Annotated in this window: 118 protein-coding genes (1 of these 118 only partly in view); 77 read left to right on the top strand and 41 right to left on the bottom strand. The window is 42.1% G+C overall.

The window, feature by feature from the left end; translation table 11 throughout:
• Positions 1 to 537, top strand: partial view of an FKBP-type peptidyl-prolyl cis-trans isomerase gene (gene fkpA / locus PAARA_RS07125; protein ID WP_062568374.1) — the 3' portion only. Its footprint begins 219 nt before the window's first position; the window shows 537 of its 756 coding nt (coding positions 220-756); its start codon lies off the left edge, out of view; it ends in the stop codon at positions 535 to 537.
• A gap of 54 nt (positions 538 to 591) precedes the next feature.
• On the opposite strand, the gene PAARA_RS07120 is transcribed toward fkpA, so the two are convergent.
• Complete coding sequence (locus PAARA_RS07120; RefSeq protein WP_209438175.1) at positions 592 to 1,638, bottom strand: S66 peptidase family protein; 1,047 nt, start codon at positions 1,636 to 1,638, stop codon at positions 592 to 594.
• Between the two features lie 146 nt (positions 1,639 to 1,784).
• Positions 1,785 to 2,255 carry an Rsd/AlgQ family anti-sigma factor gene (locus PAARA_RS07115; protein WP_062568372.1) on the bottom strand — a complete coding sequence of 157 codons (471 nt, stop codon included), beginning with the start codon at positions 2,253 to 2,255 and terminating at the stop codon, positions 1,785 to 1,787.
• Positions 2,256 to 2,862: 607 nt separating this feature from the next.
• Here PAARA_RS07115 and hemE point away from each other — a divergent pair.
• A complete protein-coding gene (hemE, locus tag PAARA_RS07110; RefSeq protein ID WP_062568371.1) occupies positions 2,863 to 3,927 on the top strand; it encodes a uroporphyrinogen decarboxylase in 1,065 nt (354 codons plus the stop codon).
• Positions 3,928 to 3,973: 46 nt separating this feature from the next.
• Here the strand turns inward: hemE and sthA are convergent, their stop codons facing one another.
• A complete protein-coding gene (gene sthA, locus PAARA_RS07105) occupies positions 3,974 to 5,404 on the bottom strand; it encodes a Si-specific NAD(P)(+) transhydrogenase (protein ID WP_062568370.1) in 1,431 nt (476 codons plus the stop codon).
• A 13-nt stretch (positions 5,405 to 5,417) separates the two neighbouring features.
• On the bottom strand, positions 5,418 to 6,551 hold the full coding sequence (locus tag PAARA_RS07100; protein WP_062568369.1) for an acyl-CoA desaturase: 1,134 nt from the start codon (positions 6,549 to 6,551) through the stop codon (positions 5,418 to 5,420).
• Positions 6,552 to 6,667: 116 nt separating this feature from the next.
• On the opposite strand from PAARA_RS07100, the gene fabR reads away from it, so the two are divergent.
• From fabR to PAARA_RS07065, 7 genes are all read left to right on the top strand, one after another.
• Positions 6,668 to 7,294, top strand: a complete 627-nt coding sequence (gene fabR, locus PAARA_RS07095) for an HTH-type transcriptional repressor FabR (RefSeq protein ID WP_062568368.1) — start codon at positions 6,668 to 6,670, stop codon at positions 7,292 to 7,294.
• A 362-nt stretch (positions 7,295 to 7,656) separates the two neighbouring features.
• Positions 7,657 to 9,204, top strand: a complete 1,548-nt coding sequence (gene leuA, locus PAARA_RS07090; RefSeq protein WP_062568367.1) for a 2-isopropylmalate synthase — start codon at positions 7,657 to 7,659, stop codon at positions 9,202 to 9,204.
• Entirely contained in the window at positions 9,201 to 10,277 is a 1,077-nt protein-coding gene (gene leuB, locus PAARA_RS07085) for a 3-isopropylmalate dehydrogenase (RefSeq protein WP_062568366.1), read from the top strand. The genes leuA and leuB overlap by 4 nt, the downstream gene beginning before the upstream one ends.
• A gap of 58 nt (positions 10,278 to 10,335) precedes the next feature.
• Positions 10,336 to 11,736 (top strand): 3-isopropylmalate dehydratase large subunit, encoded by a 1,401-nt coding sequence (gene leuC / locus PAARA_RS07080; protein WP_062568365.1) that lies wholly within the window; start codon positions 10,336 to 10,338, stop codon positions 11,734 to 11,736.
• On the top strand, positions 11,736 to 12,335 hold the full coding sequence (gene leuD / locus PAARA_RS07075) for a 3-isopropylmalate dehydratase small subunit (protein ID WP_062568364.1): 600 nt from the start codon (positions 11,736 to 11,738) through the stop codon (positions 12,333 to 12,335). The genes leuC and leuD overlap by 1 nt, the downstream gene beginning before the upstream one ends.
• 111 nt (positions 12,336 to 12,446) lie before the next feature.
• The gene (locus tag PAARA_RS07070) at positions 12,447 to 13,433 is read left to right on the top strand and encodes an SRPBCC family protein (RefSeq protein WP_062568363.1); all 987 of its coding nucleotides are present in this window, start codon (positions 12,447 to 12,449) and stop codon (positions 13,431 to 13,433) included.
• A gap of 92 nt (positions 13,434 to 13,525) precedes the next feature.
• A complete protein-coding gene (locus PAARA_RS07065) occupies positions 13,526 to 14,119 on the top strand; it encodes a hypothetical protein (RefSeq protein WP_062568362.1) in 594 nt (197 codons plus the stop codon).
• Between the two features lie 2 nt (positions 14,120 to 14,121).
• Here the strand turns inward: PAARA_RS07065 and PAARA_RS07060 are convergent, their stop codons facing one another.
• A complete protein-coding gene (locus PAARA_RS07060) occupies positions 14,122 to 14,487 on the bottom strand; it encodes a hypothetical protein (RefSeq protein ID WP_062568361.1) in 366 nt (121 codons plus the stop codon).
• Between the two features lie 135 nt (positions 14,488 to 14,622).
• Here PAARA_RS07060 and PAARA_RS07055 point away from each other — a divergent pair, with 135 nt between their 5' ends.
• Positions 14,623 to 15,069: a tellurite resistance TerB family protein gene (locus tag PAARA_RS07055; protein WP_062568360.1), complete on the top strand. Its 447-nt coding sequence runs from the start codon at positions 14,623 to 14,625 to the stop codon at positions 15,067 to 15,069.
• Positions 15,070 to 15,095: 26 nt separating this feature from the next.
• Here the strand turns inward: PAARA_RS07055 and PAARA_RS07050 are convergent, their stop codons facing one another.
• Entirely contained in the window at positions 15,096 to 15,665 is a 570-nt protein-coding gene (locus PAARA_RS07050) for an NADPH-dependent FMN reductase (protein ID WP_062568359.1), read from the bottom strand.
• A gap of 117 nt (positions 15,666 to 15,782) precedes the next feature.
• On the opposite strand from PAARA_RS07050, the gene PAARA_RS07045 reads away from it, so the two are divergent.
• Positions 15,783 to 16,676, top strand: coding sequence for a LysR family transcriptional regulator (locus PAARA_RS07045; protein WP_062568358.1), 894 nt, complete (start codon positions 15,783 to 15,785; stop codon positions 16,674 to 16,676).
• Here the strand turns inward: PAARA_RS07045 and norR are convergent.
• Positions 16,673 to 18,238, bottom strand: a complete 1,566-nt coding sequence (norR, locus tag PAARA_RS07040) for a nitric oxide reductase transcriptional regulator NorR (RefSeq protein WP_062568357.1) — start codon at positions 18,236 to 18,238, stop codon at positions 16,673 to 16,675. The genes PAARA_RS07045 and norR overlap by 4 nt on opposite strands.
• A 157-nt stretch (positions 18,239 to 18,395) precedes the next feature.
• On the opposite strand from norR, the gene PAARA_RS07035 reads away from it, so the two are divergent.
• A complete protein-coding gene (locus PAARA_RS07035) occupies positions 18,396 to 19,628 on the top strand; it encodes an NnrS family protein (protein WP_062568356.1) in 1,233 nt (410 codons plus the stop codon).
• 28 nt (positions 19,629 to 19,656) lie between these two features.
• A complete protein-coding gene (gene hmpA / locus PAARA_RS07030; protein WP_062568355.1) occupies positions 19,657 to 20,820 on the top strand; it encodes an NO-inducible flavohemoprotein in 1,164 nt (387 codons plus the stop codon).
• Positions 20,821 to 20,853: 33 nt separating this feature from the next.
• Here hmpA and PAARA_RS07025 read toward each other — a convergent pair whose 3' ends face one another.
• The 4 genes from PAARA_RS07025 to PAARA_RS07010 form a co-directional block, all read right to left on the bottom strand.
• The gene (locus tag PAARA_RS07025; protein ID WP_062568354.1) at positions 20,854 to 21,228 is read right to left on the bottom strand and encodes a hypothetical protein; all 375 of its coding nucleotides are present in this window, start codon (positions 21,226 to 21,228) and stop codon (positions 20,854 to 20,856) included.
• Positions 21,221 to 22,846: a S41 family peptidase gene (locus PAARA_RS07020; protein WP_062568353.1), complete on the bottom strand. Its 1,626-nt coding sequence runs from the start codon at positions 22,844 to 22,846 to the stop codon at positions 21,221 to 21,223. The genes PAARA_RS07025 and PAARA_RS07020 overlap by 8 nt, the downstream gene beginning before the upstream one ends.
• Before the next feature lie 112 nt (positions 22,847 to 22,958).
• Positions 22,959 to 23,597 (bottom strand): endonuclease, encoded by a 639-nt coding sequence (locus PAARA_RS07015; RefSeq protein ID WP_062568352.1) that lies wholly within the window; start codon positions 23,595 to 23,597, stop codon positions 22,959 to 22,961.
• Between the two features lie 150 nt (positions 23,598 to 23,747).
• Complete coding sequence (locus tag PAARA_RS07010) at positions 23,748 to 24,467, bottom strand: hypothetical protein (protein WP_062568351.1); 720 nt, start codon at positions 24,465 to 24,467, stop codon at positions 23,748 to 23,750.
• A 157-nt stretch (positions 24,468 to 24,624) separates the two neighbouring features.
• Between PAARA_RS07010 and PAARA_RS07005 the strand changes: the two genes are divergently transcribed.
• Positions 24,625 to 25,005, top strand: a complete 381-nt coding sequence (locus tag PAARA_RS07005) for a hypothetical protein (RefSeq protein ID WP_062568350.1) — start codon at positions 24,625 to 24,627, stop codon at positions 25,003 to 25,005.
• Between the two features lie 5 nt (positions 25,006 to 25,010).
• On the opposite strand, the gene PAARA_RS07000 is transcribed toward PAARA_RS07005, so the two are convergent.
• Complete coding sequence (locus PAARA_RS07000) at positions 25,011 to 25,451, bottom strand: PaaI family thioesterase (RefSeq protein ID WP_062568349.1); 441 nt, start codon at positions 25,449 to 25,451, stop codon at positions 25,011 to 25,013.
• A gap of 161 nt (positions 25,452 to 25,612) precedes the next feature.
• Between PAARA_RS07000 and lexA the strand changes: the two genes are divergently transcribed.
• The 5 genes from lexA to PAARA_RS06975 all read left to right on the top strand — a co-directional run bounded on the left by lexA (position 25,613) and on the right by PAARA_RS06975 (position 30,918).
• On the top strand, positions 25,613 to 26,230 hold the full coding sequence (gene lexA / locus PAARA_RS06995) for a transcriptional repressor LexA (RefSeq protein ID WP_062568348.1): 618 nt from the start codon (positions 25,613 to 25,615) through the stop codon (positions 26,228 to 26,230).
• 512 nt (positions 26,231 to 26,742) lie between these two features.
• Positions 26,743 to 27,885, top strand: coding sequence for a cytochrome c oxidase subunit II (coxB, locus tag PAARA_RS06990; RefSeq protein WP_062568347.1), 1,143 nt, complete (start codon positions 26,743 to 26,745; stop codon positions 27,883 to 27,885).
• Complete coding sequence (gene ctaD / locus PAARA_RS06985) at positions 27,885 to 29,477, top strand: cytochrome c oxidase subunit I (protein WP_062568346.1); 1,593 nt, start codon at positions 27,885 to 27,887, stop codon at positions 29,475 to 29,477. Before coxB ends, ctaD begins: the two co-directional genes overlap by 1 nt.
• Entirely contained in the window at positions 29,477 to 30,031 is a 555-nt protein-coding gene (locus PAARA_RS06980; RefSeq protein ID WP_062568345.1) for a cytochrome c oxidase assembly protein, read from the top strand. Before ctaD ends, PAARA_RS06980 begins: the two co-directional genes overlap by 1 nt.
• Before the next feature lie 11 nt (positions 30,032 to 30,042).
• Entirely contained in the window at positions 30,043 to 30,918 is an 876-nt protein-coding gene (locus PAARA_RS06975) for a cytochrome c oxidase subunit 3 (protein ID WP_062568344.1), read from the top strand.
• Here the strand turns inward: PAARA_RS06975 and PAARA_RS20935 are convergent.
• Positions 30,818 to 31,129, bottom strand: coding sequence for a DUF2909 family protein (locus PAARA_RS20935; protein ID WP_083515279.1), 312 nt, complete (start codon positions 31,127 to 31,129; stop codon positions 30,818 to 30,820). The two genes, PAARA_RS06975 and PAARA_RS20935, sit on opposite strands and share 101 nt — an antisense overlap.
• A 14-nt stretch (positions 31,130 to 31,143) precedes the next feature.
• Here PAARA_RS20935 and PAARA_RS06970 point away from each other — a divergent pair, with 14 nt between their 5' ends.
• The 13 genes from PAARA_RS06970 (at position 31,144) to PAARA_RS06910 (ending at position 43,199) form a co-directional block, all read left to right on the top strand.
• Complete coding sequence (locus PAARA_RS06970) at positions 31,144 to 31,893, top strand: SURF1 family protein (RefSeq protein WP_062568343.1); 750 nt, start codon at positions 31,144 to 31,146, stop codon at positions 31,891 to 31,893.
• On the top strand, positions 31,874 to 32,368 hold the full coding sequence (locus tag PAARA_RS06965; RefSeq protein ID WP_062568342.1) for a hypothetical protein: 495 nt from the start codon (positions 31,874 to 31,876) through the stop codon (positions 32,366 to 32,368). The genes PAARA_RS06970 and PAARA_RS06965 overlap by 20 nt, the downstream gene beginning before the upstream one ends.
• A 19-nt stretch (positions 32,369 to 32,387) precedes the next feature.
• The gene (locus tag PAARA_RS06960) at positions 32,388 to 33,377 is read left to right on the top strand and encodes a COX15/CtaA family protein (protein ID WP_062568341.1); all 990 of its coding nucleotides are present in this window, start codon (positions 32,388 to 32,390) and stop codon (positions 33,375 to 33,377) included.
• Positions 33,378 to 33,386: 9 nt separating this feature from the next.
• Positions 33,387 to 34,295 (top strand): heme o synthase, encoded by a 909-nt coding sequence (cyoE, locus tag PAARA_RS06955; RefSeq protein ID WP_062568340.1) that lies wholly within the window; start codon positions 33,387 to 33,389, stop codon positions 34,293 to 34,295.
• A gap of 20 nt (positions 34,296 to 34,315) precedes the next feature.
• On the top strand, positions 34,316 to 34,909 hold the full coding sequence (locus tag PAARA_RS06950) for an SCO family protein (RefSeq protein WP_405128737.1): 594 nt from the start codon (positions 34,316 to 34,318) through the stop codon (positions 34,907 to 34,909).
• 162 nt (positions 34,910 to 35,071) lie between these two features.
• A complete protein-coding gene (locus PAARA_RS06945; protein ID WP_338053562.1) occupies positions 35,072 to 35,350 on the top strand; it encodes an STAS domain-containing protein in 279 nt (92 codons plus the stop codon).
• A gap of 9 nt (positions 35,351 to 35,359) precedes the next feature.
• Entirely contained in the window at positions 35,360 to 35,722 is a 363-nt protein-coding gene (locus tag PAARA_RS06940; RefSeq protein ID WP_062568337.1) for a response regulator, read from the top strand.
• 15 nt (positions 35,723 to 35,737) lie between these two features.
• A complete protein-coding gene (locus tag PAARA_RS06935) occupies positions 35,738 to 37,825 on the top strand; it encodes a chemotaxis protein CheA (RefSeq protein ID WP_062568336.1) in 2,088 nt (695 codons plus the stop codon).
• Complete coding sequence (locus PAARA_RS06930) at positions 37,822 to 38,307, top strand: chemotaxis protein CheW (protein ID WP_062568335.1); 486 nt, start codon at positions 37,822 to 37,824, stop codon at positions 38,305 to 38,307. The genes PAARA_RS06935 and PAARA_RS06930 overlap by 4 nt, the downstream gene beginning before the upstream one ends.
• 29 nt (positions 38,308 to 38,336) lie before the next feature.
• Positions 38,337 to 40,664, top strand: coding sequence for a methyl-accepting chemotaxis protein (locus PAARA_RS06925; RefSeq protein WP_062568334.1), 2,328 nt, complete (start codon positions 38,337 to 38,339; stop codon positions 40,662 to 40,664).
• A 63-nt stretch (positions 40,665 to 40,727) separates the two neighbouring features.
• On the top strand, positions 40,728 to 41,549 hold the full coding sequence (locus PAARA_RS06920) for a CheR family methyltransferase (protein WP_062568333.1): 822 nt from the start codon (positions 40,728 to 40,730) through the stop codon (positions 41,547 to 41,549).
• Positions 41,542 to 42,159 (top strand): chemoreceptor glutamine deamidase CheD, encoded by a 618-nt coding sequence (gene cheD / locus PAARA_RS06915; RefSeq protein ID WP_062568332.1) that lies wholly within the window; start codon positions 41,542 to 41,544, stop codon positions 42,157 to 42,159. Before PAARA_RS06920 ends, cheD begins: the two co-directional genes overlap by 8 nt.
• Before the next feature lie 8 nt (positions 42,160 to 42,167).
• Entirely contained in the window at positions 42,168 to 43,199 is a 1,032-nt protein-coding gene (locus PAARA_RS06910; protein ID WP_062568331.1) for a protein-glutamate methylesterase/protein-glutamine glutaminase, read from the top strand.
• On the opposite strand, the gene PAARA_RS06905 is transcribed toward PAARA_RS06910, so the two are convergent.
• Positions 43,189 to 44,220 (bottom strand): polysaccharide deacetylase family protein, encoded by a 1,032-nt coding sequence (locus PAARA_RS06905; RefSeq protein ID WP_062568330.1) that lies wholly within the window; start codon positions 44,218 to 44,220, stop codon positions 43,189 to 43,191. The genes PAARA_RS06910 and PAARA_RS06905 overlap by 11 nt on opposite strands.
• Here PAARA_RS06905 and dinF point away from each other — a divergent pair.
• Complete coding sequence (dinF, locus tag PAARA_RS06900; protein WP_083515278.1) at positions 44,197 to 45,531, top strand: MATE family efflux transporter DinF; 1,335 nt, start codon at positions 44,197 to 44,199, stop codon at positions 45,529 to 45,531. The genes PAARA_RS06905 and dinF overlap by 24 nt on opposite strands.
• A gap of 4 nt (positions 45,532 to 45,535) precedes the next feature.
• Here dinF and PAARA_RS06895 read toward each other — a convergent pair whose 3' ends face one another.
• Both PAARA_RS06895 and nfuA read right to left on the bottom strand, forming a co-directional pair.
• A complete protein-coding gene (locus tag PAARA_RS06895) occupies positions 45,536 to 45,805 on the bottom strand; it encodes a hypothetical protein (RefSeq protein WP_062568329.1) in 270 nt (89 codons plus the stop codon).
• Between the two features lie 14 nt (positions 45,806 to 45,819).
• A complete protein-coding gene (gene nfuA, locus PAARA_RS06890; RefSeq protein WP_062568328.1) occupies positions 45,820 to 46,395 on the bottom strand; it encodes a Fe-S biogenesis protein NfuA in 576 nt (191 codons plus the stop codon).
• Positions 46,396 to 46,539: 144 nt separating this feature from the next.
• Between nfuA and PAARA_RS06885 the strand changes: the two genes are divergently transcribed.
• Positions 46,540 to 49,089: a M14 metallopeptidase family protein gene (locus tag PAARA_RS06885; RefSeq protein WP_062568327.1), complete on the top strand. Its 2,550-nt coding sequence runs from the start codon at positions 46,540 to 46,542 to the stop codon at positions 49,087 to 49,089.
• Positions 49,090 to 49,095: 6 nt separating this feature from the next.
• Here the strand turns inward: PAARA_RS06885 and PAARA_RS06880 are convergent, their stop codons facing one another.
• Positions 49,096 to 49,803 carry a ComF family protein gene (locus tag PAARA_RS06880; RefSeq protein WP_062568326.1) on the bottom strand — a complete coding sequence of 236 codons (708 nt, stop codon included), beginning with the start codon at positions 49,801 to 49,803 and terminating at the stop codon, positions 49,096 to 49,098.
• A gap of 58 nt (positions 49,804 to 49,861) precedes the next feature.
• On the opposite strand from PAARA_RS06880, the gene bioH reads away from it, so the two are divergent.
• The 3 genes from bioH to PAARA_RS06865 all read left to right on the top strand — a co-directional run bounded on the left by bioH (position 49,862) and on the right by PAARA_RS06865 (position 51,876).
• Positions 49,862 to 50,599, top strand: a complete 738-nt coding sequence (bioH, locus tag PAARA_RS06875; protein WP_062568325.1) for a pimeloyl-ACP methyl ester esterase BioH — start codon at positions 49,862 to 49,864, stop codon at positions 50,597 to 50,599.
• Between the two features lie 102 nt (positions 50,600 to 50,701).
• A complete protein-coding gene (locus PAARA_RS06870) occupies positions 50,702 to 51,010 on the top strand; it encodes a hypothetical protein (RefSeq protein ID WP_062568324.1) in 309 nt (102 codons plus the stop codon).
• Between the two features lie 2 nt (positions 51,011 to 51,012).
• A complete protein-coding gene (locus PAARA_RS06865; RefSeq protein WP_062568323.1) occupies positions 51,013 to 51,876 on the top strand; it encodes a putative metalloprotease CJM1_0395 family protein in 864 nt (287 codons plus the stop codon).
• Between the two features lie 60 nt (positions 51,877 to 51,936).
• Here the strand turns inward: PAARA_RS06865 and PAARA_RS06860 are convergent, their stop codons facing one another.
• From PAARA_RS06860 to greB, 4 genes are all read right to left on the bottom strand, one after another.
• Positions 51,937 to 54,252, bottom strand: a complete 2,316-nt coding sequence (locus tag PAARA_RS06860; RefSeq protein ID WP_062568322.1) for a Tex family protein — start codon at positions 54,250 to 54,252, stop codon at positions 51,937 to 51,939.
• 134 nt (positions 54,253 to 54,386) lie between these two features.
• A complete protein-coding gene (locus PAARA_RS06855) occupies positions 54,387 to 54,968 on the bottom strand; it encodes a CBS domain-containing protein (RefSeq protein ID WP_062568321.1) in 582 nt (193 codons plus the stop codon).
• A gap of 52 nt (positions 54,969 to 55,020) precedes the next feature.
• On the bottom strand, positions 55,021 to 55,326 hold the full coding sequence (locus PAARA_RS06850; RefSeq protein WP_062568320.1) for a hypothetical protein: 306 nt from the start codon (positions 55,324 to 55,326) through the stop codon (positions 55,021 to 55,023).
• Positions 55,327 to 55,438: 112 nt separating this feature from the next.
• Positions 55,439 to 55,921, bottom strand: a complete 483-nt coding sequence (greB, locus tag PAARA_RS06845; RefSeq protein ID WP_062568319.1) for a transcription elongation factor GreB — start codon at positions 55,919 to 55,921, stop codon at positions 55,439 to 55,441.
• A 165-nt stretch (positions 55,922 to 56,086) separates the two neighbouring features.
• Between greB and ompR the strand changes: the two genes are divergently transcribed.
• Both ompR and envZ read left to right on the top strand, forming a co-directional pair.
• On the top strand, positions 56,087 to 56,806 hold the full coding sequence (gene ompR, locus PAARA_RS06840; protein WP_062568318.1) for an osmolarity response regulator transcription factor OmpR: 720 nt from the start codon (positions 56,087 to 56,089) through the stop codon (positions 56,804 to 56,806).
• A gap of 5 nt (positions 56,807 to 56,811) precedes the next feature.
• A complete protein-coding gene (gene envZ / locus PAARA_RS06835) occupies positions 56,812 to 58,107 on the top strand; it encodes a two-component system sensor histidine kinase EnvZ (protein WP_062568317.1) in 1,296 nt (431 codons plus the stop codon).
• A 68-nt stretch (positions 58,108 to 58,175) separates the two neighbouring features.
• Here envZ and PAARA_RS06830 read toward each other — a convergent pair whose 3' ends face one another.
• Positions 58,176 to 60,218, bottom strand: coding sequence for a glycoside hydrolase family 97 protein (locus tag PAARA_RS06830; RefSeq protein ID WP_062568316.1), 2,043 nt, complete (start codon positions 60,216 to 60,218; stop codon positions 58,176 to 58,178).
• A 146-nt stretch (positions 60,219 to 60,364) separates the two neighbouring features.
• Here PAARA_RS06830 and PAARA_RS06825 point away from each other — a divergent pair, with 146 nt between their 5' ends.
• The 3 genes from PAARA_RS06825 to PAARA_RS06815 all read left to right on the top strand — a co-directional run bounded on the left by PAARA_RS06825 (position 60,365) and on the right by PAARA_RS06815 (position 63,871).
• A complete protein-coding gene (locus tag PAARA_RS06825; RefSeq protein WP_062568315.1) occupies positions 60,365 to 60,979 on the top strand; it encodes a methylamine utilization protein in 615 nt (204 codons plus the stop codon).
• The gene (locus PAARA_RS06820; RefSeq protein WP_062568314.1) at positions 60,966 to 62,195 is read left to right on the top strand and encodes a hypothetical protein; all 1,230 of its coding nucleotides are present in this window, start codon (positions 60,966 to 60,968) and stop codon (positions 62,193 to 62,195) included. The genes PAARA_RS06825 and PAARA_RS06820 overlap by 14 nt, the downstream gene beginning before the upstream one ends.
• A gap of 74 nt (positions 62,196 to 62,269) precedes the next feature.
• Positions 62,270 to 63,871 (top strand): methyl-accepting chemotaxis protein, encoded by a 1,602-nt coding sequence (locus PAARA_RS06815; protein ID WP_062568313.1) that lies wholly within the window; start codon positions 62,270 to 62,272, stop codon positions 63,869 to 63,871.
• A gap of 52 nt (positions 63,872 to 63,923) precedes the next feature.
• On the opposite strand, the gene speE is transcribed toward PAARA_RS06815, so the two are convergent.
• From speE to PAARA_RS06785, 6 genes are all read right to left on the bottom strand, one after another.
• The gene (speE, locus tag PAARA_RS06810; RefSeq protein ID WP_062568312.1) at positions 63,924 to 64,787 is read right to left on the bottom strand and encodes a polyamine aminopropyltransferase; all 864 of its coding nucleotides are present in this window, start codon (positions 64,785 to 64,787) and stop codon (positions 63,924 to 63,926) included.
• Between the two features lie 237 nt (positions 64,788 to 65,024).
• Complete coding sequence (locus tag PAARA_RS06805; protein WP_062568311.1) at positions 65,025 to 66,080, bottom strand: porin; 1,056 nt, start codon at positions 66,078 to 66,080, stop codon at positions 65,025 to 65,027.
• Positions 66,081 to 66,170: 90 nt separating this feature from the next.
• Positions 66,171 to 66,959, bottom strand: a complete 789-nt coding sequence (locus tag PAARA_RS06800; protein ID WP_062568310.1) for an SH3 domain-containing protein — start codon at positions 66,957 to 66,959, stop codon at positions 66,171 to 66,173.
• A 14-nt stretch (positions 66,960 to 66,973) separates the two neighbouring features.
• Positions 66,974 to 68,341 carry an ATP-binding protein gene (locus PAARA_RS06795; RefSeq protein WP_062568309.1) on the bottom strand — a complete coding sequence of 456 codons (1,368 nt, stop codon included), beginning with the start codon at positions 68,339 to 68,341 and terminating at the stop codon, positions 66,974 to 66,976.
• Positions 68,328 to 68,990 (bottom strand): response regulator transcription factor, encoded by a 663-nt coding sequence (locus tag PAARA_RS06790; RefSeq protein ID WP_062568308.1) that lies wholly within the window; start codon positions 68,988 to 68,990, stop codon positions 68,328 to 68,330. The genes PAARA_RS06795 and PAARA_RS06790 overlap by 14 nt, the downstream gene beginning before the upstream one ends.
• A gap of 11 nt (positions 68,991 to 69,001) precedes the next feature.
• A complete protein-coding gene (locus PAARA_RS06785; protein WP_062568307.1) occupies positions 69,002 to 69,400 on the bottom strand; it encodes a hypothetical protein in 399 nt (132 codons plus the stop codon).
• Between the two features lie 261 nt (positions 69,401 to 69,661).
• On the opposite strand from PAARA_RS06785, the gene PAARA_RS06780 reads away from it, so the two are divergent.
• The 6 genes from PAARA_RS06780 (at position 69,662) to PAARA_RS06755 (ending at position 77,432) form a co-directional block, all read left to right on the top strand.
• Positions 69,662 to 70,726 carry a P-loop NTPase family protein gene (locus PAARA_RS06780; RefSeq protein ID WP_237114556.1) on the top strand — a complete coding sequence of 355 codons (1,065 nt, stop codon included), beginning with the start codon at positions 69,662 to 69,664 and terminating at the stop codon, positions 70,724 to 70,726.
• A 1-nt stretch (position 70,727) separates the two neighbouring features.
• Positions 70,728 to 72,284 carry an ATP-binding cassette domain-containing protein gene (locus PAARA_RS06775; RefSeq protein WP_083515277.1) on the top strand — a complete coding sequence of 519 codons (1,557 nt, stop codon included), beginning with the start codon at positions 70,728 to 70,730 and terminating at the stop codon, positions 72,282 to 72,284.
• A gap of 179 nt (positions 72,285 to 72,463) precedes the next feature.
• On the top strand, positions 72,464 to 74,344 hold the full coding sequence (gene speA / locus PAARA_RS06770; RefSeq protein WP_062568305.1) for a biosynthetic arginine decarboxylase: 1,881 nt from the start codon (positions 72,464 to 72,466) through the stop codon (positions 74,342 to 74,344).
• 21 nt (positions 74,345 to 74,365) lie between these two features.
• Positions 74,366 to 75,247, top strand: a complete 882-nt coding sequence (locus tag PAARA_RS06765) for an acyltransferase (protein ID WP_062568304.1) — start codon at positions 74,366 to 74,368, stop codon at positions 75,245 to 75,247.
• Between the two features lie 26 nt (positions 75,248 to 75,273).
• A complete protein-coding gene (locus PAARA_RS06760; protein ID WP_062568303.1) occupies positions 75,274 to 76,197 on the top strand; it encodes an acetyltransferase in 924 nt (307 codons plus the stop codon).
• Complete coding sequence (locus PAARA_RS06755) at positions 76,194 to 77,432, top strand: mechanosensitive ion channel family protein (RefSeq protein ID WP_062568302.1); 1,239 nt, start codon at positions 76,194 to 76,196, stop codon at positions 77,430 to 77,432. The genes PAARA_RS06760 and PAARA_RS06755 overlap by 4 nt, the downstream gene beginning before the upstream one ends.
• Positions 77,433 to 77,440: 8 nt before the next feature.
• Here PAARA_RS06755 and chrA read toward each other — a convergent pair whose 3' ends face one another.
• Positions 77,441 to 78,580 (bottom strand): chromate efflux transporter, encoded by a 1,140-nt coding sequence (chrA, locus tag PAARA_RS06750; RefSeq protein ID WP_062568385.1) that lies wholly within the window; start codon positions 78,578 to 78,580, stop codon positions 77,441 to 77,443.
• 64 nt (positions 78,581 to 78,644) lie between these two features.
• Between chrA and PAARA_RS06745 the strand changes: the two genes are divergently transcribed.
• Together PAARA_RS06745 and PAARA_RS06740 are read left to right on the top strand one after the other, a co-directional pair.
• The gene (locus PAARA_RS06745; protein ID WP_209438174.1) at positions 78,645 to 79,481 is read left to right on the top strand and encodes a substrate-binding periplasmic protein; all 837 of its coding nucleotides are present in this window, start codon (positions 78,645 to 78,647) and stop codon (positions 79,479 to 79,481) included.
• Positions 79,482 to 79,561: 80 nt separating this feature from the next.
• Complete coding sequence (locus PAARA_RS06740; protein WP_062568300.1) at positions 79,562 to 80,194, top strand: YiaD family glycine zipper/OmpA-like lipoprotein; 633 nt, start codon at positions 79,562 to 79,564, stop codon at positions 80,192 to 80,194.
• 63 nt (positions 80,195 to 80,257) lie between these two features.
• On the opposite strand, the gene PAARA_RS06735 is transcribed toward PAARA_RS06740, so the two are convergent.
• On the bottom strand, positions 80,258 to 82,030 hold the full coding sequence (locus PAARA_RS06735; RefSeq protein WP_062568299.1) for an ABC transporter transmembrane domain-containing protein: 1,773 nt from the start codon (positions 82,028 to 82,030) through the stop codon (positions 80,258 to 80,260).
• Between the two features lie 78 nt (positions 82,031 to 82,108).
• Between PAARA_RS06735 and PAARA_RS06730 the strand changes: the two genes are divergently transcribed.
• Genes PAARA_RS06730 through PAARA_RS06720 form a run of 3 tightly spaced genes read left to right on the top strand, consistent with a single transcriptional unit; the run spans position 82,109 to position 83,674 of the window.
• A complete protein-coding gene (locus PAARA_RS06730) occupies positions 82,109 to 82,507 on the top strand; it encodes a DUF3224 domain-containing protein (protein WP_062568298.1) in 399 nt (132 codons plus the stop codon).
• The gene (locus PAARA_RS06725; protein WP_062568297.1) at positions 82,507 to 83,124 is read left to right on the top strand and encodes a LysE family translocator; all 618 of its coding nucleotides are present in this window, start codon (positions 82,507 to 82,509) and stop codon (positions 83,122 to 83,124) included. The genes PAARA_RS06730 and PAARA_RS06725 overlap by 1 nt, the downstream gene beginning before the upstream one ends.
• A 10-nt stretch (positions 83,125 to 83,134) precedes the next feature.
• Positions 83,135 to 83,674, top strand: coding sequence for a PH domain-containing protein (locus PAARA_RS06720; protein ID WP_062568296.1), 540 nt, complete (start codon positions 83,135 to 83,137; stop codon positions 83,672 to 83,674).
• On the opposite strand, the gene PAARA_RS06715 is transcribed toward PAARA_RS06720, so the two are convergent.
• A complete protein-coding gene (locus PAARA_RS06715; protein ID WP_062568295.1) occupies positions 83,671 to 85,461 on the bottom strand; it encodes an alkaline phosphatase D family protein in 1,791 nt (596 codons plus the stop codon). The two genes, PAARA_RS06720 and PAARA_RS06715, sit on opposite strands and share 4 nt — an antisense overlap.
• 62 nt (positions 85,462 to 85,523) lie before the next feature.
• On the bottom strand, positions 85,524 to 85,868 hold the full coding sequence (locus tag PAARA_RS06710; RefSeq protein WP_054562833.1) for a rhodanese-like domain-containing protein: 345 nt from the start codon (positions 85,866 to 85,868) through the stop codon (positions 85,524 to 85,526).
• A 587-nt stretch (positions 85,869 to 86,455) separates the two neighbouring features.
• On the opposite strand from PAARA_RS06710, the gene PAARA_RS06705 reads away from it, so the two are divergent.
• Genes PAARA_RS06705 through PAARA_RS06695 form a run of 3 tightly spaced genes read left to right on the top strand, consistent with a single transcriptional unit; the run spans position 86,456 to position 91,103 of the window.
• Positions 86,456 to 86,761, top strand: a complete 306-nt coding sequence (locus PAARA_RS06705; RefSeq protein WP_062568294.1) for an ArsR/SmtB family transcription factor — start codon at positions 86,456 to 86,458, stop codon at positions 86,759 to 86,761.
• A 3-nt stretch (positions 86,762 to 86,764) separates the two neighbouring features.
• On the top strand, positions 86,765 to 90,052 hold the full coding sequence (locus PAARA_RS06700) for an efflux RND transporter permease subunit (RefSeq protein WP_062568293.1): 3,288 nt from the start codon (positions 86,765 to 86,767) through the stop codon (positions 90,050 to 90,052).
• A complete protein-coding gene (locus PAARA_RS06695) occupies positions 90,042 to 91,103 on the top strand; it encodes an efflux RND transporter periplasmic adaptor subunit (RefSeq protein ID WP_062568292.1) in 1,062 nt (353 codons plus the stop codon). The genes PAARA_RS06700 and PAARA_RS06695 overlap by 11 nt, the downstream gene beginning before the upstream one ends.
• Here the strand turns inward: PAARA_RS06695 and PAARA_RS06690 are convergent.
• From PAARA_RS06690 to PAARA_RS06680, 3 genes are read right to left on the bottom strand one after another with little or no spacing between them, the layout of a single operon-like run.
• Positions 91,096 to 91,773, bottom strand: coding sequence for a nitroreductase family protein (locus PAARA_RS06690; protein WP_054554404.1), 678 nt, complete (start codon positions 91,771 to 91,773; stop codon positions 91,096 to 91,098). The two genes, PAARA_RS06695 and PAARA_RS06690, sit on opposite strands and share 8 nt — an antisense overlap.
• A gap of 37 nt (positions 91,774 to 91,810) precedes the next feature.
• Positions 91,811 to 92,173 (bottom strand): YfeK family protein, encoded by a 363-nt coding sequence (locus PAARA_RS06685; protein WP_062568291.1) that lies wholly within the window; start codon positions 92,171 to 92,173, stop codon positions 91,811 to 91,813.
• 8 nt (positions 92,174 to 92,181) lie between these two features.
• Positions 92,182 to 93,024: an endonuclease/exonuclease/phosphatase family protein gene (locus tag PAARA_RS06680; RefSeq protein WP_062568290.1), complete on the bottom strand. Its 843-nt coding sequence runs from the start codon at positions 93,022 to 93,024 to the stop codon at positions 92,182 to 92,184.
• Between the two features lie 169 nt (positions 93,025 to 93,193).
• On the opposite strand from PAARA_RS06680, the gene PAARA_RS06675 reads away from it, so the two are divergent.
• Together PAARA_RS06675 and PAARA_RS06670 are read left to right on the top strand one after the other, a co-directional pair.
• The gene (locus tag PAARA_RS06675) at positions 93,194 to 93,502 is read left to right on the top strand and encodes a Bor family protein (protein WP_062568289.1); all 309 of its coding nucleotides are present in this window, start codon (positions 93,194 to 93,196) and stop codon (positions 93,500 to 93,502) included.
• Complete coding sequence (locus PAARA_RS06670; RefSeq protein WP_062568288.1) at positions 93,499 to 93,825, top strand: Bor/Iss family lipoprotein; 327 nt, start codon at positions 93,499 to 93,501, stop codon at positions 93,823 to 93,825. Before PAARA_RS06675 ends, PAARA_RS06670 begins: the two co-directional genes overlap by 4 nt.
• Here the strand turns inward: PAARA_RS06670 and PAARA_RS06665 are convergent, their stop codons facing one another.
• Genes PAARA_RS06665 through PAARA_RS06650 form a run of 4 tightly spaced genes read right to left on the bottom strand, consistent with a single transcriptional unit; the run spans position 93,826 to position 97,689 of the window.
• Entirely contained in the window at positions 93,826 to 95,064 is a 1,239-nt protein-coding gene (locus PAARA_RS06665) for an ABC transporter permease (RefSeq protein ID WP_062568287.1), read from the bottom strand.
• Positions 95,057 to 95,764 carry an ABC transporter ATP-binding protein gene (locus PAARA_RS06660; RefSeq protein ID WP_062568286.1) on the bottom strand — a complete coding sequence of 236 codons (708 nt, stop codon included), beginning with the start codon at positions 95,762 to 95,764 and terminating at the stop codon, positions 95,057 to 95,059. Before PAARA_RS06660 ends, PAARA_RS06665 begins: the two co-directional genes overlap by 8 nt.
• Entirely contained in the window at positions 95,764 to 96,930 is a 1,167-nt protein-coding gene (locus PAARA_RS06655) for an efflux RND transporter periplasmic adaptor subunit (RefSeq protein ID WP_062568285.1), read from the bottom strand. The genes PAARA_RS06660 and PAARA_RS06655 overlap by 1 nt, the downstream gene beginning before the upstream one ends.
• 48 nt (positions 96,931 to 96,978) lie before the next feature.
• Positions 96,979 to 97,689: a YIP1 family protein gene (locus PAARA_RS06650; RefSeq protein ID WP_062568284.1), complete on the bottom strand. Its 711-nt coding sequence runs from the start codon at positions 97,687 to 97,689 to the stop codon at positions 96,979 to 96,981.
• Between the two features lie 165 nt (positions 97,690 to 97,854).
• Between PAARA_RS06650 and PAARA_RS06645 the strand changes: the two genes are divergently transcribed.
• Positions 97,855 to 98,751 carry an aldo/keto reductase gene (locus PAARA_RS06645; RefSeq protein ID WP_062568283.1) on the top strand — a complete coding sequence of 299 codons (897 nt, stop codon included), beginning with the start codon at positions 97,855 to 97,857 and terminating at the stop codon, positions 98,749 to 98,751.
• A 60-nt stretch (positions 98,752 to 98,811) separates the two neighbouring features.
• Here the strand turns inward: PAARA_RS06645 and PAARA_RS06640 are convergent, their stop codons facing one another.
• Both PAARA_RS06640 and PAARA_RS06635 read right to left on the bottom strand, forming a co-directional pair.
• The gene (locus tag PAARA_RS06640) at positions 98,812 to 99,489 is read right to left on the bottom strand and encodes a TorF family putative porin (RefSeq protein ID WP_062568282.1); all 678 of its coding nucleotides are present in this window, start codon (positions 99,487 to 99,489) and stop codon (positions 98,812 to 98,814) included.
• Positions 99,490 to 99,775: 286 nt separating this feature from the next.
• On the bottom strand, positions 99,776 to 100,942 hold the full coding sequence (locus PAARA_RS06635) for a hypothetical protein (RefSeq protein WP_062568384.1): 1,167 nt from the start codon (positions 100,940 to 100,942) through the stop codon (positions 99,776 to 99,778).
• Between the two features lie 350 nt (positions 100,943 to 101,292).
• On the opposite strand from PAARA_RS06635, the gene PAARA_RS06630 reads away from it, so the two are divergent.
• The 18 genes from PAARA_RS06630 (at position 101,293) to rplQ (ending at position 111,993) form a co-directional block, all read left to right on the top strand.
• Entirely contained in the window at positions 101,293 to 103,236 is a 1,944-nt protein-coding gene (locus PAARA_RS06630; RefSeq protein WP_062568281.1) for an AsmA family protein, read from the top strand.
• A gap of 276 nt (positions 103,237 to 103,512) precedes the next feature.
• On the top strand, positions 103,513 to 103,881 hold the full coding sequence (gene rplN, locus PAARA_RS06625; RefSeq protein WP_058031680.1) for a 50S ribosomal protein L14: 369 nt from the start codon (positions 103,513 to 103,515) through the stop codon (positions 103,879 to 103,881).
• Positions 103,882 to 103,891: 10 nt separating this feature from the next.
• A complete protein-coding gene (gene rplX, locus PAARA_RS06620) occupies positions 103,892 to 104,206 on the top strand; it encodes a 50S ribosomal protein L24 (protein WP_036974032.1) in 315 nt (104 codons plus the stop codon).
• A 16-nt stretch (positions 104,207 to 104,222) separates the two neighbouring features.
• Entirely contained in the window at positions 104,223 to 104,762 is a 540-nt protein-coding gene (gene rplE / locus PAARA_RS06615) for a 50S ribosomal protein L5 (RefSeq protein ID WP_010392500.1), read from the top strand.
• Between the two features lie 10 nt (positions 104,763 to 104,772).
• A complete protein-coding gene (gene rpsN, locus PAARA_RS06610) occupies positions 104,773 to 105,078 on the top strand; it encodes a 30S ribosomal protein S14 (protein WP_062568280.1) in 306 nt (101 codons plus the stop codon).
• A 21-nt stretch (positions 105,079 to 105,099) separates the two neighbouring features.
• Positions 105,100 to 105,492 carry a 30S ribosomal protein S8 gene (gene rpsH, locus PAARA_RS06605; protein ID WP_062568279.1) on the top strand — a complete coding sequence of 131 codons (393 nt, stop codon included), beginning with the start codon at positions 105,100 to 105,102 and terminating at the stop codon, positions 105,490 to 105,492.
• 13 nt (positions 105,493 to 105,505) lie between these two features.
• Positions 105,506 to 106,039: a 50S ribosomal protein L6 gene (gene rplF / locus PAARA_RS06600; RefSeq protein ID WP_062568278.1), complete on the top strand. Its 534-nt coding sequence runs from the start codon at positions 105,506 to 105,508 to the stop codon at positions 106,037 to 106,039.
• Between the two features lie 9 nt (positions 106,040 to 106,048).
• The gene (gene rplR, locus PAARA_RS06595; RefSeq protein WP_062568277.1) at positions 106,049 to 106,399 is read left to right on the top strand and encodes a 50S ribosomal protein L18; all 351 of its coding nucleotides are present in this window, start codon (positions 106,049 to 106,051) and stop codon (positions 106,397 to 106,399) included.
• A gap of 9 nt (positions 106,400 to 106,408) precedes the next feature.
• Positions 106,409 to 106,915, top strand: coding sequence for a 30S ribosomal protein S5 (rpsE, locus tag PAARA_RS06590; RefSeq protein WP_036974018.1), 507 nt, complete (start codon positions 106,409 to 106,411; stop codon positions 106,913 to 106,915).
• 3 nt (positions 106,916 to 106,918) lie between these two features.
• Positions 106,919 to 107,101: a 50S ribosomal protein L30 gene (rpmD, locus tag PAARA_RS06585; protein WP_016710201.1), complete on the top strand. Its 183-nt coding sequence runs from the start codon at positions 106,919 to 106,921 to the stop codon at positions 107,099 to 107,101.
• Between the two features lie 4 nt (positions 107,102 to 107,105).
• Positions 107,106 to 107,540, top strand: a complete 435-nt coding sequence (gene rplO / locus PAARA_RS06580) for a 50S ribosomal protein L15 (protein WP_036974015.1) — start codon at positions 107,106 to 107,108, stop codon at positions 107,538 to 107,540.
• A 10-nt stretch (positions 107,541 to 107,550) separates the two neighbouring features.
• Positions 107,551 to 108,879, top strand: a complete 1,329-nt coding sequence (gene secY / locus PAARA_RS06575) for a preprotein translocase subunit SecY (RefSeq protein ID WP_036974013.1) — start codon at positions 107,551 to 107,553, stop codon at positions 108,877 to 108,879.
• 22 nt (positions 108,880 to 108,901) lie between these two features.
• Entirely contained in the window at positions 108,902 to 109,015 is a 114-nt protein-coding gene (gene rpmJ / locus PAARA_RS20360; RefSeq protein WP_002959476.1) for a 50S ribosomal protein L36, read from the top strand.
• Positions 109,016 to 109,142: 127 nt separating this feature from the next.
• Complete coding sequence (gene rpsM / locus PAARA_RS06570) at positions 109,143 to 109,499, top strand: 30S ribosomal protein S13 (protein WP_054562818.1); 357 nt, start codon at positions 109,143 to 109,145, stop codon at positions 109,497 to 109,499.
• 13 nt (positions 109,500 to 109,512) lie between these two features.
• Complete coding sequence (gene rpsK, locus PAARA_RS06565; protein ID WP_036974009.1) at positions 109,513 to 109,899, top strand: 30S ribosomal protein S11; 387 nt, start codon at positions 109,513 to 109,515, stop codon at positions 109,897 to 109,899.
• A gap of 21 nt (positions 109,900 to 109,920) precedes the next feature.
• Positions 109,921 to 110,541, top strand: a complete 621-nt coding sequence (gene rpsD / locus PAARA_RS06560; protein ID WP_036974007.1) for a 30S ribosomal protein S4 — start codon at positions 109,921 to 109,923, stop codon at positions 110,539 to 110,541.
• 24 nt (positions 110,542 to 110,565) lie between these two features.
• Complete coding sequence (locus tag PAARA_RS06555) at positions 110,566 to 111,552, top strand: DNA-directed RNA polymerase subunit alpha (RefSeq protein ID WP_004589198.1); 987 nt, start codon at positions 110,566 to 110,568, stop codon at positions 111,550 to 111,552.
• A gap of 39 nt (positions 111,553 to 111,591) precedes the next feature.
• Positions 111,592 to 111,993: a 50S ribosomal protein L17 gene (gene rplQ, locus PAARA_RS06550; RefSeq protein WP_004589197.1), complete on the top strand. Its 402-nt coding sequence runs from the start codon at positions 111,592 to 111,594 to the stop codon at positions 111,991 to 111,993.
• Positions 111,994 to 112,320 lie beyond the last annotated feature (327 nt).

The following is a 112,320-nucleotide window of genomic DNA, read 5'->3' as shown; positions in this document are numbered from 1 at the left end:
CGTGGCTTTGAAGATGCCCTTGCTGGTAACGCTAAACTAGACGATGAAAAAATTCGTGAAGTGTTAACTGCACTTGATCAAAGCATGCGTACTAAGCAAGAAGAAAAAGCAAAAGTAGAAGCTGAAAAAAGCAAAGCTGAAGGTGAAAAGTTCTTAGCTGAAAACGCGAAGAAAGAAGGTGTTACTGTTACTGAGTCTGGCTTACAGTACGAAGTGATCACTGAAGGTGAAGGCGAAAAACCAGTAGCAACTGACGTTGTAAAAGTACATTACAAAGGTACTTTACTTGATGGCACTGAGTTTGATAGCTCATACTCACGTAACGAACCTACAACTTTCCCACTTAATCGTGTGATCCCAGGTTGGACTGAAGGTTTACAATTAATGCCAGTTGGCTCTAAATACAAGTTCACAATCCCATCTGAACTTGCATACGGCGAGCGTGATCTTGGTAAGATCCCTGCTAATTCAACATTGGTTTTTGAAGTAGAATTACTTGAAATCCAAGACGAAGAAAAAGCAGCTGCTGCAGAGTAATTTATTACTCAGAAGAAAAGGGCCTCATGGCCCTTTTTTTTGTACTTCACTCATCTAGCTAAATACAGTTTCCCTCATTTTTAGCGTACCCTTGTTAGCATCAAGTTCAATTAACGCACCCACAGGTAAAATAAATTGGCGTTTAATATGGCCTATCATTGCACCGCGATAAGCGGGAATGCCTAATGGTTTAATATAATCTGCAAAAATATCATCAAGTGTTAACGAGCCATAACCACGACTTGGCTTGCACTCATTACAATCACCAAATACAAAACCCGCAATCTTATCAAGTGCACCCATGAGCTTTAATGTGCTCATCATACGGTCAATTCGATACGGTGCTTCATCAATATCTTCTAAAAACAAAATGGCCCCGTTAAAGTCGGGAAGGTAATCAGAACCGGCCAAAGCGGTGAGTACTGTCAAGTTTCCACCGATTAAGCGACCCGTCGCCTTACCAGGTGTGATAGTTTGAGTCAGGTACTTGGTATTTACCAGCTCATCGTCTGCTTTGGGTAAATTTTGATAATGCATGTGCTTTCGTGCTTCGAACAGGCTTTTAAATTGCTCTACATGAAATGGATTCCATTCACTAGATGCGTTCGGACCATGAAAACTAATCATGCCAGTTTTGGCAAGCAGTGCGTTATGTAAAGCGGTGATATCTGAGTAGCCCATGAGCGGCTTAGGGTTGTTGCGGATCATGGTGTAGTCGAGCAAAGGTAAAATACGGGCTGCACCTGAACCACCACGCAAACAAAAAATAGCACTGACATCCGTATCGCTAAACAAGTTATTTAGATCGTTGGCTCGCATGGCATCTGTTCCAGCTAAATGCCCTCGTCTTGCCAGAATATTAGGCGCCAGCCTTGCTTTATAACCCAGTGCTTCAATCACCCCTTTTGCTAGTATGATGTCAGCATGTTCGGCGGTTGCCGCAGCAGGACTACAGACACCGATAGTGCCTCCCTTTGTAAGTGCTTTTGGCTTAATTAAAGTGTGGCCACTGCTATTCTGTGCGGCCATTAAGGGAGTTGATGTTAGGCTTGCAGCTGCTGCAAGGATTGAAAGTGACTTTAAAAATGACCGTTTATGCATGGCGAACCTCATGTTTTTATAGTATGAGTATCGCATCTAAATATTTATTTCAAATATTTTTGTTTTGATGGAATAATTGATTCTTTAAAGGAAGGCAAAAAGAGGCATTCAGCAGAGAATTTACTCTCTGCTGCTGTGAAGTTGCACTAGCTAGTATGATTTGAATATAAGTTATCGATTAACTCATCTTCTAATTCAAAGCGTAGCTCAAGTGCTTCGCCTAGGGCAGATAAGTCTTTATCAAACTCATCCAGTAAATCATCTTTATCTACTTCAGCATATTTATCGTTAAAGTCGAGTGCGATGTCAGTTGTTTCTGAAATACGTGGATAAAGCGCACTGGCAAGCTTTTGGCTTTCTGGGCCTTTCTCTTCACATGCTTTTGCAATGTCATCGTAAATTTCAAAATGACCAGCAGATAAGTAGTCCATTAAAATTTGACAAAAATTTTGGATTTGTAGTTGATCTGGAAGGGCGTGATCTTTCTTTTCATACGGTGAAAAGCCCGCTATACGACAGAATAGCACAAGTAATTCTTGGCGCTCTGTGAGCCACTTATCGATAACAGAGTGGCTTCCACCCCATTTTTGTTGAGCTTTTTCCAAACGCGTCAGCATATTTCATCTCCTCGCTGAGTTGGTTTCCTTTTTATATAAAAAGGAAATATGACACAAAGATCAACTAATTCTTCGTGCTTAGTTACAACAAACTGTTAAAAGCCAACCTAGAAACACAAGACAGCATATTGTTATATGAAAATGCGTGTCGTAATAGGTTAGGTCAATTTTGCTTTAACAGCAGTGTATGGGAAATAATTAAAAACTACTAGTGTTAATTTTTAACGTTGAAAATACTGAGGTGATTGTATAAATCAATGATTCAGAAAAGAAAAAACCACCAAAATTGGTGGTTTAATTCTTTTTCTAGACTTGTTAAAACAAGCTTTCTTATTGTTATGGGAAGATTTTTGTTCTTATTGTTATAAGATTTTTATTATTGTTTTTGTTAACGCGGGATAAGTTATACCAAGCTTTTTTCTTTGTTGCAAATTTATTAATGAAAAGTTTTAAAAATATTTTTTTTCGTATAAAGCCTGTTCTGTTTGATGGAGTAAGTTTAAAAATCGTGATCTATATCTAGGCTTGGTTATCTATCCATAGTGGGTCGCGTAATATGGTGATACAATCACCAGCAAAATTTCATTCAGTTCTAGGACCTATACGCATGAGCGAATTAAAAAACGACCGTTATTTACGTGCACTACAAAAACAACCTGTTGATGTCACTCCGGTATGGATGATGCGCCAAGCTGGCCGTTATTTACCTGAGTACCGTGCTACACGTGCCCAAGCAGGCGACTTTATGAGTTTATGTAAAAACGCTGAACTTGCTTGTGAAGTAACGTTACAGCCTTTACGTCGTTATCCGCTTGATGCTGCAATTCTATTTAGTGATATTTTAACTATTCCAGATGCAATGGGCTTAGGTCTTTATTTTGAAACGGGTGAAGGTCCTAAATTTGAACGTCCGATTTCTTCTTTAGCTGATGTTAAAAAAATCCCAAATATCGATCCAACTGATGAGCTTGGTTATGTGATGAATGCGGTAAGCACGATTCGTCGCGAACTAAAAGGTGAAGTACCACTGATTGGTTTCTCTGGGTCACCTTGGACACTTGCCACATACATGGTTGAAGGTGGTAGCAGTAAAACATTCGGTAAAATCAAGAAAATGGCGTTTGCTGAGCCGCAAACACTGCACTTATTACTTGATAAATTAGCTGACTCAGTCATTGACTATTTAAACGCGCAAGTAAAAGCGGGTGCGCAATCGTTAATGGTATTTGACTCATGGGGTGGAGTATTAAGCCCACGTGATTACAATGAGTTTTCATTACAATACATGCATAAGATTGTTGATGGCTTAATTCGCGAGCATGATGGCCGTAAAGTGCCAGTGACGTTATTTACTAAAAATGGCGGTCAGTGGATTGAAGCAATCGCAGCAACGGGCTGTGATGCAGTAGGTCTAGATTGGACAATTAATATTGGTGATGCTAAGCGTCGTGTTGGTGATAATGTAGCACTACAAGGTAACATGGACCCTGCCATGCTACATGGTACGCCTGAGCGTATTCGTCAAGAAGTCGCGACTATTCTAGAAGACTTTGGTACAGGCTCTGGTCATGTGTTCAACTTAGGTCACGGTATTACACCAGATGTTGACCCTGAAAATGCGGGTGTGTTTATTAACGCAGTGCATGAGTTCAGCGCTAAGTATCACAAATAAGCTAAAAGCGAATGACAAAAAAAGCCCGCATTAAGCGGGCTTTTTGTTACTTAAACAAACGATTTAAACCATTTAATGCCGCGACTCGGTAGGCTTCTGCCATGGTTGGGTAGTTAAACGTGGTATTCACAAAGTAATCAATGTTATTGCCGCCGTTCTTTTGTTCCATAATCGCTTGGCCGATATGAACGATTTCAGAGGCACGCTCGCCAAAGCAATGCACGCCGAGCACTTCCTTGGTATCAACATGGAATAAAATCTTTAAACTACCTACTTCAGTGCCTGCTATTTGTGCACGCGCTAAATGTTTAAATTGGGCACGACCCACTTCGTATGGAATTTTAGCTGCGGTGAGCTCTTGTTCGGTTTTACCCACTGAGCTCATTTCAGGAATAGTATAAATCCCTGCGGGTATATCAATAATCAATTTTTCTTCGCAGTTACCACAGGCAATAGCATCAGCGGCGATTCGGCCTTGATCAAATGCCGCACTAGCAAGGCTTGGATAGCCAATAACATCACCAACAGCATAAATGTTATCGACTTCTGTTTGGTAAGTTTCATTCACTTTTAGCTGGCCACGACCATCTGCTTTTAGGCCAATAGCATCAAGGTTTAATGTATCGGTGTTACCCGTTCGACCATTGGCAAATAAAATACAGTCTGCTTTAACTCGCTTGCCTGATTTTAAGTGCATCACAACACAATCATCGCGAGTTTCTACTCTATCAAATTCTTCGTTATGACGAATAACGATACCGCTGTTCCAAAAGTGATAGCTTAGTGCATCGGAAATTTCTGCATCCATAAAGGCGAGTAAGCGATCGCGGGTATTCACTAGGTCAACTTTTGCGCCTAAACCTTTAAAAATAGAGGCGTATTCACAGCCAATCACACCTGCACCATAAATTAGTACACGGTGTGGGTCATGTTCAAGGCCTAAAATCGTGTCACTGTCGTAAATACGTGCATGATTAAAGTCAACGCCAGGTGGACGATATGGGCGAGAGCCTGTAGCAATGACAATTGTTTGCGCGGTAAGTGTTTCGTGCGAACCATCAAGGTGTGTAATCTTTACTGTGTGCTTGTCAACAAACTCAGCATCACCTTGATACATATGAATGCGGTTACGGTCATAAAAGCTACTACGTAAACTTGACTGCTTAGATATGACATTACTAGCGTGACGCAAAATATCAGGAAAAGTGAGGCGGTTCGGACGTTCACTGATATTAAACAAAGGATTGGCTTTATATTCTATATAACGGCTTACTGAGTGACGTAAGGCTTTTGATGGAATAGTGCCCCAGTGAACACAACCTCCGCCTACTGCTTCTTGGCGCTCAATAACTGCGACTTTTTTGTTACTCTTTGAAAGGTTCATGGCGGTACCTTCACCGCCAGGACCTGTCCCTATGATAATCGCATCATATTGATAAGATGGAGTATCTTTTTGCTTTACTTGTTGTTTGGCCACAGCCGCTCCTATATTAACTAAAAGAGGCTTTTAATAACCTCGCATTTAGTGCAAGCCAAGCCTGCTTTTGGTTTTCCCAAGCGGCTTCAAGCTCATGATATTGTGTCATTAATGCTGATTTTTCGCATTGTTTCATCATGTTATTCTTTTTGATTTCTAACACGCGTTTTTGCAGGGCACAGAAGTGTTGCAGCTTTTTCAGCAGTAAATCGTACTCAGATTGTAATAATGTAAGCTTATCTTGCGCTAAAGGCAATTTTGCAAGACGGCCTTGGGTTTTATTCATCAAGGTTTCTGCTTTGGCTTTTTCAATGCGCTCAACCGGTGTACGTTTTAATTTTGATGCAAGACCGACAGATGCGAGCGTGCGGATCATCCACTTGGTTGGGTCATAGTGATACCATTTAATACCATTGCGATAGTCACTGGCAAAAATATGGTGGAAATTATGATAGCCTTCACCATAAGTGAATAACGCTAAAAAGCCATTATCGCGTGCGGTATTTTTTTCGGTGTATGGGCGAGACCCCCATATATGGGCAACTGAATTGATAAAAAAGGTAAAATGCTGGCTTAATACTAAACGTAACAACCCTGCAAGTAGTAACATCCCCCACACATCACCGACCATTAATCCAAGCAAAAGAGGAATTCCAATATTGGTCGCTAACACTAATTTCATGTAGTGGCGGTGTTGCCACATAACGACTTTATTTTTCTGTAAGTCACGGCAATTACTATAATTTCCGTATTCCTCTCCTTGATAGTCTCGCAGCATCCAACCTATATGGCTGTACCAAAAGCCATTTGTTGCGGCATAAGGGTCTTTGATTGGATCATCAACTTGACCATGGTGAATACGGTGGTCGCTACTCCAATGAAGCGCACTATTTTGCAGCGCAAATGCACCACCCAAGGCGAATATAAATTCAATTACAGGGTGTGCATCATAGGCTTTGTGTGCCCATAAGCGGTGGTAACCTGCGGTGATAGATAATCCTGCGTAGAACATGCAAGCAACAAAAGCTATCCATTGCACAGTGGTGTATCCGTAACTAAATCCATACCAAGGAACAAGTGTAATGGCGGCCAAAAATGTCAGGCTAAAAAATAACACATTGGTCCAAATAATCGGTGGTTTTTTCATCATAATAAATCTCGGCGTACAGTTGTACGCTAAAATAGTGTTTCAAACTCTTCGCGTCAAGTATTAGACTGTCTCATTAACTTAAAAATCATTAAAAGTTCACCTTGGGAGTTTTCATGTCGGGTGTTAGAGCGCAACAGAAACAAAAAACACGACAAGCATTAATCGAAGCTGCATTTAATCAATTGAGTGCCGATCACAGCTTTTCTAATTTAAGTTTACGTGAAGTTGCTCGTGAAGCAGGGATTGCGCCAACCTCTTTTTATCGCCATTTTAAAGATATGAATGAACTTGGCTTGACCATGGTTGATGAAGCGGGGTTAACGCTTCGCCAGTTAATGCGCCAAGCCCGTCGGCGTATCGAAAGTGGTGGCAGTGTCATTACTACATCGATTGTTACTTTCATGGAATTTATTGATAACTCAAGTAACCAGTTCAGGTTGTTATTGCGTGAACGTTCGGGTACTTCAAAAGCGTTTCGTGCCGCGGTTGCTCGCGAGATAAAACATTTCATCTTGGAGCTTGCACATTACCTTGAAAGTGAAACGCCATGCGATGCCACCCATGCCTATATACAAGCGGAAGCGATGGTCACTTTAGTATTTAACGCAGGGGCAGAAGCGCTTGATATTGAAGGGCAGCAACGTGAAGAGTTGGTAGAACGTGTTATTTGGCAATTACGTTATATAGCCCGTGGTGCATTATTGTATGTTAGGGATAACGGTGGAAATGAAAAAAGTTAATCTAAGCAGGCCGTAAGCGTTACGTACTTTTTCTAACGACAACTAACCATTAAATTGTCATTTTTATCCTTTTTTTATTTGTTTTGTGAATTTTTATTTCTATATTTATGCCTTTGCATTGTGCTTAGTGAAAAAAATATGCTTGCAAGAGTGTGTGCTGGGTGTTAAAAATACAGCTCACTGAACACACATTTAGAAAATTAACATGCAAATGACACGTTTAATTACATTAACACTGAACCTCTTACTGCTTAAGCAAGTAGGTGGGGCTTAGTGTATTTGCATTTGTAAATATTATAAAACCCCGCAAACGCGGGGTTTTTTTTATCTCGCTAATGGGTCATTGGGAACGAGGACAGTTTATGAAAGATAAAGTTTGGATTTTTGATACAACGTTACGTGATGGTGAGCAAGCATTAAAAGCCAGCCTAACCGAAGACGACAAAATTCAGCTTGCGCATACCATTAGCCGCTTAAATGTGGATGTAATGGAAGTCGGTTTTCCGGTATCTAGTCCGGCAGACTTTCGCTCAGTACAGCGTATTGCAACTGAGGTGACAGGGCCGATTATTTGTGGCTTAGCACGTGCTGTAGCAAAAGATATTGAAGCTTGTGGTGAGGCACTTCGCCCTGCTGAGCAAGGCCGTATTCACACCTTTATAGCAACCAGTCCATTACACCTTGAACACAAATTACGAATGAGCTTAGACGATGCAACAGCGATGGCTGTTAAGTCGATTAAACTTGCGCGTAACTACACGGATGACGTCGAGTTTTCATGTGAAGATGCTGGTCGAACACCGCATTGGGATTTATGTCGCATCGTTGAAAGTGCCATTGATGCGGGTGCATCAACTATCAACTTACCTGACACCGTAGGTTATGTAACGCCAGACGAATACGCTGCGATGATCCACCACTTAATGAACAATGTGCCAAACATCGACAAGGCGCGTTTAAGTGTGCATTGCCACAACGATTTAGGTTTAGCGGTTGCGAACTCAATCGCTGCGGTGCAAGCCGGTGCTCGCCAAATCGAATGTACTATTAATGGTATTGGTGAGCGTGCAGGTAACTGCTCGCTTGAAGAAGTGGCGATGATCATGAAAATGCGTGAAGACCACTTAAAAGTTCACACTGACATTCGCAGTGAAGAAATTTACCGCGCTTCGCGCCAAGTCGCGAAGATTTGTAATATGCCAGTGCAACCAAACAAAGCCATTGTTGGTGAAAATGCCTTTGCACACAGCTCAGGTATTCACCAAGACGGCGTATTAAAAGCGCAAAATACTTACGAGATTATGTCGCCAGAAAGTGTCGGCGTACCCAATAACCAATTAAACATGACCTCGCGTTCCGGTCGTCATGTTATTGAGCATCGTTTAGAGGAGTTAGGCTATCAAAAATCGGATTACGATATGGATAGCTTGTACGCAAGCTTCTTAGCATTAGCAGACCAAAAAGGCACTGTCTATGACTACGACTTAGAAGCGATGATTTACTTTAATCAAATCAAAGATAAAGACGAGAAGTACCAACTTGAGTTTGTTAACTCTACGTCTAACTCGCAGTCAGTGGCGAGCTCAACAATCGGTATGACTATTGATGGCGAATCTAAGCAAGAGGCAGCGACAGGTAATGGTCCAGTTGAGGCATCATTCTTAGCAATTGAGCGCTTAACCGGTATATCGGTTGAGATGATTGAATACAACTTAGAAGCAACAGGCCAAGGTGCCAGCTCACTAGGGCAAGTGAACATTATCGCTAAATATGATGGTCGCCCATATCACGGCGCGGGCATTGCAGCGGATGTGGTTGAAGCGTCAGTACGCGCTATGATCCGCGTTTATAACTTAATTTATCGTGCACAAAAAGTGTCTGATTTAAAACAACAGAGGAAAGCAGGATGAGTCAATCGAATTACAGTATCGCAGTATTAGCAGGCGACGGGATTGGTCCAGAAGTTATGGCTGCAGCAGAAACCGTCTTGGATGCTGTAAGCGAAAAGTTTGGTTTTACTTTGACTCGTCATCACCACGCGATTGGTGGTGCTGCCATCGATGAGTTTGGTCAGGCACTGCCGCAAAGCACATTGAGCGCCTGCGAAAATGCTGATGCGATTTTATTTGGTTCGGTAGGCGGCCCTAAGTGGGAAAACTTACCACCGAACGAACAACCTGAGCGAGCGTCGCTGCTGCCACTGCGTAAGCATTTTGGTTTGTTCTGTAATTTACGCCCAGCACAATTATTACCTGCACTAAGTGCTGCATCACCGCTACGTGCAGATATCAGCGCACAAGGCTTTGATATCTTATGTGTGCGCGAGTTAACAGGCGGTATTTATTTTGGTGAAAAAGGCCGCAGTGGTGAAGGGGAGCAAGAAGCTGCTTTCGATACCCAAACATATTCACGTAAAGAAATTGAGCGTATCGCTCGTTTTGCCTTTGAAGCCGCTAAACTACGTAGCAATCATGTTACCTCGGTTGATAAAGCGAATGTGTTAGCGTCTAGTGTACTTTGGCGTGAAGTGGTCACTGAAGTGAGTAAAGACTACCCAGAAGTAAGCCTAGACTACATTTATGTTGATAATGCGGCGATGCAGTTAGTGAAACAGCCAAGCCAGTTTGATGTATTACTTTGCGATAATTTATTTGGCGACATTTTGTCTGATGAGTGCGCGATGATCACAGGCTCTATGGGCTTATTACCATCAGCGAGTTTAAATCAGTCTGGCTTTGGTTTATATGAGCCAGCGGGTGGCTCAGCACCTGATATTGCGGGTAAAGGGGTGGCAAACCCTATCGCACAAATTTTAAGTGCTGCGCTTATGCTGCGCTACTCATTAGGTCAAGATGAAGCGGCGCGTACCATTGAAAAAGCGGTAGCAGAAGCGGTTGAAGCAGGAGTTGGTACGCCAGATATCTACCCAAATGCAGGGTACACCACCAGTGATGTTGCTGCGGCAATTGTGGCACGTATTTAATTAAACATTGTTTGCGTTGAGCTCGTCACTCAGCGTAACTAAAATGAGGGAATAGCAAGTGGCCCAAACCTTATACGATAAAATCTGGCAAGCTCATGTAGTCGCCAACATTAACGATCAAACCGATTTACTTTATATCGACCGTCATCTAGTTCATGAAGTTACTTCACCGCAAGCCTTTGCTGGTTTACGTGAGAAAAACCGTAAAGTACGTTGCCCAGAAAAAACCTTTGCGACTATGGACCATAATGTTTCAACAAAAAGTCGCTCATTAGATGCCGCTAGTGAAGTGTCGAAAAATCAATTAATGGCACTGGATGCAAACTGTAAAGAGTTTGGTATTCAACTTTATGATTTAAATTCGATTAATCAAGGTATTGTGCATGTAATGGGGCCTGAGCAGGGCATTACCTTACCGGGCACAACCATAGTGTGTGGTGACAGCCATACTTCTACCCATGGTGCATTTGGCGCACTAGCGCACGGTATTGGTACGTCAGAAGTTGAGCATGTTCTAGCCACTCAAACGTTACAGCAGAAAAAAGCCAAGTCGTTAAAAATTCATATAAATGGTCGCCTACGTCCAACCGTTACTGCAAAAGATTTAATCATGGCGGTGATCGGTAAATTAGGCACTGCGGGTGGTACTGGCTATGTTGCGGAGTTTTGTGGTGAAGCAATTGAAGCGCTGTCTATGGAAGCGCGTATGACGCTTTGTAATATGAGTATTGAAATGGGTGCAAAAGCGGGGTTAATCGCGCCAGATCAAACAACTTATGATTATTTAAAAGGTCGCCCATTTGCACCACAAGGTGCTGACTTTGATAATGCTGTTGCCTACTGGCAAACACTAAAAACGGATGAAGGCGCAGAGTTTGATCATGTTGTTGAATTGGAGGCTGCTGATATTCAACCGCAAATAACTTGGGGTACCAGCCCTGAGCAAGTGATTGGCGTCGATGAATTCATTCCAGACCCTGAGCAAGAACCAGATTTAATCAAAGCTGATGCAATCCGTAGCGCACTAAAATATATGGGCTTAAAAGCAGGCGATAAATTGTCTTCAGCAACTGTTGATACCGTTTTTATTGGCTCATGTACAAATAGCCGAATTGAAGATTTACGTGCTGCTGCGCAAATTGTAGAAGGTAAACAAGTTGCAGCGGGTGTTGAAGCACTGATTGTTCCTGGTTCTGGCCTTGTAAAAAAACAAGCCGAAGACGAAGGCCTTGCAGATATCTTCAAAGCAGCTGGCTTTGAATGGCGTGAACCAGGTTGTTCAATGTGCTTAGCAATGAATGATGATAGATTAGAAGCCGGTAAACGCTGTGCGTCGACCTCAAATCGTAACTTTGAAGGTCGCCAAGGTCGCGGTGGTCGCACTCACTTAGTGAGCCCTGCAATGGCAGCGGCAGCGGCAATTCATGGTCGTTTTGTTGATATCAGAGGAGAAGCCTAATGAGCGTATTTTTTAGTGGCTTAATTGCCCCGTTAGATAAAAACAATGTTGATACTGACCAAATTATTCCAAAGCAGTTTTTAACGTCGACCAGCCGTGATGGTTTTGATGCGGCGCTTTTTTACGATTGGCGTTATTTAGATAACGGCGAGCCAAACCCTGAGTTTATTTTGAATCGTCCTTGTTACCAAGGTGCGCAAATTCTTTTAACTCGCGACAACTTTGGTTGTGGTTCATCGCGCGAGCACGCGCCATGGGCATTAAAGCAATATGGTTTTGAAGTTATCTTAGCGGAAAGTTTTGCCGATATTTTCTTTAATAACTGCGGCAATAACCAAATGCTTGCTATCGCATTACCAGCAGAAACACTTGAGCAATTATTTGTGCTGAGTGAACAGCATGATGCTATTCATATCGAAGTTGATTTAGAAAACCAACAACTTCGTAGCGATAAGTTTGACACCATTCACTTTGATATTCGTCATGACATTAAAGAGCGTTTACTAAGTGGCTTGGACTTTATTGGTGTGACTGAAACACTTAACAGCCAAATTGATGCCTTTGAAACTAAGCTTAAAGCTGAGCGCCCTTGGCAATAAAAGGTTTTATTACATGTGGAACCTAAACGCGGCGAAAGTCGCGTTTTTATTTGTTTCTAAAAAAGAAAGTTGTTAATTTGGTTGGTAAAATAACGAAAACAACAAATAACTATGTGGCCTCTTTCTCCTAAATCTATCGGCATCTTGATGGGTGTTCTTTACGGCATCTGCATACGCATTTTTCTTGAAGTTAGCGGAACGTTTAATTTCGGTAGCCTTGTTACTATTTCGTTTATGTTTTTAGTGCCTGTTGCTATTGGGTTTATACGGGTACATTTTGAATACAATCAGCTGCCTGTGATGACATACGGAAGAATGGCAGTGATCGCTTGGCAGCCTATTTTTATCTTCTTATTTGTGAGTGTTATTACTCTTTTAGAGGGCAGCATCTGCGTTGCAATGGCACTCCCTGCATTTATGTTTTTTGCTAGTATTGGCGGTATGTTAGCAGGGCTCTGCCATCGACTTTGGGCAAAGAAAAGCAACAAAGCGGTGATGTCGGTAGCATTGCTGCCGTTAATTCTTTCTCCTTTAGAGTTCAACTTTTTACACCTATCGAAAACTTACGAAGTTAAAAATACGATTGTTATAAATGCGCCTGTTGACGTTGTGTGGCAACAATTGGCTAATGTTAGCCAAATTCACGAGGGCGAGTATCCGAGCTCATTTTCGCATTTAATTGGTATTCCAAGGCCAATTCGAGCTGATATGAGTGGGGATGGAGTCGGTGCAATAAGAACCAGTCAGTGGCAGAAAAATGTAGTATTTAAAGAAGTGATAACTGAGTGGCAGCCGAATGAGAAAATGCTTTATAAGTTTGATATAGACCCAGACTTAATTCCTGATAAGGCGCTGGATCAGCATGTGAAATTAGGTGGTGAATATTTTTCGCCGTTACATGGCGGTTATGAATTAGTTGCAAGTGGTAAGAATCAAACGCTGTTGAGCCTAAAAACGACTGTACTTGATAACACTAATTTTGGCATTTATTCACGAGTGTGGGGAGAGGTGATCTTTCAGGATTTTCACAAAGCTCTTCTGAAATTCATGAAATCGCGCGCTGAACATGACATACAACTAGCTACAAACCCATCGTAACTATTTTTAGACAAGCAGTTTATCGTGATTGTTTTCTTTATTAGCTTTAAATCGCTAGGCTAGGGTTAATATTTTTATTTTAGGAACACACCATGAAATACTTAGTGGCATCGGTGCTCGTGGCAGCATCATCAGTAGCGGCTGCGCGTCCTGCACCGTTAGTGTCAATTCCAAGCCATGATGGCTTTTTTGATAATATTGCAGCCCATTGTGGCAAAGCTTACGAAGGTAAAGTGAGCGTTGATAACGCGACAGGCCCCAGTTCATTTGCGGGTAAAAAGTTAGTGATGCATGTGCGTCGTTGTAATGAACGTGAATTGCAAGTGCCATTTCATGTGGGCGATGATGCGTCTCGTACATGGATCATCACAAAAACAGGCAGTGGTTTGAGTTTAAAGCATGACCATCGCCATAAAGATGGCAGCGATGATAAATCAACCATGTATGGGGGCCATACCCTTGATGCGGGTTTTGCTAATGCACAGTCGTTCCCGGCTGATCAATATTCAAAACAGTTGTTTGTGAGCCAAGGTATTCCACAATCAATGGGCAATACGTGGCAAATATATATTTACCCCAAGCAATTTACGTATCGTTTAGTGCGAGAAGGGCGTGAGTTTCGCGTTGATTTTGATTTAACAAAGCCAATTACACCACCAAGTGCTCCGTGGGGGTATGAAGACTAGCGCTATTTAGCGTCATCCTCGCATTGTAAAACAACCGTTAAAGGTGGCTGGTAGGGGCGTGGTTTAGTGGGAAAGCGTTCATACTCCTGTACACCATCAGTCACTCTTAACATAAACGGTTTGTCTCTACATAAACGGCTGGCATGGCGCAGCAAAAATACGCTTTGATTGCGAAAGTGCTTGTAGTCATCAGACTGAATTTCGAGGTGGTAGCGGCCATCGGCTAATTTAGTTTGGTAGTAGTGGACTTCTTCATCAAAGTCGAAAAGTTTTTCTGTTTCGGTTTCTTCAGCGTATGCAGGGGAAAAGCCAGCGGTAAGTAAAAGGGCGCTGATTGATAATGCGAATATCGAACGGGGTTTGTTCATAAACACCTAACTCCATGTGATTGATGCAATAATTCTAGCGCGTGTTGTTGAACCATGAATTAGCTTCGACAGTCAAACTAGGGTAACGTTAGTTTATATCTTATACCTAGTCTAACACTCAAAAGGTAAAATGTGATGCTCAATAAAATAAAACAGCTATTTTCAGCGATGGACGATACTCAATCTAATATTAGTGAGCATGACCTAAAAACAGCGGTTGCCGCTTTATTAATCGAGGTTATGCGCGCTGACAGTGAATTACAAGATGATGAGCAACAAACACTGAATGACACCTTAAAGAAATATTTTTCTTTAACAGACGATGAGGTTCAGGAGCTCATTGATAGCGCCTCTAAAAATTTAGATGAAGCGATTGATTATTTTCAGTTTTCTAAACAAATAAATGCACAGTGTAGTGCTGAGCAGCGTATTGATATTATCGAGCTGTTATGGCGTTTAGCCTATGCTGATGGTGAATTAGATAAACATGAAGAGGTTGTGATTCGCCGTGTCGCTAGCCTCTTATATGTGACTCATGAAGATTTTATCGCTGCGAAACTGGCAGCGACAAAACTCAGCTAAGGGCTATTAAATTAAATCAGGCTTACTTACTTATTTAATTTACTTGCCACACTAACAAGTTGTTGAGCTAGGCTGGCAACTTGTTCCGCTGTATCAGCATCATTAATGCGGCCCTGTTCATCTAATTTAGTGTGGATAGCAGACACAGCTAATTGATCTGCAAGTATTAAGCTGCCAATACCTGATAAAATATCACGCACGTGGTTTAAACCACGTAAGCCGCCTAAACCGCCTGGTGAAGAAGCATAGAGCGCGGTTACTTTATTACGAAATGCTGGTACCGCGCCTTGCTCAGTGCGAGATGCCCAATCGATAGCGTTTTTAAGTGGTGCCGTAATTGAGCCATTATATTCGGGGCTTGCCAGCAGAATGCCGTCTGCTGCACGAAGTTTATCTTTTAATAATTGTGCCCCAGCGGGTGTGCCTTGCGCTTCAATATCTTCATCAAATAACGGTAGGTCTAAATCGCTTAACTTAATGACTTCTACTTCTGCACCACTTTCGAGGGCGAAGCGTGCTGCCTCATTAATTAGTTTTTGGTTAAAGCTGTCTTTACGTAGGCTGCCTGCGAGGGCAATAATTTTTGGCGCTGTCATGAGGGGTTCCTTTTTAAGCTTCACTGTTGTTGATATGCTCACTGTAGCAAAAAATAGCTTGCAGAAAAGCTAAATAAACGCAAAACTTATGTGCGTAAATGCACATGAGGAGCTGTTATGGCAATTCAATTTGATGATTGGCAAGATGTTAAGGTCGCTTATGAAGTAGCTAGACGAGGTACTTTAACGGCTGCCGCGGAGTCCTTGGGTGTTCATCACAGCACAGTACTAAGAAGAATCAACAATTTAGAAGATAACCTTGATGCACGGTTATTTCACCGCCATGCCCGTGGTTATACAGTGACAGAAATTGGCGCTAAGTTGTTTGCCACGGCTAAATCGATTAATGCAGAACTTGAAAAGCTCCATAACGATATCATTGCTGCTGACAGCCAGTTACGAGGCAGCTTATTATTAACCACGGTGAGTGGTTTTATTGATGTGCTCAGTGATGTTTGTGAGCAGTTCCAAAGTTTACACCCACAAGTGCAGCTTGAGGTTATTCTTGACCAAAATCGTCTACGACTCGACCATGGTCAAGCACATATTGCTGTTAGAGCGGGTCCGCGCCCTGATGAAGGCGATTATATTGCCCAGCATTTAGCGGAGTTATCGTCTGGGTTTTATGCCTCAAAAAGCTATATTGAAAAATATGGTATGCCAAAGAGTATTCAGCAGTTAGAGCAACATAGTTTTGTATCTGGAGTGGCAGGATATAATGGAAAAGTACCTTATTTTGCTTGGGTCGATGAGCACATAGCACCAGCACAAATCAAACTTAGAGTATCAGAAACATCAGAAGCAACCCGCGCTATTGTTAGGGGACTTGGTATTGGTGGCTTGCAGCACGAAGTGGCACAGCAGTATCCTGATTTAGTGCCAGTATTAGCAAAAGAACTTGCTTGGCCAACAGACCTTTGGCTGGTGACACATCATTTGGTGCACCGTACTGCTAAAGTGCAAGCTTTTAGTCAGTTACTAAAAGCTTACTTTAAAAAGCTAACAAGCTAGAGTGACTTTTTAACACTGATACCTAAGCGTTTCGCGAGTCGCACTAGATTGGCTCTATCCACTTTAAGGGTGCGTGCTGTGGCTGCCCAATTTAGGTTATGCCGCTCAAGTTGCTGCATAATTAGTTGGTAGTTGAATGCTTCAGTGGCCTCTTTTAGCGACAGTTCTGGTAGCGCATTCTTGTGCTCTACTGCTGTATAGCTCTCCTTATTTGATAGCTGCTCAATATTACAATGCGCAGGCTCTATAGTAATAATATCCTGCTGCCACTGTTGTTGCTTTGCTTTTAATGCTGCGCGACTAATGACGTGTTCAAGTTCTCTGACGTTGCCAGGCCAATCGTATTGACGCAATAATACTTGGGTGTCTACACTTAGCTTTAGTTGTTTTATCGCAAGCTTACGTGCAGTTTGCTCCACGAAAAAGCCAGCAAGTAAAATAACATCGTTATCACGGGCCCTCAGCGCTGGCACATTCAGCGGGTAAACACTCAGCCTATGAAACAGATCTGCTCGAAAACGCCCCTCTGCAACTTCTTGTTTTAAATCACGGTTTGTTGCAGCAATAACCCGTACATCGACATAATGAGTCTGATCTTCACCCACAGTTTGTATTTCACCACTTTGCAATACGCGTAGTAGTTTACTTTGCATCGCAAGGGGTAACTCGCCAATCTCGTCTAAAAACAGCGTGCCGCCATCGGCGAGTTGAAACTTTCCCTGACGAGCTGAATGTGCACCCGTAAAGGCGCCTTTACTGTGGCCGAAAAACTCGCTCTCAGCTAAATTCTCTGGTAATGAAGCACAGTTGAGATGAATAAGAGGCTGCTCGCGGCGTTTTGAATTTAAGTGAATATTGCGGGCAACCAGCTCTTTACCCACGCCCGTTTCACCTTGGATCAACACACTAAATTCGGATGCTGCGACCAATTGAATGTCATTTTTTAGTGCTTGTATTGCATGGCTATTACCTATGATCTCGACTCCTTCTCTGGTAAGAGCCGCAAGGTTAAGCTGTTGTGCAAGCTGATAGTTATGCTGCGCATGATGCTGATAGTGTTGCAAGGTTAATACACTTTCAACATGTGCAGAAATGAGCTGCATTAGTTGTTTTAACTCTGCGGAGTCTAAGTCATCAAATGCATATTCATCCAAGCTGTCAAATGTAATGACAGCCAGTAAATTCGGGTTTTTTGGGTGACTGCTATACAGTGGAATACCCATGCAGGCGTGTACGGGAAAATCACCATGTTTGCGCTTAAGTAAACCATCATAAGGGTCTGGTAACCCACATTCTTTGGCAAATTTTAATGGCTGAGTTGCTTGGCATATCTCATATAAACGTGGATGTTCGTCGATTTTAAAGCGTCTGCCTAGCGTGTCATGTGATAAGCCTTGTAAGGCAACCGGTTTTAACACATCTCCTTTGTTAAGAAGTAGTGCGAGCGCATCACAGGCTATCCACTCGTTTATGCAATCCAGTAAATAATTAAAGTTTGTATATTCAGGGCTTACTCTTGCCAGTGCGATTGCAATATCGAGCATAGTCTTTTTACTCGCCATGTCATATTGACCTTATTGTGTTTTTTGATGTTATTAATGGTGAGTCATTTTGACTTTTTCTTCAATGTCCATTTTCTTATCTTATTGAAAATTAATGGCTTTTAATTTTGGCAAGGTGTGTGCAATAACAATGGCAATGATATCAGTGAGGGTGGTAATGAAAGTCATTAATTTAACAGAGCCAATGCCAAAAAAAGTAAAGGCTCATCAAGTCAGTGAATGGCCTATTTGGGCATTAGCGTTTAGGCCTTACTTTTTGGTTGCCGGTGTATTAGCCGTGGGCTCTATGAGTTACTGGTTACTCATGTTAAGTGGTTATGCCAACTGGCATTTAACTGTACCAGCTACGCTTTGGCATGCCCACGAAATGCTATTTGGTTTTTCAGGTGTTGTTGCTATGGGGTTTTTACTGACCGCGGCGCAAACGTGGACTGGCGTACCGAGTGTCAGTGGCAGCAAGCTTTGTCTAATGACTGGTGTGTGGTTATTAGCACGTTTGAGTTTCTTTTTACCTGCCATAATAACAGCGAATTTTAATTTATATGTAGTGGGAGTGTTTCAGCTTATATGGTGGTTAGCCGGCATCATTACCCTGAGTAATATGTTGCTCAAAGCAAGTAGTAAGCAGAATTACGTGTTTATTGTTATTGCCTCCATGCTATGTACTCTTAATATGATTTTTTTAGCATTGGTGGTTGCTGAAAAAATGCTCTTTGCGCTCAGTGTTGTGGATACCGCCGTGATTGTGATGACTTTATTGGTTGGTATTGTTGCAGGGCGTGTTGTGCCATTTTTCACTGCGCGAGGATTGAATCTTACCGAGCAAGTTCGTCTACCAAGGCTTGATAAACTGGTAGTGGTAAGCTCTTTATTTGCTATTACTTGGTTCTTTTTTAGTCAATTATTCTTTAATCAAATGAGCGTAGGTTGGGTTTTTGCTTGGCTTGCTTGTTTACATTTTTATCGCTGTGTTGCGTGGTGGCACAAGGGGATACTAAAAGTGCCTCTGTTATGGTCACTACACCTTTCATATTGGGCTTTGAGTATAGGTTTACTCTTAATTGCACTGAGCTCCTATAGTTCGTTCATTTTATTTAAAGATGCGCTGCATTTTATCACTGTAGGTACGGTTGGCTTAATGATCTTAGCTATGATGGTGCGTGTGTCTCATGGTCATACCGGCCGACCCCTAAAAGTGCCATTTATCATTACCCTAGCATTTGTATGTATTGCCGTTGCTGCGATTATACGCGCTCTGCTTATATCTGTAATAGGGCACCACTTGGCGTGGCAGCTGAGTGCAATGCTGTGGATAGCTGGTTTTTTATTGTTCTTATTTCATTGTGCGCCCATTTTAGTGAAACGTCGTGTAGATGGCCGCGTGGGTTAATTACTCCCTTTAAAATAGAGGAAATGATATGTTGTCTGAAAAAACGATCGAGATTGTTAAAAGTACAGTGCCATTGCTAGCAGAGGCAGGCCCTCAGGTTACTGAATACTTTTATGATCGTATGTTTAGTTATAATCCCGAGTTAAAAAACATTTTTAATATGAGCCATCAGCAATCAGGGCATCAGCAATTTGCGTTGTTTAATGCGTTAGCTGCCTATGCTGCGAATATTGATAACCTTGCTGTTTTGAAAGATGCCTTAGCACGTATAAATCATAAGCATACTAGTTATCACATTTTGCCTGAGCACTATCCGATTGTAGGTGGTCACTTAATTGCAACACTTAAGGAGTTGCTGCCTGAGCAGTTTACTCCAGAGGTTGAATACGCATGGCGAGAAGCGTATGCACTGCTTGCAGATGTCTGTATTACAGAAGAAATGGCATTATACAACAAAACCAAGCAAGCCCAAGGAGGTTGGTTTGGTACACGTTTATTTACTATTTCACACAAGCAAATCGAGTCAGAGCATATTTGTAGTTTTACCCTGACTCCTTGTGATGGTAAAGCGGTGGTGTCGCATTTACCAGGGCAATATTTGGGTATTAAAGTTAAACCTGAAAACAGTGATAATACTCAAATTCGCCAATACTCTATTTCGCAGCAAAGTAATGGTGAAAACTACCGTATTAGCGTAAAGCAAGAAGGTTTAGTCTCCTACCATTTACATAGCTTGCGTGAAGGCGAGGTAATTGAAGTTTATCCTCCAGCAGGCGACTTTGTGCTTCGCGAAATCGACTCGCCTGTCGTATTGATTTCAGCTGGTGTTGGCCAAACACCGATGATGGCGATGCTTGAGACATTATTGAGCAAACAACATAACCAGCCAATTCATTATCTGCATGCATGCGACAGTGAGGCGCAATTTGCCTTTCATGAATATTTATCAAAGCAACAGCAAGCGCACCCTGCTTTTAATTGTGTTACTTGGTTTGAAGATGGCAAGGGAGGAGATTTTGCGGGCTTGATGGATGTTAACCACATCACCGATAACTTACCAATTAGCGAAGGGGACTTTTATCTGTGTGGTCCAATCGCCTTTATGGCTATGATAAAAGAGCAGCTACTAAGTTTAGGGGTTGCAAGTGAACGCATTCACTATGAGGTGTTTGGCCCTCACCAAACCCTATAACGAAAAGGGCGCAGCCTAAGCCGCGCCTGATTGTTAGTTAACTTCGCACTCTACATTAGGAAGTGGAATACGGCGCTCTTTTTTGGGGTAGTAAAGCAGGCATTGCTCGCCTGCTTTTTGCAACACAAACTTCTCAGAAGGAATTGAATGGGCGCCCATTATTGGCAAGCCATCAGGCCCTTTACCTGTACCATGATCAATTAACAGCACGGCACTTTTAGTGAACACATCATCAGCTAAGGTCACTAAAGCACCTCCTTTAGCTGACTGAATGGCTTGTTGTAACTCGGTAATCACGCCAGCATTGATACGAGTTAACGTCGCATCTTGAGGCTGCTCAGCTTGGCTACTTTGACACGCAGTTAAACTCATCAGCAATGATGAAATAAAGAGGTATTTTTTACTCATCGCTATCTCCTTTTGCTGGTGTGGGGCGTGTTAAGTCCATATTCTCTTTATATAGTGGTTGTTTAGGAACGAGTGGTAAGCCTGTATCCGCTAACGCATTGACTGAGATGTTGGGCTGTTTGATTTTTGCCGTTTGAGTTGAAATAGGGCAGCGGTTATTTTCGATATGGAAAAGTGCTGTAGATAATAAGCCTTCGTTTTTATCGCCCAACTGGTGGTTAAAATCGTCTGCAGCCAGACAACCTTGCACGTCAGCGTCAAATTGCGGGGTCGGAGTCGGTCTTAAGCCATCTGAATATTCACCGAATCCCTGTTCATTCACACCTGAAAATTGAATAGTAAAGTAGGTTGTTGCACAGTTATGAGTCGGATTAAACCCGTATGGTTTACCACAGGTCTTATCACCAATTAGAATAACCTCTGCGTTGATGCCTTTAAGCCCATTAATAAATGCTTCTGATGCCGAGCAAGTTCCTTCAGTGCTAAGCACATACACTTTTGATAAGTTTAAATCGGGGAGTGTGTTGTTAGTCGCTTGAAACGTTGAATAATCAATTTCAAAGTCAATAAATGGAAAGGGCGTATCATTGGGTTGTTTGTCGTTTCGAATGGTTTGATAATAGTCAAAACCTCTACTATTGGCAGGGCCTGTAACCATATAAGCAAGTTGTGCAGAAAGAGCCAATACGCCACCACCGTTGTATCTAAAGTCAATTACAAGCTCATCGATCATATCGGTTTTGAACTTATTAACAGCATTAATAAGCTCAGGTTGGGCAATGCTTATATGACTATTAAACTGCATATAACCAACTTTGGTGCCATTTTCTGTGATCAGTGTATTCACATTTTGCACAGGGGTTTGGGTAATATTACCTGCTACCACATTGATTGATTTTTCAGTACCATCATTGCTTCGTAGTTTAAGGTTATGGGTGCTACCAGCTGTGGGGTTGAACAGTACTTCATTCAAAATTTCAATGCCGGCTTCGGTGTTGTCGTTGATACTTACATTATCCGCCGATAAAATCGTATCACTGCGTTGTAAACCTGCATTGGCGGCAGGTGAGCCATCCTCTAAATAGGCGATGCGTAGTACTCGAGGTGGTGTGTTACTAAGAAACGCCCAGTTGATTCCGTAGCCCGATACAACACCAGATTGCGACTCTTTGAAAAAATCTTCAGTTGGCTGACTAAAATGAAAGTTGTCTTTGTTAGCGCCTGAGTCTGTCGTTTGAAATGTTTTTAGCTGATCGTAGTAGGCTGCAACTGAACTAAAGTTGTCAGGGTTGTTGTCTTCGATTTCATCGTACCAAAGGTATGTTTCATCACTCCATGAGCGTAACCACATTTTTTCAGTAAACTCTGAACCAGCAGTGTCGGGGTAAGGCTGATTTTCATTGAAGGGATCATTTCCTGTGCGAGGCACGGCGCATTGATCTTTAAACTCACTGGATGGCGCAAATGTACCAGCTGTCCAAACAGTGGAAGAGTTAGCGGGAGGTGGAGTTACTGTATCTGTGTCAGAGTCTAACGAACTACCCCCACCGCAAGCCGTTAAATAAAGGCTTGAAAAGATAAAAAAAGTCGCCTGTGCGAGTTTGTTACTTTTAAACATGAGATTACTTTCCTGTAAACGATTGTTGAAAAAGTATCAATAAGTATACGCGATGACAATAAAGAGCGATCTAAATAGTGTAAATAAGTGTATAAATTTTCAGCGCATCATGTCAGTCTGCAGGTTCAAGTTTTTGCCATGCTTCAAAGAGCTTCTGTTGTTTGTTTGAAATAGCGAGTCCATAGGTTTTTTGCATATAGAAGTAAGTATCTGCAATGCGCTTTCGAGCATAAACTGGCGGTTCAACAACACGCTGTTTAAAGTCAACTTTAACAGGGCACGCTCCGTACTGTTTGATGTTATTGGCTACCATACCAAAACGATAGTTAGAGCGATCAGCATTAATTTCACCGATGGCTGGTGCTAAGTTATTTATGTCAGCTTCCATTTGACGAAACTTTTTACTCACTTTTCGGCAATTTTTTCTACCACCTTCTTGCCAGCACTGCAGTTGATGACCAAACTCCCAAGCAGGCACAATATGCTCCCACTCAATCCGGTGTGCCCGTATATTTTGTTTGCCAGAACGAGTCACAGCATTTCGCGGCAGGTAGCCGCATCGCGTTGGATCAGGCACTAACTTTTTACCTTCGCGTTTTATATCACAATCACAATATAAGCTCTTAGTGTCGTTTGGTAAGGTCTTTATTAGATATTTTTTGGCACTAGAAAAGCTAGAAAATTGCTCCGCAGAGGCAGTAAAACAAACCCCAAGGCAAAATAGTAAAGAGAAAAATAAACGCATATCCATCACATGTGTGAACTACAGGGTTTGCTAGTGTAGAGTGATAGCTCTAAAAGAAAAAGAGTTTGATTGTTATCGAGATAATCAGCCTAGGCAGTTTAAACTTCGACAAGTTATTAGCAAGGCACCAAAACAGTGGTGCCGATGCTGGTAGGATTACTTACTGCTAGTTGAAATTGGCTTACGGCGCTTTATACGTAGGTTTTGTAGTAATAATAAAATACCCGAAATACAAAACAGTACGCTGGTGGCTGCAAAGCTTATAAGTAAGGGGTTATTAAAGTCCTCGCGCTCGTCGTAATCCATAATATGTAACATCCAAAAAAAGTCGAAAATACGCCAAATAGTGCTGCGTACTGTAATGACCTTACCTGTAGCGCTATCTAAATACAGGGTAGTTGTCAGCCAATCATCAAAGCTGACTTGCCAAACATTCTCTTTATATGCAATTTCTCTGGGCCCTTTTGCTAAAAGCTGTACTTGAGAGGCCTTTGCACTAATGAGTAGGTGTGCTTTAGCATTTTCAATAATCTCAGACTCACTTGGCCTAGCCATTGCTTCACCCGTTATACCATCAAAGGTAAATGTACCGTTTAAAGTGGCAATTTCAATGGTGGGTTTTGTGAGTAAGTGGCTGTATTTTATATCACTAATTTGCTCAAACTGAGTTGTTATTGCATCAATTGATGCCATGTAATCATGCACTTTAAATGGATTACTAAGGCTGCGTTTAGCTAAGTGTTTGCCATGTACTTTTTCAAGTGGAATGGCGCTCATTACCAAGCCACCCAGCAGCCAAAAAAAGATTTGTATGGCGAGCAAGTAACCTAACCATTTATGCACTTTGCGGGCATACTTGAACATACGTTTATTCATAGAAAACCACTTGTTATTTTTGTATAGGCGCTATTGTAAAAGCTTAAACTAGGCTGCCAATGCGGCATAATGTCGCATTAACTGTATTCTAGATTTGGTATATAGACAAAACTGCGTTAAAGTTCCAATCGCTATTAATAGAGGGTAAAACGAAGGTATGTCGGAAATTCAATTTTTAAATGTAGACTTGGAGCTTGAATCAAAACACGATATAAGTGCACTGGTGGCTGATTTAAAGAAAAACGCCATGGTCTTACATTATGACAAAGATGAATATCGTCAACTTGCTCGTATTGAAGCAACAGCTGACATTAGCACGCCAGATAAAGCAATTAATCAATTATGCGAATTAATTGAGTCATGTTCACGCAATGCATTGAAACAGTGGCTTTCGTGTTCAAAACGAACATTTGATATTGGTTTTGAGTCAGGTGACTCGCCAAAATGTTTTAATCAAGCCCTGCACGCAGATACCTTATTACGTATTTCTGCCATTGGCGCAGGGATCGAAATTACCATTTACCCAGTTCAGAGCTAAGCTCGCTATCTTCGTTCTACCACCGCTGCGGTCATACGTGATACGCAGCACAGTTCACCTGCCGCATTACTAATTTTAATTTCCCAAACCGATGTCCTTTTCCCTAGATGAATAGGGCGTGTAATTGCTGTAAGTACGCCTTTGCGTGATGCTTTGAGATGATTGGCATTTATCTCTTGGCCGACACAATAAAACTTTTCAAAGTCAACAACAAAATTTGCCGCATAACTGGCCACAGTCTCAGCTAGCACAACATTTGCGCCTCCGTGTACCATTCCCATTGGATTATGGTGGGCTGGTATAGCGGGCATGGTGGCAACTAGATAGTCATCACCAATTTCGGTTATTTCAATGCCCATGGTTTTCATTAAAGTTCCTTCACCTGTAATGCCTTGTGCAAATTGCTGACATTGCTCCAAAGTGATTGGCTGGTGCCAAATGCTCATGGTTTTTCCTTAGCAAGCTAATTAAAGCTACTACCATATTGCATATAACTGTGCTGTTCAACGTTAGTTTTGTAGCAAAATGAGGAGGCCAATTTAAATTTGCGATTTTCAGATAACTGTATATACTCACAGTTAAATGTACTGTATGGAAAACCAGTTGTATGCGCCCATTAACGAAACGCCAATCGCAAATATTAGAACTTATTAAAGTATTTATTAAAGATACAGGCATGCCGCCAACTCGTGCCGAAATAGCTCAGACGCTGGGTTTTAAAAGTGCCAATGCCGCTGAAGAACATCTTAAAGCGCTGGCTAAAAAAGGCATGATAAAAATGAAGCCTGGAGCGAGTCGTGGTATTCAGTTAGTTGAGGAAGATGAGCCAGAACAACTAGGACTCCCTTTAATTGGTCGTGTAGCTGCCGGTGAGCCAATTTTAGCGCAGGAACATGTGGAGAGTCATTGTCAGGTTGATCCATCTTTGTTTAAACCCGCTGCAGATTTTTTACTACGTGTTAATGGCATGAGTATGAAAGATATAGGCATTATGGATGGTGATTTACTGGCAGTACACAGAACACAAGTGGCTGAAAATGGTCAAGTTGTCGTTGCGCGTGTTGATGAAGATGTGACTGTAAAACGCTTAGAAAAAGCCGGTCGAAAAGTCCTCCTACATGCAGAAAATGACGAGTTTGCACCGATTGAGGTTGACCTCGAACACGAATCTTTCAATATCGAAGGATTGGCAGTTGGCGTTATTCGTAATGCTGATTGGATGTAACGTTAATATACTTAAGTAACTTTAGCGTTTTCAGTCGCGCTCGTTTTTTGTTTTAATGTTTTGTACTGAGTAAGATGTTTTCAAAATGGTGCGTCAAACTGATTTAATTTGGTGCGACGCCGCTTTTTACCTATTTAGCATTGATTTGTGACCCCTTAGCGTTGCTCGGAGTCCATGTATAGCGCAGTTTTCCTTTCTTTTTGAGTTTTTGCTCTTCCCCTTTTTTACAAATAACGCTCTGATTATAGTTGTTATTTTTGCACCAAAATAAACATTTCTTAGATTAAAAACTTGCTTATTGTTCATTTTTTAACTAATTGGTTAATACAATGTATTAACACCGTTTTACTAAAAAGACACAAAATAATGTGCAGTGGTGTTAAACGATGAGCTTGTATCAGATTTCTGTCGTGTTGGTACGTGTTTGCTCTAAACAATAAAAATACGAATGGGCACCTAGCTGTACGCCTTTTCGCTTTGCGTCTTGCAATAGCATCTAAAGGAGCTGTCACATGGGTAAAATGCGTTATGCCTTGTGGCTTATTTTAGTGTCTCTACCGCAGTTAGCATTGGCAAATAGTCAATTTAATATGCGTAAAGGGGTAACTGATATAAGTAATAATGTTTATGAGTTACACATGACGATATTTATTATCTGTTGTGTCATCGGCGTCATCGTTTTTGCGGTGATGTTTTGGGCTTTAATACATCATAGAAAATCAAAGGGGGCAAAGCCCGCCCAATTTCATGAAAGCACAAAAGTTGAAATTCTTTGGACTGCCATTCCGTTTGTGATTTTAATTGCCATGGCTGTGCCTGCCACAAAAACCTTAATCGCTATGGAAGATGCCTCTAAGGCAGACATCACCATTAAGGTCACGGGTTCTCAATGGAAATGGCATTACGAATATATGGGTGAAGATATTGCCTATTACTCGATTTTGTCGACACCAAAAGATCAAATAGATAACCAAGCTGAAAAGACAGCAAATTACTTACTTGAAGTCGATAAGCCGTTGGTCCTCCCTATCAACAAAAAAGTACGCTTTTTGATGACTTCTGACGATGTTATTCACTCTTGGTGGGTTCCTGACTTTGCGGTGAAAAAAGATGCCAATCCGGGCTTTATCAATGAAGCATGGACACGCATTAACGAACCCGGTGTTTACCGAGGCCAATGTGCTGAACTGTGTGGTAAAGATCATGGTTTTATGCCTGTTGTGGTTCAAGCATTACCTGAAGATGAGTTTGCAACTTGGTTGGCTGATGCCAAACAAGAAAAAGCGAATGCGGCAGCAGCGGATGCTGCATTACTTGATCAAACACTCGCTAAAGAAGAGTTAATGACACTCGGTGAGCAAGTCTACATGGCTAGCTGTGCAGCATGTCACCAACCAACAGGTATGGGGCTACCCGGTGTATTTCCTGCGCTTAAAGGCAGCCCTATTGTACTAGGTGATGTTAAAGATCACATTGATATTGTGCTTCATGGCAAGCCTGGTACAGCAATGCAAGCATTCGATAAACAGCTTTCAATTAAGCAGCTTGCAGCTGTCATTACGTATAAACGAAATGCTTGGGGCAATGATACGGGTGATGTTATCCAGCCGAGTCAAATTCAAGCAGCGATTGATGCAGCAGCGGAGGCGAACTAATGAGTAACGTTATTAATGAGCAAGCCACTGAGCATGCGCATCACGACCACCACCCTGCTAAGGGGTTCAAGCGTTGGTTATATACAACAAACCATAAAGATATTGGCAGTTTATACCTCATTTTTTCACTAACCATGTTTTTAATTGGTGGTGCGATGGCAATGGTGATCCGCGCTGAGCTTTTCCAGCCAGGTCTGCAACTTGTCGATCCTCACTTTTTTAACCAAATGACCACCGTACATGGTTTGATCATGGTGTTTGGGGCTGTTATGCCTGCCTTTACTGGATTGGCCAACTGGATGGTGCCAATGATGATTGGTGCACCTGATATGGCTTTGCCAAGGATGAATAACTGGAGTTTCTGGATTCTACCTTTCGCCTTTTTAATCCTGTTAGCTTCATTGCTGATGCCTGGTGGTGGCCCTGCATTCGGTTGGACTTTTTATGCGCCACTGTCGACTACTTACAGTAACGATAACACCGCACTCTTTGTCTTCGCTGTGCATATTATGGGCATTAGTTCAATCATGGGGGCGATTAACGTTATCGTGACCATTGTGAACTTAAGAGCCCCAGGCATGACATGGATGAAGCTGCCACTGTTTGTTTGGACATGGTTGATCACCGCATTCTTATTGATTGCTGTGATGCCTGTGCTTGCCGGTGCGGTGACCATGGTGCTTACGGATAAATACTTTGCGACCAGCTTTTTTGATGCCGCAGGGGGGGGCGACCCTGTGATGTTCCAACATATTTTTTGGTTCTTTGGGCACCCTGAGGTGTATATCATGATTTTGCCGGCGTTCGGTATTATTTCTACTATCGTGCCGACTTTCTCACGTAAAAAGCTATTTGGTTATGCCTCTATGGTATATGCCACTTCATCGATTGCGCTGCTTAGCTTTATCGTATGGGCACATCACATGTTCACTACAGGCATGCCGGTTGCGGGTGAGCTGTTCTTTATGTACGCCACGATGTTGATATCGGTACCGACAGGCGTAAAAGTGTTTAACTGGGTCGCTACCATGTGGCGAGGCTCAATTAGTTTTGAAATTCCCATGATGTTTGCCATTGCTTTTATCGTATTGTTCACCTTGGGAGGTTTCTCTGGCTTGATGCTTGCGATCACACCTGCTGATTTCCAATATCATGATACTTATTTTGTGGTCGCTCACTTCCACTATGTACTCGTTACAGGCGCAGTGTTCTCTATTATGGCGGGAGCCTATTACTGGCTGCCAAAATGGACTGGCAATATGTATAACGAAACCTTGGCTAAATGGCATTTCTGGTTATCACTAATTAGTGTCAATGTGCTGTTTTTCCCGATGCATTTTGTTGGCCTTGCGGGCATGCCACGTCGTATCCCTGATTATGCTCTGCAATTTGCAGACTTTAACGCCATTATTAGTATTGGTGGGTTTGCGTTTGGCCTTTCACAATTACTGTTCGTGCTGGTGGTATTTAAATGTGCCAGAGGTGGTGACAAAGCGCCTGCAAAAGTATGGGATGGTGCAGAGGGGTTAGAGTGGGAAGTTGATTCTCCCGCACCTTACCACACCTTTGAGACACCGCCGGAGATTAAGTAATGAATCATGCACCTTTGCTCAAAAAGCTCCTGCTAGCATGCCTTGGTATGTTTGCATTTGCTTTTGCATTGGTGCCGCTTTACGACGTGTTTTGTGATGTTACGGGCTTAAATGGCAAACCTTCTCTTGAGAGGGCTGTAGTGAGTGACACAGTTAATACTGAGCGTTCTGTAGATGTAAGCTTTACAACACATGCACAAAGCGGTGCACCATTCAAAGTTGAGTCCCAGCAGTACAGTGTCGCTGTGCAGCCAGGCGCTATGCGTGAAGTTAAGTTTAGCGCTAAGAATACCAGCAACACAGACAAAATAATGCAAGCAATCCCCTCGGTATCGCCAGGAAAAGCAGCTAAATACTTACACAAAATAGCCTGTTTTTGCTTCGATCAACAGCCTATGAAAGCAGGTGAAGAAATCGAGTTTACTTTACTATTTTATGTCGATACTGAGCTACCGGATGATGTTGAAGAGCTGACATTGTCCTATACCGTGTTTGATATTAGCGGGCAGGTTGTGGCTAAAAACGATGAAGCCGCCAAGCTAATTGCTAATTAGGAGCAAACAAAATGAGTCAGAATTACGAAAAATATTATGTACCAGCTGAAAGTCCGTGGCCGATTGTTGGTGCAATTGCGATGTTTTTAATTGCTGTTGGCGCTGGTTTAACTGTGATGCAAGTCAGTGGCGAAGGCAACAGTGGTCAATATGTATTGTATTTAGGCATTGCGATATTAATTTATATGGTTTTTAGCTGGTTTAGAAACGTTATTGAAGAGTCGCATAAAGGGCTTTACTCAGCACAAATGGACCGTTCATTCCGACAAGGCATGAGCTGGTTTATATTTTCTGAAGTAATGTTTTTTATGGCATTTTTTGGTGCACTTTTTTATGCCCGTATGATTTCTGTACCTTGGTTGGGTGGGGCTGGTAACAATGCCATGACCAATGAAGTACTTTGGCCAACCTTTGAAGCCGTATGGCCTCTTTTAACCACCCCCAGTGGTGACACAACACAGGCTATGGGCTGGCAAGGGCTCCCATTAATTAATACCCTTATTTTACTTACCTCCTCGGTCACTATTCACTTTGCTCATGTGGCAATGGAAAACAATAAGCGTGGTGCGCTAAAAGTATTCTTATCGCTAACCGTGTTATTAGGTGTCGTTTTTTTAGGCTTACAAGTATATGAATATATGCATGCTTATCAGGATCTCGGTTTAACCCTAGATGCGGGTGTATATGGCAACACGTTCTTTTTATTAACTGGTTTTCACGGTATGCACGTGACCTTGGGGACGGTCATTCTGTTTGTCGTACTGTTGCGTATATTCAAAGGTCATTTTAGTAGTGAAAAGCATTTTGCGTTTCAGGCCGCAGCTTGGTATTGGCATTTTGTTGATGTGGTTTGGCTGTGTTTATTTGTATTTGTGTATGTGCTGTAGCGTGACGAAGAGGTGATGGGTTGGTGTGAATAAAGCCCAATTTCATTGCGGCAATAATGATCACCAACACAACAACAGAGAAAAGTACTCTGCGTCCTAAATAGTGTGACATGGGTCGTGCGGTCTGTTTTGCTGACATCATTACAAACAGTGCTCGAAAAAGGTTAAACACAATATATAACAATAACAACACAATGATGATTTTTATCATTTTAGGTTTCCTTGATGCAGTTAATTTTATGGCGTAAACAAAAGCTTAGTTCAATTATCGCAATTTGCGTTGTGGTGTTTGCGGTGCTGATTTGTTTGCGTTTAAGTGTTTGGCAGTATCAACGCGGCGAGCAAAAGCAGCAGCAATTAAGTCAGCTCGCTGTATTAAGCCAACAAGGTGTTATGGATTGGCAAGCACTGCAAAACTTACCCGATGGTGTTAACAAAACGGGCTTACAGGTCAAAGTCTCTGGGGTGGTTAATAAACAACATTACTGGCTACTTGATAATCAAATATATCAAGGGCAAGTAGGTTATGACTTACTTGCAGCTGTAAGCATCAAAGGAGAGACAGCCCCTTTAATTGTTAATTTTGGTTGGCTCAAAGCCCCCGCTGATCGTAATCACTTGCCATCAGTGGCTTGGCCTAGCAGTGCGCTTATTACAGCGACAGTTCAAATAAAACAAGGTCAGCTGCAAGGCTTTACTTTAGCGGATGACATTGGTGCAGAAAGTGGCTGGCCCAAACGTATTCAGGGAGTCGATTTAGCCATCTTTAGTCGTCAACTAGAGCAGCCGTTACACGCCTTTATTGGTTATCGTAAAGAAGCAGATGGCTTAGCGACACCCCATTACAAAAGTGTTGTGATGGGTCCTGATAAACATTACGCCTATGCAGTGCAATGGCTGCTAATTGGCTTGGCCTGTGCTGTTATTGCGTATTTTGCGATGAGAAGGAGACATCATGAAAATAAATCCACTTAGTTTGTTTGCTCTGTGTTGTTTTGTGCCCCTTATTCTGGCCTTTGCAGCATTAAAGCTTGAGTGGTTGCCAAGTGGCTCTAGTAATCATGGTGAGCTGTTAAAGACCGAAGTAAAACTCGCTGATTGGCAGCAAGGAGACCCTAAGCAATGGACAATTGCACTTAACTATCCAGATGATTGCCAATTAAGGTGTGAAGAGCAGCTTGCGAGTCTTGAAAACTTATACGTTGCGTTAGGGAAAAACCAGCAAAAAGTGGATGTTGCTGTATTAAGTCGGCAGCAAAAAACAGCAGCGAATTGGCGCCATTTAGAAGAAAACGCAGATCTTCAAGCGGGGGACTTATATTTAGTCGATCATATGGGACTGGTTGTTTTGCATTACCCCTATAAAAACAAACCTGAAGAGAATCGGTTAATTCAAAAAGGCTTACTGAAAGATTTAAAAAAACTACTCAACTACGCACGTTCAAGTTAATACTCGGTAAGGGGCAATAATGTATAAAAATTATAAATATTTAGTCTTATTTACGTGTTTTCTATCTGTTTTAGTGGTGGGGCTTGGGGCATATACGCGGTTAAGTGATGCAGGGCTCGGTTGCCCTGATTGGCCAGGGTGTTACGGGTTTTTAACTGTGCCAAAGCATGAAACTGCACTTTTGCATGTTGAGCAGAATTATCCAGATATGATGTTTGAAGCAGCAAAAGCATGGAAAGAAATGATTCATCGCTATTTTGCAGGAGCATTAGGCCTATTTATATTGGCGTTGTTTGTATTTGCTTGGCTGAAACGTCAATACCCCACTACCCCAGTGAAACTACCGCTAGCACTTTTATTGCTGGTGGTTTTTCAAGCGGCTCTAGGAATGTGGACAGTGACCATGAATCTGCAACCTTTGGTTGTTATGGGGCATTTATTGGGTGGGTTTAGCATTTTATCTTTAGTATTTTTACTATATTTGCGGCTGACCTCTAAGCCTATTACTGGCGGTGATGCAGGGGCGAGGCCTTATTACAGATTAGCGCTGATAGGGTTAGTGGTGTTGGTATTACAGATAGCTTTAGGCGGTTGGCTTGCGGCTAATTATGCAGCCCCGCACTGTAATGGTTTACCACTATGTAGTTACGGGCAGCCATTTTCACTCTCAAGTGTGTTTCAGCTGCCGCTCGAGCACAGTACCTATGAGTATGGCGTGTTATCGCAACAGGCACGCATGTCTATACATTTACTACATCGCATATGGGCACTGGTAACCTGTGTGGTGCTTGCGTTGATTATGTGGCGAATCTTTTCGAAATCCTATTCTCGAAAGATCAAGCACTGCACTGTAACAGTACTGGTGGCCTTGTTATGCCAGATTTGCTTGGGTCTTGCCGTCGTGCATTGGCATTTTCCATTAGGCGTCGCACTTGCTCATAACTTAATGGCGGCGTTGTTGCTTTTGAGCATGGTTAGACTTTGTTTTCATCTAAAAGCAAGAACTTAGGAGGCTGGGATGGCACTTATTTTAACAACTGAAAAATCAGTAACAGCGCAGATCACTGAATTACTGAAGGACTATCTAGCAATAAGCAAATTTAAAGTTGTTGCGATGTTAGTACTCACAGCTTGGGTAGGATTAGCACTTGCCCCTGATATGGGAAGAGATGTATTTGTTCAATTAGCAAGTCTACTAGGCATAGGTTTATTATCTGCAGCTGCGGCAGTAATAAATCATGTCGTTGATAGTGAGATTGATAGCAAAATGGCACGCACACGACATCGTCCTGTGGCAAAAGGCCGCTTAAGTAAGCTACATGCTCTTAGTTTTGCCGCCATCATAGGTGTGCTTGGGTTTATTATGTTGATGATCTGGGCGAATACGTTAACTGCTGTGCTTACGCTGTTTGCTTTGGTTGGCTATGCTTTTATCTATACTTCTTTTTTAAAACGAGCAACCCCACAAAATATTGTCATCGGTGGACTTGCTGGTGCGATGCCTCCTTTATTAGGCTGGGTATCAGAAACAGGGCACATGGCAGCTGCGCCTTGGTTATTAGTGATGATTATTTTTACTTGGACGCCGCCGCACTTCTGGGCGTTGGCTATTGCGCGTAAAAGTGATTACGAGCGAGCAAAAATCCCTATGTTACCTGTCACTCACGGCATTGAGTTTTGCAAAACATGTGTAGTGGCATATTCAATTTTATTGGCCTTAGTATGTGTATTGCCTTACCTAATAGGTATGTCGGGGATTATTTATTTATTTGCTGCAAGTGCTTTAAATGCGGTTTTTATTTATAAAGCGCTAAAACTAAAGTTTGCGCCTAAAGAGGGTACAGCAATGGACTTATTTCGTTTTTCAATCGTACATTTAATGCTACTCTTTATCGCCCTATTTATTGATAAGTGGTTTCTTGTATGAAACATTTTTTAGCTGTGCTAATGGCATGCCTTAGTCTTATTATGATCGGTTGCGGTAGTGAGAAGTCTGCCCCTGATGTTTCTGCGCTTGTGTATGAGAAGGCAAAGCCAATTAGCCCTTTTTTATTAACCGACCAACATGGAAATCCTGCCGATAATAGTCAGTTAAAGGGGCATTGGAATTTACTGTTTTTAGGCTACACCAGCTGTCCTGATATCTGCCCTATGACACTGGCAAAACTTACAAGTGTACAAAAGCAATTAAGCAAGGATTATGACGTACAGGTGTGGTTTGTTGCTGTCGATCCAAAGCGAGATACAACGGCTAAACGTAAAGCTTATATTGATTATTTTAATACTGATTTTTTAGCTGTATCAGGGTCGCATAAACAGCTATTTCCCTTTGTGCGGGAGCTTGGCTTAATTTATGCGATTAATGATAGCGATGAGCAAGAGTATGCTGTCGACCATAGTGCTTCGGTGGTGATGGTTGATCAAGTTGGGGCTGTGCGAGCGATTTTTAAACCTGAATTTAAGCAAGGTAGTGTGCCTTTGATTAATGCCAAAACATTAACGCAAGAGTTTAAGGAAATTGCTGACTATTATGCTTTATAACTTGTATAGAGCAGTAAAGTATTTTGAAAGAGAGCAGATGCTCTCTTTTTTTATTTTTCCTCTAAGCTATTAAAAAAAATTACTATTTTTTAATTTAAAAAATGGCAATTTTATTAACTCAGTCTAAGCTTTTGTTATGAATTATTAAAAGCCGTGAAGAGCGTGTTAATGATAAAGCTTCCTACTGAACTCGCAATTACTCAGGTTGAGTCGTTACACCAAGATTTACTACAAGAGTTGTCGTCAAATGATGATATATGTCTTGATATCAGTGAAGTAACGAGAGCCGATACTGCGTCAGTACAGCTGCTGTGTGCATTACAAAAACATTTGCTTTCGGTTCAGCATAAAATTATTTGGGTTGGACAAAGCGAACCATTGCAACAGGCAATTAATAGTTTGGGATTAAGTCATTACCTTGTGCTTGAAAATACCAATTAAGAGGTTTTTATGAAAAGAATTTTAGCAGTCGATGACTCAGCATCAATGCGACAAATGGTTGGTTTCACCCTTAAAAAAGCGGGCTTTGACGTAACGGAAGCAAAGGATGGCAGCGAAGCATTGAGTATCGCAAAGCAGCAGGGCTTTGATGCGGTAATTTCTGATGTCAACATGCCGGTAATGGATGGGATCACACTGATAAGAGAGTTACGCACTCTACCAGACTATAAATTTACTCCTTTACTCATGCTGACCACAGAATCGGGTCTAGATAAAAAGTCAGAGGGTAAAGCTGCTGGCGCAACAGGCTGGATAGTAAAGCCTTTTAACCCAGAGCAATTGTTAGCGGTATTAAAAAAAGTGATTCGCTAACAATAGGAGCGGGGCATGAGTATAGATCTAAGCCAATTTTTTGAAGTGTTCTTCGAAGAAAGCTTTGAAGGACTCGATGCAATGGAAGCTGAGTTATTAAACCTAGTTCCAGGCGAAGAAGACTTAGAAACAATCAATACAATTTTTCGCGCTGCGCATTCTATCAAAGGAGGTAGCGGAACATTTGGATTTACTGCAGTTGCTGACTTTACCCACGTTTTAGAAACTCTTTTAGACCAAATACGTGAAGGCTCACGAGACTTAACTGCTGAGCATGTAAACCTCCTTTTAAAGTCAGTTGATTGTTTGCGGGCGTTATTACGTGCTCTGCAGGCTGAACAACAGCCTGATTTAGCGGAAGCTGATGAACTACGTATAAAATTTGAAGAAATTTTGGGTATGCGCGCAGCAGCAAAAGCCGTGGCAAGCAATACAGATAGCGAAGAGCCTAGCGCAGAAAGTAGTCGAAACACTTTTCAAATAGATTTTAAGCCTCATCACCATTTATTTAAAACAGGTAACGAACCGCTGTATATGATCAGCGAGCTTGCTGAGCTAGGTGATCTTGAAACTCAGGCATTCCAAGATGATGTGCCAGATATTACCGACTTTGCGCCTGAAGAATGTTTTTTATCTTGGCGCTTCTTTTTAACCACAGATAAAGAGCAAAGCTGCATCGAAGAGGTTTTTGAGTGGGTTGAAGATGATGCTAATATCACTATTACACTATGCGGTGGCTTATTTGGTGATGAACTAGAAGAAAAAAAAGTAGTACAAGTAGCCACTGATACAGACATCAAAGAGACAGAAACTGCGGCTAAGCCTACGGCGGAGGTTAAGAAGTCAGCGCCAGTTAAATCAGCCGCAGCCAATACAGAGTCTACTTCGATTCGTGTTGGAATCGATAAGGTGGACTCGCTAATTAACATGGTCGGCGAGCTCGTTATTACACAAGCCATGCTTAGCCAGTTGGGTGAGCAAGAGATAACCGAAGCAACCATTGCTTCTTTACAAGAAGGGCTTGCTCAACTCGCTCACAACACCCGGGACTTACAAGAAAATGTGATGCGTATAAGAATGTTGCCGATTAGCTTCGTTTTTAGCCGTTTCCCACGCTTAGTGCGTGATATCTCTCAAAAACTCGACAAGCAAGTTGAACTAAAGCTTTTAGGTGAGCAAACCGAGCTGGATAAAACTGTGATGGAGAAAATCTCTGATCCCATGGTGCATCTAGTAAGAAACTCACTTGATCATGGCTTAGAGACAGTTGAGAAACGGGTCGCAGCAGGTAAAGATCCGGTCGGTACCGTTACATTGAATGCTTTTCATCAAGGCGGAAATATCGTGATTGAGATCATGGATGATGGTCAGGGCTTAAATACAACGAAGATCCGTGAAAAAGCGATAAAAAATGGCTTAATTTCCGAGTCTGATGAGCTTAGTGATAATGAAATCAATGAACTCATTTTCTTACCTGGCTTTTCGACCGCAGATCAAGTGAGCGATCTATCCGGACGAGGCGTCGGCATGGATGTGGTGAGAAGAAATATTGAAGCACTGAGCGGGTCAGTCGAAGTCTCATCAGCCCCAGGTGTAGGGTCGACCTTTACTATTCGCTTACCACTGACACTAGCGATTCTTGATGGCCAGTTAGTTCGTATTGCTGAACATACTTACATCATCCCACTCATTTCGATAATTGAATCACTACAAATTGATATCAGCAAAGTAAGTCGGGTAGGAAAAGACTTAGACGTATTGCGGCTGCGTGATGAATATATTCCTATCTTACGCTTATACACTATTTTTAATCACCAAGGTGCAATAGAAACACTTGATAAGACCTTGTTAGTTGTCGTTGAAAGTGACAACCAAAAAGTAGGTTTGCTGGTAGATGACTTACTGTCTCAACAACAAGTGGTTATTAAAAGCTTAGAAGCCAATTATCAAAAAGTGGATGGGGTGTCTGGCGCAACCATTTTAGGAGATGGTCGCGTTTCGTTGATTGTCGATATTAGTGGCTTGATTAAGCTATCTGGACTGAGAAAACCGGGAAGTCAGGAGCTTATCATCGAGTCTAAAGCAAGTTTGGAGGCGTCATGATTACATCGCAAGACGACTTACATAACAAACTAACTTTGGATCAAAATCAGGATGTTAAACAGTTCTTAACGTTCATCATGGCAGATGAAGAGTATGGCGTTGATATTTTAACAGTTCAAGAAATTCGCAGTTGGGAAGAAATAACCGTCATTCCAAATGCGCCAGATTTTGTTAAAGGAGTAATTAATCTGCGGGGAACCATAGTGCCTATTATTGATTTACGGCGTCGATTTGCGATTCCGGCTATTGAGTATGGGCCGCTGACAGTGGTGATTATCCTCAAGGTGAAATTAGAAAGCACAAGTAAAATTATGGGTATCGTTGTCGATGCCGTTTCGGATGTCTATAGCATTGCTGAGCATGAAGCGAAAGCAGTGCCCCACTTATCAGATTCTGAGCATGCGCAATTTGTGGCAGGTTTGGTGAATGTGGGTGAAAAAATGGTCGCATTATTAGACCTACAAAAAACGATGGACATTTAATTGGGTTGATTAACAAGAAGGTGAAGGGTATGGGATGGTTTAGCAGTCCTAAAAGTGTTGAGTCAAATAATGATTTAATTGTTACTGCATTGAATAAGTCACTTGCAGTGATTGAATTTCAACCATCGGGAACAATCTTGACAGCCAATGCAAATTTCTTAAGCGTCATGGGTTACCGGCTTGAGGAGATTCAAGGGCAGCATCACGCGATGTTTGTTGCTGAAGAGGAGTCTAAAAGCACCGAATACCAGCAGTTCTGGCAGCGTTTGCGAAACGGCGAATTTATCTCTGATGAATTTAAGCGCATCGGTAAAAATGGCAAAGAGATTTGGATCCAAGCGACCTACAACCCAATTATTAATAATGACGGCCAAGTTATTAAAGTCATTAAGTTTGCCAGTGATATATCAGCACAAAAAGAGCGAGACAAACAATCACAACGTGATGCAGATTTATCTAATGCATTACGTGTCTGCCAAGCAAGTGTGATGATTGCTAATAATGACCTTGAAATTGTTTTTGTTAATGAGCAGGTTAAACAAATGCTAAAGGCGCGTGAAAGTGACTTACAGTCAGTTTTACCCAATTTCTCTGTAGCCAATTTAGTGGGGACTTGTGTTGACGATTTTCACAAACAACCAAGTCATCAGCGTGAGTTATTAAGGACATTGACTGAACCTTATAAAACTACCTTACGCCTTGCAGGTTTAATCTTCAGTTTAATTGCCACACCTTGGGTCAGTGTCTCAGGAAAGCGTTTGGGGACTATTGTTGAGTGGCAAGATATTACCGACAGAGTTAACAAAGCTGAGGCTGAAAAGCGTGAAGCCGAAGAAAACCTGCGAGTGCGTCGTGCGCTTGACAGGGTTGCAACAAATACCATGATTGCTGATGCGGGTAATAACATTATTTACATGAATGAAGCCGTATTGAACATGATGAAAATTGCTGAAAGTGATTTGCGCAAAGACCTACCTAACTTCAATAGCAACAACTTGATTGGTCAAAATATCGATGTGTTTCATAAAAATCCTGCTCATCAGCGTAACATGCTGGCAAAACTTAGCAGTACCTACAGCACGGAGATTGTTGTCGGTGGACGCACCTTTGGTCTTGTGGCCAATCCTATCTTTACACCTGATGATGAGCGTATTGGTACAGTGGTGGAATGGGATGATAGAACAGCAGAGGTTGCCATTGAAAAAGAAATTGCTGGTTTAGTCGCTGCCGCAGGTAAAGGAGACCTAGAAGCCCGAGTAGAAGAGACTGGTAAAAATGGCTTTTTTCTACGCTTAGCGCAAGGCTTAAATAGCATGGTCAGTATTGTTGAGGATGCGGTTAAAGATACTGGTAATATGCTTGATGCAATGGCGAACGGTGACTTATCAAAACGTATTGAACAAGAGTATCAAGGGTCATTTGAGAAATTAAAACGTGATGCTAATGCCACGGCTGATAAGTTAACTGAAGTGATTAATCGCATTAATAGCTCTGCAACGTTAGTAGCCAGTGGTGCTGAGGAAATCTCACAAGGTAATGCTGACCTGAGTCAACGCACTGAAGAGCAAGCATCGTCACTTGAAGAAACAGCATCAAGTATGGAAGAAATGACCAGTACAGTTCGCCAAAATGCTGATAATGCCAAAGAGGTCAATGAACTTGCAGAAGAAACACGTGCTAAGGCGCAAAAAGGCGGTGAAGTTGTTAATCGCGCGGTGACAAGTATGTCGGCCATTAATGAGTCGAGCAAGAAGATTGCCGATATTATTAGTGTGATTGATGAAATAGCATTCCAAACAAACTTACTTGCATTAAATGCTGCTGTTGAGGCCGCAAGAGCGGGCGAGCAAGGCCGAGGGTTTGCTGTGGTTGCAGGGGAAGTGCGTAATCTTGCGCAGCGTTCTGCGGCAGCGGCAAAAGAAATTAAAGAGTTGATCCGCGATAGTGTCGGTAAAGTTGAGGACGGTACCTTACTGGTTAATGAGTCAGGCTCAACACTGCAAGAAATTGTAACCGCTGTGCAAAGAGTTACAGCCATGATTTCTGATATTGCCCAAGCATCAGAAGAGCAAAGTTCAGGTATTGAGCAAGTTAATAAAGCGATTGCACAGATGGATGAAATGACGCAGCAAAATGCAGCACTCGTTGAAGAGGCTTCTGCGGCTGGTGAGTCAATGGCTGAGCAAGCAAATGACATGCGACGTTTACTAAACTTCTTTTCTCTCTCTGTTGAAGAAGAAACAGATATAACCAGCCGTGCTTCGAGTGTATCCGTTAAGCGGCCAAGCCAATCAGCACCTGCTTCGCCAAAAGGTAATAACTTTGTAGACCCAAGTGATGAATGGGAAGAGTTTTAAAACTCTTCCCACTCTACATCGCTAATACAATGTGTATTCCCTCTAAGGCTGGTGGGTTAAATTATGAAAGAGTTTTTACTAACGGATAGTGATTTCAAAAACATTTCATCTCAGGTATACGATGCTTGCGGTATCGTACTTGCGGAGCATAAGCGTGAAATGGTGTATTCACGCTTAGCAAGGCGACTTAGGTTACTTAAGTTAAAGAGTTTTAAAGACTATTTAGCTTTTTTAGAAGAACATAAAGAGCGAGAATTTAGTGAGTTTATCAATGCGATTACCACCAATTTGACGTCATTTTTTCGTGAACCACATCACTTTAACTATCTAAAAAATACGATAGTGCCGAGACTATTGACTACAAATGCACAGCAAAAGCGAGTGCGCGTTTGGTCAGCAGGCTGCTCCACAGGGGAAGAGCCCTACACGATAGCAATGACCCTAAGTGGTCTGTTCCCGACTAATTGGGATGTAAAAATTCTAGCCACTGACCTTGATTCAAACGTACTTGCTAAGGCGCAAGTTGGTACTTATACAGCAGCTAATGTAAATGGGCTCGATAAAAGTCAGCTAAAACGTTGGTTTTTAAAAAGTCATGATGGTCAGCTCTATAAAGTAAAACCACAGTTACAAGAGAATATCTTTTTTAAGAGGTTGAATTTACTTGAGCAGTGGCCGATGAAGGGAGCATTTGATGTCATTTTTTGTCGCAACGTAGTTATTTACTTTGATAAGCCGACAAAAGATACGCTTTTTCATCGTTACTTTGACTTATTGAATGACGCGGGGCATTTGTTTTTGGGGCATTCAGAAACCATGGGCAAAGACCATCAAGAATTTAAAAACCTAGGCCAGACGATTTATCAAAAGGTGGTTAATGAATAGTCATTTCAAACCAGTATTATCAGGGTTTGAGCACGTAAAGCGTTTTTGGGACAGTCACAGACAAAAGGTGGTCGCAAAAGTGTTACCGGGTGAATTCTATGTCTCTAAAAATGATGAACTGATCACCACCGTACTTGGCTCATGTATTGCTGCATGTATCTATGATCAAGGGTTAGGTGTTGGTGGCATGAACCACTTTATGCTACCGATACAAAAAGGCGTGGATCCGAGTAATGCTCACAGTTTAAATTGCCGTTATGGTAACTGGGCTATGGAGTTTTTAATTAATGAAATTTTAAAAAATGGTGCATCAAAACGTAACTTAAAAGTGAAGCTATTTGGTGGTGGTAAAATTATTCGCTCAATGACAGATATAGGCGTCGGTAATATTCGCTTTGCAAATGCATATGTACTTGAGGAAGGTTTAGATTTAATATCACATGACGTCGGTGGCCCTTGGCCTCGTAAAATAATTTTTAACCCTCAGACGGGTCAAGCACAAGTAAAAAAGCTGCGTGATCTGCATACTGATAAACTAGAAAAACGTGAAGTTAAATACTTACACGAAATCGAGCAGCAAGATGCTGGAACAGACATTGAGCTATTTTAGGAGAGTGTATGATCAAGGTACTTATTGTTGATGATTCTCCCTTGATCCGTGGTTTACTGAAAGAGGTACTTGAGCAAGCGGGTGATATGCATGTTGTAGGTGCCGCTGAAGACCCTTATCAAGCACGTGATCTCATTAAGCGTTTAAATCCTGATGTACTGACGCTTGATATTGAAATGCCAAAAATGGATGGCTTAAGCTTTTTGAAAAATTTAATGCGCTTGCGACCTATGCCGGTTGTTATGGTTTCAACATTGACTCAAAAAGGCTCACCTATTACCCTCGAAGCGCTAGAACTCGGGGCTGTGGATTTTATCGCAAAACCAACGGCTAATGTGTCTGAAAACTTGCAACGCTATGCGTACTTAGTACAACAAAAAGTCCGTACAGCAGCAGGTGCAAGGATCCGAGCATTTAAAGAGCAGAAACTAGAAAAAGATAGCTCACTCGACAGTCTGCAATTTAAAAGTAATGCAGTGATGGCCATAGGTGCTTCAACGGGGGGAACAGAGGCAATCAAAGAAGTGCTTATCCGTATGCCCAAACACTGCCCACCCATTGTGATAACACAACATATTCCACCTGTGTTTAGTACTTCATTTGCGATGCGGATGGATCGAATCTGTGCGATAAATGTTAAAGAGGCAGAGCAAGGAGATAAGTTAGAAGCTGGCTGGGCTTATATTGCCCCAGGCGATCAGCATTTAAGTGTGGTGAAAAAGGGAGCTGCGCTGTATTGCCAATTAGACTCAGGTGAGCCCGTTAATCGTCATCGGCCTGCTGTAGATGTGTTATTTAACTCTTTAGCAGCTTTAAATTGCAAAGCAACGATAGCGTCTTTATTAACTGGAATGGGCAGTGATGGTGCAAAAGGGTTATTAGCTTTACATCAAGCTGGTGCCTATACCATGGCACAGGATGAGCTATCGTCTGTGGTATGGGGGATGCCAAAAGCCGCAATCGAATTGAATGCGGCTAATGAAATTGTCAGGCTTGATAAAGTAGCAGCACACATGCTTAAACAGGCTGCTAAGGTGTAATTACCCAAGGTTGTGAAAACCAATAATAACTGCCTTTTTTATTGATAGAAGGGGCTGTACAGTTGAATCGAGAGCGGCCTTTTTTCAATTTATTAGGCGAGGTAATTTGAACAGTATCTTTACTTGTCCAATCAAGGTTAGCTTGACCAACACCCGACACATAGCATGCAAACTGGCTTTTGTGAAAATCCTGCATATCGAACTGGATGCTCAAACTTGGCGGGTTTTCGCTGGTCACACTATCAGTGTAATTTAATGCTTTAATTGTGAAAGCTTGTGAGTCAAGTTTCGTTGAAAGCGTATCAAGCTTAGAATAAAAACCAGACGCAGGGAAGCGTGGTAATCGCGTAAAATCAGAGTGAACACCTACTGCACCTGAATGTTGACCAATACCAACAAAGCCTAATGATTTAATTAATCCTTGTAACTCGTTATTGAATTCACCATAGGGATAAGCAAGGTATTTATAATCATGACCTATTTCATCTTTAATGCGTTTTTGAGCATTTAAAATATCTTCTTTAGTGCGAGATTGCCACTGAGCGTCAGTCTCACCTTCTTGTTTTAAATGCAAGTAGTTGTGCACTTGCGTATGATTACTTATCAAGGCTCCTTTTTTAGCCAGCTCTTTTAATTGCTGCCAAGTCATGACATAGCTTTTGCCACTATCAATAAGTTCAGGGTTTACAAAAATAGTATAAGGATAGCCAAACTTTTCGAGGATAGGGGCAGCTTGTTCATAATTATTTTTGTAACCATCATCAAACGTGATTGCGACGGTTTTATCAGCTAACTCTTGACCTGCCTGTAGTTGAGAAATCAACTCATTTAATGGGATAACATTAAATTGCTGGTCTTTTAAATACTGCATGTGCTTGGTAAACGTCTCGCTGCTGACGCTTGTAACAGCCGGAAGGGTTTCACTGACGTGATGATACTGTAAAATAACGGCGCCGTGGGCACGCATTGATAAACCTAACAGGACTGCAAAAACTACATGAAACATTTTCTTAAACGTCATAAGGCACACCATAAAAGTTTGCTGTTATTAGCCGGTCCAATGATCTTATCAAATATTACTGTTCCATTGTTAGGATTAGTTGATACTGCAGTCATCGGTCATTTAGGCAGTGCTCACTACTTAGCCGGTATTGCACTGGGCTCAGCAGTTATCTCCCTATTATTTTGGCTAGCAGGATTTTTACGTATGAGCACCACGGGGCTTGTAGCGCAAGCTTACGGTCGAGGCGATCATACTTTGCTAGCTGAATTATTAAAGCGCAGTTTGTTATTAGCGACTTTCGTTGCGCTTATATTAATCACGCTTAGTGTACCTATTCAATCCTTAATGGCATATTTATCGGGCGCAAATCAAGCGGTGCTAGAGCAAGCACATAGCTATTTTTCAATCCGTATTTTTAGTGCGCCAGCTGCGTTGTGTAATTTAGTGCTATTAGGATGGATGTTGGGGGTACATTACGGCAGAGGGCCGTTTTATTTATTACTCATCACTAATATTACCAATATCGTGCTTGATATCTATTTTGTTGTTTTTCTTGATTGGAAAGTGGCTGGAGCGGCTTGGGCGTCGCTAATTGCAGATTACATCGCTTTTGCCTTTGCACTTTGTTTAGTTTATCAGTTGGCTAAAAAGCAGGGCATTAACCTAGCGGTAAAGGCGTGGTTTAACGTGGCTAAACTGCTCGAATTAGTCAATTTAAATCGTGATATCTTCATTCGTTCACTGGCGTTGCAATTGTGTTTTAGCTTTATGACCTTTTATGGCGCAAGAATTGGCGAAACAACACTGGCAGCGAATGCAGTACTGCTGAACTTTTTAATGCTCGTCAGCTTTGCGCTTGATGGTATTGCATATGCAAGTGAAGCTAAAGTAGGTAAAGCAAAAGGCGAAAAAAGCACTCAGCATATACAGCTGTGGGTTAATTTGAGTTTGTTCTGGGGGGGACTGTTTGCATTATTTTACAGCTTAATATTTTTAATCTTTGGTAATGCAATTATTCGTTTATTAACCGATGTGCCAGAAGTAATTAGGATGGCTGCAGATTATTTGCCATGGGTGATTATCTTACCAATTGCAGCAATGGCATGCTTTTTATTCGATGGTGTTTTTGTTGGTTTAACGCGTGCAAAAGATATGCGAAATACGATGCTGATTAGTGCAACACTCGGCTTTTTTGGGTTGTTTTGGTTGGTGAGTGATTGGCAAAACCATGGCCTTTGGTTCGCAATGACCATTTTTATGCTGATGCGTGGTGTAACGTTATGGTTGCGCTATCGTTATATCGTTAAACAAAATAGCTTGTTGAATTAAGCGTTTATTTCCAAAGGTCAGGATCATCATCTTTGGGAGATGCTCGCTCAAGAACTTGAGCAAAACGGTTGGCAAAAATACCTAAGTAACCCCAAGCGGCAAAAAATAATGCGATGGCCAAAATAAGTAAGCCAATCAGCTGCAAGATTGCAGGGCCATAATAACCAGTGGCAATAAAAATCACGGCCAGCACAAACAGTGCTAGGCCGCAAAGAAAGCGTTTCAAGCTTAATTTGGGGTCGCTACCTAAGCGAAATACCCATTGTTTAAGCATGCTTTAGATACCGATTAGTAGTAAGAGTGCTCACCCGATTGGTGATCGGTAATGTCTCTCACACCATTGATTTCATCAAACTTAGCGATCATTTCTTTCTCGATGCCCTCTTTCAACGTGACATCAATCATCGAACAACCGTTACAGCCACCACCAAATTGCAGAACAGCAATACCGTCAGCGGTAATTTCAACTAAACCAACTTGACCACCGTGGTTTGCAAGTTGTGGATTGACTTCAGTTTCAAGCATGTGTTGTACACGCTCTTGTAACGTTGCGTCGTCGCTAAGCTTACGTGCTTTGGCATTAGGCGCTTTTAGAGTTAACTGAGTGCCCATTTTGTCAGTTACAAAATCGATTTCAGCTTCTTCTAAAAAAGGCGCACTTTCTGCGTCAACAACGGCATCAAAGCCATTAAAAGGTAGACGAATATCAGTCGCTTCAACCGCGTCTTCTGGGCAGTAAGAAACACCACACTCCGCCTGCGAAGTACCTGGATTTACAACAAAAACACGAATGTTTGTTTGTTCAGCTTGGTCTGCTAAAAGTTTAGCAAAATGAGATTGTGCAGATTCAGAAATAGAGATCATAAAACGGACTATACTTGACTAAATTACTCGGATACTGTGTATCATACTCCGCTCATCGTATTGTCGCCAGTGTTGAGCGTAAAAAGTTGCATCTATTTTGTCTAGTGGTAGCGTGAAAACATCAATTAAGTACAGGTGCTATCTATGCGTTTAATAATAACAATATTAACCATGCTAGTGAGCGTTAGCGCATTAGCGAAACCCCTTTCTTATTACTTTGAACAAGATGTGAAATTTGATCCAACCATTCCAACACCTGAACAGGTGTTAGGTTACGAAGTAGGTGAATGGCATGTTCGCCATGATCAGCTTGTGCAATATATGCAAATTCTTGCCGATAAAAGTGACCGAATGAACTTTCAAGTGATCGGTCGTACTCATGAACAACGCCCATTGGTTATGTTAACTATCACTGCGCCAGACAAATTAGGGCAGGTTGAGACTATTCGTAAAGCCCACCTAGCACGTTTGGACGGTGAATCATCAGACTCAAGCAAACAGCCGGCGGTTGTATGGATGGGGTATAGCGTGCATGGTAATGAGTCATCAGGGAGTAATGCCTCGTTATTGGTTGCTTATTACTTAGCTGCTGCGCAAGGCCCAGAAATTGATAATTTACTGAACAATACCGTTATCTTACTGGACCCATCTTTAAATCCTGATGGTTTAGCGCGTTTCGCGAACTGGGCAAACAGTAATCGCGGTATGAATTTATCGTCAGATCCAGAAACTCGCGAGCATAGAGAAAACTGGCCTAGTAGCCGGACTAATCATTATTTATTTGACTTAAACCGCGACTGGTTATTACTACAACACCCTGAATCACGAGCACGCATAGCTCAATTCCATCAATGGAAGCCGAATATTCTTACAGACTTCCACGAGATGGGACCAAACAGCACCTTCTTTTTTCAACCTGGTATTCCGACACGTAAGCACCCGATTACACCAGAAGAAAATGTCACTTTGACTAAAGCAATTGCTAACTATCATGCGAAGACGCTTGACGAGCATAATGCTTTGTACTTCACCGAAGAAAGTTTTGATGATTTTTACTACGGAAAAGGCTCAACTTACCCTGACGTGAATGGTGGGGTGGGTATTTTATTTGAGCAAGCCAGCTCACGTGGTCACTTACAAGACACTATCAACGGCCCATTAAGCTTTCCGTTTACGATTAAAAATCAATTACTAACTAGCTTATCTACATTTCAAGCTGCAATTGAAAACCGCCAAGATCTGCTTGATTACCAAGCTGAGTTTTATAACAAAGCGATTGATCTTGCTGGTGATGAAGACTTTAAAGGGTATGTTGTTAAAGGCGGTGCAGATAACAGCCGTATGCAGTACTTTCTAGAGCTATTAAAGCAACATCAAATTAATGCGTATATGCTTGAAGAGCCATTAAAAGTGAATGGTCAAAGCTTCTCTGAAAACAGCTATTTCGTACCATTAGCACAACCACAGTTTCGCTTAGTGAAAGCCGTTTTTAGTGAACAACAACGCTTTGTTGATAACACATTCTATGATGTATCTGGCTGGACACTCGCGCATGCATTTAATTTAGAATTTGCAAAAGTCAGTAGTAAATGGGGGCTTGATGTTGCAAAAATGCCTTGGCAGAAAGGAGTTAAGTCAAGTTATGCAACATTGCCACAAAGCTATGCTTACGCATTCAAGTGGGACGATTATCTTGCACCAAAAATGTTGAATACATTGCTAAAGCAAGGTGTTAAAGCGCGTGTTGCATTGAGTCCTCTTACTGCTAAAACGCCCAGTGGTGAGGTTGCATTTGAACCCGGTAGTATTTTGCTCCCCGCAGGTTTGCAAACAGACAGTAATTGGGTTGATTACTTAAATCAAGCGCAGACTGAGTTCGGTATTGAAATTACGCCAATTAGCTCAGGTTTAACGGTAAAAGGGGCTGATTTAGGCTCTCGCTCTATGGCCGTTGTAAAAGCGCCTAAAGTTTTACTCGTGGGTGGTGCAGGCACCAGCCAATATGAATTGGGCGAAGTATGGTATTACCTCGACCGTTTTGTAGGCACTGCGCCAACTATTGTTGAAATGCCTCGTCTTAGTAGTCTTGACCTTGAAAATTACAGTCATATTATTTTGGCTCATGGTAATTACAATACACTTGATGATGCAACCAAGGTTGCGATCAAAGCTTGGGTACGTAAAGGTGGTGTTATTTGGGGTCATAAAGGGGGGGCCAAGTTCCTTGCTGATCAGCAATTATTAAAGGCCAGTTACTTATCTCGTCGTGATGTAGCGAGCGCATTTAATACGCAAGGGCTTACTTATGCCGATAAAGATCACTTAGCGGGCCGTCAACGTATTGCCGGAGCAATCTTTAATACGTCTGTTGATTTATCACACCCGCTAACATTTTCACTGAACCGTAATACCCTGCCAGTATTTAAAAATAGCACTTGGTTGCTTGAAAAGTCAGATGCACCGTTTGTAAATGTTTTAACATACACAGATAAGCCATTGTTAGCGGGCTTTACTGATGATGTGAATGTAGAGCAAGTTGCCGGTGCTGCGGGCTTAATAGCCCATTCATATGGAAAAGGCAGTGTTATTGGTATGACGGATAACCCTGTGTTCCGTGGGTATTGGTATGGTACTAGCCGATTATTGAGCAATGCTTTATTCTTTGGTAATGCTTTTCATGCAGCGGGTGATTAACGTATTTTAAGGTTCTCCTAAAGGGGTCAAACACGTCAGCATTGCCCATACGTGTTTGGCACCTGCTTTTTTTAGCTCATCGGTTGCTGCATTCAATGTTGCCCCTGAGGTCATTACATCATCAATAATGGCGACCGACTTACCCTGCAAATTAGTTTCGCACACAAATGCATTACGCATATTTTTAATTCGTTTCGCTTTACTGAGAGAAGATTGTGCAATCGTTGCTTTTTGTTTAACAAGCGGCTCAGTTACAACTAAGTTCATTGCTTTTAATACCGGTAGCCAAGTTTGGCTTACCTGATTATACCCTCGTTTTATAAAGCGTTTATTGTGCAGCGGCATAATAATAAATTCATCAGGCCAAGATTCATTGACTGCCTTTGCGCGCTGCAACTGCAAATAAATAACCTGTTGTAGGGCAATTTTATAGTACTGTTTATCACTAAACTTCAGCTGTTTAAGCCACTGTTTCATTGGGGCTTCATACCATGCACAGGCTATGAGGTGATCAAAATGACAATCGGGGAATGCGTCACAAATATCAGGGCGATGAAGTAAATTGGCATGTTTGCTTAGATCAAATAATCTTAAGTCGTTTAAACAATGCTCGCAAAGTGCGTAGTTACTTTTTATATGCGTTTGACACGTAACACAAAAGTTAGGAAACAGCGCATGTAAGCCATGTTTTAATATCTTCGTTAGGTGAGCCATTGCATTCAATCCTTTAAACGCTATTATGAGCCATCAGTGTGCTTGAGAGTTTAAAAATATGCAAAATGAAATGGTGTTATTACATGGCTGGGGAATGAACCAAGGGGTCTGGCAAGTGATTTTACCAGAGCTTGAGTTTTCATATGAGGGCACCATTCGCTGCCTTGATTTACCAGGCTTTGGTGAAGCGCAGTCAGTACCTAACACCTATAATTTGCATGAAGCAGCCAAGATGCTGAGTGAACAATTGCATAACGACTCAATACTAGTTGGCTGGTCGCTTGGCGGATTATTTTCACTTTACATTGCAGCTCACTGGCCAGAAAAAGTATCAAAAGTTATTTTAGTGGCATCGAGCCCTTTTTTTGCTCAAGCTGATAATTGGGCAGGTATTAAGCCTGAAGTGCTTGATGCGTTTAAAGAGCAATTAATCACTCAGACAGACAAAACCATTGAGCGATTCCTAGCGATTCAAGCTATGGGCAGCGAATCAGCTCGTGACGATATTAAAGCGTTAAAAAGATTATTAAAACAGTATCCAGCACCGCAAGAGCGCGCACTCAGTGCAGGCCTAGATATCCTACAGCAAGAAGATTTACGTCAGCTATTTAGCAAAATAACGCTCCCCATTCGCGGTATATTTGGGCGTTTAGATGCGCTAGTCCCTTACCGTGCAATTAAGGATATGCAGGCTTTGCAACCTAACTTTGAATATGAGGTGATCGATAAGGCGTCTCACGCTCCTTTTATTTCTCATAAAACTGAATTTATAAGCGCTCTGAAATCAATGTGTTAATTAAATATTGCCCTGCAGAGCCCAAAAATAGGGGGATTTTACTTTATTTTGATTGTTTTGTGAGCGATACTTGTAGGGAAGATCTCACTGTTGGAGGATATGATGCCAATCAGTTCTGTATTTAATAATGGCGTGGAAGGTTACAACCGCGCAAGTCAAGGCATTGAAAAAGCAAGCGCGCAAATTAGCCGCGCGTCTATTGACCAGCAAGACGACGCCCAACTTGCTCAGCAAAGACAGTTACAAGGTGCAAGACCAGAGGAAGCTGTTACGCCACCTGTGTCTCAGCCTGCTCGTATTGATGAAGCATTGGTGAACCTAAAAGTTGAAGAGTTCAATGCTAAGGCTAACGTTAATACGATTCAAACTGCCGATGAAGTACTAGGCACGCTAATTGATATAAAAGCTTAGCCATGAATATCGTTACTCCCTTTCCCGCAATCAACATTAACACGGCGAATGTACACACCGAAAGTGCGCGCCGTGATAATCAGTTGCGTGAAGTCATCCCGCCTCCTGTGGCAACTAATTCGAGTAACGCAGAAAATAAAGCACTGAATGATGGCGAAAAAGCAAGACAGCCAAGTGGCGATGCAAGTACTTATGATGCTAAAGGTCGCCTTGAGGACGATAAAGCGATTCAAGAGCGAGAGCAAAGCGAACAAGGTAGCGAAGAGAAATCAGAGCAGCAGCAACAAGAAGAGCAAAAACAAGAGCAAAAAGTTGCACAGCAAGAACAGTTAGAGCTTGAACAAATTAAAGAGCTGAAAGCGCGAGACACTGAAGTGCGTGTACATGAACAGGCGCATGCTTCGGTGGGAGGTAAATACGCTGGCTCGCCAAGTTATGAGTATCAACGAGGCCCCGATGGCACAAACTACGCGGTTGGCGGGGAAGTACAAATTGATGTGGCTGAGGTAAGTGGTGACCCTCAAGCAACAATCGATAAAATGCAAACGGTAAGAGCGGCAGCACTTGCCCCCCAAGAGCCATCTAGTGCAGACCGTGCTATTGCAGCCGATGCGACACAGAAACTTGCCGCAGCGCAGGCTGAACTCGCTATGCAGTCGCGCGAAAAAGCACAGGGTGGTGATGAATCGTCGTCATTAAGAATTGACCGTGAAGGTGCTGAAGACGAAAGTGAAGCAGTGAGCACTTCTCAGACCAAGACAGCCAAACGAGATGTGGAAGTTGATGAACGAGCCACACGAATAGCCAATTTTTACCAAATGGCTACATCGCCTGGGGAACAAAATAATTTTTCGGCGGTTATATAATTATTAGATTTATAAGAGACGCGGTTCAATTTGAACCGCGTTTTTGTTTTTAAGCTAAAACTATTTTTTTACTTTAGCATTTGCAAATGCATCGGCAAATGCGTTACCCATGGCCGCATTACCAAAGTCACGCTTTTGCTTAGGCGCACTTTTCGCTTTAGCCGCAGGCTTTGATTTGCCTGCAGGTGCTGTTTTATTGCTTGTATCTACATCATCATCTAAACGCATTGTAAAACTAATACGTTTACGCGCTGCATCAACCTCAAGTACTTTTACTTTAACAATATCACCTGCTTTAACCACTTCGCGTGGATCAGAAATGAACTTGTTGGTTATCGCTGAAATATGAACTAAACCATCTTGGTGTACACCCACATCAACGAAGGCACCAAAGTTAGCTACATTGGAAACCACACCTTCTAGAATCATACCAGGTTTTAGATCGTTAATGGTTTCAACACCGGCCTTAAACTCAGCTGTTTTAAACTCTGGGCGAGGGTCTCGACCTGGTTTATCAAGCTCTTTAATAATGTCGGTAACGGTTGGTAAACCAAACTTTTCATCTGTGTAGTCGTTAGCAACCAATTTATTCAAAATATCAGTGTTACCAATTAAGCTGTTTACATCTAAGCTGTTCTTTTCACAAATACGCTTAACAACAGGGTAGGCTTCAGGGTGAACTGATGAGTTATCAAGAGGATCTGAACCTGTGCTAATACGTAAGAAACCAGCTGCTTGTTCAAAGGCTTTTGGTCCTAGGCGCTCAACTTTTTTAAGCTCAGAGCGTTTGCTAAATGAGCCATTGGCATCACGATAGCTAACAATGTTTTGCGCCAACGTTTTGTTTAAGCCAGATACACGAGTCAGTAACGGCACTGAGGCCATATTTAAATCAACACCGACTGAGTTTACACAGTCTTCGACAACCGAGGTCAGCGTTTGACCTAGTTGGCTTTGTGACACATCGTGTTGATATTGACCTACACCAATTGATTTAGGTTCGATTTTTACAAGCTCGGCAAGTGGATCTTGCAAACGACGTGCAATTGACACTGCACCGCGTAATGATACATCAAGATTAGGGAATTCGTTGGCAGCAAATTCAGACGCTGAATAAACAGATGCCCCCGCTTCACTGACCATTATTTTATTTAATTTAAGTTCACTGTTGGTTTTAATCAATTCAGCAACTAACTTATCTGACTCACGTGAAGCTGTGCCATTACCAATCGCGATTAACTCAACTTTATATTGGCGACAAAGTTGCTCAAGAGTGCGAAGTGATTTTTCCCAATGATTTTGTGGTGCATGTGGGAAAATTGTTTGCGTTGTTAACAGCTTACCAGTACTGTCTACAACAGCAATTTTACAACCCGTACGTAAACCAGGATCAAGTCCCAAAGTTGTACGTGGCCCTGCAGGTGCAGCCATTAATAAGTCTTTTAGATTTTTTGCAAATACGTCAATCGCACCGGTTTCCGCCTTTTCACGCATTGCACCTAAAAATTCATTTTCTAAATGTAGACTTAATTTAATCTTCCAAGCCCACTGTACAACACTCATTAACCAGCTGCTTGCAGCGCTATTGCTCACATCTAACCGATAATAGTCAGCAATCATTTGTGCACATACCTGTGCTGGGTTTTCTGCACTCGGTTCTGGGTTGATACTTAATTGTAAAACGCCTTCATTGCGAGCGCGGAGCATGGCCAGAGCACGGTGTGAGGGAACTTTTTTAAGCGGTTCTTGATGTTCAAAGTAATCACGGTACTTAGCGCCTTCATGTTCTTGACCAGCGATTACTGTACTTTCAATTTGACCGTGTTGTGCAATATGACTACGGAATTTAGCAAGCAGTTTGGCGTCTTCAGAAAAGCGTTCCATCAAAATAAATTTAGCACCGTCAAGCACCGCTTTTGTATCAGCAAAGCCTGCGTCAGTATTAATATAGTCAGCAGCGTGTTGCTCTGGTTCGAGGTTAGGGTCATTAAATAGCGCATCGGCAAGTGGTTCAATACCCGCTTCAATGGCAATTTGTCCTTTCGTGCGGCGCTTAGGTTTGAATGGCAGGTATAAATCTTCAAGCTCTGTTTTACTGTCAGCGTTATTAATATCACTACTTAACTCGGCGGTTAGCTTACCTTGCTCTTCAATTGTGGCAAGAATAAAGCTGCGGCGCTCTTCAAGCTCGCGTAAGTACGAAAGACGCTGTTCAAGTAGTCGTAATTGCGTGTCGTCTAGGCCACCTGTAACTTCTTTCCGGTAACGTGCGATAAAAGGGACTGTGGCACCTTCATCAAGTAATTTGATTGCAGCAACAACTTGTGGTTGCTGGGCATTTAGCTCGGTCGCTAAGCGTGCAGAGATATTGCTCATGCATAAACCTTTTTAAAAATAGAAAATCAGTAAACTGAAGATTAATTGCCTGAATAATATCACAATAAGAAGGCCTTAAAAGCACTGCTTTTAAGGCCCTCGAAAATTGTTCTACACAACGCAATATTTATGGCTTAGTGAGGGTGATCGATATGCTGCATCACCTCACTGAAGCTGTTTGCAATAGGGTTAATATTGACAGGAATATGTAGCTTTTTCGCAATTTCACGTGCAGAAATTAACCCACAAATTTCATGTTCAGCACTTGTTACTAAAAGAAACATCATACCTTGGTGTTCCATAGTTTGTAGTGCATCTCCAATACATGCATAGCTGATGCTTTGTAAGCTAACACCAGCAAGATTATTCAATGGAGTCATTACATCATGCAAAGTCACTTCGTCGCGGTGTAAGTTTAAACGTTGTGCAAGAATCATTATTTTAGAGCTTTGTAGATCAGCACTCGATGTGATCCCAACCAACTTGTCTGCGTCATCAACGACTAAGATGAAGTCAGAGCAGCGGTTACTTGTTTGTTTTAGCGCATCAACAATGGTGGTGCTTGCGTGAGCACGTAGTGGATCTTTTTGAGTAAAGCTATTTAGTACTTTTAATGCTGGAGATGTTAGATCAAGTGTTGGTTCTACTTCATTAACAGCGTTAGATAATGCACCATTTGATACGTCTTGAAGGCGTAATTCTTTGAAATTATTCATATTTGTCACCATAAATTTTAATTAAGCATCGATTTTTAAAAACGTAGTTAAATTAAAATATAGGTGGGCCTCGCTGGTGCGCACTGTATACAGAGGCCTTAGTCTGAGTAAAAACACGTACACCTAGACGCACATCAGGCAGTGGTTGGGCTGCGCAAAAGTTGAGTGCTGGAGTATGTTTATCTAAATCAGTATCAAGGTTAGCAAGGTCTGCATTATCACACGCAATGAAATGTGAGGTGGGTGTAACACTATCAGAATGGTTTTCTATGTCGCTGGCGTAAGAAATCAAACTCACACTGATTAAAAGTGCGAATACAATGGCATTACTTAATATGCGATGTATTGCGTTTGACATAGTTACTACCTTCTAAACATCAAGCTTAAAACGTCATAAGCTTATTTAGTTATAGATCACATTTTTAGACTAAACAATCACAAATTAACCTTTTCTGAATTTATTTTATTAATTATGGCGCGTCTGGGTAGCTTATCTCATTGACATACCATTCTTTTTGGCCTTCAGGGGTAGTAACTGAAAAATCGTCATCGACTTGCTTGCCAAGGAGCGCGCGAGCCATCGGCGCATCGATAGAAATATAATCTTTGCGTTCATAAATTTCGTCAGGGCCAACAATGCGGAAGCGTTTAGTTTCCCCTTGTTCGTTTTCTATCTCAACCCAAGCACCAAAAAACACCTTCCCCGCCTGTTGTGGGTTGTAATCAACGATTTTTAAGTCAGGCATGCGTTTACGTAAGTAGCGCACGCGACGGTCTATTTGTCGTAATACACGCTTATTGAATTGATAGTCGGCATTTTCAGAGCGGTCACCAAGGCTTGCTGCCCATGTCACAATCTTGGTGATTTCAGGGCGTTTCTCATGCCATAGGTAATCATGCTCTTGTTGCAATTGCTGATACCCTTCACGTGTGATTAAGTTGGTTTTTGCCATATCTATTAAGCCTTTAAAGAAAACCTGTGCAAGGTATAAAAGTCTTTTACCTTTGTCGAGATCGTTTTGAAATGTTCAGTAACAATCTAAGCGTTCAATTCGTTTTTTATTCTTAAGTTTTTCATTTATATTAACAAGTAACATATTACAAAAAGAATGAAAGTTATGGGACACGAAACGACAAAGGTATTGGTAGTTGATGACGATATGCGTTTGCGTAGTTTGCTTGAACGTTACTTGGTAGAACAAGGGTTTATTGTTCGTACAGCGGCAAACTCTGAACAGATGGATCGCTTAATCGAGCGTGAAAATTTTCATCTAATGGTGCTTGATCTTATGCTACCTGGAGAAGACGGTTTGTCGATTTGTCGTCGCTTACGTCAAAAAGAAAATGATATACCGATTGTTATGTTAACAGCAAAAGGTGATGAGGTAGACCGTATTATCGGTTTAGAACTTGGCGCTGATGATTATATTCCAAAACCATTTAACCCCCGTGAACTGTTAGCACGTATTAAAGCCATTTTACGTCGTCGAGCAAAGGAAGTACCTGGTGCGCCAGCAGCAGAAGAAAACGAAATATCATTTGGCGAATTTACGCTTAACCTTGCTACTCGAGAAATGTCGCATGGCGATAAAACGATGTCGTTGACCAGTGGTGAGTTTGCGGTATTAAAAGCATTAGTGACTCATCCACGTGAGCCACTTAGTCGCGATAAACTGATGAATCTAGCCCGTGGCCGTGATTACAGCGCACTTGAACGTAGTATCGATGTGCAGGTGTCGCGCTTGCGACGTATGATTGAAGTGGATGCCGCTAATCCTCGTTATATCCAAACAGTATGGGGCTTAGGCTACGTATTTGTGCCAGATGGTGAAAAGTAACAGTTATGGGGATGTTTCCACGTAGTGCTTTTGGACAAACCGTATTTTTGGTTGCTGCACTGCTTTTAATCAATCAAATAGTGTCCTATATAACGGTTAGTTTTTATGTGGTTAAACCCACCATAGAGCAAGTTAATCTGATCCTCTCGAAACAAGTTAAAACGGTGTTTATTGAGTGGGAAGAAGGCGTTGAAGTAAGTAAAGAAGCGTCCGAAAAATTTTTTGAAATCACTGGCATTGAAGTCATGACGCAGCGCCAAGCTATGCGTGAAGGTCTGGCGGAAACACGAGAATATTCAATGCTTTCACGTAGCATGTCGGAGCAACTTAACGGTTCTGCGCGAGTGCGTATAAGCCAAACAGATCCACTTGTATACTGGGTTGAAGCACCACAAGCCCCAGGTTATTGGGTGCGAGTGCCATTGACTGGGTTACAAGAGAATAACCTTGAATTCCTCACTTTTTATTTATCTAGTATCGGCTTTTTAAGCGTATTAGGTGGTTGGTTGTTTGCGCGCCATCTAAACCGACCATTAAAAGCGCTACAGCAGGCGGCAGTTAAAGTAGGTGTTGGGGACTTCTCAACAAAACTTGAAGAGCAAGGCTCAACTGAAGTGATAGAAGTAACCCGTGCGTTTAATCAAATGTCGCGTGGTATTGCGGCATTAGAAAACGATCGTCGTTTACTTATGGCAGGGGTTTCCCATGACTTACGTACACCACTTACACGTATTCGTTTAGCAACAGAAATGATGTCTGACGACGAAGATTATCTGCGTGAAGGAATTATTCATGATATTGAGGATATGAATGCGATTATCGATCAATTTATTGAATACTTGCGTCATCACAAGCGCGAAGAGCTTGCTCTTGAAGATCTTAATGCCATCGTCAATGAAGTCGTTGAGGCCGAGCAAAAGCATCATCGGCAAATTAGTTTTAAAGAAAACCCCAGCATTAGTAACGTACCTGTCAGTACGGTAGCTATAAAGCGTGTTGTGACCAATATGATTGAAAATGCCATTCGTTACTCTGACGGTGATATTGAAGTGGAAACGCGCATGAGCAGTAATAAAAAGTTTGCCATGGTGGTTGTAAATGACCAAGGGCCAGGTATTCCTGAAAGTGAACTTGAAACTGTCTTTGAGCCGTTCAAACAAGGTGATGCCGCTCGCGGTAGTGAAGGGAGCGGTTTAGGTCTAGCGATTATCAAGCGTATTGTTGATATGCACGGCGGGCGAGTGCAGCTACTTAATCGCCCAGAAGGTGGCCTTAGCGCACAGATCTATTTGCCACTGTAGATAGTAACTTAGAGAAAAACGCGGCATTTATATGCCGCGTTTTTTTAGGTTTTTTTAAACTCGTCGCCTTACAGTGCTTTAAATCGAATCGCTGTGCCACCGCTGGTGGCAAGCTTTATCGTTAGCTTATCACCAGCAGTCACTATGCGTTTTTCTACTGTTAAGTCATAAGGGTTATTTATCCACTGTGCTTTATCACCGTCACGGTAGATTTGTGCTTCAAACTTTTTACCTTTATCTAAGAAGTCTAACTTCACTTCTAAAGTGCGGGCGTTTTCATCTGTTACAGCACCTAAATACCAGTCGTTACCTGAGTATTGATCACGCTTGCGCTCTTTACGTGCAAACACAACGTAATCGCCCACTTCACCTTGTAGAGCAATACTTTGTTGCCAATCGGTTGGTACATCTTGAATAAATTGGAATGCATCTGGTTTCGCTAAGTAGTTACGTGGCAAATCTGCGGCCATTTGAATTGGGCTATACATCACAACATACAAGGCTAATTGTTTTGCGAGCGTCGTTTGTGGACGGTTGGTATCGGCACCTAAACCGTTAAAGCCCATGTCAAAAATACCTGGTGTAAAGTCCATTGGGCCTGCCAGCATGCGAGTGAAAGCAAGCATAGGAATGTGTTCTGGTGGGTTTGGAGGGGTTCCCCATGCATTAAACTCTTGTCCGCGCGCCCCTTCGCGGGTTATCCAGTTCGGGTATGTACGACGCAGACCGGTATCTTTGATTGGTTCGTGAGTATTAATGCTAATTTTATGTTTTGCAGCCAGTTTTACGTTATATAAGTATTCGTTTACCATGAACTGACCATCGTGCCATTCTTTACGCACAATACCGTTTTCATCAATACGTTTGATATTGCCGCCGTCAGCGACGTAACCTGTTTTTACTTGACTCACATTTGATTTTTCGTACAGTGCAAACGCATCTTCCATTTGATTGCGGTAGTTAGTTACGTTACCTGATGTTTCGTGGTGACCGATTAATTGCACGCCTTTTTCTTTGCCGTAGTGGGTTAACTGTTCAATATCGAAGTCATCATAAGGCTGTGTGAAGCTAAATACATCACCGTTATAAAACCAGTCACCATCCCAGCCAGTATTCCAGCCTTCGACGAGTACGCCATCGAAGCCATACTTAGCCGCAAAGTCCATATAGTATTTAGTGTTTGCGGTTGTAGCACCATGAATTTTACCACTACCCCACGTATTTTCATTGATATGCATACCCCACCAAATACCGACGTATTTGCCGGGTTTAACCCACGATACATCACCGAGTTTATTTGGTTCGTTTAGATTTAAGATAATATCGGAGTTAATTAAATCAACAGCTTCATCACCAATTTGAATGGTACGCCAAGGAGTATTGAATGCGCCGTGCTTTTTAACTGCTACGCCATCAGACCAAGGTGTTAAATCGGCTTGAAAAGTACCGTCACGGCGTTGATTTAGAACCATGCCCGCATAGTCAACAAGGGCAGCTTCGTGAATACTAATATGGATGCCATCTTTGTTTTTTAAGGTAAATGGTGTGTGTACCAGCGCCGCTTGATGTAATGGCGTGGTGTTATAAACATATTCATAGCGGTTCCAACCGCGTGCAGGTATCCACCAAGCCGTTGCGTGTGATGAGTCTGTAATTGCAAACTCCGTAAGCTCTTTGGTGATTTCTATATCTTCAAAGCCTGCTTGCTTTGGTAATTCGTATCGAAAGCCAATACCATCATTAAAAGCACGGAAACGTACTGTAAAAGTGCCACCTTGCGGCTGAGGTTTTTTAAACGTAACAGCCACTTCGTTATGGTTATCAACCACAGTTTGGCGTTCACCCCAAGGTTGCTCCCAGCTGCTTTTTACAGAATCGGTAGTTTGACTACTAATTTTGTAACCTTCGCTCATTGCTGGCTGTTTTTTAAAAACAAGACCTAACGCAGAGTTAGCAATGATTTGTTTACCTGCAAAGCTGATTTCGTAGCTAGGTGTGTGTTGTTCATCTGAGATAGTTACTTTGATCTGCCCATCAGGTGAACTGACGGTTGTGGTTTGTGCTAGGCAAGTACCTGAAAAGGCTGCTAACATTAAGGCAGTTAATCGCATTGTTGTTCCTTGGCGGCTTATGGTTATGGATTGTTGTCACAATAAGCATAAATTGACTTGCGTGTTAATACGAGGTATCTGCATACGTATTCAGCAAAGTACGCACTGATTTTAAAAAGCCAAGCATATGAAAAGGTTCATCAAAAATGATAAGAATAATCCTGTTATTACTTACCTTTAGTCCAACACTGATGGCACAGAAAATTCAAGTTGTTGACCAAAACAGTCAGCCTGTTGCTAATGCTGTTGTTTGGTTGAAAGGCCACTCGCAAAGTCCATCAACGGAAGCTAGTTACACCATGAGCCAAGAAAATAGAGCTTTTTCTCCTCATGTATTAGTGGTGCCTAAAGGGGCGAATGTTGAATTTCCGAACTTAGATTCTATCATGCACCATGTGTATTCATTTTCTAAAGCAAAACACTTCGAATTAAAACTTTACCGAGATAAACCTGAAAAGCCGGTTCGTTTTGAGCAGACTGGGGTTGTTGAACTCGGGTGTAATATTCATGACTGGATGCTGGGTTATATTGTTGTGGTTGATAGTCCATCATTTGCACAAACTGATGAACAAGGTTTTGTTGATTTAGATCTCCCTGAAGGGACGTTTGAGTTAGCGATATGGCATGATCGATTGTCTGACATTAGCGAACCAGAAATCACTTCGTTTAATAGCAAAAACAGTGTGTTACGTTATCAATTGAAGCAGGCGCTTTTACCAGCACTTGAATTAAGCAGTGACGAGTTCGATGACTATGAATAAGTGGCAAGTAGTACTGTGCTCTGTGCTTTTTGGTTTACCTAGCTCTGTACTTGCAGAGCATGAAGGATTAATCGCAATATCCGCACTAACAGGCGATCAATTAGCCAGCTACCAGCGTACCGGTATTGGTTTATATCGCTACGATAATGACCATGATGGTACTCGTCTTTCTCAAGCGATGCTCAGCAGTCGCTTAGAGTTAGATAGAGATTGGTCTATGCACTCCACTGTTAATGTTCATGCTGACCCTTCTACGACAATCGGTTTTAGTCAAGCTTATCTGCAATACCAGCCGTTGACAGAAAGTCGTTATAAGTTAGCTATTAAAGCCGGTGGCTTTTATCCGAAAATGTCGCTTGAGAATCCGCAAAGTGGCTGGATGTCACCTTATAACTACACCAACTCAGCCATTAATAGTTGGTTAGGAGAAGAAATACGTACTTTTGGTGTTGAAGCAAGTATAAAGCGCCCAGGTCGACAATTTCGTAGTGAGCATAGTTTTGAGGGTGTTGCAGCGGTCTTTAAAGGTAACGATCCTGCTGGAACGCTGTTGTCTTGGCGTGGTTTTGCACTTCATGATAGGCAAACAACATTTAATGAACGTATCGATTTTTCTGTGCCGGCATCTTTTTCTCATTCACAGCTTACCAAGCAGGCCGACTATGTGCAGCCCTTCGAAGAAGTCGATGGTCGGTTTGGTTACTATGTTGGCGCACATTGGGATTATCAAAAACGTTCACAATTTCGTATTTACTACTATGATAATAATGGTGATCCGAGCGCAATAAATACGCGTACTGGTCAGTATGCTTGGGATACGCGCTTTTTGAGTGCGGCCTGGTTGTACAAGTTTACCAAGCAGACGCGCATTATTATGCAGCTCCTAGATGGTAAGACTGCAATGGGTAAAAATCGAGGAGTAAACAACAGTTTTTACAGTCATTTTGTTATGTTAAGCCACAAGTTAGACCAGCATCGTCTCACAATTAGGTATGATTACTTTAAGGTTAGTGATCATGATGATTGGATGTTTGATCCTAACCAAAGCCGAGGAGATGCTTTAACCGCTAGTTGGCGGTATCAATTGTCAACACAGTGGCAAGTGGGTGCTGAATATTCAGTACTGAGCAGTGACGCTCAAAATAGACCAAGTATGGGATTTAATGAGCGCAATTCACAACAACAGTTAATGCTATCTGCACATTGGCGCTTTTAACCTCATACACTTTTTTAGTTTTTCTACTAACATTCTAATAAACGTGCTAATTAGAATTTGAATTAGGATAATGTATGAATTTACAAAGCATTCGCGTCAAAAGTTCACTGCCTATCGTTTTACTCGCAATTGCTATCGTAATCTTGATAGCAGGTTACACCTACTTAATAAACATACAAAGAGTGGCAATAGACGCCCAGTCAGAGCGGTTTGTAAATGCCGTATCGGTAGTCGTAAATGCAGACAGAGACTTATATCAAGCAAAAGTGGCAGAGTTGCATCTTGTTACTCAAATGAAAGGTGATAAAGAGCAACTAACAGATCACCAAGAAAATGCCGAGCAAGTTAAAGAACGTTTTAAACAATATCTATCTTATATGTCGCCATACTCTGAGATTACGAGTCAATTCCCTAACTTTGATAGCGCATTTGATGCATGGTACACAGCATCAACAAGTTACATAAATAACCCTGCTGATGCTTCGCAAAGACAAGCTGCAGAGCAATCCTTTTCGGCACTACGTGATATTTTAGATAAAGCCGGTGAAGCAGCGGATAAAACATCACAAGCTGAAACCGAGAAGCTGATGAGCAAAGTGATCAATTTTAAAGTGATGTTAATGATCATGATCGCCGTCGTATTAGCCATTGCAGGTTGGTTTAGTTATTTTGTACCGCGTCAATTAACTAGACAAATTAACTATGTCACTGAGCGCATTAATGAAATCGCTTCTGGAGATGGTGATTTAACGGGGCGAATTAACGTAAAAACACAAGATGAATTTGCTGATCTTGCGACTGCTTTCAACCGCTTTTTGGATAATTTACAGCAGTTGATTAAAGATATTTTAGAACAAGCAAAAGAGTTAAATGCATTAGGTAACGATTTAGGCAGTTTTGCCAATCAAAACCACCAAGTAAATCAAAAGCTCAGCCAAGCATCTGAGTCAATTGTCAGCGCGGTACATGAAATGAGTGTCGCTAGCCGTGAAGTGGCAAATGTAGCGCAAAACTCATCCCATGAGGCTGATAACTCGCAACAGCTTGCTAAGCAGGGTTTGTCGGCAGTAGATAACTCAAGTAGAAAAATTACCGCGCTATCCGAAAATATGGAGCATGCAAGTCAACGTTCTACTGAATTACAGCAAAGCTCTGATAATATTGCCAAAGTACTTGAAGTTATACGTGCCATTGCTGAGCAAACAAATTTACTCGCTTTGAACGCAGCCATTGAGGCTGCGCGAGCAGGCGAACAAGGACGAGGGTTTGCTGTTGTAGCAGATGAAGTACGTACTCTTGCAACGCGAACGCAAGACAGCACAAATGACATACAAACAATGGTTGAGCAGTTTGCGGAAAGTGTTGAACAATCACTACAGGCTATCAATAGTGGTAAGCGTTATGCTGATGAAGCGGTTGAGTCATTCGCGCAAACAAATGATGTATTAAACTTGATGCAAGAATCGTCAGTGAAAGTAAACGACATGGCAATGCAGACGGCGCAAGCAACTGAAGAGCAAACCGCTGTGGCTGATGAAATAAGCCAAAACTTGTCAGACTTAAACGATCAAACTCAGCAAGGCGGAGGCTTGGCAAGCTCGACTCAAGAGGTGGCTAATCGTATGAGCCAATTAACTAATGAGCTTAATCATTTAGTTAATCGGTTTAAGGTTTAAAACTAATTGATAACAAAAAGGGCTCAATGAGCCCTTTTTTAGTTTAGTAAAACTACTTTTTCTCAAAAGCGCGTTTCATATAATTTGGTGTGGCTAATGCGCCGTGGTGAATACCTGCATTATAGTATTCTGTACTTTGCGAAAGTGTATCAGCATCATCTTCACGAAAACCATTGAAGGCTTCTGATTTACGTGCAAGGGTTACTGACCATAGGCCACTTGGGTAGATTGGTTGTGGAAAAGGCAGAGTTTGTAGATCAACAAAGCCCACTTCTGTCATCGCGTCGCGCATTTCTACTAACAGTGGCATGTGCATAAGCGGTGATTCACTTTGTTGAATTAAGATACCACCAGGGCGAAGTGCCGTTAAACAGCTAGTATAAAAAGCATGGTTAAATAAACCTTCACCCGGACCAACAGGGTCTGTACCGTCTACAATCACAACATCGATTGACTCAGGTGCTGCTTCACGCATGTATTTGATACCGTCGTCAAACATCACAGTGGCGCGTGGATCTTGGTTTGATTCACATAATTCTGGGAAATATTTTAGTGACATTTGTGTCACGACTTCATCAATATCAATTTGCGTCACGCTTTCAACACCTGGGTGCTTTAATACTTCGCGCAATGTTCCGCAGTCGCCACCACCAATGATAACTACATTTTTAGGAGCGGGGTGTGCAAGCAATGCTGGATGACTGATCATTTCGTGATAGAAAAAGTTTTCACGGCTACTTACCATAGTGCAGCCATCAATAATCATAAGATTACCAAAGTCAGTCGTTTCATACATTTCTACTTTTTGAAATGGTGACTGCTGTTCATCAAGCTTTTTGTTTATGCGAAGTGAAAAGGCACTACCATCACGGTCACTAATTTCAGTGAACCAGTTGTTTTGATCTAAATTAGCCATCTTGCTTATACACTTTTGGTTAATGGTAAAAAAGGGGTGCAATTCTGCCAGTGCTTGGCCAATTGCTCAATCAAATTTTAATCAGTATAGCGAAAATTTTTCTTCACCTTGTAGTTGGCACCTTTTTAACCGTGATAAAGGTGGTGTCGTTTTATCGAGATAAACAATTAATAATTATTTAAAACAATAAACTACAGGCATTACAAAAATAAACCATTATCCAAATAGTAAGACTAATTAAAATTTAATATTAATGCCAAGAGCCACATTAATATCATCAGCCTTATCAGCATCGAAATAACGTTTTCGAATTTCTACATAAGCGTGTTTTTGCGATGCAAATCGATAGTCGTTACCAATGACAAGGGCGCGTTGCTTCGCTCCTTTTATGTCATTAGCGCCATAAGCATACTCTAGACTGCCATAGATTCGATGCTGGTCAAATAAACGATAACGAGCGCCAAGTGCGTAGTGTCGAGATTCTGCTGTTTTAGATTTTTGTAAATCTTTGAGTGAGTGTGTTGCGCCATAAATAGAAACTTGCAAATTTGAGCTTGCTTGCCATTTAGCAGAAGCGATGTGGGTATGATACTTGGCTTGTTCGTAATAGCTGGCTTGATAACCAGCTTCAAGCTCGATATTTTTGAGACCTGTGTAATGAATACCTAGTCCAACCCCGTAATCTAGCTTAGTATCTTTGACTCTCAATCGCTTGCTACCAATTCTCAACTGCGGTCTATTTTCCAGCGTGCGGCTGAAGTTGTATTGACCTGAAAGGCGAAACTCATCAAAGCGAGTGTGATATTGCATAGTATGAGAAGGGCGCTTGGTGTTTAACTCGTCTTTTGTTAAATGAACCGATGCGCCCACACGGTGGCTACGGTCAAAATTGTCGTAGTTTTTTACAATCGCATTTTGTTGCCCATACTGCAGTTTCCCCCATTGGGTGCGTACACCTAAATAGGCTTGCCGAGTTTTAAAAAAGGGCGTGTCATCAGTATTAGCATTGGTTCCTAATTCATAACGACCGTAGATCTTGCTTTGGGCAACAGGGTAATTGAATTTAATTCCTGCTTTACTGGCATTATCTTTTAATTGCCACTGTTGAGAAGAACGGTTTGACCGTTCATGTGTTTTTTCTTGCTTATTGCTATAAGTCGCGGCAATTTTTAAATTAGCGTAAGGTGAAATATCAAGCTCATTTATTAAGTCTTTTAATTGTATGTCACTGCTGCTGACCTGTGCACTTGTGAGTAGTAGGGTAACAGGAAAGATAGTGTATGAATATCGCATGTTTTGTCTCTTATTAATTCAATAAGAGACATGGTAAAAAACCTCTCCTGACAAGATGCTTAGAGGCCTTGTAAGGTGAGTGTCAGGTTATTAATTGGCTGTGGTTGCGCTATCATGGTGTGGATCAATGAACCAAACATCAGGTGTTTTTTGGCATAAATTGATAGTGCGCTGCTGTTGTATCGCTTGGCGCTTAAATTGTAATTTAACAATGCGACACTGTGCTAAGCCAAAAATGTGGTGAATAGGTAATACATAGCCATCGCGGGTTAGGTCGTTATCATATGTTACTTTAAGCTCATACGGACGGCTGTTTAGAAAATCGCGTTTTTTGATGGTATTTTCAAAATCGGCATACTTTGCATAGCCAATGAGCTGGTTATCTCGCTCAATTAATGCCCATTCTTCATTAAGCTCTAAGGCTAGCACTTTTACTAATTCATTCTTGGCAATTTGACCCATTGGTACTGAATCAGACGATGGCGCCTGAAAAAGAGATATTTTATTTTTGCTAATCACCGGTATATCAAGAAACATGAGTTCAAAATTGGTTTTTATATTTTCTTGACCAACACGTTGTAGCTGAAAGGCTTGTAAAGTGGTGTCGTCGATGCTTGCCGTCCAGCGAGTTTTAGTCACTGAGTCTTGATTAACTATTTTACTGTGTGTGGGTTTTTTTAGGCTATGAGCCAACTCACGAAACAGGTGCTGACGACCTTGATCACTTAAAAACAGATCAAGCTCTTCGTTGATCGCCAATGCTGCTAAGGCATGCTGTTTTTTCAGTTGTGTTTCAATTGCCCCAGGATCTTTAACTAATTCAGTGAGCTGGCATCCAGTTAGGGTAAATAAAGCAATTGATAAGATTAATTGTTTCATAAGAACTCCGAGTGTCAATCCATGATTATTTGCGTGCCAGGTAGTAGCAAAGTGATAGCTAAACCTGTTTTTGAAAGTGTACTGTCATGCAAGGAAATAGTGCCGCCATACAGTAGAACAATATCTTGAACTATATTGAGGCCTAAGCCACTGCCTTGTGTTGTTTCATCTAAGCGCTTGCCAGGAGCAAACACAGTTTGGCGTTCAGTGATTGGAATACCTGGGCCGTCATCTTCTATGCATATTTCTATGCCACGCTCAACATGTGTTGCTTTAATAAATACACGTTGTGTGGCCCATTTACAGGCATTATCGATTAGGTTCCCTAAGACCTCATCAAGATCATGATTATCGCCATTAAATTGCAGATGAGGGTGGCAAGAGAAATTTATTTTCAAGCCTTTTTGCTTATATAAAAGCTCAAGGCTAAAAATCAGCTCACTGAGTGTGTCTGCGACATTGGTTCTTGCTGCCAGTTTTTCAAATGAGCCCGCCAAACGAGCGCGTGCCAAGTGGCTATGAGTGCTTTGACTTAGCTTTTCAGCTTGTTCGAGAATGATTTTTGCGTCGCTTTGAGGTAACTGATTTGCATGATTCTTCAACACTGAAATTGGATTTTTCAAAGCATGAGCGAGATTTGATGCTTGCAAACGAGCTCGTTCTAATATTTCTTTATTGTTTTGTAGCAAATGATTAAGTTCAGTTTGTACTTCATCAAGCTCATTCGGAAGAGATAAAGTCAAGGAGTCTTGCTGCCCATCACGAATGGCGCGAATTCCTCGTTGTAACTCTTTTATCGGATGAAGCATTTTTTTTAGTTGCCAGAGTAAAAGGCTGGCAAATACTAAGCCTAAAAGTGCAAACGCGACGATTAAGCGAGTTGCGAAAGCAATCACATCACTATGAATATCATCTTTTGGACCGCTGACAATGATGAATACCGTTTGATCGATAGCTTGAAAATGAACACGACGAATGGCTCCTCGTAAGGCTAGGCCTGTTGGTCCTTCAAATTCAATAAAAGTTAGCTGCGGGTTGTTATGCTCAGTAATTAAAGGGTACGGGGCATCGGCATATAAAGAAGCTGATTGCTGTTTTACCTCACCTTGATGAATGACTTGCCAATACCAGCCTGAAAAAGGTTCTTGAAATCGCGCTGCTGCAGAGATGTGATCTAGCTGTAACTCCCCTGATGACGTGAACTGTGTGGCAGCCAATAACGAGTTTGATTTATTTGTTAGCGTTCGATCAAATCGTCGCTCGATGTATGAGTCGAAAAGCATGACTAGTGCCACCGATAACACACTCAGCGCAATTATCATGAAAATGATCATGCGCTGTATTAAACGACCGCGTAACGAGTAAGTTTTATTCGTCGGCATTGAGAAGATATCCTTGTCCGCGTCGGGTTTGAATATGCGTGGTGCCTAGCTTTTTACGTACACGGTTGACCAAAACTTCAATAACATTTGAGTTATGTTCAAAGTCCATTTGATATAAATGCTCTGTCAGTGTTGCTTTGGAGACAACCTGATTCTGTCTATTCATTAAGTAGGCGAGCAAACGATATTCTAATGCGCTTAGATCAAGATGAGTTCCTGCTAGTGTCGCACGTTGAGTTGCGGTATCTAACTGCAAAGAACCGGCACTTAAAACGCTGCTAGCGTGGCCATTGCTGCGCCTAACAAGGGCTTCTACGCGTGCCAGTAATTCTTCCATTTCAAATGGTTTGATTAAGTAATCATCTGCGCCAGCTCTTAATCCTGTTACCCGCTCACGCCATGTGTCACGGGCGGTTAAGATAATCACGGGCATTTTATTACCATTTCTTCGCCAATCAGATAAGACACTTAAGCCATCACGTTTTGGCAAGCCAATATCTAAAATAGCGATATCATATTCTTCCGTATCACCTATAAACCACGCTTCTTCGCCATCGTGACATTGATCGACTGCAAATCCATGTTCAGTTAATGCGTGACTAATTTGCTCGGCAGCTTGAGTATTATCTTCAACGACTAACGCGCGCATATTGCTTCCTTTTATGGTTGTTCCTTGCTGATACTCTTATCACCAACCAGTTTATCTAATTCTTGAAAAACACGATTGATGGGATCCCATTGCTTTTTACTATCATCTAAAATCAACTCAAAGGTGTCGGTTTGGTAATAACGATGACTGACATCACCACTACGATTAACAATTTTGACCTTAAAGACTTGTTGACAGTCGAGTTGCTGCACATTTGATTTCAAAAGAGTCTCCCCATTTAATAAGTCTTCAGCTTTGAACTTTTTAATAAAGCGATAAAAAACTTTCGCTGAGGGAGTGTTGCTTTGAACTGTGCACTGCTCATCTTGACCATAAGCGAACCCTGTCAGCAAAAATAAAACGATTGCTAAAGGGATAAAATGGCATTGTTTATTGTTGGATAACGACATAGCCCGCCTAAAAAAGAAGATAGCAACAAAGGAGTATACTTAGCCTTAGCTTACAACAACCTTACAGTCACCACTTAGGTTTACTAATTTATTATTTTAATAAAAAATAAATAGTTAGTTATTTGATTTGTAATGTCTTTTTTGAATATTACAGCAAGCTTACTGGTTATATAACATAGCTGTCAGGGTGATGCTTTTAAGATGCACTCATTGATTGGCAATGAGGCCAATTATAGTCACTTAATGTATAGGAATTATATTATGTCAGCATCATCTTACACTATGTCACAGCGCCTTCAGTCTGCAAAGCGTGCTTTTGTAACGCGCCGAGTAGACAGCAATGATTTGCAGGGATTAAACACAAACCAGTCACCTAAAAGTGGTGACCTTGTATTAGCAAGAGTGACAGAGATTGGTCACCATACAAAAATAGAACGAATTGATGGTCGTAAAGCAACTTTATATGAAGGTGATGAGATTATTCTCGCTTTTGGCAATCGTTATGCTCCAGATCAATTTGAAGCGACCGTACCCAATAACTTAGATGCTTGTCATATGGTTGCTGCTGGTGGTATTGCTGGTTTAGCGCTTGGTTGGCACAGTCGCATTTCAGTACCCACTGCTATTCAACCAATAGGATTAATCACCAATAAACATGATCAGGTTATAAATGTCGCTGATTATAAACTGCCCAGCCATCAATATGGGCTCGTAGCCAATAGCGTGCCAAGCGTGGTGGTGGTTGGAACTTCGATGAATGCGGGTAAAACAACCACAGCGGCCCATTTAATTCATGGTTTAAATGCTGCTGGTCACACTGTGGGGGCAATGAAAATTACAGGCACTGGAGCAGGTGGTGATCTTTGGCTAATGAAGGATTCAGGTGCTGCGCACGTACTTGACTTTACTGATGCAGGTTATCCAACAAGTTTTAATATTGGTAATGAACAAGCGAAGCAAATTTATCCTGTTCTAGCGGCAGAACTAATACGCAAGGGTTGCACTGCAATTGTGATTGAAGTGGCGGATGGTATCTATCAACAAGAAACAAATGCGATTCTAGAAAGTCCTGACTTTAAACAACATTTTCCAAATGTTTTATTTACTGCACGCGAAGCTATGGGTGCACAAAGTGGTGCCAGTTGGCTGGTGAACCAGGGATACAATGTGCAGGGAATTGGTGGACGTATCTGTGCTTCTCCATTAGCCACACGTGAGGCGGCAAATGCATTAGGGATGACGGTGTATGATTTAGCTGATTTACGCGACCCTACAACAGCTTGTTATATTTTAGGAACTGACGCTTACACATCAGGTACAGCCTAGTATGAACAGTGGATTTCCTACATTTTTGTCGGGGATTGGGCCGTTGCGGCTTATATCCCTCACTCTATTAGCATTGCTAAGTGTGGGAGCGAGTAGCTACAAGTTAATTTGGTTTTCAAATGCTTGGCAAAGCGAGGTGTTCTCGCTAACCATAGCACTTTTGGGGGGCGTTTTAGTTAATCTTGTAGCCAGATTTTGCCTCAGTGTTCTTGCCGAGCAAAATGGACAGAAACTCGTTTTAGCATATCGTAATGCGCTTTTTCAGCGGATGTTGAGTGCAGATATAGAACATGGGCCCAACCGTATTGGCGTGGCTATGAACCGCTTAATTAGTGACGCTAATGGTGTTGCTCATTTTGCAGGACGAGGCTTAGCTTACGGACAAATGGGAGGAATAGGGCTAATCGTTTTTGGCTGGCTGCTGTTTATGCAGAATCAAAAACTGGCTTTTAGTGTACTACTTGCTGTGATTATAGTGTTTGCTTTTATTGCGTCCATTACGCTGTGGGCTTTGCGGTTCGCGGGTAATATTCGTACTAGTCGTGGTCGTTTAAGTGGGCATTTGAGCGAGCGTTGCTTTGGTTATCTCAATGTTGCTCGGATGAGGAATCAAGGTAAAGAAGTGAAGCGTATTGATCGTCGAGGACGTGATTTAGCATGGCAGCTTGTGTACTGGCGAGGAGGTATTTTAATATGCCGAAGCTTAGCACCACTCACCGTTACCACTTTAATCGTACTGAACTCAAAAGATATGAACATAATGGCGTGGTCGAGTTTAGTGCGCGTACTTATTTTATCTCTATGTTTATTGAGTATCGATTATTTAATTAGAAGCTGGGCCGATTGGGTTAACTTTTATGTTGCTCGAAAGCGTTTAAAATTAGCTCATGATCGCTGCACGCTAACAACAAAGCGTGCGGAGCATCGTTTAAAGCGTTTTCAACGTTATGATTTAAAACTACGTCAGTTACGTATTTTGAGTGCAATGCCAGAGTGTAATGCTGAGATTGCTGCTGGCGAGCGTATTTTAATTTGCGGGCACGTCGGTAAGTCAATGCTATGTCGCGCTCTTGCGCAACAACGAGAACCTGTCTCTGGGATTTTAGTGTTAGGTCGAAGACGGTTTGAAAACCTAGACTTTAGACGCTTACAGCAGTTGATAGTTGTTATTGATGAATTTTCTCAGCTTTTTAAGGGATCAATTTACAGCAATATTTTATATGGCACCGGAAAAAAGCGCAGTGCAGAGGTTGAAACATTCATTACAAAATTAGGATTTAATGAATCTTTACTAGACAGCCAAGTTGCTGAGCTTGGACGCGGTTGTCCACAAAGCTTAGTCGCCAGAATTTTATTAGCGAGAGCACTACTTATACAACCTGCGGTATTGGTAATCGATTTGCCGGTGTTTATTGCTCACCCTGAGATCAGGCAGTTACTGAAAGATGTTGCTGAGCAACATTCTTTCACGCTTTTACTCGTAAGTGAGCCAGAGCTGGCACCCATAGCCTATACAGGCGTTTTGAATGTAGATAAAGGCCAGCTCACGGCGCCCTAATATTATTCATTCTACAGCTGATAGGTTTATTACTTTCGGAATTTTATAAGGGGGACTTAGATAATAAACATCATTTAATTTGGCTTGTCTTTGGTTTAATCAGTATTTTTTGTTAGCGTGGTGGCGGGTAGCGTATTAAAATATGCGTTTATATTAAAGAAACTACAGAAGACAATGCCATGACTTGGGGTTTAGATAAAGCACGCAACACGTATAATGTCGCTCATTGGAGTGACGGCTATTTTGACATTAATGCGCAAGGAGAGCTGGTTGCTTACCCTGATGGCGATCAAGCTAAGGCGGCAATTTCCCTATCTGAACTGACTGAACAATTTAAAAAGCAAGGTCTAACATTACCTGTTCTAGTGCGTTTTACCGATATTCTGCAAAATCGTGTTGGCACTTTAACGAGTGCATTTACCAAAGCACGTAATGCACGAGATTATCAAGGTAGTTATACTTGTGTATACCCAATTAAAGTAAACCAACAGCGCTCTGTGGTAACTAAACTTCTGGCTCATCCAAGCGGCTTGGTTGGTTTAGAAGCAGGTTCTAAACCTGAATTAATGGCGATTTTGGGTGTTGCGCAAAACCCCATTACCATTGTTTGTAATGGTTACAAAGACAGTGAGTTTTTGCGCCTAGCCTGCATAGGTCAAGCGCTTGGTCATAAAGTTCACATTGTTGTTGAGAAGCTTTCTGAGTTAACAACGCTATTAACTGAAATTGATGATTTAGGTATTGAACCCTCAATTGGTATTCGTATCCGCTTAAACTCCGTGGGTAAAGGAAAGTGGCAAAACACAGGTGGTGAAAAAGGTAAGTTCGGCTTAACGGCGGGACAGGTGCTTTCGGCTGTTGAGTTATTAAAGTCACATAATAAATTACACCTGATGCAGCTAGTGCACTTTCATATCGGTTCACAAATTGCCAATATCCGTGACATTCATAGAGCGTTACGCGAATGTGCCCGCCACTTTGCTGAGCTAACACAACTCGGTGTGCCTCTTAATACCGTTGATGTTGGTGGAGGACTCGGTGTTGACTATGAAGGCTCTGGTTCACGTAGCGCATGTTCAATGAATTATAGTGTTGAAGAGTATGCACGTAATGTTGTGAATGCGTTTGCTGAAGTATGCCAGCAGCATGACTTAAAACATCCAGCTATTATAACAGAGTCGGGTCGTGCGTTAACTGCGCACCACGCGGTATTGATTACTGACGTGATTGACGTTGAGCGTGCGCCTAATCATGCTAACCCTGCGCCTCCAGAAACAAATAGTGTGTTAGTGCTTGAAGATATGTGGCAATGCTTACAGCGTTTAACACCCCGTATGGCCTTAGAAATCTATCATGATGCTATGCATTTATTTAGTGAAGCTCACGACCAATATGTGCACGGCTTACTGAGCATGCTTGAATGGGCTAAGCTAGAGCAGCTTTATTTTACTATTTTACACCGTGTTCGTGCTTCGCTTAGCGAAAATGCACGTGCGCATCGTGAGGTGCTCGATGATCTCAATGAAAAGTTGGCTGATAAACTGTTTGTTAACTTTTCATTGTTTCAATCATTGCCAGACGTGTGGGGGATTCAACAGTTATTCCCCGTCATGCCTGTTGAAAATTTACATCAGCCATTAACACAACGCGCCATTATTCAAGATATTACCTGTGATTCTGATGGGCAAATCCGTAATTATGTTGAAGGCACGGGAATTGAGAGCAGCCTACCTATCCCTGAATATAAACCTGGGCAGCAGTATCATATTGCGATGTTCTTAGTGGGGGCATATCAAGAAATTTTAGGTGATTTACACAACTTGTTTGGTGATACTGACTCAGTTCATGTGGAACTTACTGACAGCGGCTACCAGCTAACGAATGCAATAAAAGGTGATAGTGTTAAGGACGTATTAAAGTTTGTTGATTATGATAGCGAAATTCTTGCTGAAAACTTCGCAAAAAGGGTCAGTGAACTGGCAATTGATGAGCAATATAAGGCACAATATTTGTCCGAGCTAAATGCCGGCCTTGCAGGCTACACGTATTTTGAAGATTAAGCGTTAAAGGAATAAGTTGTAATGTCCGTTATTCGTTGTGTGTTAAGTATTTTCTTTTATACCATCAATACACTTTTTTGGTTTGTGCCGATTTTTATTTGTGGTCTGATTAAGTTGATTCCAATCAAGCCATTGCAAAAACTAATGAGCTGGCTTGCCAAGCAGTGTGCGACAGTTTGGGTTTCTGGTAACAGTGTTAATCAAAATATATTTGCCCCTTACAAGCTTAACGTTACAGGGCTTGAGCAATTACAAGCAAAAGACTGGTATTTAGTGATTGCAAACCATCAAAGCTGGGTTGATATTTTGGTGATGCAACGCATTTTTAATCGACGTATTCCATTTTTAAATTTTTTCTTAAAAAAAGAATTAATTTATGTGCCTTTTTTAGGACTGTCTTGGTGGGCACTCGATTTTCCATTTATGACCCGTACCAGTAAAAGTCAATTGAAGAAAAACCCCAAGTTACGTGGTAAAGACCTAGAAACAACACGTAAAGCCTGTGAAAAGTTTAAAGAGATGCCAGTAAGCGTGGTTAATTTTGTTGAAGGAACACGGTTTACGGCAGAAAAACATCAACGTCAAAATAGCCCGTTTGAGTATTTACTAAAGCCTAAAGCAGGTGGTGTAGCGTTTGTTATGCAAGCGATGGGGGAGCAAATCTCAAAAGTGGTCAATGTCACCATACATTACCCCGGTGGGATCCCGAGCTTTGTTGATTTTGCGAGCGGTCGCGTAAAATGCATTGATGTCCGTGTTGAAGTGATGGATGTAAGCCCTAACTTAATTGGTGATTACACTAACGATGCAGACTTTAGGGTGAACTTTCAGGCTGAATTGAACCAAATCTGGTTGCAGAAAAATCAGCAATTAGCGCAATTTGAATCGCAAGTAAAATCATAGTTACTTGCGCCATTGAGAGCACACATATGTTAAAAAAATTTTTACCTAATTGGCTAACAGGGCTACTTGTCAGTATTGTGCTGTTTGCCAATGTCATTTTATGGGGCACGCTTGTGCTGCTATTAGGTGTGCTCAAATTGGTTTTACCGTTTAAGGTGGTTAGCCATACTTTGCATTTAGCTTATAAAGGCTGGTGTAATGGTAACCGTCTTGCACTATGGCTTGGGTGCCCCAGTATAGAAGTTAATATTCAAGGCTCATTAAATCGTAAAGGTTGGTACTTACTTATCTCAAACCATATGAGCTGGCTTGATATTGTTGTATTGAGTGCGATTGATGCACTGCCAGCACCTAAATTTTTTCTAAAAGATGAATTAAAGTACGTGCCTTTCATCGGCACGGGGGCATGGGCCATGGGCATGCCATTTATGAAGCGTGTAAGTAAGTCGCAGCTGGCTAAAAACCCTAAACTCAAAGGTCTTGACGTTGAAAGAACCAAGCGCAGCTGTCGAGATTTTAGAAATCACCCAACAACCATTATTAACTTTGTCGAAGGCACGCGTTTTACCACTCAAAAGCACCATAGACAAAATAGTCCCTTTACCCATTTACTCAAACCAAAAGCTGGCGGAATTGCTTTTGCCCTTGAAGTATTGGGAGAGCAATTTGATGCACTTTTGAATACATCGATTATTTATCAAGGAGAGGGAGAACATATCTGCCGCAATTTAATTTGTGGTCGTCTTGATGCGATAAAAGTGGATATGCAAGTGCAAGCAATTGCTGCACAGATGATTGGGGACTATCAGCATGACCGTGACTTTAGAACCTCTTTTCAGCAGCATATTAACGATTTATGGTTGCAAAAAGATGCTCAGCTAATAAGTTATCATCAAACGCAACAAGACAACTATATGGCAACGATGAATGAGGAAGTTGAAACACCATGAAGCAAACTAACCTGCAAAAATTAGTCATGCCTTGGTTTGAAAATATGCCTGATGCACAGCTGCTTAGCGCACTTACGGCAACGGCTATTGGCATTTGTGCATTACTGTTTGTGTATGTTTTTACACGCAAACTTATGCTTCCTGGTATTCAAAAAGCAGTGACGCGTTTATCGCCTGAGCGTATTGGCGCCCTAGCTCCTTTGTTGACTAAGCTTAATGGCCGTTTTGCCGGTACGTTATGTTGTGTATTATTTTTAGCTACGTTTGACAATGTATACCCTGTTACTGATGTTGCAGCCCTTATACTTAAAACGATAGGGCAAGTAGTGCTAATCATCTATGGCGGCTTCATCATAAGCAGTATTGTTAGTGTTGCTGGTGGTATTTACAACCAGCTTGATTTCGCAAGAGAAGTGCCGATTCAAGGTCTTATTCAAGTGGTAAAACTTATCACGTTTATGATCTGTGCAATCTTAATTGTCAGTATTTTACTTGAAAAGTCACCGACCTATATTTTGTCTGGCTTTGGTGCGATAGCTGCGGTGACCTTGTTAGTATTTAAAGATACGATTTTAGGTTTTGTTGCCAGTATTCAAATTGCAGCTAATCGGTTAGTTACTTATGGTGATTGGATTCAAGTTGACAGTTATGGTGCGGATGGAGAAGTCATTGATCTAGGCTTAAATACGGTGAAAGTTCGTAACTGGGATAACACAATTACAACGATCCCGACTTACATGCTTGTTGCTGGCTCATTCAAAAACTGGCGAGGAATGCAGGAGTCTGGTGGGCGTCGCATCAAACGTTCTTTGAACATTGATATGAATAGTATTCGCTTAGTTGATGAAGCATTTCGCGAGCAAATCGACAGTGCGATTCCATTGCATGATTATATTCGTGTTTCTAGTTTACCTGAGCCTGTTACAAATCTTGGTTTGTTTCGTCGTTATGCTGAAGGCTATTTAAAACAGCATGAAAAGATAAACCGTGATCTCACGTTGATGGTGCGTGAGTTACAACCGCTCAACCATGGATTACCGATTGAATTTTATTGCTTTAGTGAAGATAAACGTTGGATTTCTTATGAGCATCTACAAGCTGAAATTATGGACCATTTGCTAGCAGTGATTCCGATTTTTGGACTGCGCCCATACCAAAGTGTCACGGGACAATTTAGCGCTAATGATCAGAGCGGTATTAAACCGAGCATTAAGGTAAATAGCTCGGCGAGTTAATAATAGTACTAGCTGATATATTGCTGCCCCAACGCCAGCATAATAAAACCTACTAATAGCCACCAAATAGGTGGCTTTGCAAGTCTAAGCCAAGCAAACGCAACTACCACAACGATGATATGCCACACAGTGTGTATTGCTGATTGCCAAATCGGCGAGTAAAGTGCCGCTGCTAAAAAGCCGACTACCGCGGCATTTAATGCAGCAATACTTCCTGCGAAACGGGGCTTATCAGCAAGCTGCAACCAGCTTTTCAAAAATGCGAACATTAATAAAAAACCAGGTAAGAAAATTAAAAGTGTTGCGAGGATTGCACCTGCCAATGAGCTGTTGGGTGTAACTTGTGCGCCGAGGTATGTGGCAATCGTAAACATAGGCCCAGGGATGGCCTGTGCACTAGCATAAGCCGACAAGAATTGCCCAGTCTCAAGAGTTGGTACACCTGCTTGCAAAATGGGTAGCACTACATGACCACCGCCAAATACCATCGCACCAGTTTGGTAAAATGGTGCAAACATTTCAAACCATTCACCTAAAGGTAAAAAGCTAAGTAATAGTAAGGTGCCGAATAGCCCAAGGGGGAGCCACGCGATAGTCACTTTTTTACTATTATTGGTGAGGGGGAGTTTAATGTGCGGGTAAAACCAGCCAATTGCAGCTGCCACAATAAGCACAAAAACTTGGCTTGATAACTGAGCAAAGAATATTAGCGCAAGTGTACTCATCACCGCGATAAGCTTGTGTAAGTGGGTTTTGCAAAAGCTCACTGCCATACTGTAGGTTGCATCGGCGACAATCACTACAGCAAATAGTTTAAGACCCGCAATGACGGCAAAGTAAAGGTTGCCAAATTGATGGGCGCTCAACGCGAGGAAAAACATAATTAAAAATGAAGGCAGGGTAAAGCCAATAAATGCGCTAAGGCCACCCAGCAATCCTGCTTTTTCGACCCCAATAGCAAAGCTGACTTGGCTGGAGCCCGGTCCTGGTAGAGCTTGGCTTAGACTAATTAGTTGCGCGTATCGTTCGTTGCTTAGCCAGTTCAGATTATCAACAAAATGCCTTTTGAAATAACCAAGGTGAGCTGCAGGGCCACCAAAACTCATACAGCCTAGTAATAAAAATTGTTTAAATATAATGAGTAACATTGCTTTTGCCATACAGGTAATCCACTCTATTATGACAACATTGTATGACATTTTTGTGGTTTTTATGACATTAACGTGTCTTTCATTATCAAAAATGAGTGAACTTGGTGTGAGTAGCCCTTTGAGACAATATTTTACTTACCTGCTATTACTACTTGGTACAGGGGCTGTTTTTGCTTCGCCGTTGCCTAAAGTAACGGTCGGGTTAGATCACGCGCCCCCTTATAGCATAGCGACTAAAGATGGAAAATTTAGTGGTGTAGTGGTTGATATAATGCGCGACATGCAAAAAAGTTTACCATTTAGAGTTGATTTTGTTGCTTGTCCATTTCCTCGCTGTGTGAAAATGCTTCAACAAAATGAAATCGATGTTAAAGGTGGATTAATCCGTACTGCTAAGCGTGAAAAAACAATGCACTTTTTAACACCTCCTTATATGGTGCTGACGTCTTCATTTGTGTTTTATGCCCGTGCTAGCAGCTTATTCACTGTCAATAAATATCAAGATTTACGTGGTAAACGCATAGCTGTAACGCGTGGTGCTGTTCACTTTCCTCGCTTTGACCAAGACAAACGATTGCTAAAAGTGGAAGCGCTTAGTGAAAATAATGCCTTCGAGATGTTACTTAAGGGACGTGTCGAATTAGTCATCGGTGTCGAAGATACAGCCGATAATGCGTCAGTGTTTTTACATCGACCCACAAAACAAATTATTAAAATGCCTTATCGTTTTGATGATGTAATCTACGGGCATCTTGCTCTTAGCAAACAGTTTGCTAACACTGAATTAGCACGGCAGTTTCAAGAGCACCTGAATGCAATTGTTGAAAATGGCCGGCTGAGTGAGTTAGTTAAGGTTTATAACCTGCCGCCTGTCACAAAAGTAAATGTGAACAATTAACCTATTCTTCATGGTTTGTTCATCGTTATTTGTTCATAATTGTTAATAATTCAATATTAGTAATTGCCATGGAGAGACACATGACTTTTAGCAAATCGGTTCTAGCAGTAGGTGTATGCGCTGTTTTATTAACAGGTTGTGAAACAACAAATACAGGTAAAGGCGCAGCTATTGGTGCAGCAACGGGAGCTGTTTTAGGTAAAGCAACAGGCGATCATGATGATAAACGTATTTTCATTGGTGCAGCAATTGGTGCTTTAGCAGGTGCGGCTGTAGGTGATTACATGGACAAGCAAGAAGAGGCTTTCCGTGATGAGCTGGCAGGCTCTGGCGTTGAGGTTGTTCGTGAAGGCGATAATATCCGTCTAGTCATGCCATCGAATATTACATTTGCAACTGACCAATCTTATATCACATCGGGCTTTCATAATACGCTGAACGCTATTGCTCAAGTGATGAACAAGTACGAAAAAACTTACTTAAGTGTTGAAGGTCATACTGATAGCACCGGCCGTGATAGCTATAACATGACGCTTTCTCAACAACGTGCACAAAGTGTTAAAGATTACCTAGTGAATCAGCAGATATTATCTGCCCGTATAAGTACACGAGGTTATGGTGAAACACGTCCAGTAGCAAGTAATGATACTGCAAACGGTCGTGCTCTGAATCGTCGTGTAGAGATTCAAATTGTACCAAACACACAAGGTTAGGCTTAAAGCCTGAGCTTGTGGTCAGGTTTGATTTGCCCTTTCAAACCTGACAATCCCTCTTTGTTAATCACGATTAAATTGTAGTTCGCACAACTGCTTATACAAAGGATTAGCAGCTAGTAATTGCGGATGTGTTCCTGTCGCAATCACTTCCCCCTTATCCATTACCACTATTACATCAGCATGTTTAACTGTTGCTAAACGATGTGCAATGATCAGTGTTGTTCTATCTTGCATTAAATGTTCAAGTGCGGCTTGTACATGAAACTCACTTTGCGCATCAAGAGCGCTGGTGGCTTCATCAAGTAAAAGAATGGCAGGATCTTTTAATATTGCCCGTGCTAGCACAATGCGTTGTTTTTGCCCGCCAGAAAGCCTGACTCCTTGTTCACCTAAAAAGCTTTGATAACGATCCGGTAATTGAGTAATAAACTCATCGGCATGGGCATATTTTGCCGCCGTATAAACTTGCTCATCGGTTGCATCAGGGTTGCCATAGCGAATGTTATGCATCACGTCTGAACTAAATAAAATAGGGTTTTGTGCCACCATCCCCATTTGCTGACGCAAGCAATTTAGTGAAAGCGCTTTAATATTAACCCCTGCTAGTGAAATACTCCCAGAACTTGGATCGTAAAAGCGCTGTAGTAATTCAAACAGTGTGGTTTTACCCGCCCCTGATGGGCCGACAATCGCCACTGTTTGCCCTTGTTTTACGGTTAAATTAAGCGTATTTAATGCGGCGCTATCTGGTCTTGAAGGGTAATGGAAAGACACATTTTCAAATTGAATTGCAGGGTGATTTACTTTATTCGCATTAAATTGTGCATCACTGTTTTTGGCTGGGCTTTGGATCATACTTTCAACGGCAAGTAGCTCCAGCAAGCGGGCGGCAGCACCTGCAGCTCTTTGTAATTCACCGTAAACTTCAGCAACCGTTGCTACAGACATCGCCACCATGATGGCATAAAACACGAAAGCACCAAGCTCACCGCCTGTCATCGTGCCCGCAAGTACATCACTGCCACCAATCCAAAGCATAATACTAATAGCTGTAAAGGTGAGGAATATCACCGCTGCAATTAAAAATGAGCGTTGCTTGATGCGGCTTTTAGCCACCTGAAAGGCTTTATTGGTCTCGTTAGCAAAGGCCGCTTTTTCACGTTCTTCATGGCTGTAGCTTTGTACAACTTTAATATTCTGGATTATTTCGCCTGCGTAAGTACTGATATCGGCAATGGCATCTTGGCTAGAGCTTGCGAGCTTTCTCACTTTTCGGCCAAAAATCATCATTGGAAGTAGTACCACAGGTACGCAAGCAACAACCACAAGGGTTAGCTTTAAGTTGGTGATAAGCAGCATAGCCAAACCACCAATCAGCATTAAGCTACTGCGTAGTGCCATTGAAAAAGAGGAGCCGATGATAGATTGTAATAAGGTTGTGTCGGTCGTTAACCGTGACATTAGCTCACCGCTACGATTTTCTTCAAAGTAGCTTGGGTGCAAAGTGACGATACGGTCGAACACCGCTTTACGAATATCATTACTGACTCGTTCGCCAATCCACGACATTAAATAAAAGCGGCAGAATGTGCCAACAGCTAATAAGCTAATCAAACCAATGAGTACCATTACAGCTTGTTGGAGCTGGGCTTGTGAGCCAGCAATAAAGCCATGATCAATGACAAATTTAACGCCTTGACCAAGCGATAGGTTGACACCTGCGGTGAGTAACAAAGCTGCAAGGGCGGCTAATACCACCCACTTATAAGGCTTTATAAACGCTAAAATGGGTAATAAGCTTCGAAAAGCGGCCTGCTCTTTGGTTTTTGCCATGCTAGATTCTTTTAAGTGAATAGGGTATAGATATGGTTATCTTTGTTTTAAAAATCAACAGTAAAGTAAGGGATTAGTATGGAATCAATAACTGTTAGTGGTGAATTCACCGTTAAATTAAACCCAATCGGTGGTTATGCGACAGGTCAAGATGGTGTGAATCTTGGACGTATGTCAATAGATAAAGAATTCTCTGGTGCACTTGAGGCATTGAGTCAAGGTGAGATGTTAAGTGCCATGACACCAACTCAAGGCAGTGCAGGTTATGTTGCTATTGAACAAGTTGTAGGAAAGCTCAATGGCAAGCAGGGCAGTTTTGTTTTGCAACATTTTGGCACGATGGATAAAGGGGCGGATCGTTTGATTTTAGAAGTCGTGCCTGACTCGGGGGCCGGTGAACTTGAAGGTGTAACAGGGAAAATGCACATTCGAGTCGAAGAGGGGATTCATTATTACGATTTTGAGTACCAGCTGTAATGACATTACCTTTATGGCTTAGCCTAGTCGCCGTTTGCATTATGGGCGCAATGTCACCGGGGCCGAGTTTAGCTGTGGTATTAAAGCACAGTCTGCATGGTGGCATGAAAAACGGTATGTTAGCAGCACTTAGCCATGGTATCGGGGTCGGGTTTTATGCCTGTGCTTCGTTGCTAGGGTTAGGGGCATTGATGACTCAACTGCCAACACTTTATCAAGTACTTGTTTATGGCGGTGCAGCATATCTTGCCTATTTAGGGATTCGTATTTTATTAGCTAGGCCCAGCTCGCAAACACTGAATGTTGAGAAAGCGAAGCCAAGCCCTCGTGCAGCTTTGCAAGATGGCTTTGCCATTGCCTTTTTGAACCCAAAGCTTGCGGTATTCTTTTTAGCGCTGTTCTCGCAATTTATTGACCCAGAAAACCTCACGTTTCAGGTTGGGTTGATTATGTGCTTAACGGTGTTTGTGCTCGATACGGGGTGGTATCTACTTGTTGCACTGTTAACCGAAATATCAAAAAAACGGTTTGGTTTTACCAAGGCAAACCCTTGGTTTGAAAAGCTACTGGGGGTGATTTTTATTGCTCTGGCAGTTCGCGTTGTCGTCACTTTATAAGGAATTCGAAATGACCGAAAGCAGTTTATTGAGTGCCAGTTTTGATCCCAAAGTAAAACAGTATTGGTTATTACTGGGTATGTTTACCTGTGTGATTAGTATGGTAGGTATCCCTTTCATTCCCATTGTTGCGTTAATAATCTGGCTGGTGGCAGGGCGTATTTTAGCGGCGATGTCAGCTACTTTGTTAACTCGTAAATTAGTGGTGAAGCGTGGTGTCTTTTTTAAAGAAGAAAAGTCGATCCCACTTGAAAAAATAACCGATGTAGCACTAAGCCAAGGTCCTTTGATGCGTCAATTTGGCCTTTATCGACTGAGCTTTGAAACGGCAGGTCAATCAGGGCAAGGTGCATTGGTATCATTACTCGGAGTGATTAATGCAGAGACGTTTCGCGAAGCAATCTTGAAACAAAAAGATGAAATATCTCAAACCAGTCCTAAAGCTGAGCATCAAGCAGAAGATAGTCAGTTAGAACTGCTACGTTCACTTACTTATAGCGTAAAAAACATTGAGCAAATGTTAGTTACGCTATTAGATGAAAAGCGCTAGGCCATTTGTAAAGTAGGGCTACCAGCTTGTACGCTGAGCGCTTTTTGACGCTCGTTAAGCAGTGTGTAATCGGCTGTTTTAACGCTGCTCACATAATGCCACTGGGCAAGCGCTTGTTGCTGAGTAAAGGTGACGGTTAAGTAGCCGCGTTCAACTAAGTTGTTGTAAGCTAAGTCGTTAACCAGCAATGCAATGACTTGCTCAACTTGTGCGACAGCTTCACTCGATTGTGTATTTAATGCTAAGTAGTTCTCAAGGCCCGGTGAAGAAACCGAAGATGTTGCAAACTCAACACCGGCTGCGGCGTTAGCAGAAACAGGGTTGCCGGCATCAGTGACTAATTGTCCTGCCCAACTGTTATGCGTATCACCCGCCAAAACGACTAAGTTCTTTTGCGCTGCAATTGCTGTCCCAAGTATTACCTCACGTTCATAAGCATAGCCATCCCATGCATCAAGATTATAAGGTGCTGTTGTTTCTACGCGTGCTCGCTGCTCACTCGTAACCGTTGGATCGCCAGCTAATACGCGCCCTTTAATTTGCGCAAGCTCACTAAATAGCGTATTTGCTTGAGCAAGTAATGCCGATGGATCAGCACCGCTTGCTTGAGTCACTTGAATGTTCATTAGTAACTGCAAAACCTCAAATGGCAAATGCATTTTGGTCATCAGCACTTGCTGCCCAAGCACTTGCCATTGTGTTGTTGCTGTCGTTAAACCATCGGTTAGCCATGTTAGTTGCTCATTACCTAATAGAGCACGAGTTGGAGAGCTGATTGCTGTAACAAAGTCAGTTTGTCCTTGGCTGCTGGTTAAATCGAAATCGGCGTAATTAACTTGCTCGTCGCGAGCTAAAACACGGGTATCGAGCATGTGTAATGACACTAAATTACCAAACTCAAAGCGTCGATAAATACGTTCTTTATCGGCTACATTACGGATAGGCATCCATTCAAAGTAGGCTTGTAGCGCATGCATTTTGCGCTCGCTAAATTCACCTTCGCCGTCGTTGTGATTTTCAGCGCCACTGTGCCATGTATCATTTGCTATTTCGTGGTCGTCCCAAACAGTAATAAATGCACAATGACTATGTGCAGCTTGTAGGTTCTCGTCTTTACGATAATGGCCGTAACGTTTGCGATAATCCGCTAAAGAAATGATTTCATCGCTATTGTCATCAGGTAATAAACGGCCTAGTTCGGTGGCATCTTCAGTGGCATAACCTGTATTGCCATATTCATAGATGTAGTCACCTAAGTGCAGTACTGCATCTAAATCGGTTTGTTTTGCGATTTCACCATACACATGGAAGTAGCCAGCAGGGTAGTTAGCGCAAGAGACAACGGCAAATTTTACTTGCTCTATGTTGCTGGTTGGGAGTGTTTTACCTGCCCCCGTGGGTGAAGTTTTACCATTACTTATGAAGCGGTAATAATAAGTAGTGTTAGCATCGAGACCTTGCAGATCAACTTTCAAGGTAAAGTCGGTTGCATCACTTACTTGTGTCTCGCCATCATGGCTTATGGTTGTGAAGTTAGCATCCGTTGAGGCTTGCCAAACTACGTTAACACTCGTGACGTTTTCAAGCGGGGTAATGCGAGTCCAAATAATCAGACTGTCAGCGAGCGGGTCGCCACTGGCTACACCGTGATCAAAGCTGACAAGGGTCTGCTTTGTGGTTTCATCATCATCGTCATTAAGACTACAGCCAGTTAAACCGAAAGATAAAACGGCGGCGCCAAAACCCGCCGCCGATGCTTTTAAAAAACGTCTCCGTGTAAAAGTCATTGCTCTGTACCTATGAGTAGAAAAGTACGAGCTTATCCGACCAGTGTTACTATTCTATGAAGCTAAAACACTTGGCAAATTTGTTCTGCATTACAGGTGATTACTGTGACATTTTCGTAGCCAACACGAGTCAGTGCTTCGGCACTGAGTGTAGCACGGGCACTACTTGCACAGTGTAAGTAGATTGGCCGAGCAGGGTCTTTTTCAATTTCCATTAATTTCATTTCAAGTACACCACGTGGGATATTAATTGCACCTGTCGCTGCTTTAGTGGCGTGTTCAGCAGGTTCACGTACGTCAATTAGTAAACCATGGTTTTCGCTTAATTCTTGTTTTGCTTGGTCAGCGCTAATGCGGCGCTGGTTTGGAGCAATAATTTTCATTAAGTCAGGAATTGGGGTCAGCATACTAATCCTCCATGCCAAGTTTGCGTAAAATGGTGATCATTGGGCACCACTTAGTGAATGCGGATTAAAGGGCGCATTTATTTTTCGTGGTTGGTTTTGCAGCTGTTTGTTTGGTATTTAGGCAAGGCAGAGCACATGAAGTATGGTTTTGTCATATAAATGTGCGATAACGCTGAATAAATGCCAAACAGACGCTGCCCTTAGGGTTCTGCCTAGGAGCATCTTACTCTTTGTTGCTCGGAAATTACATAGAACTACTATGCTGCAATCCTCGCGCCTCGATTAAAATGCTCCTAGGTTGAACAACTCTCAACCCCGAAAGATGCATGCGCCCTGAGTTTAGAGCAATAAATACCGTAAACCAAATCCACAGCGGACTGTGAAACTGTTGTAGCAACAATGAAATACAGATCATTACACCAGCAATTAAGCGAAGCGCGTCATTTAGTTTCATAATAAGACCTCGATAACAGAGTGATGTATTTAATATATTAGATAACTCTACATTAGTAAATTTTAATATTAGACTTTTCTAATATATCAATCTATACTTTAGCGGTATTTTAAGAATATAGAGTAGTGTGATTATGAACATCGATTTTGCGGCTATGGCCGACAATGTTGAACAAGCAGAGCAAATGCTAAAGATATTGGCGAATAAAAATCGTTTGATGATCTTATGTTCCCTACAAGATGGTGAAATGAGCGTGAGCGAATTAAACGAAGCTGTGCCGTTGGCGCAGTCGGCATTATCGCAACACTTAGCGGCGCTGAGAAAAGCTCAGATCGTCGCGACTCGACGCGAAAGCCAAACCATCTATTACCGTGTAATAGATAAGAATGTAGTGGCTATTCTTGCAACCTTATATGGTTTATTTTGCAAAGGTAGTTAGGTAATGAATGCTATCGATAATGCAGTAAAAAACAGCTTGAGCGGTCGCCTCCCTGTCATTATTTTTATTATGTCGGTGCTGCTCGGTTTAATGGCATTAAAGCAAACCCCTCGTGAAGAAGAACCGCAAATTGTGGTTCCTATGCTTGATATATATGTGGCAGCGCCAAACGTTGAAGCGCCAGAAGTAGCAAGGCTGGTAACTGAGCCATTGGAGAAGTTATTGGCGCAGTTAACGGGCGTTGAGCATATTTATTCGACCACACAGAGTAATGCTGCTGTTGTTACTCTTCGCTTTGAAGTCGGTCACGATCGTGAGCAAGCGATTCTCGACACTTACGCTAAACTCTATAGCTATCAACACACCATGGCGTCAGTGATCAGCTCATGGCAAATTCGTCCGGTTGAAGTGAACGATGTGCCCATTGTGATGCTGGGCTTATTTAGTAAAGATCCAAAACTTTACGATGATTACCAACTAACCCGCTTTGCCAACGAAATCGCCAATAGCCTACAGCGCATCGAAAACACCAGCGAAGTGAAAGTGATTGCTGGTAGAACTCGACAATTAACGATTAACCTTGATGCGAGCGCGCTCGCTGCACACCAAACAACCCTAACCGATGTGTATTATGCACTTAGCGTATCTAACCAATTAGTGAATGTGGGCAGTGTTGTTGAGGGGAGGCAGCAAATTGCCTTACAAGTGGGTGATGTTTTACGTTCACAATCTGCGATTGAACGCCTTGTTGTCAACGTGGTAAACGGTAAGAGTGTTTACCTAAGTGATGTGGCCCAGGTGAGTGATGGCCCACGCGAAGCACAAAGCTATCAATGGCTGGCTCAATCAGATAATCAGCAACAACTTCCTTTAGTGACCATTAGTGTCGCTAAACAAGCAGGCACCAATGCGGTCGCTGTAGCGAATGAAGTGCACAGTATGATGGGCAGTTTATCGGCTAATCTACTACCAGATGAAGTGGGCTACACCGTACTGCGTGACTATGGCCAAACAGCGAACGAAAAAGTAAATAACCTTACCTCGAGCTTAGTGTTTGCGGTATTTACCGTGGTTATTTTTGTTGGTGTATTTTTAGGCTGGCGACCAGCAATTGTGGTTGGTTTAGCAGTACCTATTTGCTACGGCATCACCCTGACACTTGATTTTGCCTTTGGCTATACAATTAACCGAGTCACACTGTTTGCACTAATACTTTCTTTAGGTTTATTGGTTGATGATCCGATCACAGGAATAGACAACATAAGTCGCTTTTTAACCCACAAAGGCGATAAAAAACAGCGCATAGTTGATGCCATGAGTGAAATACGTGTAGCGCTGTTTATGTCTACATTGACCATTATGGTAGCGTTTATCCCACTTGCGTTTATCACCGGCATGATGGGGCCGTATATGGCACCGATGGCATTCAATGTGCCGGTAAGTGTAATGGTTTCAACCATAGTGGCATTTTTTGTTACGCCTTGGTTGGCCATGAAACTACTTAAAGCGCCAGTCGATGACAGCGTACAACTCGATGCCAATCAGCATGGTTTATATGAGCGTATATTATCGCCATTACTTGAGTCTAAAGGCCGTGCCAAACTCGTTTTATGGACTACATTAGCCTTGTTTGTCGCCAGTGCCATGTTACCCGTCATGCGTGTTGTGCCTTTAAAGCTATTACCGTTTGATAATAAAAATGAGTTACAAGTTTTAATCGATATGCCAGAAGGCACGAGCCTTGAGCAAACCGCGGCTTTCACTCGACAAGTACAAACCATCACTTGGCAATTAAATGAAGTAAGCGAGGCGGCAGCCTACGTTGGTCAGCCATCGAGCATGGACTTTAATGGTATGGTGCGTGGTTATTATCGACGTGAAGCAGCGAACCTTGCTGAGCTTAGAGTACTTCTGCTTGATAAAACTGAGCGCGGCCATCAATCTCATGCTGTGGTCATGCGCTTGCGTGCCGCATTAGCGCCATTGGCAACTGATGGCATTGTTATTAAAGTGGTTGAAGTACCACCAGGCCCGCCTGTTTTAAGTACCTTAGTGGCCGAAGTTTACAGTGAGCCATTTGTTGATACAGAGATTCACTATCAAGCAGCTCTTGCTGTTGCAGCAAGGTTAAAGCAAGAGCCGCATGTGGTAGAGGTTGATACCAGTATTGCTGCTAATGCGCCCTTACAGCGTTTTGTGACTGATAAAAGTAAAGCGTCATTGTCGGCGGTGTCTACGCAAGATATTGCCCAGACTTTAGCCATTGCCTCGCATGGGCAAAATGTTGGGGTGTTATATGTGAGCGGTGAAACAGACCCTGTTGATATTAAGCTGCAACTGCCGTATCAAGACCGAAATCAATTTGCTCAATTGCTGGCATTGCAGGTTCGCGGTGACAGAGAGCTTGCAAAAACCAGTGACGAATTTGGGCTGCAAAGTGCACCGCGTCCGCTGGTGGCGTTATCTGAATTGGGTGAGTTTCAGCATCAAGATGTTGCTAAACCAATTATGCGTAAAGATCAGCGTAATGTGGTGTATGTAATGGCTGAGCTAAACGGTCGTACACCCGCTGAAATTATTGCTGACGTCAATGCCGACTTAGGTATCAGCGCAGACGAATTTAGCCAAACTGATTGGCAAAGTAGGCACTTTTTCAATAATGGTGGTAGCCAGGCTTGGCAATTACCTGCTGGCACTGACGTAACCTTTAGTGGTGAAGGTGAATGGCGAATTACCATTGATGTATTTAGAGATATGGGCATTGCCTTTGCGTTTGCGCTCACTGCAATTTTCATCATCTTACGCATTCAAACACACTCTGCGAGTTTGTCACTGATCATCATGTCGGCTATTCCATTAACCGTAATAGGGATCATGCCGGGCTTTTGGTTATTAAATCAATTTGGAGAGCGCACCATTGCTGGTGCTCCAGAGCCGGTGTTATTCACCGCAACAGCCATGATTGGCATGATTGCACTTGCCGGTATTGTGGTTCGTAACTCACTTATTTTAGTTGAGTTTATTAATCAAGCTCGCAGCCAAGGTATGGCAATTAAACAGGCTTTAATCGCCGCAGGCACGGTGCGAATGCGCCCCGTGTTGCTGACAGCCGGAACCACCTTATTAGGTAACTTGGTGATCACCCTAGACCCAGTATTTAGCGGTCTAGCGATTGCGATTATTTTTGGGATTGTGGCATCAACATTGTTCTCATTATTTGTTGTGCCGCTGGTTTATTATTTAGTGTTTGCAAAGGATGCAGCCAAAGAGGAACAAGCTCATGCAAGGTAAATCAAAACTTATTGGTTCAATCATCGCGTTATCAGTGATCATTGTGGCGGTACTTTACATGGCGGGCAGTTTTTCTGATAAGCAAGCTGCAGGCATGAAAAACCCATCGGCAAATGATTACAAGGGTCAGTTAGTGACAGTGAGACTGGCTGATATTGCGCGTGATGAAGTTGTACCGGGCACTGTGATTGCAAAACAAAATACGCAAATTTCATCACGGGTTATGGCACAAGTTGAGCGTTTAAATGTCCGCGCTGGCGATACAGTAAAACAAGGTGATGTGCTAATTACCTTGCAGCAAGATGACTTTCAAGCAGGGCTTGCTCAAAGTGATGCACAAATTAATGCTATTAATGCCTCGCTTACTCAAGCTGAAAAGCAGCTCAAGCGAGTTAATGACCTTTTCAAACAAGGTTTAGTGTCAGTCAGTGATTATGATGATGCGAAAGCAAGGTTTGATAATTTAAGCGCAAATCTAGCCATTGCTAAGCAGCAGCAAACACAAGCACAAGTTGCATTGAGTTTTACGCAAATTAAAGCGCCGATTTCAGGTGTTGTGGTGGAGCGTTTTGCAGAACCTGGCGACACCGCAACCCCTGGCACGCCATTACTCGCACTGTATAACCCACAGCAATTGCAATTAGCGTTTAATGTCAGAGAGCAGCAAGCAATTAAGTTGAATGTTGGCCAAACCCTAACGGTTAAATTACCTGCTTTATCAATATCGATGCCTGCCACAGTGACAGAAATTGTGCCCGTTGCTGATAGTGCTGCGCGTAGTATGGAAATCCGTTTAGAAACAGATGCGCAAACTGGGTTAATGCCTGGGCTTTACGCACAATTACAATTACCGCTCGCCCCTGAAAAAGGGGTGTTGATTGACTTAAGCTGGGTGCATCAATATGGCCAATTGAGTATGGTCTATTTACTTGAAAATAATCAAATCGTGCGTCGCTACGTTCGCCTTGGCGAAATGGTCGATGGACAGCAGCACATCGTTTCAGGTTTAAACCCAGGTGATGTGCTGGCTGTTGATTTTAAAGCTAAATAAAGGTCGCTATTTCGTCCAGCGACTTTTTCACTAAGGCATGTTCAGGGATGGTTGCATCTGTGCCTGGGTAGCCTGCAATTAGCAGCATGTAAGGGCGCTCATTATCTTTATCGCGGCCACAAATTTCGGTTAAGAAGCTCATTGGTTTTGGTGTATGCGTAAGAGTTGCAAGGCCCGCTCTGTGAAGTGCTTGAATTAAAAAGCCAGTTGCCAAGCCTACAGACTCATGAACATAGTAATTGGTATTTTTGTCATCGGCAGAAATACCCCCTTTCTTTTGGCTAAACACGGCAATTAGCCAAGGTGCATGCTCAAGGTAGGGCTTACTGGCATCTGTGCCAAGTGGTTTTAATGCATCTAACCATTCTTCACCTGCGCGACCTTCATAAAATGAGCGCTCTAGTTTTTCAGCTGCTTCACGAATTTGTTTCTTCACATCGCTGCTGTGTATTGCCACAAAGTGCCAAGGTTGATGATTGGCACCACTTGGTGCAGTGCCAGCCGCTTTAATACAGGTTTCGATTATTTCTTTTGGCACAGGTCGGTCGCTAAAACTGCGAATACTATGGCGACGTTGACTCACGGCTAAAAACTCTTCGGCGCGTTTTAGCATCTCGTCATGAGGGTACTCAATAAAATCATTGAGTGGCTGATTTTTGTGTTCTTGCATGGCTTTTCGCTTCTTGTGTGTTGATGATAAAATCGTGTTATTGTTGTCTATGCTGGTTACGGCGATAATCTGCCAACTCATTACTTAACCAGTCTTTTGCATTAATTAAAGTACCGTCGCTAAATCTTACCTTGTAAGGCTTGCCACTCCATGAGCTTTTACTTGCTAGGTTTTCTATAAATTTTTCGGCAGTTTTCGCATAACGGGTCGCTTTACGATATTTCATGGCAAGGTGCTCAGCAGCATCTTGGCTTGAATGCTCTGTGCCATTGCGAATAAATACGGCATCGCTGTTAGCGACAAAGTCAATGAGGTGATTTATCTCTTGCTCTGGGGTGGCTGCATAACTGAATTGGCTAATGCTCAATAACATTAATGCGATTAACCAATATCCATTCATTGTTATTTTCACTGTACTTTTTGCTCTATGGTTAGGGTTGCAATTATTGGGTTATGATCTGAACTATCCAGTTCTGGCACGACCGTTGTTTCTATTTTGACACCACGTACCCATACTTGGTCAAGTGCTAATCCAAATGCTTTTGTACGTTTATCATCTAAATAAATAGCTTCATGTAACCCTAACTTGTTAAGTGTTTGTTTCAAAAGAGCCTGTCTTCGGTCGCTCCAAGTATTAAGGTCACCAGCAAATATGATCGGTCCTTGATGCATTCGCATGATGCTCGCTGCATCTTCGAGCTGTTGTTTAAAGTCACTCACACCTATTGTGAAGTTAATGCCATGTAGATTAATACTTAGTAATAACTGTTGATTAGGCAGTGCATATTCAACAATGTTGGTCGCTTTTGGGCTACGTAACCAAGGCTCTGTGTGGGTGAGTGTGCAATGCACCGCGGCGGGCCAGCGGCTGAGTGTCATAACACCAGATTGCACACTGCCACTTTTATACCCTTTAGCAAAACGCCAGTAAGGTTTGAGCTTTGTAAGCGCAGGCTCTTTGATAGCTTCTTGCAGTAACACAATATCAGCATCGGCATTTAGCTTTTGCAAATCTGTGAGTAAGCCATCTATTTGTGCTTTGTAGATGTTCCAGCTCAACAATGTGAATTGATAGGGTAAAATGTAATGCGCTGCATAAGTTTGCATGCGGCTTTGTGCTAATTGTTGTTGACAGTTTGCTAGGTTGGCTGCGGTTTTGGTAATGCCTTGTTGCTCATCTGAGCTTGGAGTATTTGCAATACTTTGCCAAGACAATAAACTTAAGAATAATAAATGTAGATACGACGTCATAATTACCTTTACTTACAAACCTTCCTGATTAGTCTTTACTCTTTCCAGTTTAGTTCAAACTGAGCCTGTGAGAAACTGTAGCTTTTTTACAATTTTATATATTTTCTTACCCTTTATAGAAACTTCATGTTGTACACTGCAGCTTCAAAATATATCTGAAGGAAAACACATGAAGCAGTTAGTGTGCGTGTTACTTACGCTATCGTTAGTAGCATGTTCATCGGTGACTATCGTGCCTAATAAGGCAGACAAATTAACACGGAATGCTGACTATCAAGACAGTAGACCTTTCTACTTGTGGGGATTGGTGGGTGAACAGCGTGTTGATGTTAAAGCGGTCTGCCAAGATAAAAAAGTAATGCAAATGCAATCCCTGCAAACATTTACAGATGGAGCTTTGGGGTTGGTTACACTGGGTATTTATGCGCCTCACACTGTGAAAGTATGGTGTGAACAATATGGGCAGGAGCAATTATGAAACATGTATGCTTAACTGTAATTCTTGCTGCTGCTTTAAGTGGTTGTACACATATTTATTTTGATAATGGCAGCCCTACCTCAGCAAATAAGGGAGCAGTTACAGAACGTTGGCATCATAACTTTGCTGCTGCGTTGTACGAAGGCTCCAAGCCTGTGGATTTATCAATATACTGTCCTAATTCCGAGTGGCAAAGTGTACATACTTACAAGTCATTCCTTAATGTTGTAGCAGGCGAGGCGGTTAATGAAATAGGTGGGCCTATTTGGTACCCAAAAACAGTGGAAGTAAGCTGTGCTCAGGTACCCTATAAAGCCGATTAATTATTCGTATCGTAAAGCATCAATTGGGTTTAAGCGTGCCGCTTTAATAGCGGGCGCTAAGCCAAACACAATACCAATCAATGAAGTAAAGCCAAATGACAGTATAACTGCCCAACTCGGTATGTAGGCATCTGGCATGCTCGGCACTGATAACGAAATCAGTGCCGCAGCACCATACCCTATCGCTAAACCAATTAAGCCACCAAACAATGAAAGCACCACAGCTTCTACTAAAAATTGCAGCATAATAAAGCCAGGAGTCGCCCCTAATGCCTTTAAGGTGCCGATCACACGAGTACGTTCTGTTACCGAAACCAGCATGATATTCATTACGCCAATACCACCAACTACGAGGCTTATACCTACGATACCTGCGGTAATTGCGGTAGCACTACCAGTAAACTTATCGATATTAGCACGGGCTTTTTCGGCGGTTTCAAATTCAAAGTCGTCATCTTCACCGTCTTTCAGTTTATGTAATTGACGTAAGATGCGGCGAATTTTACCCAGTACTTGCGCTTCGTTAGCATCGTCTTTTAAACGAAACATCATTTGTACATTGGTATCAACACTGCCGCCTTCTAATGCACTCATAGTGCTTATTGGAATATTAATGTAGTCGTCTTGATCAAAACCTAATAAGCTACCTTGCTTTTCTGCCACTCCAATAATGCGAAACCACTCGCCACCTAGTTTAATGTATTCACCTACAGGGTTTTCAGGCAAATTGAGCTTTTCGATAATTGACGGACCAATAAACGCCACTCGACGGCGTTTTTCATCATCTTCTGCGCGAATAAATCGCCCGAGTTCTGGGTAGGTACGGTAAGCTTTTTGGTAGTCTTGCTCGGTGCCCATCACGCGGGATGCATGACTTTTATTACCATACTCTGCTGCACCTGAAAATCGCCAAGTAAACATCAATGCGGTAAATGTTTCGGCCTCTTTTATACGTGCTTTAAGTGTTAAGAAGTCATCGTAGGTTAGTTTTGCTTGTTGACCTACCATTTCTTTTTCCATACTAGTGTAAGGTTTTATATTGGTGACATCGGGAGACATGTCGGCAAGCTGATCATTAATTTGCTTGGTAAAACCTTGCATTACTGCCACTACGGTCACAACCGCAGCAACGCCAATAATAATGCCCAAGCAGGTAAGAGCACTGCGCATCGCGTTGGCTTTTATTGCCATCAGTGCGGCTTTGGTGCCTTCCATAACAGCGATAGCAGATTTAAACATGTTGTTTTGCTCCTTCGCCTTTACGAGTATCACTGACGACCTTGCCATCAACCAAACGAATAACGCGTTGGCAATGATCAGCAATATCTTGTTCGTGAGTAACCAAAATAATGGTATGTCCTTCGTTATGAAGTTCATCAAACAACGCCATGATCTCGGTGGTGGTTTTACTGTCTAAGTTACCGGTAGGCTCATCACCAAGTAGAATGTGTGGTTTAGTAACTAATGCGCGAGCAATGGCAACACGTTGACGCTGTCCACCAGAGAGTTGGCTTGAAAGGTGATTTACCTTGTCGCCAAGGCCTACCCGCTGCAATGATTCAAGCGCCTGTTGTTTTCGCGCTTTAGCAGAGATAAACCGATACACTAAAGGCTGCATAACATTTTCAAGCGCAGATGCGCGAGGTAACAAGTTGAAGCTTTGAAAAATAAAGCCAACACTTTCATTACGTTGATGGGCAAGCTCGGTTTCGGTCATGCGCTTTACTAGCCTATCTTTTAAATAGTAGTCACCACTGGTTGGTGTATCTAAACAGCCAAGCAAATTCATCAATGTTGATTTACCTGAACCAGACGGGCCAATAATGGCAACATACTCATTTTGCGCAATTTCAATATTGATATCATCAAGGGCTTTGAAAACTTGTTCGCCCATTTTATATTGCTTATTGATATTACTGAGTTTTATCACCGCAGACATTAGCTAGCACCTTTTTCAGGACTGTCTTTAATTGCTACAGCGTCACCCTCTTTTAGTGAGCTAAGCGGTCTTGCAGGGCCGATAACGATACGATCGCCCTGCGAAACACCGCTGGTAAGGGCTTGTTCGATATCTGAAGAAATACCTACCGTTACCGCAGTTTTAGTTACTGTGTTATCAGTATTAAGCTTCCAGACAAAATAGCGATCACCTTCTTTTTGAATTGCTTCAATAGGTAGCTTTAAGCCATTTTCGGCAATACTTGTGGCTATTTCAGCGCGGCAACTCATACCGGCGTAGAGCTGGCGGTCGGTGGCGTCAAGCAGTACTTTTACTTTAAACGACAGCCCCTGCGAACCCGCTTGGTTTTTTGCTGAAGTACCAATGTTTATCACTTTGCCAGTAAAAGGTTGGTTTGGGTAAGCGGCGGCATAGATATCTGCATGTTGCTCTAGTTTTATACCAGCAATATCTGTTTCATCTACGCGTAGTTCGGCTAATATTGCGCTTGGATCAGCGACAAGCATTAGATCAGAGCCAATAATGTTGGTCGTCCCTGCAATGACAGTCTCACCTTCTTTTATATTAACCGAAGCTAGTAGGCCACTCATTGGAGCGCGAAACACACTTTTATTTAAACGATCTTCAGCAATCAGTAACGACGCTTGAGCTTGGTTGTAAGCTTCATGTCTTGCTTCAATATCTATTTTCGCTAAATCGCGGGAATTTTTTAGGTTTTCATACACTTCTTGGCCTGCAAGGCCAACTTCAAATAGTTCTTTTTGGCGACTGAGTTGGCGCTCAATGTTTTTCAGGCGGGTTTCGCTGTGCTTAATATCGATTTCTGTTGCTCTAAGCACGGCTTTGTTACGTGCAACCTCTGACTCAAACGCTGTAGTATCAAGGCTCATAAGAATATCGCCTTTGGTGACACTTTCACCTTCTTCAAAAAATACTTTAGCGACTCGGCCTGTCACTTCAGAACGAAGTTGTACCTGAGTGTTAAATACCAAGTTACCAGAGGCTAAAATTGAATCGGCAATATCGCCTTGTTCAACTTCTGCAATATGCATTTCTGGCGCGTTTTTATCGCCGGTGACTTGTTTTGAGATCAGTAAAGCGACAAATGCTATAACAGCAAGGCCAATTAAAATGGCTTTTTTCATGATACTTCCTTGCCTATGAAAGAGCGGTTGTCACCGCTCATAACTAGATTAAATAAATGCGATAACAGCCCAAATACCGTAAATAACAATACTTGGTAGAGCTGTAAATAGTAGCGCTTTATTGAATGTGAAATTAGTCCAACTCTTCAAACCGATAGCAGCGATGAAAATGCTCCAAATAGAAAAGATATTGAGACTTTCAAGTAGGGTGTACAATGGGTGGCCAATTTCTAAACCAGTTAAAAGTTGATTAATCGAAGAGTAGTTCATTAGTGTTTGTGAAATTTGGTTAGTGCTTGCTGTAAGCACTAAGATTAAAAGGCCTAAGTAATAAATAACCAAAGGCATCATGGCCCACACGCCAAAGCCGTACCAAGCACCATAGCCGTAGTTAGCCTCTGGGTCTTGCTTCGATACAAATAGATAGTAGCCTGCCATCAGGGCATTAATGACAGCTAAACCGATAATGCTACCAAAGATAGCAAACCAAACTTGCATATCAATAGTTTGCTCTATGCTTTGGCGCATCATTTTTTGTTCTGCAATGGTGGCATCAACACTGGCTGCAGCCACTTGTTGATCGATTAAATATTGTGGGTCAGCTTTATTGTAAAAAGCAAACATACTGGCAGCGAGAATGCCGGCAAGTAAAATAAAGGCAACAAAAGACCAGCCTTTTGTTTCTCTCACCCCATTAAAGGCTTTATTCGGGCTGATAAAAATATCAATTAAAGCAGTCATTGCATTTGAAGATTTCATTATTATTCCTTGTTTTAAAACATTTGCTTTTAGGTACTAAAATATCCTGTTTAGTAACAAATTAGCAATTTGTTTTGTAACTGTATGTTAACAGGTGTGATGCTGTTAGTTGTGTTATTGTGTAAGCACTGGAATGAGTCGATATTTTTAAGTAAGTAGGTAGTTATGACGAATAACAATAGACGTTGTATTGATGAGTTAGTGTTAGGGTTTTGGCGCTTGTTAGATTGGCAAGTTACGCCACAACAGTGTTTAAGTTTTTTAGAAAATGCAATCGATATGGGTGTTTCACACACCGACCACGCTGACATTTACGGCGAATATGGCTGCGAAGCCGAATTCGGTAAAGTGCTCAAGCTGAAGCCAAGTATTCGTGATGAGATTAAAATAATTACCAAGTGTGGTATCAAGCCCGCATTTGCAAGTTTAGGGTTACAAGGTAAGGCTAACCATTATGATTCCAGTGCTGCGCATATCATTGCCTCAGCGCAACAGTCATTAAAGCATTTCAATACAGATAGGTTAGATGTGTTATTAATTCATCGTCCTGATTATTTAATGAATGCTGATGAAATGGCTGAAGCATTCAATACCCTCAAAGCGAATGGTGATGTGATTGACTTTGGTGTATCTAATTTTACGCCATCTCAACTCAGCTTATTACAATCCCGTTTAGATTTTGAATTGGTTACCAATCAGATTGAGTTTTCGCCTTACGAAATGAAAGCCCTTGATGATGGAACTTTAGACCAATGTCAATTGCTCGATATCAAACCAATGCTTTGGTCACCGTTAGCAGGTGGACGTCTGTTCTCAAGTGATGATGAAAAAGCGATACGTTTACGCGCAGTGTTAGAGCAGGTCGGCACTGAAGTTGGTGCAAGTTCTCTTGATCAAGTGGTGTATGCTTGGTTATTGATGCATCCGAGTGCGCCATCTGTAGTGCTAGGTACGGGTAACATTGAACGCGTTAAATCAGCTGTCGCAGCTAAGGCTCTAAAGATAAGTCGTGAGCAGTGGTATCGTATTTGGCAGGGCTCAACAGGGCACAGTGTTCCTTAAGCTTCTAAACTAGAAAAGGGCCTTGCGGCCCTTCGTGTTGCAGCAAGTAACACATTCTTTTTAAAGTGTAAAATCTACCGCGTAAGCGACGTACACTTTCACATCTGTTCCATCAATGTCAGTATCTGAAACGCCTAATGTAAAGCCGTCTTTAGATACCGAAACACCGTAGTCGATGATATTGTCATCACCAATGAAATCACCTGAGTAATGGCCGACATGCAGCGCCAGCTCTGTGCCATTATTTCCTATTGGAAAGCTATAATCGGCATTTAAATACAGTGAATCTCCAAAGTCGGTGCCATCGCCGCTTGCTGCTGATGAAGCTAATACGGCTGCGCCAAACGTGAAGCTACCCATACTAATGCTACCGTAGATCTCTGAAAAGTCTGCATCGGTAAACGAGGCCGCATCTGGGTATGCATAATAAATGTAGCCAACATCGTAGCTAAAGGTTTCATTGATATCGCCGCCAAAACCAGCGTAGAGATCAAGCTCGTAGGTCATATCTTCTGCCCAGCTAGCATTTGATACCCAAGTACCCGCATAAAAGCCAGATTCACTTGCGTAATCAATACCACCTTGAATTGCGGCATCTCCGCCTGTCTGTTCTTGACCACGCCATAAGTAGTTTGAGGTTGCTGCCGCGTTAGCTGTTACTTCTGCAAAGCTATACGTCGAGCATAAAGTAAGTAGCGTGAGGGCGCTGGCCGCGACCACTTTTTTTAGTTTTAGCATGTTTTGTATCCTGTTGTTATGTTGATTTTGCCCATTTCAGATTGCAGTCTGGTTATTTGTCGGGGCATTATTTTTATGTGTTGTCTGGATACGATATAGCACTGGTTGTGCCAAGTTAATTTACGGTGGGAATTTTTATGCTTTATTTCTTTTAAAACAGTCTTGTAAGTATTCTTTTGGTTAAAGTTGACTTGTATTTGAATTATTCATGCGCACTTGCATGGTGCAATAAATTTCCTGGTTGCACAATGAAGACGCAACCAGGTTTTTCTTACTTGATAGAGACTTAGCCGAAAATGGCACGCATTAAACTAATGGTTTCTTCAACGCTACGGCCCTTTTCAACTTCACTGATGATTGAATCGCGCTTAGCTTTAATATGTTCAGGGATATCATCACTTGCAAGGGCGCGATCTACCAGTATTTCAGCCGATTCTTTACCGCGGCGTACAGTCTTTTTACCCGCAGAGCTTGTGCTGCTTTTAGGTTTGTTTAGTAACTTAATATAGTTAGAGCTATCAGCAGTCGCTTTGTCTGCATAATAAAAGAAGCTAGGTAACAAGGCTTTAATTTCAACTAGAGATTGTTCAAGTTCATTAGCCGCAGTAGCCATTTTGTACCAAGGCATACTATGAATGGCTTCGACAACATCTTGCCAGTAGCGCTCAAAATCGCGGTTATTTAGCTTCGTAATGCCAAGGGCTGCACAAAGGGCATCAAGTTTACTATTTACGATTGGTGTAAACACGTCAGGTCGACGCATTGCAAGTAAGCGAGTAGCAGGCGCAAGCGTTGGCTTTTCATCGCTGCCATTAAATGCCATGAAGTAAGCAACCATAAAATGCTGATAATGTTCTTGAGTTACTTCACCCTCAAGTGGAATGTGTACAAGAGCCTCATCGAACGCACCAGGTAAATCACTCAACATTTGGTGGAAACCTTTGGCGTTTTTAGTAGAAGCAAACCATTCAACGTCAAAGTTATAGCTGCTTGGATCGAGCGAGGCACTGTGCTTACCTGAAAACGCTAAACGGTCTTCTGGGATCATCTCTTTTAGTGATTGTGATTTAATTGCGGCAATGTAATTAGCTAAGCGTAGTTGCTCATCAAGGGCTACAAGCTCTTTATGCTGTTCGATGAAACTTGCGATAACTGGCCATGGCGCAACTCTTAACGTTTTTAACTGCAAAAAGCTGATTGCAGAAATTAATAAGTCATGAAGTTTTTTAAGTGTCGGTAATTGCTTATCTTCTAATAGATCGTAATTAATGCGATCGCGGCTTGCACTTAATAGCTCATAGCACCAACCTAAAAAGTCTTCAGGATGGTTTTCTACTTTAACTGCCATTAGATTTAAGCTGATATCAGAGGCTTGCTTGAGGATGTTTTGATAAATTTGACTTTCTTGCTCGCCAAGCGCCATTTTTGACGGTGAAATAAGCAGTTTCTTCATGCTTAATCGATACTCCAGTTTTGACCAAATTAGGTTGTTTAATTTTAGTACACAGGGTGCAAAAACAACAGGGTCGTGCATCATACAGAAGTCACCCCTTAGATGTCACCTACAGTGAAGACTTTTCATTTAATAGTAAAAAGCATGCTTAGATCACCTCGATTGTTCATTAAACTATTTATTTATATTTGTGGGCTATTTTTCTCTATATATGGCTCTAAGTTATTTCAGCGTTGATTCATATTCTTGTACCTAAGCTTGTTCAAAAACCTTTTTATGGATTGGGCAATGCATTTGCGCCTAACTCCCGCTATGATATGAACATTGTTTGCCCATGTTTAAGGATGATTATGAAAACCCTACTGAAAATTGTTGGTGTCATTTTCGTATTACTGATTGCATTAGTAGTCGCCGCACCATTCCTCATACCTACAGACGCGATATTTAACAAAGTATCGGAGCAAGTAGAACAAACCACAGGTCGTAGTCTGACTATTAATGGCGATAAAAAGCTGTCGGTATTTCCATCATTAAAGCTCGAATTGAATGATGTACATTTTGCGAATATGCAAACTGGCTCGCAAAAAGATATGGCAAGCATGCAGCAACTTGCAATTCGTATTCCTTGGATGTCGTTATTTGGCGGTGATTTCAAACTAGATAAGTTTGTTATTAATGAACCGACAATTTTATTAGAAACCGATAAAAATGGTAAAGCAAACTGGCAATTATTTGATGCAGTTGCTGAGCGACCACAGACAGAGCAGCAAAAAAGTTCTGGCGCCGTTAACTTACCAGATAACTTTGATATCGAGCTTGGTGAAGTAGCCATTTATGGCGGGACTTTCACCTACCTTGATGGCAAAACAGGGGCAAAACAACAAATAAGCGATTTAGAATTAGCAATCTTATTACCTTCTCTTCGTAAGACTCTTGAGTTAAAAGGCGGTATTACCTATATGGGTGAACGCTTTGACTTAGATGTCACCTTAGATACACCGGTAAAAGCGATTGAAGGCGAAACTTTTAATGTCAGCACTGAGGTTGATTCACGTTTAGTGGATGTGAACTTCAAAGGCGCGATTGCCCAAATGGGTAAAGATGTGCAAGGTCAGTTATCAGTAAGTGGTGACTCAGTTAAAGAGATAGCAAGCTGGCAAGGTGTTGAGCTTAATGCAAAAGAAAATGCCTTTAATGCGTTCAATGTTAAAGGTTCAATGCACTTAAAAGGTGATAAATTTAAGCTCACTGAGTTACTTGCCACCTTAGATGAGCTACAAATTAAAGGTAAAAGCGACATTAACTTAGGGAGTCGCTTAGCTGTGAATGCCGATATTGATTTAGGCATGCTTGATTTGAACCCTTACCTTCCAGAGGGTGTAGCTAAAGAAGAGCAAGCAGAACCAGCCACAGATACGCCTGCACAGCCAATTGTTTGGGATGATACACCAATTGATATGAGTGGCTTAAATGTACTTGATGTAAATATTGTTATTCGTTCAAGTGGTCTAAAAGCAAATGATATTACACTCGGTGAAAACCAGTTAACGGTGAACCTTAAAAATGCACTAGCAAAAATTAGCTTAGATAAATTTGTTGCTTATGAAGGCAGTGGTAAAGGTGTGATCACAGTCAATGCTAAGCAAACACCCTATAAAATTAGCACTAACTTTGCTTTAGATAAAATTGATGCACAGCCATTACTGACTGATGCAGCAGGTTTCAATAAGCTTATGGGTAAAGGCTCTTTAAACTGGGATCTAGCGACCACAGGACAAAGTCAAAAAGACTTTGTTAATGCATTAGATGGTCAGTTAGCATTTGAGTTTGCAGATGGTGCAATTAAAGGTGCGAATGTGGCAGAGATGGTGCGAAAAGGTAAAGAGCTCATTAAAGGGAACTTAAATGCTGTGTCTGAAGGGTTAGATACTGGTTTCGATAACTCTCAGCAAACAGACTTCTCAGCACTTACAGGTCGCTTCAATTTTACAGATGGGGTAGGGACTAACAATGACTTATCATTACTTAGCCCATTAATTCGCATTACAGGATCAGGTAAAGTTAACTTACCAATGACCAATGTCGATTATCGTTTAGTAACAGGCATTGTAGATTCAATTGAAGGCCAAGGCACGACTGATGACAGTACGGGCTTCAAGATCCCTCTGCGTATAAAAGGTCCTTTCCATGATGTTGGTTTCAAGCTTGACGTTAGTGACGCAGCGAAGGAAGAAGTAAAGGAAAAGGCAAAAGATAAAATTAAAGATAAATTAAAAGGCCTATTCGGAAATTAATAAAACTTTAATACGTAAATCAAAATAGGGCGCATTAGCGCCCTGTTTGTTTTATAATCAATAACAAGTGCTGATATTCCATATAGACCCCTCGACTTAGCAACACGTAATTATAAAATTAATTAAAAAATAACCTACCACTTCACTGTCATTGCTGATACAATTGCCCGCCCTTAAGAGACAACTCGCGTGTTTTTTGAGTGGAATTTAACCGAAATGTCTTGATTTTAAACAAAATTAAGGCGTGTTGTAATATCTACACCGGAGGTCATTAACATGATCCAAATGCAAACTCAGCTGGACGTTGCTGATAACAGCGGCGCTCGCAAAGTGCAGTGTATTAAAGTCCTTGGCGGTTCGCACCGTCGCTATGCAGCGGTTGGCGATATCATCAAAGTTTCTGTAAAAGAAGCAATTCCTCGCGGTAAAGTGAAGAAAGGTGATGTTAAAAACGCAGTAGTTGTGCGTACTAAAAAAGGCGTTCGTCGTCCGGACGGTTCTTTGATCCGTTTCGATAGCAATGCGGCTGTTATCTTAAATGATAACTTACAGCCAATTGGTACTCGTATCTTCGGCCCTGTGACTCGTGAGCTTCGTAATGACAAGTTCATGAAAATCGTTTCACTAGCCCCAGAAGTACTATAAGGAGTCTATCATGGCAGCAAAAATCCGTCGTGATGACGAAGTAATCGTACTAGCCGGTAAAGACAAAGGTAAGCGCGGTAAAGTGCTTTCAGTTGTTACTGAGTCTGGTCGAGTATTTGTCGAAGGCATCAACTTAATCAAGAAGCACCAAAAGCCGGTTCCTCAGTTGAACCAAGCTGGCGGTATTGTTGAGAAAGAAGCGTCTATCGACGTATCAAACGTTGCGATCTACAACTCGGAAACGGGTAAAGCAGATCGTGTAGGTTTCAAGATTGAAGATGGTAAGAAATTACGTATCTTTAAATCTACTGGTAAAACTATCTAATAGTTGGAGTAGAATGATGGCGAAACTGCATGAAGTATATAAAGACAAAGTAGTTGCTGAGCTTCAAGAGAAGTTTGGTTTCAGCTCTGTCATGCAAGTCCCTCAGATCGAAAAGATCACATTAAACATGGGTGTGGGCGAAGCTCTAGCTGACAAGAAGATCCTAGATAACGCTGTTGCGGATCTAGAAGCAATCTCTGGTCAGAAACCTCTAATCACTAAAGCACGCAAATCAGTTGCTGGCTTCAAAGTGCGTGAAGGTTACCCAATTGGTTGTAAAGTAACCCTACGTGGCGAGCGTATGTGGGACTTTTTTGAGCGTTTGGTTTCAATCGCTATCCCACGTATCCGTGACTTCCGTGGTGTAAGTGCTAAGTCTTTTGATGGACGTGGTAACTACAGCATGGGCGTACGTGAGCAAATCATCTTCCCAGAAATCGATTATGATAAAGTAGACCGTGTACGCGGTATGGATATCACAATCACTACTTCTGCGAAATCTGATGAGGAAGGCCGTGCGTTGTTAGAAGCGTTTAACTTCCCATTCAAGAAATAAGGGTAGGGTTATGGCAAAGAATTCTATGAAAGCGCGCGAAGCAAAGCGCACTAAATTAGTTGCTCAGTATGCTGAAAAGCGTGCGGCACTAAAAGCTATCATCAGTGATGTAAATACATCTGACGATGATCGTTGGGACGCGGTATTAAAGCTACAGTCTTTACCGCGTGATTCTAGCTCTTCACGTCAACGTAATCGTTGTAACGTTACGGGCCGCCCACATGGTTACCTTCGTAAATTCGGCATGAGCCGTATCAAAGTTCGCGAAGCAGCTATGCGCGGTGAAATTCCTGGCCTTAAAAAGGCTAGCTGGTAATAGAATCACGGGAGTAAGACTATGAGCTTGCAAGATCCTATTGCGGATTTGTTTACACGTATCCGTAACGGTCAGTCAGCGAAGAAAGTATCAGTATCGATGCCAACTTCAAAACTGAAAGTAGCAGTAGCTAAAGTACTAAAAGATGAAGGTTATATCGCAGATTACGCTGTAAACAGCGAAGCGAAGCCTGAGCTTTCTATCGAGTTAAAATACTTCGAAGGCAAAGCTGTTATTGAAAATATCCAGCGTGTTAGCCGCCCTGGTTTACGTATCTATAAGAAACGTGACGAATTACCTAAGGTAATGGGTGGTCTTGGTATCGCTATCGTATCAACTTCTAAAGGCCTAATGACAGACCGCGCAGCACGCAGTGCAGGCGTTGGTGGTGAGATCATTGGCTTTGTAGCTTAATCGGAGGGGAACTATGTCTCGCATAGCAAAGGCACCAATCAATGTTCCTGCCGGTGTAGAAGTTACATTAAAAGGCCAGGACATCACAGTTAAAGGCAAAAACGGTGAATTAACTCGTACAATCAACGACGCTGTTGAAGTACAAGTTAACGATAACGTTATTACAACTTTACCTCGTGAAGGCGTAGCAAATGCATGGGCACAAGCAGGTACTGCTCGCGCTCTAATCAACAACATGGTTGTTGGTACGCATGAAGGTTACGAGAAGAAGCTTCAGTTAGTAGGTGTTGGTTACCGTGCAGCAGCTAAGGGCAAAGTATTAGACTTAACTCTTGGTTTCTCACACCCGGTAAACTTCGAAGTACCAGAAGGTATTACGGTTGAAACACCAAGCCAAACAGAAGTTCTAGTTAAGGGCGTAGACAAGCAGTTAGTTGGTCAAACAGCTGCTAACATCCGTGCATACCGTAAACCTGAGCCTTATAAAGGTAAAGGTGTTCGTTACGCGGACGAGAATGTACGCCGTAAAGAGGCTAAGAAGAAGTAAGGTAAGACGATGGATAAAAAAACAGCTCGTCTACGTCGTGCTAAACGCACTCGTAGAAATTATATTGAACAAGGCACAACGCGTCTTGTTATCCACCGCACGCCACGTCACATTTACGCTCAAGTTGTAAACGCTGAGGGTACTGTACTGGCTGCTGCTTCTACTGTTGAAAAAGCAATTAGCGAAACAGTTAAAGGCACAGGTAACGTTGCAGCTGCGCAAGCAGTTGGTAAAGCGGTTGCTGAACGTGCAGCTGACAAAGGCATCGAGAAGATTGCTTTTGATCGCAGTGGCTTTAAATATCACGGCCGTGTGAAGGCGCTTGCTGATGCAGCGCGTGAAGCCGGTCTGCAATTCTAGGAGTAGACAATGGCTAACGTAGAAGCAAAGCAACAACAGCCTGATTTGGCTGAAAAGCTAATCGCGGTAAACCGTGTGTCTAAAGTGGTTAAAGGTGGTCGTATCTTTAGCTTCACTGCACTAACAGTAGTTGGTGACGGCGCAGGTAAAGTAGGTTTCGGTTATGGTAAAGCACGTGAAGTTCCAGCTGCTATTCAAAAAGCAATGGAAAAAGCACGTCGTAACATGATCAGTGTAGACCTAAACGGTAACACGCTACAGCACCCAATCAAGGGTCGCCACGCGGGTTCTAAAGTATACATGCAGCCTGCTTCTGAAGGTACAGGTATCATCGCCGGTGGTGCGATGCGTGCAGTACTAGAAGTAACTGGTGTACAGAACGTATTGTCAAAAGCATACGGTTCAACTAACCCGATCAACATCGTTCGTGCAACGATTGCAGCTCTAGAGAACATGAACTCTCCAGAGTCAATCGCTGCTAAACGTGGTCTTAGCGTTGACGAAATCACGGGGTAAACCATGGCTAATAAAACTGTAAAAGTAACACAAGTAAAGAGCTCTATCGGTCGTTTACCGAAGCATAAAGCTACATTACGCGGTCTTGGTTTACGTCGTATCAATCACACTGTTGAGTTAGAAGACACAGCATGTGTGCGTGGTATGATTAACCAAGTTTCTTACATGGTAAAGGTTGAGGGTTAATTCGATGCGTTTGAATACACTTTCACCTGCTGCAGGTGCAAAAACTGAAAAGAAACGTCTAGGTCGTGGTATCGGTTCTGGTCTTGGTAAGACTGGTGGTCGTGGTCATAAAGGCCAAAAATCACGTTCTGGCGGTAAAGTTCGCGTTGGTTTCGAAGGCGGTCAAATGCCTATGCAACGTCGTCTACCAAAATTTGGTTTCACTTCACGTAAATCACTAGTATCTACTGAAGTTAACCTTTTTGAAATCGCTAAAGTTGAAGGCGATGTAGTAGACGTAAACGCGTTACAAGCAGCTGGTCTAGTTAAAAAGAACATCCAGTTCGTTAAAGTAGTTAAATCTGGCGAAGTTTCACGCGCAGTAACCGTTAAAGGTCTTAAAGTGACTAAAGGTGCTCGCGAAGCTATCGAAGCTGCCGGAGGCAAGGTAGAAGACTAAGGAAGTACTAATGGCTAAACCAGGTCAAGATATGAAAAGTGCACAAAGTGGGCTTTCGGAATTGAAGCGTCGATTACTATTTGTATTAGGTGCTATCATTATTTACCGTCTAGGTTCATTCGTGCCGATCCCTGGGATTGACGCCGCTGTACTTGCCGATTTCTTCGAGCAACAAAAGGGCACCATTGTTGAAATGTTTAACATGTTCAGCGGTGGTGCGCTTGAGCGCGCTTCAGTGTTAGCACTGGGTATTATGCCGTATATCTCGGCTTCGATTATTACGCAACTATTAACGCATATGTATCCGCCGTTTATAGAGCTTAAGAAAGAAGGTGAGCAAGGGCGTAAGAAAATTAGCCAGTACACACGCTACGGCACGCTTGTGCTTGCTACTATCCAATCAATCGGTATTGCTACAAGCTTACCGGGTATGATGGACGGGTTAGTTGTTAACCCAGGTATTGGTTTCTACTTCACTGCTGTAGTGAGTTTAGTAACTGGTACTATGTTCCTGATGTGGTTGGGCGAACAAATTACAGAACGCGGTATCGGTAACGGTATCTCTGTTCTTATTTTTGTTGGTATCGTAGCTAACCTGCCGTCTGCTATTGGTTCGACAGCCGAAATGGCGCGCCAAGGTGATCTGAATGTACTTGTACTGTTATTGATTGCTGTAATCGTATTCGCTGTTACTTACCTCGTGGTATTCTTTGAACGTGGTCAACGTCGTATCGTCGTTAACTATGCAAAGCGTCAACAAGGTCGTCAGGTATTTGCTGCTCAAAGCACGCACTTACCATTAAAAGTAAATATGGCGGGTGTTATTCCACCAATCTTTGCTAGCAGTATAATTCTGTTCCCTGGTACAATTGCAAGCTGGTTCGGCCAGGGTGAAGGTCCGGTCGCTGATGTGCTACAAGCAATCGCTACAACGTTGACTCCGGGTCAACCTTTATATGCGATGGTTTTAGCTGCGGCTATTATCTTCTTCTGCTTTTTCTACACCGCGTTGGTATTTAACCCGCGTGAAACAGCAGATAACCTGAAAAAATCTGGCGCATTTATCCCAGGTATTCGTCCAGGTGAGCAGACATCTAAATACATTGATAAAGTGATGACACGCCTGACATTGGCAGGTGCTTTGTATATAACCTTTATCTGTCTGGTGCCCGAATTCATGACTATGGCATGGCAAACGCCATTCTATTTCGGCGGTACATCAATTTTGATTATCGTTGTTGTAATCATGGACTTTATGGCACAAGTACAGACGCATCTGATGTCACATCAGTATGATTCTGTGCTGAAAAAAGCAAACCTTAAAGGCTACGGTCGATAAGGTCAGTTTACGGAGTTGAGCAATGAAAGTACGTGCTTCCGTTAAGAAAATATGCCGTAACTGTAAAGTTATTAAACGTGCTGGTGTAGTACGCGTAATTTGCAGTGAGCCTAAGCATAAGCAAAGGCAAGGCTAAGTAAACAGTCGTGCAGGCTGAGTTATTCACTCGGCCTGTGTTTTTAATGTGATTTGGTCTTCGTTTGAGTATCCTTGCGGGCTTTTCAAACAGATGATAACCAAATTCAAATATAGGAGATGTGTTAGTGGCCCGTATCGCTGGCATTAACGTCCCTGATCATAAACATGCAGTTATCGGTTTAACTGCTATTTATGGCATAGGTAAGACTCGCTCTAAGGAAATCTTAGCAGCGACTGGTATCGCCGAGACCACAAAAATCGGTGAACTTTCAGACGAAACACTTGACGTATTGCGTGAAGCAGTTGGCAAGTACACTGTAGAAGGTGACCTTCGTCGTGAAGTTACATTAAATATCAAGCGCCTTATGGACCTTGGTTGTTTCCGTGGCCTACGTCACCGTCGTTCGTTACCACTACGTGGTCAACGTACTAAGACTAACGCGCGTACTCGTAAGGGTCCTCGCAAGCCTATCAAGAAATAAGGTGGGGTAGATTATGGCTAAAGCACCAATTCGTCGTAAGAAGGTTAAAAAGCAAGTTGCTGATGGTATGGCTCACGTTCATGCTTCTTTCAACAACACTATTGTAACAATTACCGACCGTCAAGGTAATGCACTATCTTGGGCAACAGCAGGTGGTTCAGGTTTCCGTGGTTCACGTAAATCTACTCCATTCGCGGCTCAGGTTGCTGCAGAGCGTGCAGGTACTGCTGCTCAAGAATACGGTTTAAAAAATCTAGAAGTTTTCATCAAAGGTCCAGGTCCAGGTCGTGAATCTGCTGTACGTGCTTTGAATGCTGCTGGTTACCGTATCACCAACATCACTGACGTGACGCCAATCCCTCATAATGGTTGTCGTCCACCGAAGAAACGTCGCGTTTAACAATAGGTTAGGAGAAATAACATGGCAAGATATTTGGGCCCTAAGCTCAAGCTGAGTCGTCGTGAAGGTACTGACCTGTTCCTTAAGAGCGGCGTAAGAGCTATCGACTCTAAGTGTAAACTTGAGACTGCACCTGGTCAGCACGGCGCTCGTAAAGGTCGCTTATCTGATTACGGTTTACAGCTACGTGAAAAGCAAAAAGTACGTCGTATCTACGGTGTATTAGAAAAGCAATTCCGTAACTACTACAAAGAAGCTGCTCGCCTTAAAGGTAATACAGGTGAAAACTTGTTACAGCTTTTAGAGCAACGTTTAGACAATGTTGTATATCGCATGGGTTTTGCTAGCACGCGCGCTGAAGCACGTCAGTTAGTAAGCCACAAAGCGATTTTAGTTAATGGTCGTGTAGTGAACATCCCTTCATACGTAATTACTCCAGAAGATACTGTTGTAATTCGTGAGAAGTCAAAAACACAAGCACGTATCATCGCTGCTCTAGAGTTGGCTGAGCAACGTGAAAAGCCGACTTGGGTTGAAGTTGACGGTAAGAAAATGGAAGGTAGCTTCAAGCGCCTACCTGAGCGTTCAGATCTGTCTGCGGACATTAACGAACAACTAATCGTCGAACTTTACTCTAAGTAAAGTTAAGAGTTAAGAGAGGATAAAATGCAGGGTTCTGTTACCGAATTCCTAAAACCAAGGTTAGTCGATATCGACGCTATCAACCCAACGCGTTCTAAAGTAGTTTTAGAACCATTAGAGCGTGGCTTTGGTCACACTTTGGGTAATGCCTTACGCCGTATACTGTTATCATCTATGCCTGGATGTGCAGTAACTGAAGTAGAAATCGACGGTGTATTGCATGAGTACAGCGCGAAAGAGGGCGTACAAGAAGACATCATTGAAATTCTGTTAAACCTTAAAGGTCTAGCAGTAACTTTAGAAGGCAAAGATGAAGTTTTTCTGACCCTGACTAAATCTGGTGTAGGCCCTGTGACTGCGGCTGATATTCAGCACGATGGTGATGTAACTATCGCCAACCCAGATCACGTTATCTGTCACCTTACGACAGATAGCAGCGAGATCAGCATGCGTATTCGTGTTGAGCGCGGTCGCGGTTATGTGCCGGCATCTAGTCGTTTATCCTCTGATGACGATGAGCGTCCAATTGGTCGTCTGCTGCTTGATGCATCATTCAGCCCAGTTGAACGTATTGCGTACTCGGTTGAATCAGCCCGTGTTGAGCAACGTACAGACTTAGACAAGTTAATCATTGATATGGAAACGAACGGCACTTTAGATCCTGAAGAAGCGATCCGCCGTGCGTCTACTATCTTAGCTGAGCAATTAGATGCATTCGTAGATTTACGTGATGTAACTGAGCCAGAAGAGAAAGAAGAGAAGCCAGAATTCGATCCTATTCTACTTCGCCCAGTTGATGATCTTGAACTAACAGTACGTTCAGCAAACTGTTTGAAAGCCGAGCAAATTCAATATATCGGTGATTTAGTTCAGCGCACTGAAGTTGAGCTTCTTAAAACGCCTAACTTAGGTAAGAAGTCTCTAACTGAAATTAAAGACGTGCTAGCTTCACGTGGTCTTTCTCTAGGTATGCGCCTAGAAAATTGGCCGCCTGCAAGCCTAGCTGAATAATCTAAATCACTATATTAGTTTAGTTAGAAGGATAGGGTCATGCGCCATCGTAAGAGTGGTCGTCAATTAAACCGTAACAGCAGCCATCGCAAAGCGATGTTCAGCAACATGGCTGGTTCTTTGGTGAAACATGAAATCATCAAAACAACTTTGCCTAAAGCTAAAGAGTTGCGCCGTGTAATTGAACCTTTAATCACACTGGCTAAGACTGACAGTGTAGCAAACCGCCGTTTAGCGTTTGCTCGCACGCGTGATAATGAAGTAGTTGGTAAATTATTCAGCGAAATCGGTCCACGTAATACAGACCGTCCTGGTGGTTACACTCGTATTCTTAAGTGTGGCTTCCGTGCTGGTGATAATGCACCAATGGCTTATATTGAACTAGTTGGTCGCCCAGCGACAAACGAAGAAGTTCAAGAAGACGCGCAGTCTGCAGAGTAAGTCGTAAAGACACCAAAAAGCCGAGCTTATGCTCGGCTTTTTACTTTCTGAAATTCACTATCAATAAATTAACTCTATCAATCCCCAAGCATCACCCTAGAATCTTGAAGCAACTAGCAACTAGCAACTAGCAACTAGCAACTAGCAACTAGCAATTAAGATCACATATAAAGATCAAACCGCGTTCTTTAATAGCTACACCTTCTTTATATAGAAGTTAAAAACAAGCATATATAAAATACAGTGGCTAAATAGCCATAATACGAACGATTTAGTGCTATTTTTACGCGTTTCGCTGGTATTTTGCACGAACAGTCATTTTTTTCA

It is taken from the genome of Pseudoalteromonas arabiensis (assembly GCF_001550155.1).
Lineage (GTDB): Bacteria > Pseudomonadota > Gammaproteobacteria > Enterobacterales > Alteromonadaceae > Pseudoalteromonas > Pseudoalteromonas arabiensis.
This window is presented reverse-complemented; position numbering and strand designations above follow the sequence as displayed.

What these genes read in the sequence shown, in the direction of transcription:
- PAARA_RS07120 (WP_209438175.1), bottom strand. Translation starts at nt 1,638, where the DNA reads ATGCATAAACGGTCATTTTTAAAGTCACTTTCAATCCTTGCAGCAGCT.
- PAARA_RS07115 (WP_062568372.1), bottom strand. Translation starts at nt 2,255, where the DNA reads ATGCTGACGCGTTTGGAAAAAGCTCAACAAAAATGGGGTGGAAGCCAC.
- hemE (WP_062568371.1), top strand. Translation starts at nt 2,863, where the DNA reads ATGAGCGAATTAAAAAACGACCGTTATTTACGTGCACTACAAAAACAA.
- PAARA_RS07100 (WP_062568369.1), bottom strand. Translation starts at nt 6,551, where the DNA reads ATGAAAAAACCACCGATTATTTGGACCAATGTGTTATTTTTTAGCCTG.
- fabR (WP_062568368.1), top strand. Translation starts at nt 6,668, where the DNA reads ATGTCGGGTGTTAGAGCGCAACAGAAACAAAAAACACGACAAGCATTA.
- leuA (WP_062568367.1), top strand. Translation starts at nt 7,657, where the DNA reads ATGAAAGATAAAGTTTGGATTTTTGATACAACGTTACGTGATGGTGAG.
- leuB (WP_062568366.1), top strand. Translation starts at nt 9,201, where the DNA reads ATGAGTCAATCGAATTACAGTATCGCAGTATTAGCAGGCGACGGGATT.
- leuD (WP_062568364.1), top strand. Translation starts at nt 11,736, where the DNA reads ATGAGCGTATTTTTTAGTGGCTTAATTGCCCCGTTAGATAAAAACAAT.
- PAARA_RS07070 (WP_062568363.1), top strand. Translation starts at nt 12,447, where the DNA reads ATGTGGCCTCTTTCTCCTAAATCTATCGGCATCTTGATGGGTGTTCTT.
- PAARA_RS07065 (WP_062568362.1), top strand. Translation starts at nt 13,526, where the DNA reads ATGAAATACTTAGTGGCATCGGTGCTCGTGGCAGCATCATCAGTAGCG.
- PAARA_RS07060 (WP_062568361.1), bottom strand. Translation starts at nt 14,487, where the DNA reads ATGAACAAACCCCGTTCGATATTCGCATTATCAATCAGCGCCCTTTTA.
- PAARA_RS07055 (WP_062568360.1), top strand. Translation starts at nt 14,623, where the DNA reads ATGCTCAATAAAATAAAACAGCTATTTTCAGCGATGGACGATACTCAA.
- PAARA_RS07050 (WP_062568359.1), bottom strand. Translation starts at nt 15,665, where the DNA reads ATGACAGCGCCAAAAATTATTGCCCTCGCAGGCAGCCTACGTAAAGAC.
- PAARA_RS07045 (WP_062568358.1), top strand. Translation starts at nt 15,783, where the DNA reads ATGGCAATTCAATTTGATGATTGGCAAGATGTTAAGGTCGCTTATGAA.
- norR (WP_062568357.1), bottom strand. Translation starts at nt 18,238, where the DNA reads ATGGCGAGTAAAAAGACTATGCTCGATATTGCAATCGCACTGGCAAGA.
- PAARA_RS07035 (WP_062568356.1), top strand. Translation starts at nt 18,396, where the DNA reads ATGAAAGTCATTAATTTAACAGAGCCAATGCCAAAAAAAGTAAAGGCT.
- hmpA (WP_062568355.1), top strand. Translation starts at nt 19,657, where the DNA reads ATGTTGTCTGAAAAAACGATCGAGATTGTTAAAAGTACAGTGCCATTG.
- PAARA_RS07025 (WP_062568354.1), bottom strand. Translation starts at nt 21,228, where the DNA reads ATGAGTAAAAAATACCTCTTTATTTCATCATTGCTGATGAGTTTAACT.
- PAARA_RS07020 (WP_062568353.1), bottom strand. Translation starts at nt 22,846, where the DNA reads ATGTTTAAAAGTAACAAACTCGCACAGGCGACTTTTTTTATCTTTTCA.
- PAARA_RS07015 (WP_062568352.1), bottom strand. Translation starts at nt 23,597, where the DNA reads ATGGATATGCGTTTATTTTTCTCTTTACTATTTTGCCTTGGGGTTTGT.
- PAARA_RS07010 (WP_062568351.1), bottom strand. Translation starts at nt 24,467, where the DNA reads ATGAATAAACGTATGTTCAAGTATGCCCGCAAAGTGCATAAATGGTTA.
- PAARA_RS07005 (WP_062568350.1), top strand. Translation starts at nt 24,625, where the DNA reads ATGTCGGAAATTCAATTTTTAAATGTAGACTTGGAGCTTGAATCAAAA.
- PAARA_RS07000 (WP_062568349.1), bottom strand. Translation starts at nt 25,451, where the DNA reads ATGAGCATTTGGCACCAGCCAATCACTTTGGAGCAATGTCAGCAATTT.
- lexA (WP_062568348.1), top strand. Translation starts at nt 25,613, where the DNA reads ATGCGCCCATTAACGAAACGCCAATCGCAAATATTAGAACTTATTAAA.
- coxB (WP_062568347.1), top strand. Translation starts at nt 26,743, where the DNA reads ATGGGTAAAATGCGTTATGCCTTGTGGCTTATTTTAGTGTCTCTACCG.
- ctaD (WP_062568346.1), top strand. Translation starts at nt 27,885, where the DNA reads ATGAGTAACGTTATTAATGAGCAAGCCACTGAGCATGCGCATCACGAC.
- PAARA_RS06980 (WP_062568345.1), top strand. Translation starts at nt 29,477, where the DNA reads ATGAATCATGCACCTTTGCTCAAAAAGCTCCTGCTAGCATGCCTTGGT.
- PAARA_RS06975 (WP_062568344.1), top strand. Translation starts at nt 30,043, where the DNA reads ATGAGTCAGAATTACGAAAAATATTATGTACCAGCTGAAAGTCCGTGG.
- PAARA_RS20935 (WP_083515279.1), bottom strand. Translation starts at nt 31,129, where the DNA reads ATGATAAAAATCATCATTGTGTTGTTATTGTTATATATTGTGTTTAAC.
- PAARA_RS06970 (WP_062568343.1), top strand. Translation starts at nt 31,144, where the DNA reads ATGCAGTTAATTTTATGGCGTAAACAAAAGCTTAGTTCAATTATCGCA.
- PAARA_RS06965 (WP_062568342.1), top strand. Translation starts at nt 31,874, where the DNA reads ATGAAAATAAATCCACTTAGTTTGTTTGCTCTGTGTTGTTTTGTGCCC.
- PAARA_RS06960 (WP_062568341.1), top strand. Translation starts at nt 32,388, where the DNA reads ATGTATAAAAATTATAAATATTTAGTCTTATTTACGTGTTTTCTATCT.
- cyoE (WP_062568340.1), top strand. Translation starts at nt 33,387, where the DNA reads ATGGCACTTATTTTAACAACTGAAAAATCAGTAACAGCGCAGATCACT.
- PAARA_RS06950 (WP_405128737.1), top strand. Translation starts at nt 34,316, where the DNA reads ATGGCATGCCTTAGTCTTATTATGATCGGTTGCGGTAGTGAGAAGTCT.
- PAARA_RS06940 (WP_062568337.1), top strand. Translation starts at nt 35,360, where the DNA reads ATGAAAAGAATTTTAGCAGTCGATGACTCAGCATCAATGCGACAAATG.
- PAARA_RS06935 (WP_062568336.1), top strand. Translation starts at nt 35,738, where the DNA reads ATGAGTATAGATCTAAGCCAATTTTTTGAAGTGTTCTTCGAAGAAAGC.
- PAARA_RS06930 (WP_062568335.1), top strand. Translation starts at nt 37,822, where the DNA reads ATGATTACATCGCAAGACGACTTACATAACAAACTAACTTTGGATCAA.
- PAARA_RS06925 (WP_062568334.1), top strand. Translation starts at nt 38,337, where the DNA reads ATGGGATGGTTTAGCAGTCCTAAAAGTGTTGAGTCAAATAATGATTTA.
- PAARA_RS06920 (WP_062568333.1), top strand. Translation starts at nt 40,728, where the DNA reads ATGAAAGAGTTTTTACTAACGGATAGTGATTTCAAAAACATTTCATCT.
- cheD (WP_062568332.1), top strand. Translation starts at nt 41,542, where the DNA reads ATGAATAGTCATTTCAAACCAGTATTATCAGGGTTTGAGCACGTAAAG.
- PAARA_RS06910 (WP_062568331.1), top strand. Translation starts at nt 42,168, where the DNA reads ATGATCAAGGTACTTATTGTTGATGATTCTCCCTTGATCCGTGGTTTA.
- dinF (WP_083515278.1), top strand. Translation starts at nt 44,197, where the DNA reads ATGAAACATTTTCTTAAACGTCATAAGGCACACCATAAAAGTTTGCTG.
- PAARA_RS06905 (WP_062568330.1), bottom strand. Translation starts at nt 44,220, where the DNA reads ATGACGTTTAAGAAAATGTTTCATGTAGTTTTTGCAGTCCTGTTAGGT.
- PAARA_RS06895 (WP_062568329.1), bottom strand. Translation starts at nt 45,805, where the DNA reads ATGCTTAAACAATGGGTATTTCGCTTAGGTAGCGACCCCAAATTAAGC.
- nfuA (WP_062568328.1), bottom strand. Translation starts at nt 46,395, where the DNA reads ATGATCTCTATTTCTGAATCTGCACAATCTCATTTTGCTAAACTTTTA.
- PAARA_RS06885 (WP_062568327.1), top strand. Translation starts at nt 46,540, where the DNA reads ATGCGTTTAATAATAACAATATTAACCATGCTAGTGAGCGTTAGCGCA.
- PAARA_RS06880 (WP_062568326.1), bottom strand. Translation starts at nt 49,803, where the DNA reads ATGGCTCACCTAACGAAGATATTAAAACATGGCTTACATGCGCTGTTT.
- bioH (WP_062568325.1), top strand. Translation starts at nt 49,862, where the DNA reads ATGCAAAATGAAATGGTGTTATTACATGGCTGGGGAATGAACCAAGGG.
- PAARA_RS06870 (WP_062568324.1), top strand. Translation starts at nt 50,702, where the DNA reads ATGCCAATCAGTTCTGTATTTAATAATGGCGTGGAAGGTTACAACCGC.
- PAARA_RS06865 (WP_062568323.1), top strand. Translation starts at nt 51,013, where the DNA reads ATGAATATCGTTACTCCCTTTCCCGCAATCAACATTAACACGGCGAAT.
- PAARA_RS06860 (WP_062568322.1), bottom strand. Translation starts at nt 54,252, where the DNA reads ATGAGCAATATCTCTGCACGCTTAGCGACCGAGCTAAATGCCCAGCAA.
- PAARA_RS06855 (WP_062568321.1), bottom strand. Translation starts at nt 54,968, where the DNA reads ATGAATAATTTCAAAGAATTACGCCTTCAAGACGTATCAAATGGTGCA.
- PAARA_RS06850 (WP_062568320.1), bottom strand. Translation starts at nt 55,326, where the DNA reads ATGTCAAACGCAATACATCGCATATTAAGTAATGCCATTGTATTCGCA.
- greB (WP_062568319.1), bottom strand. Translation starts at nt 55,921, where the DNA reads ATGGCAAAAACCAACTTAATCACACGTGAAGGGTATCAGCAATTGCAA.
- ompR (WP_062568318.1), top strand. Translation starts at nt 56,087, where the DNA reads ATGGGACACGAAACGACAAAGGTATTGGTAGTTGATGACGATATGCGT.
- envZ (WP_062568317.1), top strand. Translation starts at nt 56,812, where the DNA reads ATGGGGATGTTTCCACGTAGTGCTTTTGGACAAACCGTATTTTTGGTT.
- PAARA_RS06830 (WP_062568316.1), bottom strand. Translation starts at nt 60,218, where the DNA reads ATGCGATTAACTGCCTTAATGTTAGCAGCCTTTTCAGGTACTTGCCTA.
- PAARA_RS06825 (WP_062568315.1), top strand. Translation starts at nt 60,365, where the DNA reads ATGATAAGAATAATCCTGTTATTACTTACCTTTAGTCCAACACTGATG.
- PAARA_RS06820 (WP_062568314.1), top strand. Translation starts at nt 60,966, where the DNA reads ATGACTATGAATAAGTGGCAAGTAGTACTGTGCTCTGTGCTTTTTGGT.
- PAARA_RS06815 (WP_062568313.1), top strand. Translation starts at nt 62,270, where the DNA reads ATGAATTTACAAAGCATTCGCGTCAAAAGTTCACTGCCTATCGTTTTA.
- speE (WP_062568312.1), bottom strand. Translation starts at nt 64,787, where the DNA reads ATGGCTAATTTAGATCAAAACAACTGGTTCACTGAAATTAGTGACCGT.
- PAARA_RS06805 (WP_062568311.1), bottom strand. Translation starts at nt 66,080, where the DNA reads ATGCGATATTCATACACTATCTTTCCTGTTACCCTACTACTCACAAGT.
- PAARA_RS06800 (WP_062568310.1), bottom strand. Translation starts at nt 66,959, where the DNA reads ATGAAACAATTAATCTTATCAATTGCTTTATTTACCCTAACTGGATGC.
- PAARA_RS06795 (WP_062568309.1), bottom strand. Translation starts at nt 68,341, where the DNA reads ATGCCGACGAATAAAACTTACTCGTTACGCGGTCGTTTAATACAGCGC.
- PAARA_RS06790 (WP_062568308.1), bottom strand. Translation starts at nt 68,990, where the DNA reads ATGCGCGCGTTAGTCGTTGAAGATAATACTCAAGCTGCCGAGCAAATT.
- PAARA_RS06785 (WP_062568307.1), bottom strand. Translation starts at nt 69,400, where the DNA reads ATGTCGTTATCCAACAATAAACAATGCCATTTTATCCCTTTAGCAATC.
- PAARA_RS06780 (WP_237114556.1), top strand. Translation starts at nt 69,662, where the DNA reads ATGTCAGCATCATCTTACACTATGTCACAGCGCCTTCAGTCTGCAAAG.
- PAARA_RS06775 (WP_083515277.1), top strand. Translation starts at nt 70,728, where the DNA reads ATGAACAGTGGATTTCCTACATTTTTGTCGGGGATTGGGCCGTTGCGG.
- speA (WP_062568305.1), top strand. Translation starts at nt 72,464, where the DNA reads ATGACTTGGGGTTTAGATAAAGCACGCAACACGTATAATGTCGCTCAT.
- PAARA_RS06765 (WP_062568304.1), top strand. Translation starts at nt 74,366, where the DNA reads ATGTCCGTTATTCGTTGTGTGTTAAGTATTTTCTTTTATACCATCAAT.
- PAARA_RS06760 (WP_062568303.1), top strand. Translation starts at nt 75,274, where the DNA reads ATGTTAAAAAAATTTTTACCTAATTGGCTAACAGGGCTACTTGTCAGT.
- PAARA_RS06755 (WP_062568302.1), top strand. Translation starts at nt 76,194, where the DNA reads ATGAAGCAAACTAACCTGCAAAAATTAGTCATGCCTTGGTTTGAAAAT.
- chrA (WP_062568385.1), bottom strand. Translation starts at nt 78,580, where the DNA reads ATGTTACTCATTATATTTAAACAATTTTTATTACTAGGCTGTATGAGT.
- PAARA_RS06745 (WP_209438174.1), top strand. Translation starts at nt 78,645, where the DNA reads ATGACATTAACGTGTCTTTCATTATCAAAAATGAGTGAACTTGGTGTG.
- PAARA_RS06740 (WP_062568300.1), top strand. Translation starts at nt 79,562, where the DNA reads ATGACTTTTAGCAAATCGGTTCTAGCAGTAGGTGTATGCGCTGTTTTA.
- PAARA_RS06735 (WP_062568299.1), bottom strand. Translation starts at nt 82,030, where the DNA reads ATGGCAAAAACCAAAGAGCAGGCCGCTTTTCGAAGCTTATTACCCATT.
- PAARA_RS06730 (WP_062568298.1), top strand. Translation starts at nt 82,109, where the DNA reads ATGGAATCAATAACTGTTAGTGGTGAATTCACCGTTAAATTAAACCCA.
- PAARA_RS06725 (WP_062568297.1), top strand. Translation starts at nt 82,507, where the DNA reads ATGACATTACCTTTATGGCTTAGCCTAGTCGCCGTTTGCATTATGGGC.
- PAARA_RS06720 (WP_062568296.1), top strand. Translation starts at nt 83,135, where the DNA reads ATGACCGAAAGCAGTTTATTGAGTGCCAGTTTTGATCCCAAAGTAAAA.
- PAARA_RS06715 (WP_062568295.1), bottom strand. Translation starts at nt 85,461, where the DNA reads ATGACTTTTACACGGAGACGTTTTTTAAAAGCATCGGCGGCGGGTTTT.
- PAARA_RS06710 (WP_054562833.1), bottom strand. Translation starts at nt 85,868, where the DNA reads ATGCTGACCCCAATTCCTGACTTAATGAAAATTATTGCTCCAAACCAG.
- PAARA_RS06705 (WP_062568294.1), top strand. Translation starts at nt 86,456, where the DNA reads ATGAACATCGATTTTGCGGCTATGGCCGACAATGTTGAACAAGCAGAG.
- PAARA_RS06700 (WP_062568293.1), top strand. Translation starts at nt 86,765, where the DNA reads ATGAATGCTATCGATAATGCAGTAAAAAACAGCTTGAGCGGTCGCCTC.
- PAARA_RS06695 (WP_062568292.1), top strand. Translation starts at nt 90,042, where the DNA reads ATGCAAGGTAAATCAAAACTTATTGGTTCAATCATCGCGTTATCAGTG.
- PAARA_RS06690 (WP_054554404.1), bottom strand. Translation starts at nt 91,773, where the DNA reads ATGCAAGAACACAAAAATCAGCCACTCAATGATTTTATTGAGTACCCT.
- PAARA_RS06685 (WP_062568291.1), bottom strand. Translation starts at nt 92,173, where the DNA reads ATGAATGGATATTGGTTAATCGCATTAATGTTATTGAGCATTAGCCAA.
- PAARA_RS06680 (WP_062568290.1), bottom strand. Translation starts at nt 93,024, where the DNA reads ATGACGTCGTATCTACATTTATTATTCTTAAGTTTATTGTCTTGGCAA.
- PAARA_RS06675 (WP_062568289.1), top strand. Translation starts at nt 93,194, where the DNA reads ATGAAGCAGTTAGTGTGCGTGTTACTTACGCTATCGTTAGTAGCATGT.
- PAARA_RS06670 (WP_062568288.1), top strand. Translation starts at nt 93,499, where the DNA reads ATGAAACATGTATGCTTAACTGTAATTCTTGCTGCTGCTTTAAGTGGT.
- PAARA_RS06665 (WP_062568287.1), bottom strand. Translation starts at nt 95,064, where the DNA reads ATGTTTAAATCTGCTATCGCTGTTATGGAAGGCACCAAAGCCGCACTG.
- PAARA_RS06660 (WP_062568286.1), bottom strand. Translation starts at nt 95,764, where the DNA reads ATGTCTGCGGTGATAAAACTCAGTAATATCAATAAGCAATATAAAATG.
- PAARA_RS06655 (WP_062568285.1), bottom strand. Translation starts at nt 96,930, where the DNA reads ATGAAAAAAGCCATTTTAATTGGCCTTGCTGTTATAGCATTTGTCGCT.
- PAARA_RS06650 (WP_062568284.1), bottom strand. Translation starts at nt 97,689, where the DNA reads ATGAAATCTTCAAATGCAATGACTGCTTTAATTGATATTTTTATCAGC.
- PAARA_RS06645 (WP_062568283.1), top strand. Translation starts at nt 97,855, where the DNA reads ATGACGAATAACAATAGACGTTGTATTGATGAGTTAGTGTTAGGGTTT.
- PAARA_RS06640 (WP_062568282.1), bottom strand. Translation starts at nt 99,489, where the DNA reads ATGCTAAAACTAAAAAAAGTGGTCGCGGCCAGCGCCCTCACGCTACTT.
- PAARA_RS06635 (WP_062568384.1), bottom strand. Translation starts at nt 100,942, where the DNA reads ATGAAGAAACTGCTTATTTCACCGTCAAAAATGGCGCTTGGCGAGCAA.
- PAARA_RS06630 (WP_062568281.1), top strand. Translation starts at nt 101,293, where the DNA reads ATGAAAACCCTACTGAAAATTGTTGGTGTCATTTTCGTATTACTGATT.
- rplN (WP_058031680.1), top strand. Translation starts at nt 103,513, where the DNA reads ATGATCCAAATGCAAACTCAGCTGGACGTTGCTGATAACAGCGGCGCT.
- rplX (WP_036974032.1), top strand. Translation starts at nt 103,892, where the DNA reads ATGGCAGCAAAAATCCGTCGTGATGACGAAGTAATCGTACTAGCCGGT.
- rplE (WP_010392500.1), top strand. Translation starts at nt 104,223, where the DNA reads ATGGCGAAACTGCATGAAGTATATAAAGACAAAGTAGTTGCTGAGCTT.
- rpsN (WP_062568280.1), top strand. Translation starts at nt 104,773, where the DNA reads ATGGCAAAGAATTCTATGAAAGCGCGCGAAGCAAAGCGCACTAAATTA.
- rpsH (WP_062568279.1), top strand. Translation starts at nt 105,100, where the DNA reads ATGAGCTTGCAAGATCCTATTGCGGATTTGTTTACACGTATCCGTAAC.
- rplF (WP_062568278.1), top strand. Translation starts at nt 105,506, where the DNA reads ATGTCTCGCATAGCAAAGGCACCAATCAATGTTCCTGCCGGTGTAGAA.
- rplR (WP_062568277.1), top strand. Translation starts at nt 106,049, where the DNA reads ATGGATAAAAAAACAGCTCGTCTACGTCGTGCTAAACGCACTCGTAGA.
- rpsE (WP_036974018.1), top strand. Translation starts at nt 106,409, where the DNA reads ATGGCTAACGTAGAAGCAAAGCAACAACAGCCTGATTTGGCTGAAAAG.
- rpmD (WP_016710201.1), top strand. Translation starts at nt 106,919, where the DNA reads ATGGCTAATAAAACTGTAAAAGTAACACAAGTAAAGAGCTCTATCGGT.
- rplO (WP_036974015.1), top strand. Translation starts at nt 107,106, where the DNA reads ATGCGTTTGAATACACTTTCACCTGCTGCAGGTGCAAAAACTGAAAAG.
- secY (WP_036974013.1), top strand. Translation starts at nt 107,551, where the DNA reads ATGGCTAAACCAGGTCAAGATATGAAAAGTGCACAAAGTGGGCTTTCG.
- rpmJ (WP_002959476.1), top strand. Translation starts at nt 108,902, where the DNA reads ATGAAAGTACGTGCTTCCGTTAAGAAAATATGCCGTAACTGTAAAGTT.
- rpsK (WP_036974009.1), top strand. Translation starts at nt 109,513, where the DNA reads ATGGCTAAAGCACCAATTCGTCGTAAGAAGGTTAAAAAGCAAGTTGCT.
- rpsD (WP_036974007.1), top strand. Translation starts at nt 109,921, where the DNA reads ATGGCAAGATATTTGGGCCCTAAGCTCAAGCTGAGTCGTCGTGAAGGT.
- PAARA_RS06555 (WP_004589198.1), top strand. Translation starts at nt 110,566, where the DNA reads ATGCAGGGTTCTGTTACCGAATTCCTAAAACCAAGGTTAGTCGATATC.
- rplQ (WP_004589197.1), top strand. Translation starts at nt 111,592, where the DNA reads ATGCGCCATCGTAAGAGTGGTCGTCAATTAAACCGTAACAGCAGCCAT.